The sequence below is a fragment of the Kitasatospora sp. NPDC091335 genome, assembly GCF_044757205.1.
Lineage (GTDB): Bacteria > Actinomycetota > Actinomycetes > Streptomycetales > Streptomycetaceae > Kitasatospora.
This window is the reverse complement of sequence record NZ_JBIVUM010000002.1, coordinates 608838-722633: the sequence shown is the minus strand read 5'-3', so window position 1 is coordinate 722633 and position 113796 is coordinate 608838. Positions and strand designations below refer to the sequence as shown.

Genomic DNA, 113796 nt, shown 5'->3' with positions numbered 1-113796 from the left:
GGCCGGCGCCGACGAGCTGGTTGGCCTCGTCGAACCAGCCGATCGACTCGGAACGCCACTCGGCCTTCACGTCACCCCACGACGGCACCTGCATGTGGCTGGCCGAGGCGCGGCTCCTGATGAAGGCGAGGTGCTCCTCGCGGGTGATCGTCCTCAGGCGCAGGCTCATTGCTCGGTGCTCCTCGTCGGTCGGGCTGCGGTGGCCCAGGTTCTCGGGCTGACCTTATCGTCCGGGGCCCGGGCACCCGTTCCGGCGGGCACGGCGGCGCCCCCGTCGGGTACCTGTCTCCTCTGCAGATACGCGACGGGGGCGGCGAGGGTTCCGGACGGGCCCTGTGGGCTCGGTCCCAGCGGGCGGGCGCGGGGGCGGTTCAGCCCCAGAGACCGCCCCGGGCGATGCCGAGGTAGAAGCCGAGGGCGGCGGCGCCCAGCGAGACCATCAGGACGAAGCGCTCGGCGGTGGTGACCGAGACGAACATGCCCCACAGGCCGGCGACGATCCCGAACAGGCCGGTCCACGAGGTCAGCAGGTGCAGGTTGTGGAAGAACGAGGTGGTGAAGGCGATCACGCCCAGCAGGGCGGTGACGCCCACCAGGGTGTTCTCGCGGGGGTGCGGGTGGCCGTCGGTGTTCAGCGTGAGCGCGGGCATGCGGTGGACGGACTGGGCCATGGGTCCCACCTCCTGGCGTGGAGACGAACGGGCAGGAATCCCGTTCCGTCCAGATTGCGGCGGTTGGGTCACTCCCACAACCCCTATGCGTTTTGTTCGGCCGTCCGGGTGCAGGTAGGCTGTGCCGTCTGCACTGGTGTAGTTGTGCCCCCTCTGCGCCCTCTTCCGGGCGACGCCCGCTGTCGGGTGGAGCGGGGCCGACTGTCCGACCCGGCCGCTACGGTGGGCCGGAGTCGTCGTCACCGCACCGGTGCCGACGCTACGCACAACCCTCCTGCCACGGAGAGACCGTGGCCGCTGAGTCCAAAGGAGGTGGGTTACTCATGCGTCACTACGAGCTGATGGTCATCCTCGACCCCTCGGTCGAGGAGCGCGCTGTCTCCCCCCTGATCGAGAGCTTCCTCGCCGTCGTCCGCAACGCGGGTGGCAAGGTGGAGAAGGTCGACACCTGGGGTCGCCGCCGTCTGGCTTACGAGATCAACAAGCAGTCCGAGGGCATCTACTCGGTCATCGACCTCAAGGCCACGCCTGAGGTCGTCAAGGAGCTCGACCGCCAGCTGGGCCTGAGCGAGTCGGTTCTGCGGACCAAGGTCCTGCGCCCGGACACCCACTGAGCCACCTCTGAGGCCTTCGGGTCTCGGGTAGCTCGCGTCCGCTGTTTCACGTGAAACAGCGGTGAACGGACATCTTCCCGAGAGGTCATCACCACCATGGCAGGCGAGACCGTCATCACCCTCGTCGGCAATCTCGTCGACGACCCCGAGCTGCGCTTCACCCCGTCGGGTGCGGCGGTCGCGAAGTTCCGCATCGCGTCCACCCCCCGCACCTTCGACCGTCAGACGAACGAGTGGAAGGACGGCGAGAGCCTCTTCCTCACGTGCAACGTCTGGCGGCAGCCGGCGGAGAACGTGGCCGAGTCGCTGCAACGCGGCATGCGCGTCATCGTGCAGGGCCGACTGCGCCAGCGGTCTTACGAGACCAAGGAAGGCGAGAAGCGGACGGTCTTCGAGGTCGAGGTCGACGAGGTCGGCCCGAGCCTGCGCTCGGCGACCGCCAAGGTCACCCGGGCCAACCGGTCCGGCGGCCCCGGTGGCGGCTTCGGCGGCCAGCAGGGCGGCGGCCAGGGCGGCGGCGGCAACTGGGGTGGAAACTCCGGTGGCGGTGGCGGCCAGCAGGGCGGCGGCAGCTGGGGTGGGAACTCCGGCGGCGCCCAGTCCGGCCCCTCCGACGACCCGTGGGCGTCCAGCGCCCCGTCCGGTGGAAACCAGGGCGGCAGCTGGGGTGCCCCGGCCGGCGGTGGCGGCGGCTACTCGGAAGAGCCCCCGTTCTAAGAGCTGACAGATTTCGTGCGGCCCGGCCGCGGCGTCCCCGGACGCCTGCCGGGCCGTGAACCCCAAATGGAGCACACAATGGCGAAGCCGCCTGCTCGCAAGCCGAAGAAGAAGGTTTGCGTCTTCTGCAAGGACAAGGTCAACTACGTTGACTACAAGGACACGAACCTGCTGCGGAAGTACATCTCCGACCGCGGAAAGATCCGTGCCCGCCGGGTGACCGGCAACTGCACCCAGCACCAGCGTGACGTCGCCACGGCCGTGAAGAACAGCCGTGAGATGGCGCTGCTGCCCTACACCAGCACCGCGCGCTAAGAGAGGGTGACCAAGTAATGAAGATCATCCTCACTCACGAGGTGCCGGGTCTCGGCTCCGCCGGCGAGGTCGTCGAGGTCAAGGACGGCTACGCCCGCAACTACCTGGTCCCGCGTGGCTACGCCATCCGCTGGACCAAGGGTGGTCAGAAGGACGTCGACGCCATCCGTCGCGCCCGCAAGATCCACGCCATCCAGACCCTCGAGGCCGCCGCCGAGGTCAAGGGCAAGCTCGAGGGCGTCCAGGTCAAGCTGGCCGTCCGCTCGGGCGACGCCGGCCGTCTGTTCGGTTCGGTGACCCAGGCCGACGTCGTCGAGGCCATCAAGGCCGCCGGCGGCCCGGCGGTGGACAAGCGCGCCGTCGCGATCACCTCGCCGATCAAGACCGTGGGCACCCACAAGGTCTCGGTCAAGCTGCACTCGGACGTCGTGGCCAACCTCGACGTCGCCGTCGTGGCTGCCTGAGCTCCGTAGCACCAGGCCCGAGGGCCGGACTCCTTCGGGAGTCCGGCCCTCGGTCTTTTCCCAGGGGCCGAGAACCCGGCCCTCGGGCCCGCGAGGGCCCGCTTCAGCCGCGCACCGCTCCGGTGACCAGCCACTTGCCGCCGCGGGCGCGCCAGGCCAGGAAACCGGCCCGCAGCAGCATGAACAGGTTCATCGCCCACCAGAGCCCGGCCAGTCCGGCGCCGGTGGCCGGCACCGCGAGGGCCACCGGGACGAACACCACCAGGGTCGCGAGTCCGGCCCAGGCCAGGTAGGGGCCGTCCCCGGCCCCCATCAGCACCCCGTCCAGGACGAAGACCAGTCCGGCCACCGGCTGGGTGAGCGCCAGCAGCAGCAGGGCGGTGCCCAGCTGGGCCCGGACGGCCGGATCGGGCGTGAACAGCGGGACGTACAGCGGGCGGGCGAGCACCACCAGCAGGCCGAGGACCAGCCCGGAGACGATGCCCCACTCGACCATCCGGCGGGTGGCGGCCCTGGCGCCCGGGACGTCCGAGGCGCCCAGGAAGCGGCCGATGACGGCCTGGCCCGCGATCGCGATGGCGTCCAGCGCGAAGGCCAGGAAGTTGAACAGCGTCATGGTGATCTGGTGGGCGGCCACCTGGTCGTCGCCGAGCCGGGCGGCCACCGCGGTGGCGGTCATCAGCACCGCGCGCAGGCTGATCGTCCGGACCAGCAGCGGGCCGCCGGCCCTGGCCCCGGCCCGGATGCCCGCCGCGTCCGGTCGCAGCGAGGCCCCCTCCCGGCGGGCGCCGCGGACCACCACGACCAGGTAGGCGGCGGCCATCCCGGTCTGCGCCAGCACGGTGCCCCAGGCCGAGCCGGCCACCCCGAGCCCGGCGCCGTACACCAGGCCGGCGTTCAGGCCGATGTTGGCCGCGAAGCCGCCGACGGCCACCACCAGCGGCGTGCGGGTGTCCTGGAGGCCGCGCAGCACCCCGGTGGCGGCCAGCACCATGAGCATCGCCGGGATGCCCAGGGAGCTGATCCGCAGGTACGTCACGGCGTGCGGCGCGGCGGTCGCCGAGGCGCCCAGCACGTCGGCCGCCCAGGGGGCCAGCAGCAGGGTGAGCAGGACGACGGGGACGGACAGGCCCAGGGCGAGCCAGATGCCGTCGATGCCCTGCTGCACGGCGCCCCTGCGGTCCCCGGCGCCGATCCGGCGGGCGACCGCCGAGGTGGTGGCGTAGGCGAGGAAGACGAACACGCCGGTCGCGGTGGAGAGCGCGGCGGCGGCGATGCCCACCCCGGCCAGCTGGGGGGTGCCGAGGTGGCCGACGATCGCCGAGTCGGCCATCAGGAAGAGCGGTTCGGCGACCAGGGCGCCGAAGGCCGGCACGGCCAGGGCGAGGATCTCCCGGTCGTGCCGGCGTCGTGAGGGGGCCGGGGTCGGCGAGGCGGTCATGGGCTCCAGGCTACTCATCCACAGGTAATGGATGTAAGTGGCAGGTGACCATTACTCGCAATCTTGAGCGACGAGGTTCGTCCGCTCCGTGCCGACAGCCGTTCGGAGGTGTGTGAAGAATTTCTCATGCACAGGCCCGGGAAGAGGTAATCCCAGGTCAACAGGTTGACGGTGGATCGATCGTCCGGTTATCCACAGGGACGTCCACAGGGGTGTCCACAGCTTTGCGGCAGTTCTCCACAGGACGGGGCCGTTCATCCACACCCCCTGTGGATAACCGCCTTGGCGCAACGGCGTCCGGCGCCTTAGCGTGGGCCCTCCGCCCGACACTCCCACCGCCCCGGCGTCCGATTTGTCTGAGCCGTGGCGTACAAAGAGGAGCGGATCCGCTCCACCCAGCCACCGGCACGGCCGGCTCCAGACTTCGCACCACTCGCTGATCGGGGAACACGCGTGACCGGCCCCCAGTACGACGACCACGACGCCCCGCCGCCGGAGGAGGACTGGCAGAACGCCGAGGATCCCTTCCCCGCCGGCGCCTTCGACGACGGGCCCTTCCCGGACGGCCCCGGTGACCGGCTGCCGGTCTCGCGCGGCCGCGGCGAGGGGCGTCAGGGCGGTGGCCGCGACGGCTCCCAGAAGGGCGGCTTCCAGAAGGACGGCAAGGGCGGCCGGTCGGAGGGCGGCAAGGGCGGCTGGCAGCGCCGGGACGAGGGCGATGGCGGGGGCGGGGGCGGGATGGACGGCTTCGAGCGCGTCCCCCCGCAGGACCTGGACGCCGAGAAGTCCGTCCTCGGCGGCATGCTGCTCTCCAAGGACGCCATCGCCGACGTGGTCGAGGTGCTCAAGCCGGCCGACTACTACCGGCCCGCGCACGAGATGGTGCACGGCGCGATCCTCGACCTCTACGCCCGTGGCGAGCCGGCCGACCCGATCACCGTGGCCGGCGAGCTGACCAAGCGCGGCGAGCTCCAGCGGGTCGGCGGCGCCTCCTACCTGCACACCCTGGTCAACTCCGTCCCGACCGCGGCCAACGCCGAGTACTACGCCCAGATCGTGCACGAGCGCGCGGTGCTGCGCCGGCTGGTCGAGGCGGGCACCCGGATCGCCGGCATGGGCTACGCGGCCGAGGGCGACGTGGACGAGATCGTCAACGCCGCCCAGGCGGAGATCTACGCCGTCACCGAGCAGCGCACCAACGAGGACTACGCGCCGCTCGCCGACATCATGGAGGGCGCCCTCGACGAGATCGAGGCGATCGGCTCCCGGCAGGGCCAGATGTCCGGCGTGCCGACCGGCTTCGCCGACTTCGACGCGCTCACCAACGGTCTGCACCCCGGTCAGATGATCGTCATCGCGGCCCGCCCCGCGATGGGCAAGGCCCTGGCCCTCGACACCCCGCTGCCGACGCCGGGCGGGTGGACGACCATGGGCGAGGTCCGGGAGGGCGACCACCTCCTCGACGCCGACGGCAGGCCGACGCGCGTGGTGGCTGCCACCGAGGTCATGACCGGGCGGCCGTGCTTCGAGCTCCTGTTCGACGACGGAACCGCCCTGATCGCCGATGCGGATCACCAGTGGCTGACCGAGACCCGGGCGTCGCGCAGGGCGGGCCGCCCCGGAGAGGTCAGGACGACCAAGGAGATCGCCGCGACCCTGCACTGCGACACGGCTGACCGGCGCACCAACCACTCGGTGCGGAACACGGCGCCGCTCGACCTTCCGCACCGGGACCTGCCCGTCGCGCCGTACACCCTCGGAGCCTGGCTGGGCGACGGTCACAGCGAGGCCGCGAGGATCACCTCGGCGGACCCGGAGGTCGTCCGGCGGATCGCGGAGGACGGCTTCGAGCTGGTCCCGGTCGGGACCTCGCTGACGTACGCGGTCAGGTTCGCCGTCGAGGAGCCCAAGCGCTTCGAGCGGGCCTGTGCCGTCTGCGGCAAGGTCTTCGTGCCCAAGCTCGCCCACGTCCGGACCTGTGGGAGGTCCTGTGGCGGCAAGGCCCGGTCCGTCTCGGCACCCGTGCCGCCCGCCGCCTGCGTGGACTGCGGCAGCGAGTGCTCCTCCCCGTTCTCCGAGCCGCGCTGCCACGCGTGCACCAGGAGGCACGGAAGCCTGCTGGTGGTTCTGCGCGACCTCGGCGTCCTCGGGAACAAGCACATCCCCGACACGTATCTGCGCGGGTCCGTCGGTCAGCGCCGGGCGCTCCTGGCGGGGCTGCTAGACACCGACGGCACCGTCACGAACACCGGGTCGGTGCAGTTCGCGGTCACCAGCCGGGCTCTGGCCGAGGGCTTCCGCGAGCTCGTCGTCGGCCTCGGCTACCGCTGCGGCATGACCACGAAGCGGGTCGAGGGGCGCTCGGAGGAGTCCTCGACCCTGTTCGTCATCACGTTCACGCCGACGGACGAGGTGTTCGGGCTGGAACGGAAGCGGACGGTGCACGCGGCCCGCAGGCGTCCGGCCACCCCCAAGCTCGGACAGCGGTACATCGTCGCCGCCCGTGAGATCGACAGCGTCCCGGTCCGGTGCGTCCAGGTCGACAACCCGGACCACCTGTACCTGGCCACCCGCTCGATGGTGCCCACGCACAACTCCACCCTCGCGCTGGACTTCGCGCGGGCCTGCTCGATCCAGAACAAGCTGCCGAGCGTGATCTTCTCGCTCGAAATGGGGCGCAACGAGATCGCGATGCGCCTGCTCTCCGCCGAGGCCAGGGTGGCGCTGCACCACATGCGCTCCGGGAACATGACGGACGACGACTGGACCAGGGTCGCCCGCCGGATGCCCGACGTCAGCGAGGCGCCGCTGTTCATCGACGACTCGCCGAACCTGTCGATGATGGAGATCCGGGCCAAGTGCCGCCGGCTGAAGCAGCGCAACGACATCAAGCTGGTCGTCATCGACTACCTCCAGCTGATGCAGTCCGGCGGCTCCCGCCGGGCCGAGAACCGTCAGCAGGAGGTCTCGGACATGTCCCGTAACCTCAAGCTGCTGGCCAAGGAGCTGGAAGTGCCGGTCATCGCGCTCTCCCAGCTGAACCGTGGCCCCGAGCAGCGCACCGACAAGCGGCCGATGGTCTCCGACCTGCGTGAGTCCGGCTCGATCGAGCAGGACGCCGACATGGTCATCCTGCTGCACCGCGAGGACGCCTACGAGAAGGAGTCCCCCCGCGCGGGCGAGGCCGACCTGATCGTCGCCAAGCACCGTAACGGTCCGACCGCGACCATCACGGTGGCCTTCCAGGGCCACTACTCGCGCTTCGTCGACATGACCAGGGACTGAGCCCCGGCGTTCCCGCCGGGGCGGGGCAGCGGTCAGACGGTGACGGTGGCGCGGAACAGCGTGCTGCCGGTGCCGGACAGCCGGGTCGGGGTGCCGGTGGCGGGGAGGAAGGCGGACCGGCCGCGGGCCAGGTCCAGCACGGTGCCGTCGGCGGCGGTCAGCCGGACCGCGCCCTCGGTGCAGAGCAGGATCTGCGGGGTGCGGCCGTCGATCTCGCGCTCGGTGCCGTCCAGGACGAAGCGGGAGAGCCGGAACTCGTCGATCGGGACGGGGTAGAGCTCCTCGCCCGGGGTGGCCCCGGCCGGCACCGGCTCCAGCGCCTCGGGGGCGCCGGGCTCGAAGACCACGACCTTGAGCAGCTCGGGCACGTCGATGTGCTTCGGGGTGAGGCCGGCCCGCAGCACGTTGTCGGAGTTGGCCTGGAGTTCGACGCAGACGCCGGAGAGGTAGGCGTGCGGCACCCCGGCGCCCAGGTAGAGCGCCTGGCCGGCCCGCAGCCGGAAGTGGTTGAGCAGCATGCCGGCGACCACGCCGCGGTCGTCCGGGAAGTCCGCGGCGATCCGGGCGTACGGGGCGTACTCGCCGTCGGGGTCGGTCAGGGCCAGCACCTCGACGGTCCGCCGGACGGTCTCCCCGTCCAGGGCGAGGGCGGCGGTCAGCGCGCCGCGCAGCGCCTCGGACCTGTCCTCGGCCGCCAGCCGGTCGATCACCGGGGCGAGCCCGGGCACCGCGAGCCCGGACAGCAGGCGGGCCGCCGCCGCGGGCCGGCGGAAGCCGCACAGGCCCTCGAACTCGCCCAGCGCGCAGACCATTTCGGGCTTGTGGTTGGTGTCCCGGTAGCTGCGCTCGGGAGCGTCCAGCGGGATGCCGAGGGCTTCCTCGGCGGCGAAGCCGGCCCGGGCCTGGTCGAGCGTCGGGTGGGCCTGGATGGACAGCGGGATGCCCGCGGCCAGGATCTTGAAGAGGAACGGCAGCGCCGGGCCGAACCTGGCCACGCTCGCGGCGCCCAGCTCGCCCTCGGGGTCGGCCGCGATCAGCTCGTCCAGCCGGCGCGGGCCCTCGCCGCGGTCGGCGCGGGACGGCGCACCGGGGTGGGCGCCCATCCACAGCTCGGCCTGCGGTTCACCGGTCGGCCGCTGCCCGAGCAACTCGGGCAGGGCGGTGAGCGACCCCCAGGCGTACGGGCGGACGGTGTTGACGAGCCTGTCCATGCGCGCGGTCCTACTCCTTCGCAGTCTGGGCGGCCCCGGATGTCCCGAGTCCGGATCGCCGGGACGGGACCGGCGGTGCGGGCGGGCCGGGCACGGGCAAGGGAAACGACCCTAGCCGACCGGTGTCACCCACGGGGAAACGGTGGGCATCCGGTGGAAGTGCCACGGTCGGACCAGCGGCTCCCGGGCGCGGTAGTAGGATGCCAGGACGCAGTAGCCTCCGCCCTGCGCGCAGTTCACCACCGGGGTCCTCCTCGATGGAGCTGCCGGTGGAGCCGCGTTCCAGAGTGCGGGCGCCGGTGTTCCGAGACCCCCCGTCATCGGCCGAGAGGTTTGTACGTGACCGTGAACCAGCAGAGTTTTGCTGATCTCGGCAAGGTCCTGGTGATCATCCCGACCTACAACGAGGCCGAGAACGTCGAGCGGATCGTCGGCCGGGTCCGCGCCGCCGTGCCCGAGGTCCACGTCCTGGTGGCCGACGACAACAGCCCCGACGGCACCGGCGAGCTGGCCGACAAGCTGGCCGTCGAGGATCCGAACGTCCAGGTCCTGCACCGCAAGGGCAAGGAGGGCCTGGGCGCCGCCTACCTCGCGGGCTTCCGCTGGGGCATCGACAACGGCTACGACGTCCTGGTCGAGATGGACGCGGACGGCTCGCACCAGCCCGAGGAGCTGGACCGGCTGCTGGGCGCGCTGCGCGGCGCCGACCTGGTGCTGGGCTCGCGCTGGGTGCCGGGCGGCCGGGTGGTGAACTGGCCGAAGTCGCGGCTGCTGCTCTCCCGCGGCGGCTCGACCTACTCGCGGCTGATGCTGGGCGTCCCGATCAGGGACGTCACCGGCGGCTACCGGGCGTTCCGCAAGGAGACCCTGCTGGGCCTGGGCATGGACGAGGTCGCCTCGGCCGGGTACTGCTTCCAGGTCGACCTGGCCTGGCGCACGGTGAAGGCCGGGTTCAAGGTCGCCGAGGTGCCGATCACCTTCGTCGAGCGCGAGCTGGGGGCGTCCAAGATGAGCCGCAACATCGTGGTCGAGGCGCTGTGGCGGGTGACCACCTGGGGTGTCACCGACCGGGTGGCCCGACTGCGCCGGGGCGCCGCCAAGCGCTGACCGACCGCACCGCCCGTGGCCGAAGGGCCCGTCCGCCGGAACCGGTGGACGGGCCCTTCCGCATGTCCGGGGGCGGCCGGGCGGGCTCAGCAGCCGCCCTTGAGTACGCCCTCCGGCAGGTGGCGGTCGGCCCAGACGGCCAGTTCGGTGAGCGCCGGCTTCAGCGCGATGCCGGCTTCGGTGAGCCGGTAGCTGACCCGCAGCGGCGGGCCCGCGTCGACCTCCCGGACGACCAGGCCGGCCTCGGCCAGCTCGGTCAGCCGGTCGGAGAGCATCCGCTCGCTGATGCCGGGGACGGCGCGGCGCAGCTCGGAGAAGTACGCGGGGCCGCCGTTGGTGAGCACGCCCAGCAGCATGCCGGTCCAGCGCTTGCCGAGCAGGGTGAACACCCGGTTGAGGGCCAGGTCCACGGTGCGGCAGGGGCCGGGGCCGGCGGCGCCGCAGGCGTCGGTGGCGGTGGGGACTCCGTCGGTCACTGCCTCGTGCTCGGCCATGGTCCCAGCCTACTCGACCGTTCACTAGTGACTGTAGAAAAGTAAGCTGCTACCGTACTTTCAGTTGCAGCGAAAACGGCAGCTACTAATTCTCTGGAGGCACTGCCATGCCCACGCTCCTGCACCTCGACTCCTCCGCGGTCGCCGACGGCTCCGTCTCCCACGAGGTCACCGCCGCCTTCCGGGCCGCCTGGCAGGCCCGGCACCCCGAGGGCACGGTGATCTACCGGGACCTCGCCGCCGACCCGCTCCCGCACCTGGACGTGCACGGCATCAGCGCCGGATTCGTCCCCGCCGAGGCCCGCAGCGCCGAGCAGACCGCCGCCTTCGCGCTGCGCGACGAGCTGATGGCCGAGCTGGAGCGGGCCGACGCGGTGCTGATCGGCAGCCCGATGTACAACTTCACGATCCCGTCGACCCTCAAGGCCTGGCTGGACCACGTGATCCTGGTCGGCCGCACCGCCGGCGAGGCGCCCTCCGCCAAGGGCACCCCGGTCACCGTGATCGCCCCCCGCGGCGGCTCGTACGCGCCCGGCGCCCCGCGCGAGCCGTACGAGTTCGTCACCACCTACCTGGAGAAGGTGCTGACCGGCATGCTCGGGCTGGAGGTCGACTTCATCGTCCCGGAGTTCACCCTGGCCGCAGCCGTCCCGGCGATGGCCGACTTCGTCCCGAAGGCCGTCGAGTCCAAGGCGCAGGCGCTGGAGCAGGCCGCCCGCCTGGCCAAGGAACCGGTCGCCTGAGGCAGGGTGCGGCGCGGACCGGAAGGCCGGTGTGACGTGGATCGGAGGCGCGCCCCGCCGGGCGCGCCTTCCGCGCAATCGGCCGCCGGTACTCCCATGCTGTAGGGCGCAGGACATCCGACCGCCGACCAGAGGGAGCAGCCCGTGACGTCGTCCCCGCCCGAGGAGAGCCCCGGCGCGGAGCGTGCCCGGGCCCAGCAGGCCGGGTCCGGCGGGCCCGTCGGGACAGCCGGTGCCGTGCCCGCCGCCGTGCCGCCGGAGCCGGGGCAGCCGGCCAGGCCGCTGGAGGTCGCCGTCTTCACCGGCCCCGAGTCGGCCTTCTTCGCCACCTCCGCACTGATCCTCGGCGAGCGGACCGCGATCCTGGTCGACGCCCAGCTGACCCGCAGCGCCGGGCGCGAGCTGGCCGAGTGGGTCGCGGGCAAGGGCAGACGCCTGCTCGCCGTCGTGGTCACCCACCAGCACCCGGACCACTACTTCGGCGCCGAGGAGGTGCTGCGGCTCTTCCCGGACGCGCAGCTGCTGGCCGCCCCGGCCGTGGTCGAGGGCATCCGCCGCACCGTCGCCGCCAAGGTCGCGCAGTGGAAGCCGGTGTACGGCGACGACATCCCGGACCACCCGCTGATCCCCGCCCCGCTGCTGCCGCAGCCGCTGATGCTGGACCGCCAGGTGATCCCGGTCCTGCTGCTCGGCCAGGCCGACTGCGGGGACTCCACGGTCGTCCACGTGCCGAGCGTCCGCACCGTGATCGCCGGGGACTTCGTCCACAACGGCACCCACGTCTGGACCGCCGACACCACCCCGGCCCAGCGCACCACCTGGGGGCACAACCTCGGCCGGATCGCCGACCTCGGCGTGGACCGGGTGATCGCCGGCCACCGGGCGCCGGACCAGGGCGACGACGCCGCCAGGGTGCTGGCCTTCACCGGTGAGTACCTCCAGGACTTCGACCGGCTGCTGGCCGAGCACCCGGACGACCCGGAGGCACTGGTCACGGCGATGAGCGAGCGGTACGGGGAGCTGACCCTGCCGTCCTTCCTGGAGCTGGGCGCGGCGGCCAACACCGCCCGCGCGGCCGCGGCCGCCGTCGAGGCCGAGGCCGTCGCCGGGCCCGAGGACCGGGAGGCTGTGGAGGCCCCGGAGGCCCCGGAGGCCCCGGAGCCCGCGGAGGAGTAGGGCGGATACTGGCCGCATGACGCCGTACGACGCGATCGTCCCGGCGGGCGGGGCCGCCCGGCGCCTCGGCGGCGCCGACAAACCCGGCCTGACGGTGGGCGAGACCACCCTGCTCGACCGGGTGCTCGCCGCCTGCGCGGGCGCCCGCACCGCCGTCGTGGTCGGCCCGGCCCGCCCGACGGCGCGCGGCGGCGTCCACTGGACCAGGGAGCGGCCGCCCGGCGGCGGGCCGGTCGCCGCCGTCGCCGCCGGGCTCGGCCTGGTCACCGCCGACACCGTGCTGCTGCTCGCCGCCGACCTGCCCTTCCTGGACCGGCGGACGGTGGAACGGCTGGTCACCGCCCTCGACGCGGCCGGGCCGGCCGTGGACGCCGCGGTGCTGGTCGACGCGGGCGGACGCGACCAGCCGCTCACCGCCGCCTACCGCACCGCCCCGCTGCGCGCCGCACTGGCCGCCCTCGGCGACCCGGCCGGCCGGCCGCTGCGCCGGCTCGTCGACGGACTGCCCAGGCTGCGGGTGGCCGACACCGGCAACGTCGCCTACGACTGCGACACCTGGGAGGACCTGGAGCAGGCCCGCGAGCGCGACCGGCAGTGACCCCTCACCGACACCGTCACCCCGGTGTGAGCGAAACGACGCGCCCCGCACACGGGGCGAACACCTCGGGGAAACCACCGATCGGGCAGCATGGGCGCATGGAGCGCACGCTGGATGACTGGATCGCCGAGGTCAAGGCCGACCTGGGCATCGACCTGGACGTGGACGTCCGTGGTCTGCTCGACGTGGCCCGGGTGGTCGCGCACGGAGTGGCCAGGCCGGCCGCGCCGCTGACCGCCTTCCTGATCGGCTACGCGGCCGCCCAGCAGGGCGGCGGCGCGCGGGCCGTCGCCGAGGCGGCCCGACGGACCGAGGCCCTCGCCGAGGGGTGGAGCCCCGCGGCCCGGCCGGACGAGTCGTGAGCGCGGCCGGACGGACCACCGTGGCCGCGCCGCCCACCCGACCCGGAACACTGAGCTGGCCCCGCGCCCGCGAGACCGCGCGCCGGGCCGGACTGCGCCCGCTGCCCGGGGTCGGCGTCCCGCTGGCCGAGGCGCTCGGCCGCACCCTCGCCGAGCCGCTCGGCGCGCTGACCGACCTGCCCGCCTTCGACACCTCCGCGATGGACGGCTGGGCGGTCGCCGGTCCGGGACCGTGGCGGGTCGCCGGCCGGGTCCTGGCCGGCCTGGCCGAGCCGGCGCCGCTGGCCGACGGCACCGCCGTGGAGATCGCCACCGGCGCCCAACTGCCGCCCGGTGCCACCGCCGTACTGCGGCGGGAGCACGGGCGGACGGACGGCGCGCTGCTGCACGACCGGGGCCCGCAGCCGCTGACCACGGGACAGGACGTCCGCCCGCGCGGCCAGGAGTGCCGCCGGGGCGAGGAGTTGCTGCCCTCCGGTACCAGGGTCGGTCCTGCCGTGCTCGGCCTGGCCGCCGCCTGCGGCCACGACCGGCTTTCGGTCCACCGCCGTCCCGAGGTCCAGCTGCTCGTCCTGGGCGACGAGTTGCTCACCTGCGGGGTGCCCGGCCCCGGCCTGGTCCGGGACGCGCTGGGGCCGCTGCTGCCGCCCTGGCTGCGGGCCGCCGGCGCCGAGCCCGCCGAGGTCCGGTACGTCCGGGACGACTTCGGGCTGCTCGGGGACGCGCTGCGGCACCGCACCGCCGATCTGGTGGTCACCACCGGCGGGACGGCCGCCGGGCCGGTCGACTTCCTGCACCGGGCGCTCGGCGAGGCCGGCGGCCGGCTGCTGGTGGACGGCGTCGCCGTCCGGCCGGGGCACCCCATGGTGCTGGCCGAACTCCCCGGCGGCCGCCATCTGGTGGGCCTGCCGGGCAACCCGCTGGCCGCCGTCGCCGCAATGGTCACCCTCGCCCTGCCGCTGCTGCACGCCCGCGGCGGGCGGACCGTCGGCGCCCCCGCCCTCGCGACCGCCGCGGCCGCGCTGCCGGGGCACCGGACGGACACCCGGCTCCAGCCGGTCCGGCGGACCGCGGGCGGAGTCCTGCCGCTGGCCTTCGACGGGCCCGCGATGCTGCGCGGGCTCGCCAGGGCCGAGGCGCTGGCCGTGGTGCCGCCCGGCGGGGCGGCGGCGGGCGAGACGGTCGAACTGCTGGAGGTGCCGTGAGCGGGCGAAGCACGGGGATGCCCCCGGCCGGAGGCCGTGGGAGAACCGTCAAGAGGAGCGCGTCCGGCGAAGCCGCCGCCCGGCGGAGCGAGGCGGTCGCATGAGCCGCCTGCGACGCAACCTGGCCCCGGGGACGGAGCCCTGGGCCGACGCCGGGATCGTGCTGCCCGCCCGGCGGGCCGACCCCGCCGTCCGGCAGGTCGGCTCCCGACTGCTGCTGGCGCTCGGCGTCCTGGTCGCCACGACGTTCATCGTCTACTTCGACCGGGCCGGCTACAACGACAACGCCGGCGGCGGGCTCAGCTTCCTGGACGCGGCGTACTACGCCACCGTGACGCTCTCCACCACCGGGTACGGCGACATCACCCCGTTCAGCGACAGCGCCCGGATCACCAACATCTTCGTGATCACCCCGCTGCGCGTGGTGTTCCTGATCATCCTGGTCGGCACCACCCTGGAGGTGCTCACCGAACGGACCCGCCTGCAATGGCGGTTGAACCGCTGGAGGTCCACCGTGCGCGAGCACACCGTCGTCATCGGCTACGGGACGAAGGGCCGCAGCGCCGTCGACACCCTGCTCGGGCAGGGGGTGAAGAAGGAGGAGATCGTCGTCGTCGACCCGCAGCGCAAGGTGATCGACCAGGCGGCCCAGCACGGCCTGGTCGGCGTGGTCGGCGACGCCACCCGCACCGACACCCTGATGCGCGCCGCGCTGCCCAACGCCGCGCGGGTGGTGGTCGCGCCGGAGCGGGACGACACCGCGGTGCTGATCACGCTGACGGCGCGCCAGCTGAACAAGGCCGCCACCGTGGTCGCCGCCGTCCGGGAGGACGAGAACGCGCCGCTGCTGCGGCAGAGCGGTGCCGACGTCGTGGTCACCAGCTCCAGTTCGGCCGGGCGGCTGCTCGGGCTGTCGATGCTCAGCCCGCACGCCGGGGCGGTGATGGAGGACCTGCTGACGTACGGCAACGGGCTGGACGTGGTGGAGCGGCCGGTCACCAGGGCCGAAGCCGGGAACAGCCCGCGCGCGTGCGCGGACCTGGTGGTCGCGGTGGTCCGGGGCCGACGGGTGCTCAACTACACCGAGCCGGAGGCCGCGGTGCTCCAGCTCACCGACCGGGTGATCGTCATCAAGTCCAGCGCGGTCACGCCGACCGGCTGAGCCGCGCCGTGGAACGGCCGGGGCCGCAGTAGGTTCGGGGCATGCATGCGATGACGATTCCCGTACCCGGCGGTCCCGAGGCACTGGTCTGGGCCGAGGTGCCCGAGCCGGTGCCCGGCGAGGGCGAGGTCCTGGTCGAGGTGGCGGCCACCGCCGTCAACCGCGCCGACCTGCTCCAGCGGCAGGGCTCCTACAACCCGCCGCCCGGCGCCTCGCCCTACCCGGGGCTGGAGTGCGCCGGGCGGATCGTCGCACTCGGGCCCGGGGTGGCCGGCTGGGCGGTCGGCGACGAGGTGTGCGCGCTGCTGGCCGGCGGCGGCTACGCCGAGCTGGTCGCGGTGCCGACCGGACAGCTGCTGCCGCTGCCGGCCGGGCTCTCCGCCGAGCAGGCCGCGGCACTGCCCGAGGTGGCCTGCACGGTGTGGTCCAACGTCTTCCTCACCGCGCACCTGCGGCCCGGCGAGACGGTGCTGCTGCACGGCGGCGCGAGCGGGATCGGGACGATGGCGATCCAGCTGGCCAAGGCGGTCGGCGCACGGGTCGCGGTCACCGCCGGCAGCCGCGAGAAGCTGGCGCGCTGCGCCGAGCTGGGCGCCGACATCCTGATCGACTACCGGGAGCAGGACTTCGTCGAGGCGCTCCGGGAGGCCACCGGCGGGGCCGGGGCGGACGTGGTCCTGGACATCATGGGCGCCAAGTACCTCCAGCGGAACGTGGACGCGCTGGCGGTCAACGGGCGGCTGGTGATCATCGGGCTCCAGGGCGGGGTGAAGGGCGAACTCGACCTCGGCGCGCTGCTGCGCAAGCGCGCCGCGGTGATCGCCACCAACCTGCGCGGGCGGCCGCTGGCCGAGAAGGCGGCGATCGTGGCGGCGGTGCGGGAGCACGTGTGGCCGCTGGTCGAGTCCGGCGTGGTGAAGCCGGTGGTGGACCGGGTGCTGCCGCTGGCCGAGGTGGCCGAGGCGCACCGGGTGCTGGAGCGCGGCGAGCAGGTCGGGAAGGTCGTGCTGCGGGCCTGAGGCCGGGGGATCCGGCGGCGGGCGGCGGGCGGCGGGTGGCGGCGCCGGAGGGATGCGGAGGGGCGCGGACCGGCCGAAGTGCCGCGGCGGTCGGGGCGTGCGAGTCTGGTCCGGAGCAGTCCCGCCGCCGACCCCGCCGCCGAGCGCCGTCGGCCGTCGGAAGGACTCCGACCGTGGCCGCATCACCGCACGCACCCCTCGGGCCGCTGCCCGTGGCGCCGCACCACCGTCGTACCCCTCGTCGCTCGTTCCCCGGCCGTGGCCGGCGGCTGTTCGCGGCGGCCGCGCTGGGGCTCGCGCTCCCGCTGGCCGCCTCGGCGGCGGTGGCGATGCCCTCGCCGTCGGCGTCGTTCCCGGTGCCGTTCCCGCCGGCGGGGGCGAGTGCGGGACCGGTGGCCGAGGCCGGCCCCGCCCTGGCGTCGGCCGCCCCGAGGCCCGCGCCGCCACGGCGGCCGGCGCCGCATCCGCACCCGGACGAGGACTTCCCGAGGGCCCACCGGCACCATCCGGCCTCGCTGCCCGAACAGTCCGACGCCGCCGTGGAGCAGGCTCCGGACCAGACCGCGGACCAGGTCGTGGACCAGACCGCGGACCAGGTCGTGGACCAGGCCGCGGACCAGGTCGTGGACCAGGCCTTCGACCAGGCCCCCGAGCAGGCCGTGGAGCAGGCCCCCGAGCAGGCCGTGGAGCAGGCCCCCGACCGGGCGTCGGAGCAGGCCAGGGAACAGGGCGTCGAGGCCGAACAGCGGGGGCCCGACGGGGACACCGCGGACGCCGGGGCCCCCGGCGACGCCGCCGCACCGGACCGGGCCGCACCGGACACCGCCGCCGCGGTCGTCGGACAGCCCGTCGCGGCCGCCGCCGCGGTGCCCGCGATCTTCCCCGCCCGCTGGCGGGACGCCTCCACCACCCAGCTCCCGCTGGGCGCCGGCCTGGGCCTGATCGGCTGCGGCCTGGGGCTGGTCGGTCTGCGGCTGCGCAAGGGCTGAGGCACCGGAGCGGCCGCCCCGGCGGGGCTCCGGCCCGGTGCGGAGAGATCGGTGCGGAGAGATAGGTGCGGAGAGATAGGTGCGGAGATCCGGTGCCGGTCCCGGGCAGGTTCCGGGTACGGCACGCCCGGGCCGGGGCCGGGCGGCCGGGTGCCTGGCGGGCGGCATCCGGCGGTCGGAGGGGTGCGGGAACTGAGTATCCGTACGGATACCCGTGCGGCGTCGGGGGGCGTACCTTCGTCACGGGTGTCGCAGGCGGCGGGACGACCGGGGGTTTCCGCCCGACCAACCCCAGTGAGAGAGAATGTTGTTCATGACGAATCCGATGAACGAGCGCCCGTCGCAGGAGCCCTTCCGGGCCGCCGGCGGGCAGTCGCACGACGGCCAGAAGGTGCTGATCGTCGGACCGGACGGGCTGCCCGTGGGCCAGGGGTTCGCCGGCGCGGCGGGAGGCGGGGACGACGAGGGCGACGTGCCGCGTGAGCTCCCGGTGACCGAGATGGTCGAGCAGCCCGCCAAGGTCATGCGCATCGGCAGCATGATCAAGCAGCTGCTGGAGGAGGTCAGGGCGGCGCCTCTCGACGAGGCGAGCCGGGCCCGGCTGAAGGACATCCACGCGAGCTCCATCAAGGAGCTCGAACTGGGGCTGGCACCGGAGCTGGTCGCCGAGCTGGAGCGGCTGTCGCTGCCCTTCACCAACGACACCATCCCGACCGAGGCCGAGCTCCGGATCGCCCAGGCCCAGCTGGTCGGCTGGCTGGAGGGCCTGTTCCACGGCATCCAGACCGCCCTGTTCGCGCAGCAGATGGCGGCGCGGGCCCAGCTTGAGCAGATGCGTCGGGCCCTGCCGCCCGGGCTGCACGGCGGCGAGCCGGACGAGGACGAGCCCGGCCAGGGCCGCGGCATCCGCTCCGGTCCCTACCTGTAGGCCGGTGACCGCCACCGCCGGTACCCGTCGGTAGGTGCGTCCGGTCCGGCCGGCCCACGGCCGGACCGGACGCACCACGACGATCCGCCCCGGAACGCGGCGCGGGCGGCGGGGGCCGTCGGTCCAGGACCGGCGGCGGCCCTGAACCGCTCGCCGTCGGCGCGAGCCGATACCCTGACCCCTGTCGCAGGCCGGTGGAACCGCCGCGGCAGGGGTCCGCCAGGCCAGCGGGCCGGGCCCACCACGCACGGACGAGACCGAACGTCAGGTTGCGGCAAGCACGGCCGCGCCGAGGGGGAGCAGAGGACCATGAGCGAGCACGGCAACGCGGCGGTCGAAGGCTTCTCCCTGGGCAACGGCCGCTATGTGCTGCAGCGGCTGCTGGGCGAGGGCGGCATGGCCTCCGTGCACCTCGCCCACGACCGCGTGCTGGACCGGCAGGTCGCGCTGAAGAGCATGCACAGCGAGCTGGGCCGGGACGACTCGTTCAAGGAGCGGTTCCGCCGCGAGGCCCAGGCCGTGGCCCGGCTGGAACACCCCAACATCGTCACGGTGTACGACAGCGGCGAGGACGTCGCCCCGGACGGCTCCAGCACCCCGTACATCGTCATGCAGCTGATCGACGGCAAGGGCCTGCGCGAGGCGATCAACGAGGCGATCGGCCAGTACGGCGCGATGCCCGCCGAGGAGGCCCTGCGGGTCATCGTCGGCGTGCTGAACGCGCTGGAGGCCTCGCACGACATGGGCCTGGTGCACCGCGACATCAAGCCCGGCAACGTCATGTTCGACCGCAAGGGCAACGTCAAGGTCATGGACTTCGGCATCGCCCGGGCGCTGGAGTCCGGCGTCACGTCGATGACCCAGACCGGCATGGTGGTCGGCACCCCGCAGTACCTCTCGCCCGAGCAGGCGCTCGGCAAGCCGGTGGACGCCCGCTCCGACCTGTACTCGGTCGGCGTGATGCTCTTCGAGATGGTCACCGGGCAGCTGGTCTTCGACGGCGACTCGGCGTTCTCGATCGCCTACAAGCACGTCCAGGAGGAGCCGCCGGCCCCGTCCGGCCTCAACCGCTCGATCACCCCCGCGGTGGACGCCTTCGTCGCCCAGGCGCTGCGCAAGGACCCGGCGCACCGGTTCCAGAGCGCGGCGGCGATGCGCGACGAGGCGGAGCGGCTGATCGCGGCCGCCAAGGGCGGCGCCGGCGGGCACAAGCTGGAGGCCAGCACCCCGCTGGTGATCAACGAGGGCCCGCGCTCGGTGCACGCCGCTCCGCAGGCCCCGCAGACGCCGCACCCGCAGTTCCTCCAGCAAGGGGGGCAGCCGCAGTACCAGACGCCGCCGCCCGCCTACCAGACGCCGCGGCCGCAGGCCCCGCAGACGCCGCACCCGCAGTTCCTCCAGCAGGGAGGGCAGCCGCAGTACCAGACGCCGCCGCCCGCCTACCAGACGCCGCGGCCGCAGGCCCCGCAGACGCCGCACCCGCAGTTCCTCCAGCAGGGAGGGCAGCCGCAGGCGCACACCCCGCCCCCGCAGCCGATGCCGCCGTACCAGCAGCCGAAGGCGCCCAGCGGCGGCGGCTGCTCGACGGCCGTGGTCGTGATCGGGATCATCGTCGGCGTGCTGGTGCTCGCGGGCATCATCATCGCGATCGTGGTCAACAAGGCGACCGAGAAGAACGGCGGCAAGGTCGGGCACGCGGAGCGTCCCGCCGCCGTGCTGGTCGCCGACGTCCCGGCCGACCGGTATGGCCTGCTCTGACGGTTTCCGACCGGTTCGGGGGTACCACGTCCGTCCGCCGGAAGCGGTAGCGTTCGGGGACACGTAAGCGACAGGGCACCGCGATCCGAGCGAACGCCCGGGGCGAGGAGCGATGGCACAGACGCATCAGCCGGACGACGACGCGGGTGCCCGAGCGGCCGGCAGGACCGGCGGGATCCCGAGGATTCCCGAGCCCGGCAGCGAGCCCGCGACCTCGCTGCTGCCGCCGGTCGCGGGCGGCCCGGCGACCCCGGGCCGCGGCACGGCCGTGCCGCTGAGCACCGTCGGCGACGGCCGCTACCGGCTGACCCACCGGCTCGGGCGCGGCGGCATGGCCGAGGTGTTCGCCGCCGAGGACGTGCGGCTCGGCCGCACCGTCGCGGTCAAGCTGCTGCGCGGCGAACTGGCCCAGGACGACGTCGCCCGGCTGCGCTTCACCCGCGAGGCACACGCCGTCGCGGCGCTCAACCACCACTCGATCGTCTCGGTCTACGACACCGGCGAGGAGTACGCCGGGGACGAGTCCACGCCGTACATCGTGATGGAGCTGGTCGACGGCCGGACCGTCCGCGAGCTGCTGGCCGACGAGGAGGCGCCGCCGGTCGACCAGGCGCTGATCATCATCGCCGGGGTGCTGGAGGCGCTCGCCTACAGCCACCGCAGCGGCATCGTCCACCGCGACATCAAGCCCGCCAACGTGAGCATCACCAACGCCGGCGCGGTCAAGGTGATGGACTTCGGCATCGCCCGGGCGCTGACCGGCGGGGCCACCACGATGACCCAGACCGGCATGGTCATGGGCACTCCGCAGTACCTCTCGCCCGAGCAGGCGCTCGGCAAGCCGGTCGACCACCGCTCCGACCTGTACGCGGCCGGCTGCATGCTCTACGAGCTGCTCACGCTGCGTCCGCCGTTCACCGGCGACACCCCGCTCTCGGTGGTCTACCAGCACGTCCAGGACCCGCCGATGCCGCCCTCGCAGGCCAACGGCCGGGTCCCGGCCGGGCTCGACCCGCTGGTGCTGCGCTCGCTCGCCAAGAACCCGGACGACCGCTTCCAGGACGCCGACGAGTTCCGAGCCCACCTCCAGCACGCGCTGCGCGAGATGCACGGCGCGGCCGGGACCGGCTGGGTCGGCGCGACCGCCGGCGACACCGGCGCGACCCAGGTGCTCCGGCCGGACCAGACCGCGGCCACCGCGGCCTTCGGCGCGGTGCGCCCGGGCGACCAGACCTCCGTGCTGCCGTACCCGACGGGCGGCCCGCACACCCCCTCCTCGCCCTACCCGGCGGCCGGCGGCCCGTACGGCGGTGGCGGCGCGGGCGAGGACGGCGAAGGACCCGGCAAGCGGCGCGGGCCGTGGGCCTGGGTGGCCGGCGCGGTCGCCGTGCTGGTCGCGGCGGGTGCGGGCATCGCGTTCGCGCTCGGCGGTGGCGGTGACGGCGTCAGGAACGACCCCACGGTGCCCCCGCCGCAGCCCCCGGCGGCCACCAGTGTGGAGCCGACCACGCCGACCCAGAGCGGCCAGCCGACGTCGTCGGCCCCGACCTCCAGCAGCAAGAAGCCGCAGCAGCCGGTCGAGCCGGGCAACAACACCGGCAACAACAGCGGGAACACCAACACCGGCAACAGCGGCAACAACATGTCGCCGTCGCCGAGTTCGAGCAAGCACACGCCGACCCCGACGCCGACCCCGACGCCCACCCACTCGGCGACGGGGACCGCGTCGGCGCCCTCGACCGGCGGGGCGACGACGCCGCCCGCGTCCGGCGGCGGTGGCAACAGCACGACGCCGCCCGCGTCCGGCGGCGGTGGCGGCAACAACACGCCGCCGCCCAAGACGAACCCGTCGGCCCCGACCGACTGACCGGTGCGCCCCGTCCGGACCCTGTCGGCCGGTGGGAATCGCCGGCCGGCAGGACCACGGGCCGGACGGGCCGGCGGGGCCGACAGGCTTCGGCCGGTCGGCCGGCGCGGTCAGTTGGCGAAGGCGTCCAGGACCTGCTCGTACTCCTGGCACCACCACGCCAGCTGGCCCGCGGAGGCGGAGTAGAGCGGGTCGGCCCGGTGGTCGGCCCGCTGGTAGCGCCACTGAAGCATCCAGAAGTCGTTCAGCCGCTCCCACCAGACCCGGTGGACGGCGGCGGCCAGGTGCTCGGCGGTGGCGACGCCGGAGGCCCGGTAGGCCTGTGAGTAGCGGCGGACCCTGACCAGGTCGAGGACGCCGGACGACCGGTCGTTGAAGAGCAGCGTGGCGGCCCTGACCGCCTCCTCGGCGCGGGGCTGCCGGCCGAGCTTGTCCCAGTCCAGGACGGCCGTCACCGGGCCGCCCCGCGGGCCGCCGCCGTACAGCAGGTTGAGGCCGTGGAAGTCGCCGTGGGTCCAGCCGGTGGGCGGTGCGGCCTCCGGGACGGGGCGGCGGTGGGCGTACTCGGCGAGCAGTTCCAGCCGTTCCGTGAGCCGTTGCACCACCAGCGTGTCCAACTCCCCGGAGGGGTGGTGCTCCTGGGCGCGGCGCCGCAGGTCGCGGGCGATTCCGGCGCTGTCGACGGGGTCCGCGCTCTGGTATCCGGAGGGTTGCTCGAAGGGGGCGCAGACGTCGTCAAGTGCGCCGTGCAGCAGGCCGAGCAGCGCGCCGAGCGCGTCGCACTCCGACGGATCGAGCTCGCCGCCGTGCCGGTGCCTGCCGTCGACCCAGGGGAACAGGGCGAACAGCCGGCCGTCCAGGGCGGCCACCGTGGCGGACCGTCCGGCGCAGGCCAGCGGGGGTGCGACGGGCAGTCCGAGGGTGTCCAGCGCGGCCATCGCGCGGTGGTGGGCGACGATCTTCGGACGGCTGGCGGTGGCGGAGTCGACGTAGCACTTCAGGAAGTACGGACCGGCCTCGGTGGTGACCAGGTAGCCCCGGTTCAGCAGGCCCTCGGAGACCGGTTCCGCGGTCAGCAGCCGGCCTACCCGGTAGCGGGCCAGTACCTCGGCGAGCGCGGTGTGCGGGACGGGCGGACTGAGGGTCCCCATCGGCGGTGCGGAGAGGTCGGGGCGGGCCGGGGCGCAGGCGAGGGTCTGGCTGAAAGTCACAGCCAGAGGGTAGGGCCCCCTGACGGGGGCCCTTGACAAGCCGTCAGTTCTGTGCCGTTGTCGGATCAGTACTGGTGGTCGGCCTGGTGCCGTGCCACGAAGGCGGCCGCCTGGGTGCGCCGCTCCATGCCCATCTTGGCGAGCAGACTGGAGACGTAGTTCTTCACCGTCTTCTCGGCCAGGTGCAACTCGTTGCCGATCTGACGATTTGTCATACCTTCGCCGATCAGATCGAGGATCCGCCGCTCCTGCTTGGTGAGTTGGGCGAGCCGCTCGTCCTCCTTCTCGCCGCCGTCGCGCAGCCGGGCGAGCACCCGGCTGGTGGCGACGGGGTCGAGCAGTGAGCGGCCGGCCGCGACGTCCCGGACGGCGGTGATCAGGTCGGTGCCGCGGATCGCCTTCAGCACGTAGCCGGAGGCACCGGCCATGATCGAGTCGAACAGCGCCTCGTCGTCCGAGAACGAGGTCAGCATCAGGCACTTGAGCTCCGGCAGCCTGGAGCGGATCTCGCGGCAGACCTCGACCCCGTTGCCGTCCGGCAGCCGGACGTCGAGCACCGCGACGTCCGGGTGGACCGCCGGGATCCGGGTGAGCGCCTCGGCGGCCGTTCCGGCCTCGCCGACCACCTCGATGTCGTCCTCGACCGAGAGCAGATCGTGCACGCCCCGCCGGACGACCTCGTGGTCATCGAGCAGGAACACCCTGATATGTCCGTTTTCAGTCACGCTCAAAGCCTCCCATATCACCGTACGAAAGACCTATCGCCCGGACCTCCCCTAAGACGCGATCCGGCCAGAGCTGTCCGAAACAGATACCCGGAACCCCCTTACGTACGGGCGTCTGCCCGGATAACGTGCGCTGGTGTCCTGAAGGCGCTCGAATTGAGAGCTGCGTCACGCCGGCCGTCACCCCCACCCTTCCGACGGCGAGCCGAACGCGGCACCCTCGGGGTTGTAGACCCTGAACAAGTAGGACGTCCTAGCGCAAGCGCGTCGAGGGCGGACGCTGGGTAACGTTCTCGTGAGGGACGCCGTCGGAACAGGATCACCACCCGCCCCGTAGTGGGTGCGCACACCCACGCGCGCCCCGCGAGGCGGTGACCGGACCGGTCACCGGCGACCCCGGGCGGCCGGACAGACCGAGGAGTGAACGTGACCGTCAAAAGCACGGCGAGGGCTCGCAAGAAGGCGGCCCCCGGCGTCCCTGACACCCTCCGTGCCAAGGGCAAGGAAGCCCAGCCGGAGCTCGTCCAGTTGCTCACGCCGGAAGGCGAGCGGGTCGAGCACCCGGACTACCCTCTCACCACCACTCCCGAGGAGCTGCGCGCGCTCTACCGCGACCTGGTGCTGGTGCGCCGGTTCGACGGTGAGGCCACCGCGCTCCAGCGCCAGGGCGAGCTGGGCCTGTGGGCCTCGCTGCTCGGCCAGGAGGCCGCCCAGGTCGGCTCCGGCCGCGCCATGCGCCCCGGCGACTACGCGTTCCCCACGTACCGCGAGCACGGCGTCGCCTGGTGCCGCGACGTCGACCCGCTGAACCTGCTCGGCATGTTCCGCGGCGTGAACCACGGCGGCTGGGACCCGAACGAGAAGAACTTCCACCTGTACACCATCGTGATCGGCTCGCAGGCGCTGCACGCCACCGGTTACGCGATGGGCATCACCAAGGACGGCGCCGACGACGCGGTGATCGCGTACTTCGGCGACGGCGCCTCCAGCCAGGGCGACGTCAACGAGGCCTTCACCTTCGCCTCGGTCTACAACTCGCCGGTGGTGTTCTTCTGCCAGAACAACCAGTGGGCGATCTCCGAGCCCACCACCACCCAGACCAAGATCCCGCTGTACCGCCGCGCCTCCGGCTTCGGCTTCCCGGGCGTCCGGGTCGACGGCAACGACGTGCTGGCCTGCCTGGCGGTCACCCGCTGGGCGCTCGACCACGCCCGCAGCGGCAGCGGCCCGGTGCTGATCGAGGCGTTCACCTACCGGATGGGCGCCCACACCACCTCCGACGACCCCACCCGCTACCGGCACGCCGAGGAGACCGAGGCCTGGAAGGCCAAGGACCCGATCACCCGGCTCCGGGTCCACCTGGAGAAGGAGGGCCTGGCCGACGAGGAGTTCTTCGCCGCCGTCGACGCCGAGAGCGAGCAGCTGGGGCTGCGGGTGCGCGAGGGCGTGCGCGGCATGCCGGATCCGGACCCGACCCTGATCTTCGACCACGTGTACAGCGAGCCGCACACGCTGGTCGATGAGGAACGGGCCGAGTACGTCGAGTACGCGGCCTCCTTCGAGGCGGGGGAGAACCACTGATGGCCGGTCAGCTGAGCATCGCCAAGGCGCTGAACGGAGCGCTGCGCAAGTCGCTGGAGAACGACCCGAAGACCCTCCTGATGGGAGAGGACATCGGCAAGCTCGGTGGCGTCTTCCGGATCACCGACGGCCTCCAGAAGGACTTCGGCGAGGACCGGGTGATCGACACCCCGCTCGCCGAGTCCGGCATCGTGGGCACCGCGATCGGCCTGGCGCTGCGCGGCTACCGCCCCGTCGTGGAGATCCAGTTCGACGGCTTCGTCTACCCGGCCTTCGACCAGATCGTCTCCCAGCTGGCCAAGATGCACGCCCGCGCGCTGGGCCACGTCAAGCTGCCGGTCACCGTGCGCATCCCCTACGCGGGTGGCATCGGCGCGGTCGAGCACCACAGCGAGTCGCACGAGGCGTACTTCGCGCACACCGCCGGTCTGCGCGTGGTCAGCCCGGCCAGCGCGCACGACGCGCACTGGATGCTGCGGCAGTCGATCGAGTCCGACGACCCGGTCATCTTCCTGGAGCCCAAGCGCCGTTACTGGGACAAGGGCGAGGTCGGCGACGCCGCCGACCTGGGCCTGCACGACGCCCGGATCGTCCGGCCGGGCACCGACGCGACGCTGCTCGCGTACGGTCCGATGGTCAAGGTCTGCCTGGAGGCCGCCGCGGCCGCCGCGGAGGACGGCCGCCGGCTGGAGGTGATCGACCTGCGCTCGCTCTCCCCGGTGGACTTCGCCACCCTGGAGGATTCGGTCAGGCGCACCGGCCGGGCGATCGTGGTGCACGAGGCACCGGTCTTCCTGGGCATGGGCGCCGAACTGGCCGCCCGGCTCACCGAGAAGTGCTTCTACCACCTGGAAGCACCGGTCCTGCGGGTCGGCGGCTACTTCGCGCCGTACCCGCCGTCCCGGGTCGAGGAGGCGTTCCTGCCCGACCTGGACCGCGTGCTCGACGCCGTCGACCGCGCGTTCGCGTACTGATCCGGGGGAGCGAAGATGACCACCGAAGTTCGCTCGCTCCGCGAGTTCAAGATGCCCGATGTGGGCGAGGGCCTCACCGAGGCCGAGATCCTCAGCTGGTTCGTCAAGCCCGGTGACACCGTCACCGACGGGCAGGTCGTCTGCGAGGTGGAGACCGCCAAGGCGGCGGTGGAGCTGCCCATCCCGTTCAACGGGGTGGTCGAGAAGCTGCACTTCCCCGAGGGTGTGACGGTCGACGTCGGCACCGTGATCATCTCCGTCGCGGTCGCCGGGGAGGCGGGGGCCGCGGCTCCGGCCGCTCCCGTGGCGGCTCCGGCGCCGGAGGCCCCGGCCGAGTCGGCCGAGCCCGAGCGGCGCGAGGTGCTGGTCGGGTACGGCCCGCGCACCGGCACCGCCCAGCGCCGGGCACGGCGGACCACCACCACCAAGGTCACCGCGACCAAGCAGGCTCCGGCCGCGCCCGCTCCGGTCGCCCCGGTGGCTCCGGCCGCCCCGGCGCCGGTGGCGGAAGTGCCCGGCGGGGAGCGCCCGTTGGCCAAGCCCCCGGTGCGCAAGCTGGCCAAGGACCTCGGCGTCGACCTGCGCGCGGTCACCCCGACCGGCCGGGACGGCGTGATCACCCGCGAGGACGTGCACGCCCACGCCGCCGCCCTGGCGGCTCCGGCCGCCCCGGTGGCCGAGGCCGCCGTGGCCCCCGTGGCCGAGCCGGTCCTGGCGCCGCCGGCGGTGTCCGCCGCGGGCGACGTCCGGGTGCCGATCAAGGGCGTCCGCAAGGCGACGGCGCAGGCGATGGTGGCCTCGGCCTTCACCGCCCCGCACGTCACCGAGTTCGTGCAGGTCGACGTGACCCGCACGATGAAGTTCGTCCGCCGGCTCAAGGAGAGCGGCGAGCTGGGCCGGGACGTCCGGGTCAGCCCGCTGCTGATCGTCGCCAAGGCGCTGCTCACCGCGATCAAGCGGCACCCCGGGATCAACGCGCAGTGGGACGAGGCGGCCCAGGAGATCGTCCTCAAGGGCCAGGTGAACCTCGGCATCGCCGCGGCCACCCCGCGCGGCCTGATCGTCCCGAACATCAAGGACGCCGGGTCCAAGACCCTCGCGGGGCTCGCCACTTCGCTCGGCGAGCTGGTCGAGACCGCCCGCCAGGGCAAGACCTCGCCGGCCGACATGCAGGGCGGGACGGTCACCATCACCAACGTCGGCGTCTTCGGCGTCGACACCGGCACCCCGATCCTCAACCCGGGCGAGGCCGCCATCCTGGCCTTCGGCGCGGTCAGGGAACTGCCGTGGGTGCACAAGGGCAAGGTGGTCCCGCGTCAGGTGACCACCCTCGCGCTCTCCTTCGACCACCGCCTGGTGGACGGGGAGCTGGGCTCCAAGGTGCTGGCCGACGTGGCCGCCCTGCTGGAGCGCCCGAAGCGCCTGATCACCTGGGGCTGACGGCCGTAGCGCCGGAAACCCGAGAAGGGGGCCCTCCTCCGCACCGCCGTGCGGAGGAGGGCCCCTTCGGTGTGACCGCCCGTTCGACTAACGCTGGGGACGCAGTCGACGGACGGCGATCAGGACGCCGGCGCCGAGGGCGAGGAACGCGGCGGAGGTGAGGGCGAGGAAGGTGTTGGTGGACGAGGAACCGGTCTGGGCCAGCTCGGGGGTGCCGGCGGGCGCCGTGGTGGCGGGAGCGGCGGTCGGGGTGGCGGCGGGCGCCTTGGGGGCGGCCGGCGCGGCGGTCGGAGCGGCGGTCGGGGCGGCCGTCGTGGTCCGGTCGGCGGCCGGCTTGGTGTCCTTGGCGCCGGTGGTGCCGGTGGTGCCCTTCGCGTCCTTGGCGTCCTTGGTGGGCGTCGGCTTGGGCTTGGCCGGGGTGGTCGGCGTCGCGGCGGCCTTCGGGTGCACCACCTTGACCTCGGTGATCGCGCCCCGGCCGCTGCTCGGCGAGGCGATGACCTGGAGCCCGTCGACGTCCTTGGCCACGTCGGAGGAGAGTCCGACCCGGAAGCGGTAGCGGACGGCGTGGCCGTCGGCGAGCGGCCCGCCCGCGGACGGGACGCTGCCGCTGATCGCCGGGTCGCAGCCCGGCCGCAGCGGCACGCGCTGCCACGCGCCGTGCGCCATGACCTCGGCGGTGACCTGCGAGGCCTTCGGGGTGGGCCCGTGCGGGTTGAAGAACGCGATGCCAGGGACGACCCGGTGGTAGTCGGCACCGGTCCCGTTGAAGATCTGGACCTCGAACTCCACCTTGGGGCCGCCGACGCCGATCGTGGCCGGGGTCTTGAGGAACGTGGTGCTGGCGCCCTGGCCGTGCAGCTCGACGGACCTGTCCTGCTGGTCCGGGGCGGACGGCTTCGCGGGGGCGGTGACCGGAGCGTCGTCCGGGGCTCCGCAGGCCCAGGCGGTGTCGGTGGCGAGGAGCTGGACGCCGCCGGCGAGGACGACGGTGGCGGCGAGGGCGGCAAGGCGGCGGCGGCCGGAGAACGGGCGGTCGTTCCTCGCAAAACGGGTGATAACGGGCATGCGCATGACGTGACTCCCCAGGGTCATGGTCTGACGGTGTGTGGGTGAAGACGACCGGCCCCGCTCTTCCCGAGCGGAAGCGCCCCCCGGCTCCGCCGGTCTCGCTCTCCGTGCCTTCATCCGTATAGACGCGTATCCCCGCAGGGGGTTGCAGACGGGTTTCGGATTTTTTCCCGCGACTTTCCGACGGGCCTCCGACGGGTTTCCGGCGGGCCCGCGGCGGGCTTTCCACGGGCCGTCGACGGGGCGATCGGAGGCCTCGGGGGAGGGCGTCCGGGGGAGTAGTTGGTATGACTCGCATGATCGGGAGGGTTCTGATCGTTCGGCCAGGTCGGTGACTTTTTCGCGGCCGGATAGGGGAGCCACCCGCGCCCGGGTACGTCTCCGCTCCACCACCCGGGCGACGCCGGGTGACCGGAGCCCCGAGGACGCACCCGCATGGCGCCTGGCAACCCTGGCCGTCTCGTCCGGAGTCTGGCCGCACTCGTGCTGGTGTCGGCCGCCGCCCTCCCGGCCGCCCTGGAACTGGCCGGCCCGTCGCCGTTCGGCGTGATCGGGCCGGGAGCCCCGGCCGACCGGGCGGTGCCACCGCACACGGCCCTCCACGCCGACCAGCGGATACCCGCGACCGCCCCGACCGTCGACATACGCCGCACCGGGGACCCGGCCAACCGGATCACCCTGGTGCTGCTCGGCGACGGCTACACGGCCGGCGAGCAGGACCTGTTCCGGCAGCAGGCCGACCGGGCCTGGCACGCGCTGATGGACATCGAGCCCTTCCGCACCTACCAGGGCTTCTTCAACATCAGGCGGGTCGAGGTGGCCTCCCCGGTCTCCGGGATCGCCGAGTCCGAGAGCCACGGCCGCAGGACCGCCACCCCGCTCGGCATGCACTTCTGGTGCGAGGGCACCGCCCGGCTGCTCTGCGCCGACGAGGCCGCCACCGCCCGGTACGCGGGGGACGGCGCCGGTCCGCAGTACCTGATCGCGCTGGCCAACTCCACCGAGTACGGCGGCGCCGGCGGTACCGGGGTGACCACCCTGTCGGGCGGCAGCCCGGACGCCGGGCGGATCATCCAGCACGAGATCGGGCACACCCTGGGGGACCTCGGCGACGAGTACGACAGCGCCCCCGAGGACGCCGACTACCCGAACCTCGCCACCCTCAACGCCGACGACATGCGCAGGAAGCAGACCAAGTGGTGGCGCTGGCTGGGCGTCGAGTCCCCGGACGGGGCCGGCGTGGTCGGGGCGTACCGCGGCGCCAACGGCCTCTACCGGCCCACCCCGGACTCGGTGATGCGCACCCTGGGCAGCACGTACAACCTCCCCTCGCGCGAGGCGCTCGTCGAGGAGCTGTACCGCAAGGTCCGGCCGACCGACGCCCCGGTGCCGGCCCCGGGCGAGGTGGCGGGGCGGCCGCGGCTGGACGTCAGGCCGCTGCCGCTGACCGGCCAGCGGCAGCTCAGGGTGGAGTGGAAGGTGGACGGCGTCCCGGTGACGCCGCAGTCCTCCGACGGCTCCTGGCTGGACACCGCGGGGCTGGAGCTCGCCCCCGGCCGGACGGCCACCGTGACCGCGACCGTCCGGGACACCACCGACTGGGTGCGGGACGAGGTGTTCAGGGAGCGCTACATGACCCGCTCGGTGTCCTGGACGCTGACCGGCTGAGGGGCCGGCCGGCCGGGGGCCGGATTCCACCCCCGGAGCCGGGCGTCCAATCATGGGATGACTAATCTGGTCGGACTATGACCGTGGAGCCCACTCGTTCAGCCCCGTCCCCGTCCGTCCCCGCTCCCCGATCCACCGTCGGACCTCCGGCGGCTGCCCCGACGGTCTCCCCGGCGGTCTCCGCGCCGGCGCCCGTGCCCGGGCCGCCCGGTGGTCGCGCGGCCTGGCTGGCCTGGTCCGTCGGCGTCAGCGTCTACATCCTGGCCGTCATCCACCGCACCAGCCTCGGCGTGGCGGGACTGGACGCCGCCGACCGCTTCGGCATCGGCGCCTCGGCGCTCTCCACCTTCTCGATCCTCCAGGTGCTGGTCTACGCGGCCATGCAGATCCCGGTCGGCCTGCTGGTCGACCGGTTCGGGCCGCGCCGGGTGCTGCTGCTCGGCGTCCTGCTGCTGAGCGCCGGCCAGCTGGCCTTCGCGTTCAGCTCCTCGTTCGGCCCGGCGCTGGCCTCCCGCGCGGTGCTCGGCTGCGGCGACGCGATGACCTTCATCAGCGTGCTGCGGATCGCCGCCCGCTGGTTCCCGGCGGCCAGGAACCCGTTCGTGGCCCAGCTGACCGGCCTGGCCGGGATGGGCGGCAACCTGGTCACCACCGTGGTGCTCGCCAGGGCGCTGCACAGCGAGGGCTGGACGGCGACGTTCACCGCGATCGCGCTGCTGGGCGCGGTGGTGTTCGCACCGGTCGCGCTCCTCCTCAGGGACGCGCCCCCGCAGGAGGCCCCGGCGCGGCCGGAGGCGGCCCGGCAGCGGCCGAAGGTCGGCCGCCAGGTCCTCGACTGCTGGCGGGAGCCGGGCACCAGGCTCGGGCTCTGGATCCACTTCACCACCCAGTTCCCCGGCAACGCCTTCGGCCTGCTCTGGGGCCTGCCCTACCTGGTGGAGGCACAGGGCATGTCCAGGGCCGGGGCCGGCGGGCTGCTGACCGTCCTGGTGCTCAGCACCATGACCTTCGGCTTCGTCTTCGGCCGGCTGCTCTCCGCCACGGCGCGGGCCCGGATGCCGATCGTGCTGACCGTCATCGCGGCCACCGCGCTCGGCTGGGCACTGGTGCTGGCCTGGCCCGGCGGCCACCCGCCGGCCTGGCTGCTGGTCGGGATCATCGTGGTGATGGGCAGCAACGGCCCGGCCTCGCTGGTCGGCCTGGACTACGCGCGCTCCCGGAACCCCGTGGAGCGGCTCGGCACCGCCTCCGGGATCGTCAACATGGGCGGCTTCATCGGCACGATGATCACCCTGTTCGGCATCGGCGTCCTGCTGGACGCGCTCTCCCCGGACGGCGCCGGGTCGTACTCCGCCGACGCCTTCCGCTGGGCGTTCTGCTGGCAGTACGTCCCGCTGGCGGTGGGGACGCTGATGATCCTGCGGCTGCGGCGGAAGCTCGTGGCGACGGGGTCGTAGCCTCCGGCCGGCGGAATCCCCGGGCCCCGCCGAGCGGGACGTCAGCAGCGGTACGCCCGCATGAACGCGGCCATCTGCACCGGTGTCCCGAAGAGCCGGGCACCGTGCAGCTCCGCGTGCATCGGCCCGTGGTCGGGCGCGGGCCCGGTGCCGGGGGCAGTGGCAGTGGCGGGGGCGGGCCGGGCCTCGCGCCGCAGGCGGATCAGGTCCACCAGCCTCAGCTTCGGGCAGCCCGGGACGATCCGGCTGCCCCTGATGCCGACCCGCTCCCCGCTCGGGCAGGCGAAGTACGCGCCGAACGGCGGTCCGCTGTCCTCCTCCCGGCCCGGCAGGTGGAGGACCATCTCGCCGTGCCGGCAGTGCACCGTCCCGTCCGAGCGGACGGTCAGGCCGGGCCAGTCCTCGTGGTCGATCTCCGCGACGATCCGCACCTGCCGGCCGATCGCCTCGGACAGGGTCTCGGCCATCCGCCGCTGCTGGACCGGGACATCGGTGTCCCCGCGGCGGACGGAGGGCAGGAGGTCGCGGGTGCCCCACTCCTGGAAGGGCCGGGCACCGGGCTTCCTCGACCGCATGATCATCATGTAGAGCCCGGCTTCGCTGACCACGCCCAGATGTGGGTTACCGCGCTCGTACGGTTTCTGACCTGCGGAATCGTCATTACCCTTCCTTGAAGGAAGGGTAATGAGGCGCGAGTTGACGACCCGGGTCTGGCTCTCGCCGACCACCTGGCGGATTCGGCTCGGGTTGATCCGGCCGAGCACCGCGCACACGTCCGCCGTGACGAACCACGGCTCCCCGTCGATCGTCACCACGCGGATCGGCTGCCCCGTGACCGGGAAGCTCGACCGCACCAGCACCATCTGTTCCCGCTGCTCCCGCTCGTCGTCCATCGGGACCGCCTCTCCTTCTTCCGGGTGATGACTGGACTGCCCGGAACAACGAGGCCGAACGGGTGAGGTGACTGGTGTCGGATTGACGTACGGATGCGCAGGTGGAACCACCCGGCGCGCACCGGTGCGGGTGCGCCGGGTGGTGCGCGCCGGTCGGCTCGGAGAGCGTCGGATCAGATGGTGACCGAGAAGTTGGCCAGCACCCGCTCGGCCAGTTCCCGGTCGCCCTCGACGGACACCGGGCCCGGGCGGCCGCGGCCGCAGGCGAGCCGCAGGTACGTCTCCCAGCCCATGGTGAGCTGGACGTCGGGAGCCAGGCTGATCGACTCGTCCACGGTGCAGTGGCCGGCGGCGTCCACCCGGGCGGTGCGCAGGAACTCCACCGGGCCGGTGACGTCCAGCACCAGGGACGTCCCGGCCGGGACTCCGGCCTTGTTGGCGACGGCCTTGGGCAGCAGCTCCAGCAGCACGTCCCGGGTGATCAGGGCGGCCGGGGCGTCCAGGTTGCCGGGGGCGTCCAGGGCCCGGCGCAGGTCCTGCTCGTGCACCCAGACGTCGAAGGCCCGCATCCGCAGCAGCTCGTGGTACGGGACGTCCCTGGCCAGCGGCCCGGCCGGCCAGCGCACCGGCTCGTCGGGCGTCTGCTTGGCGTTCCGCAGCGCCCGGGAGCGGCGGATGACCGTGTACTCCAGCTCGCTGGTCATCTCCAGCGCGGTGTGGCAGCGGCGCTTGTCGACGGGCAGTTCGATGTAGCGGGCGAACTCGGTGGTCACGTGACGGAGGTCACGCGGCAGCGAGTGGATCGGGCGGGGGTCGCCGAGCAGGTCGGACTCGACCGCGATGACGTGCGAGACGACGTCCCGGACGGACCAGCCGGGGCACTCGGTGGCCCGGTTCCAGGAGCCCTCGGGAAGGGGGGTCACCAGCTCCGATATGGACTCGATGCTCTGGGTCCACGCCTCGGTGTAAGCCTGCACGGTCTGGTTGTCCGTCACGGGAATCTCCGGCCCTCCGTCAGCTTCCTTGCCGCCTGTGCCCGCCGTACCGCCGGCCGGGTTGGTCCGGCTTCCGGGCGCACACGCTAACCGCACGTTACGCTGCCGGGAGACAGCTGGGCAGCGCTTTCGGGTGACGATCGTAGGTCTCTTGCCTTGGACGGTGGTACTGTGCGCGCTTCATTGATCCAACTCGCGGTCTCCGACGCGGAGCCGCCCGCCGAGCGGAGGGCTCGGGCGGCGGCCCTGGTACGGGCCCAGCAGGGCGCCGATCTGGTGGTGCTCCCCGAGCTGTGGCCGCTCGGCGGCTTCGCCTACGACCTCTGGTCGGACGGCGCGGAGACGCTGGACGGGCCCACCTCGGACGCGATGTCGGCCGCCGCCAGGGCCGCCGGGGTCTGGCTGCACGCCGGTTCGATCGTCGAGCGCGACCCGGACGGGCCGATCTACAACACCTCGCTGCTGTTCTCCCCGGACGGCGAGCTGGCGCACACCTACCGCAAGATCCACCGCTTCGGCTTCGACACCGGCGAGGCGGTGGTGATGGGCGCCGGGCAGGAGATCGTCACCGCGCCCACCGACTTCGCCACGCTGGGCCTGGCCACCTGCTACGACCTGCGCTTCCCCGAGCTGTTCCGGGCGCTGCTGGACGCCGGCTCGCAGCTGCTGGTGGTCCCGTCGGCCTGGCCGGCCAGGCGGCGCGAGCACTGGACGCTGCTGGCCAGGGCCCGGGCGGTGGAGGAGCAGTGCTTCGTGCTGGGCTGCAACACGGCCGGGACGCACGCCGGGGTCGAGCAGGCCGGGTACAGCCTCGTGGTGGACCCGTGGGGCCGGGTGCTGGCCGAGGCGGGGGCCGGCGAGGAGGTCCTGACGGTCGAGTTCGACCCCGCCGAGGTGGCCAAGGCGCGCGAGGAGTTCCCGGTGCTGCGGGACCGCCTGCTGGGGATTCCGGCGCCGGTCCAGCGCTGAGCCGGAGCGGGGCGGGAGCGGGCCGGGACGCGGCGGAGGGCGTTCCGGGAGGGTTGGTTCGTACCTGGGCCGGTCGGGTTTGAGAAGATGAGCACTCGTCGTGTTCCCCGCCGGCCCGTAGGAGGGCCGGCACGGTAGGCCGCCCGAGGAGGTCGCGCCCATGCCTGGCAACGGCGCAGGCGACACCCCCCGCCCCGTCATCCAACGCAACAGCCTGCGCGAGCAGATCGCCGGCGCGCTGCGAGAGGAGATGATGGCCGGCCGCCTGGCGGCCGGCCGCAACTTCACCGTCAAGGAGATCGCCGAGCTGTACGGCGTCTCGGCGACCCCGGCCCGCGAGGCCCTGGTCGACCTCGGCGCACAGGGCCTGCTGCGGGCCGAGCACCACCGCGGCTTCACCGTGCCCGAGCTGGGCTGGGACGACTTCCTGGAGATCTTCGAGTCCCGGGTGCTGATCACCGACAGCTTCCACCGCCAGTACGCCACCCGCCGTGCGCTGCCCGACCTCAGCCGGCTGTCCTCGCTGCACCGCAGGGCGGACGCGGCGGTGCGGGCCGCCAGGGCCGGGAACCTGGACGTGATGGTGGGCTGCGACCGCCGGTTCTGGCAGGAGGTCGGCGGGCTGCTCGGCAACCGTCGGATCGCCGACTACCTGGACTGGCTGCGGGTGCAGTCCTGGATGTTCGCCGCGCGCTACCTGCGGGAGCTGCCCGCGCTGGGCGGGCTGTGTTGGGATCGGCACCCGGACCTGGTCGAGGCGATCGAGGCCCGCGACCCGCTCGGTGCGCACCGGATCATCTGCGAGTACAACCTGTACACCGTCCGGCTGCTGGCCGGGCTGGCCGGGCAGCCGCTGGAGTCGGTGACCGTCCTGGGGCTGCTCACCGAGTTCGTCGGGGAGGAGCCGCCGCCGGGGCCGGCCGAGCCGCCGCCCGCGTCACCGGCCCCGCCGGCGTCGGCCGCCGAGCCCGCCGCCGAGCCCGGTGCGGCCCGCGGCGAGCGGAGCCGCCGCAGCGACGAGGTGGGCCGGGAACTGGGCCGGGAACTCGGACTGGGCCTCGGCCTGGTGCCGCAGCCCCGCGTGGTGTCGTACGGCCGGTTCGGCCGGCGGCTGGCCGAACCGCCGCCGGAGGGTCCGCGGGGACGGCCGGGTCCGCCCGCGGCACCGGGCCGGTAGGGTGGGCGGGCGTCGGACCTGACGCCCTGTGCAAGGGCCGTCCTGGTACCGGCCCAGCCCCCGTCGTCGCCCCGCCTCCGCGGGCGATTCCCGCCGTCCGGAGAGGAACTGCCGGCCATGGCCTGCGACCTCTGGCTCGTCCCGCTGGTGGACGTGCTGAGCCACAGCCCCGACAACCCCTTCCGGGACGACCTCGCGCTCTACAACTCGGTGCTGGCCTCGAACGGGCTGCCCGAGGTGCCGGTCTACCGGTTCGTCCCCGGCATCAGCGGTGCGGTCGAGCCGATGGCGGCCTTCGACTACGACTCGCTGCACTTCCTGCGCCGCGCCTACCTGCTGGGCCTCACCGGTCTGGACATCACCCCGGTCGACGCGCTCGGCAGCGACTACGAGCAGCTGCTGGAGATGTTCGAGAGCAGCGCCGAACAGTCGCACCTGGTCTGGCACTTCGACCACGCCGGCGCGTACGTGCCGGTCGAGTTCGCGGTGCCGCTGGTGGACGACGCGCTGCTCGCCTCCGGTGGCCCGCTCGGCTCCAGCCACGGGCTGCTGCGTGAACTCCAGGCCGTCGCACCGGCGCTGGGCATCGACCCGCTCAACCCCCCGGACCCGACCCGGCCGCTCGGGCCGACCGGCCTGGAGCAGCCGTTCGGACCGCCGATCGACGACGTCCACCCCTTCGCCAGGGAGCGGCACGCCTGGTCGGGCCTGTACGCGGCGGCGACCAGGAGCGTCACCCAGGGCTCGATGATCGTCTTCGCCTAGCCCTGAGGGCTGCCCCCTGAGGGCTGAGCCCCGAAGGCCGGCCCCCGGCCGCTGAGCGCTACCGCAGCGGCCCCTCCGGCGGCCGCTGGCGCGGCATCGTCGGCCGGGTGCCGGGCGGCGGCAGCACCCGCACCTGGGCGCCCACCCCGGGCTCGGTGCGCCCGCCCCAGGCGCCGGCGGACTGGGTGGGCAGCTGGGTCATCGAGGCGCGGAACTCCAGCATCCACTCCGAGGTCTCGGAGCGGACCATGTCCGAGACGTCCTCGCAGAACCGGCGCAGCACGCCCAGGCAGCGCTCGGCGGCCTCGCCCGCGGTGCCCTCGGTCGGGCCGAGCACCTCGCGCACGCACTCCGACGCCCAGTCGAACTGGAAGGCCTCCAGACGGCGTTGCAGCGCCTGCCCGGTGGAGATGTCCCGCATCCAGCCCGAGGTGAGGCCGAAGACCCGGTCGGTGGCGAGGCAGGCGGCGGAGAGCGCGAAGCCGACGTAGCCCCAGTCGGTGCCGTGCGCGAACCTGCCGGTCAGGCCGACCAGCGGGACGATCACCCCGCCCGCCGCGAAGCCGGCCGCGCCGAACCGCAGCAGGCGCGCCCAGCGGCGCTTCCAGATCCGGTCCCTGCGGTACCACTCGATCGCCTCGACCGCCCGCTCCTCCGACCAGCGGTAGAGCTCCTCCAGCCGCTCGGCGGGCTCGCCCCAGTCCCCGAGCGGGAACTGGCGGGTGCTCAGATCGGCTCGGCGGCGGGTGGAGGCCCGTCGGACGACGGCTGCGGCGGGCTGGTCCTCCTCACCGATCTCCTTGCCCCAGGCACTCTCCTCGGGCTGCATTTCCGGCTGGCTCACCTGTGGGGCTCCCTGTGGCGGGCGGGCTGCTGGTCTGTCGGCGCATCGGCTGACGTGGTGTCCGCCGTGGTTGTCCAACAGCACTTCTTACCGCCAAATGGCTGACCATGGGGGCGCTTCTCCGTTGATCGTTACCGGTTTCGGCCACCGGAACCCGTGGTGAGCGGGTTGCGGGAGGCGGCGAGATTTCACCCGTCCGAGCGAGGGTCCGGTGACCAGGCGTCGTGACCCGGCCACCCACCGCCGAACCGGCCCCGTCCGGGCTGGAGGATCCTCCGGCCCGCTCGGTGTACGGAGGGGTTCCGTCGGAGGATCGGACGGGACCGGAGAGCGGCCGGAACAGGCCACCGACTACGCTGCCAGGCGTGAAGGTCCTCGTCATCGGCGGCGGCGCCCGCGAACACGCCCTGTGCCGCTCTCTGTCCCAAGATCCCGTAGTGACCGAACTCCACTGTGCCCCGGGCAACGCCGGGATCGCACAGGTGGCGACGGTCCACCCGGTCGACCAGCTGGACGGTGCGCAGGTCGCCGCGCTGGCCGGCCGGCTCGGCGCCGGCCTGGTGGTGGTCGGCCCGGAGGCCCCGCTGGTCGCCGGCGTCGCCGACGCCGTGCGCGCGGCCGGCGTCCCGGTGTTCGGCCCGTCCGCCGCGGCCGCGCAGCTGGAGGGTTCGAAGGCGTTCGCCAAGGACGTGATGGCCGCGGCGGGCGTCCCCACCGCGCGCTCCTACGTCTGCACCACCGTCGCCGAGGCCGCCGAGGCGCTGGACGCCTTCGGCGCCCCGTACGTGGTCAAGGACGACGGGCTGGCCGCCGGCAAGGGCGTCGTGGTCACCTCCGACCGCGAGGCCGCGCTGGCGCACGCCGCCGCCTGCGAGCGCGTGGTCATCGAGGAGTACCTGGACGGCCCCGAGGTGTCGCTGTTCGCGATCACCGACGGCACCACCGTCGTCCCGCTCCAGCCCGCCCAGGACTTCAAGCGCGCGCTGGACGGCGACGAGGGTCCCAACACCGGCGGCATGGGCGCCTACTCGCCGCTGCCGTGGGCGCCGGACGGGCTGGTCGAGGAGGTCCTGGAGACCGTCCTCCAGCCGACCGTGGACGAGCTGCGCCACCGCGGCACCGAGTTCTCCGGCCTGCTGTACGCGGGCCTGGCGCTCACCTCGCGCGGCACCAGGGTGATCGAGTTCAACGCCCGCTTCGGCGACCCGGAGACCCAGGTCGTGCTGGCCCGGCTGCGCACCCCGCTGGCGGGCGTGCTGCTGGCCTCCGCCGAGGGCACCCTGGACCAGCTGGAGCCGCTGCGCTGGGACGAGGGCGCGGCCGTCACCGTGGTCGTCGCCTCCGAGGGCTACCCGGAAGCCCCGCGCACCGGCGACCCGATCGAGGGCCTGGCCGAGGCCGAGGCGGACGGCACCGCGTTCGTGCTGCACGCCGGGACGAAGGCGGACGGGGACGGCCGGGTGCTGAGCGCCGGCGGCCGCGTCCTGTCGGTCACCGCGACCGGCACCGACCTGGCCGAGGCCAGGGACCGCGCGTACGCCGCCGTGGACCGGATCTCCCTCAAGGGTGGTCAGCACCGCACCGACATCGCGCTGAAGGCGGCCACCGGCTGAGGCCCCTCCTCGCGCTCCCCGCGGCCCCCGTGCGAACCGTTCGCACGGGGGCCGCGGTGCGTGACGGCCCGGGGCGGCGCAGGGCGGGCGGGCCCGGCCCCGGGAGAGTCCGAAGGGCCTGCCGCGCCCCGGCAGGGGCGGGCGGGACCCGAACAAACCGCCGACCAACCCCATGGGCCCAGCGCCCCCGGCATATCGGGACCGGAGTGGCTGCGAGGACGCACGCACCGTTCGGCCGACGGATTCCAGCCCATCGGGTGATAGCACCCGCATCCGGCTGACGTAACCGGGCGCCCGGCCGTATGGTGCGCTGGATCGCGATGTGCGGGGCCCGTGCGCCGGGGGCGCCGCCGGGTAGCGCTGCTCCCACGGGGGGATGCTGGACGGCGTCCGGCCGGGCGGTCGTCCGGGTGCTTCGCACCGGACCGGTGGTCGGCGTCCGGAATTCGGGCGATGTCACCGGGACGAGTGGAAACCGAGGCGATCCGGAACGCCCACCCGGACCGGGGCGTCGAAAATGTCAGTAGCGCCACGCACCATGCACTACCGGGGATCGGACGCCTCCGCTTCCCGGTCGGAACTGATCGTTTCGAGTCGGCTCAGGGCCCGAAGCCGGGCGCCCGAGGGCTCCGAAGGGGGTGCCGCACCGTATGGCCGTAGTCGACACCGCGCGCGCTCACGCCCAGGCGGTCCTGCGGGTCCGAGGCCTCGCCCTGGCCGCAGCCGCCCTGCCCACCGCCGTCGCGGTGGTCCTGCTCGCGGGCCGGTCCACCGGCCGGATCGGCGCGCCGGGGGCCGCCGACGCCGCCGGGTGGGACATCGCCCGCTGGGCGGTCTGCGCCGTCGCGGCGCTGACCCTGCTGGTGGCGGGGCTGACCGCCCGCGCCCTGCGCCGGGCCGTCCCGCCACGGACCCCGGCCGTTCCGCTGGACCGCGCAGAGGCTCCCGAGCTGTACCGGCTGACCGACGAACTGGCCGCTCGGCTGGACGTCCCCGCGCCCTCCGCGGTCGCCCTCACCCCGGACTGCGACAGCTGGCTGGAGGACGTCCCGCCGGCCCGGCGGACGTCCCCGCCGCGGTCGCGCCGGCCGCGGCCGGCCCCCGGGGCGCCCGCCCCCGTCCTGGTGATCGGCTCGCCCTTCCTGTGGTGGATGCGGGCCGGAGAGCTGCGCGCCCTGCTCGCCCCCGTGGTGGCCGGCACCGCCGCCTCCGCGGACCCGGAGATCGCCGCTGCCCGCCGCTTCCTGCGCAGCCTGGACGCCTGTCTGGACTCCGGCGGCGGCGTGGCCCCCGGCCTCGGCGGCGGCACCCTGGCCGGACCGCCCCGGCCGGCCGGGCGGGGTCCGGCCGCGCTCGCCGACCGGGTCGCCCGCAGGGTCGCCCGCCGTCTGCTCGGCGCCTGCCGGGGCCACTCCGCCGAGCTGGAGCGCTCGGTCGCGAGCTGGGCCTCCGAGCAGGCCAGGACGGTCGACTACGGCCTGCGGATCGCCGCCCAGGAACAGGTCGGCCTCGCCTACGCCGGCTGGGACCGGCTGCTCACCCGGGTCGCGCTGCCCGCCTGGCGGCTCGGCCGCCATCCGGCCCACCTCAACGCCGGGGTGGTCGCCGCCCTCACCGAGCTGTCCCGCCGCGACCGGCTGGCCGACGGCTACGGCAGCCGGCTCGGCGACCGCCCCGCCTGCGACCTGCTGGAGGATCCGGGCACCGTCGACCGGGCGGTCTCCAGGCTCGCCGCCGAACTGTTCTTCGGCCGCCCGCCGGCCGGCAGCTGGCACGAGCTGGAGTGGGCCGACTACCCGGCCGAGGTGGTGGACGCCGGCTGGCGGGCGGGCGCCGCCACCCTCCAGACCGCCCTGGACCGGCTCGCCCCGCAGCCCCGTCCGGGGGCCCCGACCCTCACCCGGCTGCTGGGCCGGCTCGCCGAGGGCGACGGCGAACTGCTGGCCGCCGCGCTCGCCGCCCGGTCGGCCCGCACCACCGCCCCGGTCCCGCTGCTCGAACCCGAGCGCAGCGGCCGCGACCGGCTGGTCGACCACGTCACCGCGATGGTCTGCTGCGCCGCCGTGGACACCGCGGGCGGCGCCCCCGGCCTGGACTGGCTGGACGGTCCGGTGCTGCTGCTCGGCGGCGTCCGCCGCACCGACCTGGCCGGCCCGGTCGCCCAGGCCGTCGAGCAGGGCCAGGACGGGCCGCTGCGCGCCTGGCTGGACGCCGCCGACGTCCGGCTGGAGAAACCCGTCCGCCTCTGACGTCCCAGGTGCCCCAGGAGGGCGCTCGGCGCCCCCGCGCGCGCCCCCGATTCGATCGGCCGCCGGAAGTCTTCGCAGGCCGGAGGCCCTCTCCGGGAGGCGCGCGAGATTCCCCGCCCCAATCGCTGCCGGAGGGTGACGTGACGGCAGCACTCTGTGGTGTATTAGAGCGCACGCACATCCGGGGGGCACGTGCCAACCGGGCGGAAGTGCATCTGGGAGGGGCGCGTGGGGACCGAACTCAACCGCCGCTGGGAGTCGGGGACGCACGCCTACAGCGTCTCCGACCCCTTCGGCCAGGGCCCGCTGCCCTGGCTGCGCAGCCCGGACCAGTACCTCGCGGGGGCGGAGGGCGCCGTCCCCTGGTACGTCTCGGTGGACGCGCCGGGCCAGCAGTCGCTGACCGCGGGCACCCGGCCCAAGCCGCCGGTCGGCACCCCGCAGGGCGCCAACGACGTGGACCAGCAGATCAAGGGCTTCGCCTCGGCCGGGGTGGTCCGTCCCGGCGGCTCGGTGGACTTCCGGGTCACCGTCAACCCGCCCCGCGAGTTCACCGTGAACGTCTTCCGGATCGGCCACTACGGCGGCGACGGCGCCCGCCACATGACCTCCAGCCCGAACATCGCCGGACTCGTCCAGCCCGCCCCGCTGGTGGTGGACCGGACGGTCTCCTGCCACCACTGGTGGCACTCCTGGCGGCAGCAGATCCCGGCCCACTGGAAGCCCGGCGCGTACGTCGCCGTGCTGACCACCGCCGACATGCTGCACCGCAGCCACATCCCGTTCACCGTCCGGGACTTCGAGGATCAGGGGCGCGCCGCCGAGCTGCTCCTGGTGCTCCCGGACGTGACCTGGCAGGCGTACAACCTGTTCCCCGAGGACGGCCGGACCGGTGCCAGCCTCTACCACGCCTGGGACGGCCGGGGCGGGCTGGTCGGCGAGCCGGAGGCGGCCGTCACGGTCTCCTTCGACCGCCCGCACGCCACCGCCGGGCTGCCGCTGCACGTCGGCCACGCCTACGACTTCATCCGCTGGGCCGAGCGCTTCGGCTACGACCTCTCGTACGCCACCGCCGGCGACCTGCACGCCGGCCTGGTGGACGCGTCCGGGTACCGGGCGCTGGTCTTCCCCGGGCACGACGAGTACTGGTCGGAGCCGATGCGCCGGGCCGCCGAGCGGGCCAGGGACGACGGCACCTCGCTGGTGTTCCTCTCCGCCAACACCATGTACTGGCGGGTCGAGCTGACCGCCGCCGCCTCCGGCGAGCCCCACCGGCTGCTCAACTGCCGCAAGCGGCAGAAGGTCCGGCCGGGCAGCACGGCCGCGGGGGTGCCCGGTGCGGCCAGCGCGCTGTGGCGGGACGCGGGGGAGCCCGAGCAGCACCTGCTCGGGGTGCAGTACTCGGGGCGGGTCGCCGCGCCCGTCCCGCTGGTGGCCAGGCACACCGCGCACTGGCTGTGGGACGGCACCGGCCTCCAGGAGGGCGAGGAGCTGCCAGGGCTGGTCGCCGGGGAGGCGGACCGCTACTACCCCAAGGTGGCGCTGCCCGAGCACGTCGAGCGGGTGCTGCTGGCGCACTCGCCGTACCAGGACCCGGCCGGCCGCACCCGCTACCAGGAGACCTCGCTGTACCGGGCGCCCAGCGGCGCGTACGTCTTCGCGGCCGGCACCTTCGCCTGGTCGCCCGCGCTGGGCCGCCCCGGGCTGACCGACGAGCGGATCCAGCGGGCCACCGCCAACCTGCTGGACCGGCTCTGCAAGAACTAGCGTGCGGTGGTCGTGAAAGACTGCGGGGGCAGTGACCTCCCCTTTCGCGGTGCCCCTGCCCGTGAACGACCCCTGAGGACTGAACACCTTGAGCGGATTTGTCACCAAGCCCGAGCCGGTCCAGGTACCCGGCCTGGTCCACCTGCACACCGGCAAGGTGCGCGACCTCTACCGCACCGGGTCGGGTGAGCTGGTCATGGTGGCCAGCGACCGGACGTCCGCCCACGACTGGGTGCTGCCGAACGAGATCCCCGACAAGGGCCGCGTCCTCACCCAGCTGTCGCTGTGGTGGTTCGAGCGGATCGCCGACATCGTCCCCAACCACGTGATCTCCACCGAGGTCCCGGCCGGTGCCCCGGCCGACTGGAAGGGCCGCACGCTGGTCTGCCGCAGCCTGGAGATGATCCCGGTCGAGGCGGTCGCCCGCGGCTACCTGGCCGGCTCCGGCCTGGCCGAGTACCAGGAGAGCCGCACGGTCTGCGGCATCGCGCTGCCGGAGGGCCTGGAGAACAGCTCCGAGCTGCCCGCCCCGATCTACACCCCGGCGCTCAAGGCCGAGGTCGGCGAGCACGACGAGAACGTCTCCTACGAGGAGACCGCCCGCCGGATCGGCGCCGAGCTCGCCGCCCGGCTGCGCCGCACCACCCTGGACGTCTACGCCCGGGCCCGGGACATCGCCCGCGAGCGCGGCATCATCCTGGCCGACACCAAGTTCGAGTTCGGCCTGCTGGACGGCGAGCTGGTGATCGGCGACGAGGTGCTCACCCCGGACTCCTCCCGCTACTGGCCCGCCGACCGGTGGCAGCCCGGCCACTCGCAGCCGTCCTTCGACAAGCAGCTGATCCGCGACTGGTTGGTCTCCCCGGCCTCCGGCTGGGACCGCTACAGCGAGCAGCCGCCGCCGGCGCTGCCGGCCGAGATCGTCGAGCAGACCCGTGCCAAGTACATCGAGGTGTACGAGCGGCTGACCGGCACCACCTGGGCCTGACGCCGCGGCGACGCCCGCGGGCGACGGCGGTGGCTCAGATCCAGCCGTGCTCGCGGGCGATCCGCACCGCCGCGTGCCGGTTCTCCGCGCCGAGCTTGGTGGCCGCGGAGGACAGGTAGTTGCGCACGGTGCCCTGGGAGAGCGAGGCCCGCTCGGCGATCTCGGCGATCGGGGTGCCGTCGGCGGCCAGCTCCAGGACGTCCGTCTCGCGCGGGGTCAGCGGGGTCTCGCCGGCGCTGATCGCGTCGGCGGCCAGCTCCGGGTCCACGTACCGGCCGCCGGAGCGCACGGTGCGGATGATGCCGGCCAGGTCCGCCGCCGAGACGGTCTTCGGCAGGAAGCCGCGCACCCCCACCTCCAGCGCCCGCTTCAGGTAGCCGGGGCGGCCGTGCCCGGTGACGATCATGCAGCGGCAGTCCGGCAGCAGCAGCCGCAGCTGGGCGGCCACCTCGATGCCGTCCTTGCCCGGCATCTGGAGGTCCAGCACCGCGACGTCCGGGCGGTGCGACTGGGCCATCGCCAGCGCCTCGGTCCCCGAGCCGGCCTGGGCGACCACCTCGATGTCGTCCTCCAGCGAGAGCAGCGCGGCCAGCGCGCCCCGGATCAGGTGCTCGTCGTCGGCGAGCAGGACGCGGACGGGCACGGCGTTCTCGGTCATCGGGCGGGCCTTCCTCGGCGTTCTTCGAACGGGCTCAGCACGGCAGCGGGACGGTGGCGAGCATCCGGAAGACGCCCGCCCCGGCGGGCGCCACGGTCAGCTCGCCGTCGTGGGCGGCGAGCCGCTCGCGCAGTCCGCGCAGCCCGGTGCCGCTGCCCTGGGAGGGGAACGGGATCTCGGGCACCCCGTCATTCTCCAGTTCCAGCACGGCCCGTCCGTCCTCGGTCCGCAGCCGGATCAGACAGTGGCCGGCCTCGCTGTGCCGCAGCACGTTGGTGGTGGCCTCGCGGATCACCCAGCCGAACACCGACTGGACCCGGGCAGGCAGCTCGTCGGCGTGCTCGCCGAGGTCGATCTCGCAGGCGACGTCGGCCGAGCGCAGCACCGCGCGGGCGCCGATCGCCTCGGCGTGCAGGTCGGCGGTGCGGTAGCCGCGGATGACGTCCCTGACCTCGCGCTGCGACTCCTGGGCGATCTTCTGCACCTCGGCCATCTGGTCGGCGGCCTCCGCACGGCCCCGGCGGGCGAGCTGCACGGCGAGTTCGCTCTTCAGCGCGATGGTGGTGAGGTTGCGGCCCATCACGTCGTGCAGGTCGCGGGAGAAGCGCAGCCGCTCCTCGGCGACGGCCAGCCGGGACTGTGCCTCGCGGGCGGCGTCCAGCTCCCAGACGATCGAGGTCAGCCAGGCGAAGCTGCGGCAGCTGGCGCCGAGGAAGGCCATGCCGATGGTCAGCCCGGTCAGGTAGCCGGCGGTGCTCGCGGTGTCGAGTCCGGCCAGAGCCGCGGCCGGGAGGACGGACGCCAGCATGCCCAGCCCGACGGCGGCGGCCCAGCGCGGGGTCAGCGCGACGCAGACCTGGCCGTGGGAGAAGAGCAGCAGGCTGCTGGTGACGAACAGGGTGAAGGGCAGGCCGCCCGGGTTCTCCGCACTGCCGTGGGAGGGCCCGAACAGCAGGACGGTCCAGGAGCCGGCCACCGCGAGGCCGACCGAGAGGGCGGTCCAGAGCAGGTGGTCGGCGGGGCGGCCCAGGTAGTGGTCGAGGGCGACCCGGTAGGCCCGCAGCAGCACCAGGGTGACGGCGAGTCCGATCAGCAGGGAGATCCGGACGGCGGGGATGTTCTCGGGCTGGTCGGCGACGCTCCCGGCGGAGATCAGGACGCTCGGAAGGACGAAGAGCGCCATCAGGTAGAGCGACCAGCGCAGGTACAGCTCGGTGCGCTGGGGTTTGCTCAGGCCCGTCCAGCCGTGAAGCGGTGACCGCATTCTCATTTTCTTCCGCCCCAGTTCGATCACGATCTTGCCGGTGTCTTCATATCAGAGGCGCAGAAGGCGCTCACCCAATGGATGAGCGCCTTCTGCGGGCAGTGACCTTCGGGTCAGCGACGCGGCTCCCAGCGGAAGTAGCGCACCGCTCCCCAGACCGCCAGGCCCAGCCAGATGGTCCCGGTGACCAGGTGCGAGCCGGCGGCGCCCCAGGAGCCGGCGAAGTCGGTCGCCGGGGCCGAGCCGTCGGTGCCGAACCAGCCGATCCGGATCAGCTGGAAGGCCGGGGTGGTCGGCAGCAGGCGGCAGACGTCGGCCACCTGGGAGGGCATGACCTCCAGCGGGACGAACAGGCCGGAGCCGAGCTGCATGACCAGCATGACCGGCAGGGTGGTGATGCCCGCGCTCTCCACGGTCTTGGTGAAGGCGCTGGACAGCGCGGCCAGGGCGATCATGGTGCCCAGCGCCAGCAGCAGGCCAGCCAGCATCAGCAGCGGGTTGACCGGGACGGCCAGGTGCAGGCCGAGGCTGCCGCCGATCCCGATCAGGGCGGCCATCAGCAGGCCGAGCGTGAGTGAGGGGACGGCCGTGCCGAGCAGGATCTCGATGTCCCTGGCCTCGCCGGTGCGCAGCCGCTTGAGGACCAGCTCACCGCGCCGCCCGACGTACGCGGCGGTCAGGTTGTAGTACACGACGAAGGCCAGGATCATCCCGACCGAGCCGTAGACCAGCAGCGAGTCGACGTCCAGCCCGGGGTTGGACTCGGCCTGCGCCGACAGCGCGCCCCGGAGGGTGAAGATCAGGAACAGCGGCAGCGCCAGGGCGGTGAACAGGGCCGTGCGGTTGCGCAGCAGCAGGGTGGCCTCGGCCCGGCCCAGGGCGAGCAGCCGGCGGACGGCGGTGCTCCGCGGACCAGCGATGGCGGCGGGGGCGGCGGCGGTGGTGGTCATCGGGCGGATCCGATCAGGCGGCGGCGGGCGGGACGGGAGGCGACGGCGGGCGCCTGCGGCGGGCTCTGGTGGGCGGCCTCGGAGGCGATCGCGAGGAAGGCCTCCTCCAGCGAGGCGCTGCGGGCGTCCAGGGCGCCGAGCGCGATCCCGTGGTGCCGGGCCCAGCCGAGCAGATCGGTGAGGGTGTCCTGGAGTCCGAGGGTCCGCACGGTGACCTTGCGGCCGTCGACGCCGAGTTCGGCCCCGGGCAGGACGGGCAGCGCGGTCCCGGTGAACTCGGGCAGTTCGAAGGTGATCCGGGAGGGGCGGTCGGCGATCACCTCGGCGACGGTGCCCGAGGTGACCACCCGGCCGCCGTGCATGATGGCCAGCCGGTCGGCCAGCTCCTCGGCCTCCTCCAGGTAGTGCGTGGTCAGCAGCACCGTGGTGCCCTGGGCGCGCAGCTCGCGGACCAGCCGCCAGACGGAGGCCCGCGCCTCCGGGTCGAGGCCGGTGCTGGGCTCGTCCAGGAAGAGCACCTCGGGCCGGCCGAGCAGGGCCATCGCGAGGTCCAGCCGGCGCTTCTCGCCGCCGGACAGCTGCTTGACCCGGACGTCCGCGCGGTGGCCGAGGCCGACCAGTTCCAGCGCCTCCGCCACCGGGCGGGCCCCGCTGGTCATCCCGGCCCAGACCCGGCCGGTCTCGGCGGCGGTGAGCTCGCCGGGGAAGCCGCCCTCCTGGAGCATGATGCCGATCCGCGGGCGGACGGCGTCGCGCTCCTTGAAGGGGTCCCGGCCGAGCACCCGGACGGTGCCGTCGGTGGGAGCGGCCAGGCCCTCGATGACCTCCATGGTGGAGGTCTTGCCGGCCCCGTTGGTGCCGAGCAGGGCGAAGAGCTCGCCGCGGCGGACGGTCAGGTCGACGCCGCGCACGGCGTGGTACCCGGTGGCGCCGCCGGCGTAGCGGCGGTGCAGGTCGGTGACCTCGATCACGTCTTCGCTGGGGCGGGAGGGCCGGCTCGTTTCCATGCCCCAAGCCTTCCGCCGACCGGGCCGGGCGGGCAGTGCGCGCCGTCATGACATCGCGGTGGGGACGCACGGATCGGCGATGACAAATGTCATGGGCCGATATGCGGGAGGGAATGCCGAAGGGCCCCCTCTTCCGAGGGGGCCCTTCGTATCTGAGCGGACGACGAGATTCGAACTCGCGACCCTCACCTTGGCAAGGTGATGCTCTACCAACTGAGCCACGTCCGCAGGTCAAACTATTGAGTTGTGCTGTGCTCGCGCACTGCGAGCGGACGACGAGATTCGAACTCGCGACCCTCACCTTGGCAAGGTGATGCTCTACCAACTGAGCCACGTCCGCACGGTGCCTGGTGGGGCACCCGCCGCCTCTCCGGATCTCTCCGTTGCGGCGACGAGGAATACTCTACAGCATCGTTCGGGGTGGTCGCCCCACCCTTTCGGTCCAGGCGGGCGGGGCGACCGGGGACCGGAGTCCCGCGCGGCTCAGTTCGCCTCGGCGAAGGCCTCGTACACGTGCTTGGGGATGCGGCCGCGGGCCGGCAGTTCCATCCCGCGGGACAGGGCCCAGGCGCGGACCGCGGCCGGGTCGGGGGTGAGGGCGGTGCGGCGGAACGACTTTCCGGTGCGGCTCTGCCGGCGGCCGGCGGCGACGAACGGAGCGAGGGCCTCCCGCAGCTTTTCCGCGTTGTCCACGGACAGGTCGATCTCGTACGACTTCCCGTCGACGCCGAAGTGGACGGTTTCCGCGGCGGCGCCGCCGTCCAGGTCGTCGGAGAGCGTGACAACTACACGCTGAGCCATGGGTGTCAATCCTCTCGGCAATTCGGCCACCGGTCCGCAGGGTCACGTCGGGGCCTGATGTGCACCAACTCGCGCAAGCACGTACGGGCAGGCCGGACGGCCCGCCTGATACGCAGCACTTGTCGCGACAGGTGGCCCTATTCTGCACCCGAAGGGGGTCGAAATCGAAGAGTCCGGCATTCTTTTCCGGATATTCACGTCTCTTCGCGGGACTCCTGGATACCGATGAGCGGGACGGGAGGATCTGTCCCCAAGTGCCGTATTCGGGTGTTCTCCGGGGGGCGCCGTTCCGGATGCCGAATCCGTGGAAACCGGCCGGACCGGACGGGGGGTCGGGGGTGTGGATCCCTTGCGGCGTAAGGGTCCCGAGTCTACGCGCGTCGCTATCCCCGGCCAGCAATCCTGCCCGGAACCACCGGTAGTCTGGAGTTCCCCCGCCTCACCGAAGACACCACCGGGAGTGCCAGTGGCACGCGTCGTAGTCGACGTCATGCTCAAGCCGGAGATCCTCGACCCCCAGGGCCAGGCGGTGCAGCGCGCACTGCCCCGTCTCGGATTCACCGGGATCGCCGACGTCCGCCAGGGCAAGCGTTTCGAGCTGGATGTGGAGGGCCCGGTCGACGACGCGGCGCTCGCCCGTATCCGCGAAGCCGCCGAGACCTTTCTCGCCAACACCGTGATCGAGGACTTCACGGTCCGCGTCGAGGAGGAGGGCAAGTGACCACCCGCGTCGGCGTCGTCACTTTCCCCGGCTCGCTCGACGACCGCGACGCCCAGCGTGCGGTCCGCCTGGCCGGCGCCGAGCCGGTCGCCCTCTGGCACCGTGACAAGGATCTCCACCAGGTCGACGCCGTCGTCCTGCCGGGCGGATTCAGTTACGGCGACTATCTGCGCTGCGGCGCGATCTCCCGCTTCTCGCCGGTGATGGAGACCGTCATCGAGCAGGCGAAGCTCGGAATGCCGTTGCTCGGTATCTGCAACGGCTTCCAGGTGCTCTGCGAATCGCACCTGCTGCCCGGTGCGCTCACCCGGAACGACTCGCTGCACTTCATCTGCCGCGACCAGAAGCTGCGCGTCGAGAACGCCGGCACCGCCTGGACCCGGGATTACTCGGCCGGCCAGGAAATCGTCGTCCCGCTGAAGAACGGCGAGGGCCGGTTCGTCGCCCAGGAGCGGGTGCTGGACGAGCTGGAGGCCGAGGGCCGGGTCGTGGCCCGTTACGTGGACGTCAACCCGAACGGTTCGTACCGCGACATCGCCGGCATCACCAACGCCGCCGGCAATGTCGTCGGCCTGATGCCGCACCCGGAGCACGCCGTGGAGCCGCTCACCGGTCCGACCACCGACGGCCTGGGGTTCTTCACTTCCGTCCTGAAGCAGCTGGTGAACGCCTGATGAGCCTCGACACCGTCAAGAACGCCGAGCAGACCCCGGACGCCGCCCAGCCGTGGGCCGAACTCGGCCTCAAGCAGGACGAGTACGCGCGCATCCGGGAGATCCTCGGCCGCCGCCCGACCGGCGCCGAACTCGCCATGTACTCGGTCATGTGGTCGGAGCACTGTTCGTACAAGAGCAGCAAGGTCCACCTGAAGCAGTTCGGCGACAAGAAGCCGGATTCGGACGCGATGCTCGTCGGCATCGGCGAGAACGCCGGCGTCGTCGACGTCGGCCAGGGCTACGCGGTCACCTTCAAGGTCGAGTCGCACAACCACCCGTCGTACATCGAGCCCTACCAGGGCGCGGCCACCGGCATCGGCGGCATCGTGCGCGACATCCTGGCGATGGGCGCCCGCCCGGTCGCCGTGATGGACCCGCTGCGCTTCGGTGCCGCCGACCACCCGGACACCCGGCGCGTGCTGCCCGGGATCGTCGCTGGCATCGGCGGCTACGGCAACTGCCTGGGCCTGCCGAACATCGGCGGCGAGGTCGTCTTCGACTCCTGCTACCAGGGCAACCCGCTGGTCAACGCGCTGTGCGTGGGCGTCATGAAGCACGAGGACATCCACCTCGCGCAGGCTTCCGGCGCCGGCAACAAGGTCATCCTGTACGGAGCCCGCACCGGCGGCGACGGCATCGGCGGCGTCTCGGTGCTGGCCTCCGAGACCTTCGACGACACCAAGCCGGCCAAGCGCCCGGCCGTCCAGGTCGGCGACCCGTTCCAGGAGAAGCTCCTGATCGAGTGCACCCTGGAGATCTTCCGGGAGAAGCTCGTCAAGGGCATCCAGGACCTCGGCGGCGCCGGCCTGTCCTGCGCCACCAGCGAGCTGGCCTCGGCCGGCTCCGGCGGCATGCGGATCGAGCTCGACACCGTGCACCTGCGCGACCACACGCTCTCGCCGGAGGAGATCCTCATGAGCGAGTCGCAGGAGCGCATGTGCGCGATCGTGGAGCCCGACAAGGTCGACCGCTTCCTGGAGATCTGCGAGAAGTGGGACGTCATCGCCAACGTCATCGGTGAGGTGACCGACGGCGAGCGCCTGGAGATCTTCTGGCACGGCGAGCTCGTGGTGGACGTCCCGCCGCGCACCGTCGCCCACGAGGGCCCGACCTACCAGCGCCCGTACGCCCGCCCGAGCTGGCAGGACGCGCTCCAGGCCGACGCCCCGACCGCCGGGCGGCTGGCCCGCCCGACCACCGGCGAGGGCCTCAAGGCCGACCTGCTGAAGGTCGCGAGCCACCCGAACCAGGCTTCCAAGTCCTGGATCACCGACCAGTACGACCGCTACGTGCTCGGCAACACCGTGCTCTCGGCGGGCGAGGACTCGGGCATGATCCGGATCGACGACGAGACCAACCTCGGCGTCTCGGTCGCCACCGACGGCAACGGCCGCTTCGCGAAGCTGGACCCGTACACCGGTGCCCAGCTGGCCCTGGCCGAGGCGTACCGCAACGTCGCGGCCGGCGGTGCCAAGCCGCTCGCCGTCTCCGACTGCCTCAACTTCGGCTCCCCCGAGGACCCGGACGTGATGTGGCAGTTCGCCGAGGCCACCCGCGGCCTGGCGGACGCCTGCCTGGTGCTCGGCACTCCGGTCACCGGCGGCAACGTCTCGCTGTACAACCAGACCGGCGAGGTCGCCATCCACCCGACGCCGGTGGTCGCGGTGCTCGGCGTCATCGACGACGTCACCCGGCGCACCCCGGTCGCCTTCGCCGAGGAGGGGCAGCTGCTCTACCTGCTCGGCGACACCGCGGACGAGCTCGGCGGCTCGGCCTGGTCGCAGGCCGTCCACGACCACCTCGGCGGCCTGCCGCCCAAGGTGGACCTGGAGCGCGAGCGGCTGCTCGGCGACATCCTGATCGCCGCCTCGCGCGACGGCATGATCGACGCCGCGCACGACCTGTCCGACGGCGGTCTCGGCCAGGCGCTGGTGGAGAGCTGCCTCAAGGGCGGTCACGGTGCGCGGATCATCCTGCCCGAGGGCCTGGACCCGTTCGTCCTGCTGTTCTCGGAGTCGGCCGGCCGCGCCGTCGTGGCGGTGCCGCGCAGCGAGGAGCTCCGGTTCAACGACATGTGCACCGCGCGTGGCCTGCCGGCCACCCGGATCGGTGTCGTGGACGGCGACAGCCTGGACGTCCAGGGCCAGTTCAGCGTCTCGCTGGCGGAGCTGAAGGACGCCCACACCGGCGTCATCGAGGCCCTGCTGGCCTGACCCGCGTGACCCGAGGGGCGGGCGGTCCGAAAGGACCGTCCGCCCCTCCGCGTATGTTGGGCCCATGCCTGCCAAGCCCCGTACCTACCAACCGCAGAAGGTCCGCGCCGCGCTGGCCGGCCAGACCCGGGCGCTGCGTGCCGCCGTGGACGCGCTCGGCACCGGGCAGCTGGACCTGCCGACCCGGCTAGGGCGGTGGCGGGTCCGTGAGCTGCTCGCCCACCTCGCCGTCCAACTCGACCACGTCCCGGCACATCTGGACGACCTGCCGGAGGGCAGGCCGCCGCTCGACCTGCTGGGCTGGGTGGCCCGGGTCGGCAGCGTCGCGCCGCTGCTGGACGAGCAGGCCGGGCAGCGGCGCGCCGCGGAGTTCGACGGGGACGCGGCCTCGGTGGCGGCCGCCTTCGGGCGGGCCGCCGACGCGCTGACCGACCTGCTGGAGCGGCCCGAAGCCGCCGACCCGGCGCGGCGGTTCGAGATCCGGCTGGGCTCGATGGCGCTCTCCGACATGCTGGTGACCAGGCTGGTGGAGACGGTCGTGCACGCCGACGACCTGGCCGCCGCGCTCGGCCTCGACGCCTTCCCGCACGACCGCCAGGCGGTCGCCGCCGTCACCCGGCTGCTGGCCGACGCGCTCGCCGACCAGGCGCCCGGTGGCGCGGTCGAGCTGCGCGTCCCGCCGTACGCGGTGGTGCAGGCGGTCGAGGGCCCCCGGCATACCCGGGGCACCCCGCCCAACGTGGTGGAGACCGACCCGCTGACCTGGATCCGGCTGGCCACCGGCCGGGCCGGCTGGGCGGCGGAGGTGGAGGCGGCCGCGGTGTCCGCCTCGGGGGAGCGCAGCGACCTGGGGGCGTACCTGCCGGTGCTGCGGTAGGCGTCAGCGCAGCCGGCCGGCCAGCGCCTCGGTGGCCTTGCGCAGCGGCTCTCCGGCGAGGGCCCCGTCGTGTTCCGGCCCCGGAGCGCCCCGGCCCCGGAGCGCCCCGGCCCCGGAGCGCCCCGGCCCCGGAGCGCCCCGGCTCCGTCGCCCTACGGGACGGAGGGGCCGCTCTGGTAGGTGCCCTCCGCCGTGTACGGCCAGGCGTTGGGCGTACAGCCCTTGAGACCGTAGATCTGCTGCATCATCGCGGGCGCGGGCTTGCCGGGGCCGGGGCAGCCCTCGTGCCCGTGGCCGATCCGGTGGCCCACCTCGTGGTTGACGATCAGGGCCCGGTACTCCTCCAGCGGCCCGCTGAACTGGGGTGAACCGGTGTTCCAGCGCTTGGAGTTGACGAGCACCTGGTTGCCGACGTTGCAGTTGACCTCGCCGTGGGTGTCCAGGCCCGAGGCGCCGCAGATCCGGTCCACGGTGGCCGGCGAGGCGATCTTCACGGTGAAGTCGTACGAGCCGTTCGCGACCAGCCGGAAGCCGTTCTTGCGGTCGTTGGTCCAGCCGCGCTTGTCGCCGAGGATGCCGTGGATCTGTGTGGCGGCGGCCGTCGCGTCGATCCCGATGCCGTCCTCGACCTCGACCCGGTAGCGGCGCACGTTGCCGTGCCCGACCGGTTCGGCGGTGGCGGGGGCGACGGTGAAGGTGCCCGCGCCCTGGGCGGGGCCAGGGTCGGGCGCGGTGGGGGTGGGCGGTGCGGGGGCCGGCGGGGGCGGCTGGGTGACGGCCGGGGCGGGTGCCGGCGGCGGGGTCAGGGCGTCTGCCGGCGCCGCCGAGGGGGCCTGCTCGGCGGGCGGGGCGACCCTCGCCTGGGTGGCCGGGGCGGCGGCCGGGGTTCCGGTGGAACGGGTCAGCACGACCGCCGTGGCGCCCAGCACCAGCAGGGCGGCCACCAGTGCCATGAGCATGCCAGGGCCGGTTCTCCGAGGCGTCCTGCGGCGTCGGCGACCGCCCTTCCGGGGCGGCGCGACCCGCCTGCCGTCGGATCTGGCTGCGGACATGATCTTCACAGTGGCACGGCGAACGGGTGAATGTCCACACACCCCGGCCGCGGTGTGGCAGCCCGGAGCGGCGGCCGTCACGGGACGGCGGTTGACCCCTGCGTCTCGGGTGGCAGACTTCAGGGCATGGCGATTCACAGGAACCTTCTCGACGGTCCCGAACCGACCCTCCTCCCGGAGGAGGAGCGGCCCTACCGCATGCTGGCGGAGGAGTCGGCCTCCCCGACCCAGGTGGCGGCCGAGTTCCCGGTCTTCTGCCTGGCCTGGGCGATGCTCGCCGACGACGCCTACGCGGCCGGCCGCTACGTCGAGTCGTACGCCTACGCCCGCACCGGCTACCACCGCGGTCTGGACGCGTTGCGGCGCAACGGCTGGAAGGGCCACGGCCCGGTGCCGTGGGAGCACCGCGGCAACCGCGGCTTCCTGCGCTGCCTGGCCGCGCTCGCGCGGGCGGCCGGCGCGATCAAGGAGACCGAGGAGGAGGCCCGCTGCTGGCAGTTCCTGAAGGACAGCAGCGCGGAGGCGTACGCGGAGCTCAAGCAGTAGCCCGAGCGGGCGGCGACCCGACGAACGGGTGCCCCCGGCGGTCCTCCGCCGGGGGCACCCCTTGTTCTGCCTGGCCTTCGCGCGCCGTCAGGTGGTGACGGCGACCGGGCTCACTTCAGGCGCTTGCCCGCCGAACGCAGCTGCTCGGCGGCCTCGCGCACGCGGGCGGCCATGCCGGCCTCGGCCAGCTTGCCCCAGGTGCGCGGGTCGTAGGTGTTCTTCTTGCCGACCTCGCCGTCGACCTTCAGCACGCCGTCGTAGTTGGCGAACATGTGGCCGGCCACCGGGCGGGTGAAGGCGTACTGGGTGTCGGTGTCCAGGTTCATCTTCACGACGCCGTTCTCCAGCGCGGTGGCGATCTCCTCGGTGCTGGAGCCCGATCCACCGTGGAAGACGAAGTCGAACGGGTCGGTCTTGCCGTACTGCTTGCCGATCGCGTCCTGGAGCTCGCGCAGCAGCTCCGGCTTCAGCACGACGTTGCCCGGCTTGTACACGCCGTGGACGTTGCCGAAGGACGCGGCCAGCAGGTAGCGGCCCTTCTCGCCCAGGCCCAGCGCCTCGGCGGTGCGCACGACGTCGTTGACGGTGGTGTACAGCTCGTCGTTGATCTCGTGGGTGACGCCGTCCTCCTCGCCACCGGTCGGGGTGATCTCGACCTCAAGGATGATCCTGGCGGCGGCGGCCTGGGCCAGCAGCTCCCGGGCGATGGCCAGGTTGTCGGCGAGGGTCTCGGCCGAGCCGTCCCACATGTGCGACTGGAACAGCGGGTTCTCGCCCCTGGCCACGCGCTCGGCGGAGACCGCCAGCAGCGGACGGACGTAGCCGTCCAGCTTGTCCTTCGGGCAGTGGTCGGTGTGCAGCGCGACGGTGATGTCGTACTTGGCGGCGACGATGTGGGCGAACTCGGCGAGCGCGACGGCGCCGGTCACCATGTCCTTGCTGTGCTGGCCGCCCAGGAACTCCGCGCCACCCGTCGAGATCTGGATGATGCCGTCGCTCTCGGCCTCGGCGAAACCACGCAGCGCGGCGTGCAGGGTCTGCGACGACGTGACGTTGATGGCCGGGTAGGCGAACTTGCCCGCCTTGGCCCGGTCGAGCATCTCGTTGTAGACCTCGGGAGTTGCGATGGGCATGCGATCCGCTCCTGTCGGGTTGCGGCGTACGGACGGTGCTGTCCGACGCTGTGTACGCCTTCGTGACGACTCCGTGCCGGACCGCCGACGCGCGGCGTTGCGGTGTGGCTCTCCGGCACCAAGCTTCGCGGCGACCTGCGCGGTACGGCCATGAGGGTGGTGTGCCACCGCGGACCGGACGCCTTCGCCATCTTCCCAGACTCGTGCTCGCCGGTCAGCAGGAGCCCGCCATGCGGAACGCCGCGCGCTGCGGGCCCGCGGCGGTCCGCCGGGCGGGCCCCGGGCGGTCTCGGCCGGGGCCGACGGGACGGGGACGCCCGCTCGTTCGCAAGGTGCGCCCGCTATCCTGCGCCCGTGGACTACAACCAGCTGGCCGTCAACCTGCTCGACGCCAAATCCCTGATCTCGTCCCTCGGCGCCATCGGGCTGATCGCGATCATCTTCGCGGAGACCGGCCTGCTGGTCGGCTTCTTCTTCCCGGGTGACTCGCTGCTGATCCTCGCGGGTGTCGCCGCCTCGAACGCCGCCTCCTCGGTGCTCGGCGACGGCGCCAAGCTGCCGATCGCCGTCCTGCTGATCGGCTGCCCGATCGCGGCGATCGCCGGAGCCCAGCTCGGGCACCTGATCGGCGTCAAGGTCGGGCCGAAGATGTTCGACAAGCCCGACTCGAAGATCTTCCGCCGCGAGTACGTGGTGAAGGCGGAGGAGTACTTCAACAAGTTCGGCTCCGGCAAGGCCGTGGTGCTGGCCCGCTTCATGCCGATCGTCCGCACGTTCCTGAACCCGGTCGCCGGCACCCTGGAGATGCCCGCGCGGACCTTCTTCGTCTGGAACGTGGTCGGCGGTGTGCTGTGGACCGAGTCCATGCTGCTGACCGGCTACTTCTTCGGTGACGCGCTCGCCCCGGTGATCGACAAGTACCTGATCCCCGCGGTGCTGCTGATCGTGCTGCTGTCGGTCTCGCCGATCCTGATCGAGGTCGTGCGCGAGCGGAAGAAGAAGCGGGCGGGCGGCGGCGCCGAGGACGACGGCGGCGAGAGCGCGGTCCAGGCCGGCAACGGCCGGCACCGGCGGGGCTGAGCGCCCGGCGTCCTGCGCCCGGCGTCCTGCCATACGGCGTCCCGCACACGGCTGAGGGCCGGTGCTGTTTCACGTGAAACAGCACCGGCCCTCAGCCGTTCGTCGTGCCCGTGGAGGTCAGAGACCCAGGTCGTCCAGGGTGTACGCGGTCACGTACTCCAGGCCCTGCGCCTCGATGGCGGCCGCGCCGCCGCGCTCCACGATCACCGCGACGCCGACCACCTCGGCACCCGCCTCGCGCAGCGCCTCCACGGCGGTCAGCACCGAGCCGCCGGTGGTGGAGGTGTCCTCGACCGCCAGCACCCGGCGGCCCTTGACCTCCGGGCCCTCGATCCGGCGCTGGAGGCCGTGGGCCTTGCCGGCCTTGCGGACCACGAAGGCGTCCAGCTGCTGCCCGCGCGCGGCGGCGGCGTGCAGCATCGAGGCGGCCACCGGGTCGGCACCCAGGGTCAGACCGCCGACGGCGTCGTACTCCAGGTGCGAGGTCGCGTCCAGCATCACCCGGCCGACCAGCGGGGCGGCCACGCCGTCCAGCGTGATCCGGCGCAGGTCGACGTAGTAGTCGGCCTCCTTGCCGGAGGAGAGGGTGACCTTGCCGTGCACGACGGCCTTGTCCTTGATCTGCGCCAGCAGGGCGTCGCGGTCGTTGCTCATGAGCGTTCAGTCTAGGCCCTGGGCACGGGCCCGGCGCTCCGGGCTCAGCGCCGGCGCAGCGCCCTGACCAGCACCACGGCCCCGCCCAGCAGCGCCACCGAGCCGCCGATCACCCACGGCACCGCGCTGCGGCCGCCGGTGCCGGGCACCACGATCCCGCCGACCTCGCCGCCCCAGCGGGACGCCGCCCGGGCCCGCGCACTGCGGGCGGGCAGCGCCGGGGCGTACGGGCCGCGCGGCGGGGCGTGGTCCACCTCCTCGGCGGACCGGCCGACGATGCTGCGGCGCACCGGGCCGGTGAGCACCGGCTCCTCCTCGTACGCGAAGAGCGGCTCGGCGGGGATCTCCTCGGCGACGGAGTCCTGCTCGGCGGGGCCGTCCGGGTCCTCGCCGTCGACGTCGTCCTCGTCGACGTCGTCCTCGTCGGACGAGCCGGTGGGCAGGCCGAAGCGCTCGGCGTCGGCGTCGGAGAAGGCGATCAGGTCGGAGAGGTCGTCGTCCAGGTCGTCGCCGGGCCGGTCCTGGCGATCCTCGATGAAGACCACCCCGGCCGCGGCCGCGGCCGAGCCCTGGTCCTGGTCCGTGTCCTCGTCCTGATCCTGGTCCTGCGGCTGCTCGCCCTCCGGGGCGGCCAGCGCGGCGGCGAACCGGTCCAGCAGGCGGCGGCCGGTGGCGTCGAGGGTCTCCTCGTCGAACTCGGTCAGCCGGCCGGTGGCGCTCAGGTCGCCGGTGAAGCGGATCGTCGCGGTGCCGTCCTCGGCACCGTCCGCGACGCTGACCCGTACGGTGGCGGTCACCTCACCGCTGCCCCGGACCTCCTCGCCCTCGGCGAGCACGGTCAGCACACCCTCCCGGCCCTCGATCAGCGACAGCACGCCCTTGTACGTGATCGTGGAGCCGCCGACCCGCAGCTTCAGCCGGCCGCTGATCTCCTCGGCCGCACCGGCGCCGACCGCGGCCGGCTCGGTGCTCAGCCCCGGCACGCTCCGGGCCAGCAGCGCCGGATCCTGCAGGGCCTGGCGCACCGGCTCGGCGGACATCGGGACGACAACCTCATGCTCCATGCCACGGAGCCTACCGACTGGTCCCTGCCCGGTCCCTACCCACCACCATCCGACTTTTCCCACCCCACCCGTTCCCTTGGTCGTCGCACCATCGCCGCCGGCCCCGGGAGCGGGCCCGCCCGGGCCGCGGTGTCAGCGGGGCCCGAGGAGGGTGAGGGCGGCCGGGGGGCGGGCGGGGCGGAGCGCGGAGAGGCGGGTGGTGGAGCCGCGGAGGGTGTCGGGGGTGAGGGCGCGGGGCGGCGGGGCGTCGGGAGCGAGGGTGAGCGGCGGCCGGGCGGCGGCGGCGAGCAGGAAGTTCTGGGCGCCGTCCTGCGGGCCGGGCCGGCAGCTGGCGGTGGCACTGCCGGGGACGGCGTACGGGGCGGTCTGCAGGCCCGCGGTCCGCAGGCCCGAGTCGATCTGCCAGAGGCCGTCCAGGTCGCTCCCGGCGCGGACGGCGATCCGGCCGCCGGGGGAGAGCAGCCGGGTGGCGAGGCCGTAGAACTCCTGGGAGTGGAACTTGACCGGCCCGCCGTCGGCCGGTGCCGGGAGGTCGGCGAGCACCACGTCGTACGGTCCGTCCCCGCCGGAGGCGCCGGCGCCGCGCAGCCAGGCCATCGGGTCGGCCGCGGTGGTGCCGACCCTGGGGTCGTCCAGCGAGCGGCCGCCGAGCGCGGAGAGCGCGGGGTCGGTGCGGGCGAGCCGGGGGAGGGCGGGGTCGGCGTCGACCAGCCGCACGGAGCGGACGCCCCGGTGCCGCAGCACCTCCCGCAGGGCGAGCCCGTCGCCGCCGCCGAGCAGCAGGACCCGGGCGTCGGGGCCGGCCGCCATGGCGGGGTGCACCAGGCCCTCGCTGCCCCGGTACTCGTCGGGCCCGCAGACCGCGAGCCGGCCGTCCAGATAGAGCCGGAGCGGGCCCTCGGCGGGGCCGGTGAGCACGATCTCCTGGTGCCGGCTGCGGGTCGCGTAGCGGACCTGGTCGCCGTACAGGGCGTGCCGGGCGGCGCGCTCGATCGCGTCGGAGCCGGCCGCGGCCGCGGCGAGCAGGGCGAGGACGAGCAGGCAGCCGCCCCAGAGCAGCCGTCGTGTCCGGGGGGCCGGTTCCTCGCGGAACAGCCAGAGCACCACGGCCGCCCCGGCGACGGCGTTGACGGCACCGGTGAGCAGCGCGCCGTCGCCGGGGCCGAGGGCGGGCAGGATCAGGAACGGGAAGGCGAGGCCGCCGATCAGCGCGCCGACGTAGTCGGCGGCGAACAGGTCGGCGACGGCCCGTCCGGCGTCCTCGCGGCGGATGCGCTGGATGAGGGTCATCAGCAGCGGGATCTCGGCGCCGATCAGGATGCCGATCAGGCAGGTGAGGCCGACCATGGCGGCCTGGTAGCGGCCGATCCAGGCCCAGCAGGAGTAGAGCGCGAGGGCGGAGAGCCCGCCGGTGAGGGCGAGTGCGCACTCGACCAGGGCGAAGGCGGTGGCGGGCCTGCTGGTGAACCGCTTGGCGAGCAGCGAGCCGAGGCCCATCGCGAACACCATGACGGAGAGCACGACGGAGGTCTGGGTGACGGTGTCCCCGAGCAGGTAGTCGCCGAGCGCCACGAGTTCGAGTTCGTAGACCAGTCCGCAGGCCGCGCAGACGAACGCGGCCAGCAGGACGGTCAGGCGGGCGAGCCGGGGGCTGGAGCGCAGCCGGGAGCGACGGCGGGTGGGCAGGAGCGGGGCGAGGCCTCGCCCGGGCCGGGGCGGGGTGCCGTCGTCGAGGTCCACTCGCGGACGTGCGGGCGGACCGGCCGGATGGTTGATCACGAACAAACGCTAGGGGACGTGCGGGACGGATGGCTGCGCCCATTCGACGGACAGTGAGCAACGTCGGATTGACGAACCGTTCCTGCGTACGATTCGTAGGCCTGCACCCGGGCGGCCTACGGCCGGATCGGGGTTCCGGTCCGGGCTTCGGAGGACCGTGCCCCGGACACCACCAGCGAGGAGCGGGTGCACACCAGCTGCCCCTCCTGCGGGTAGGCGTGCCAGGTCCGCCAGAGTAGCCGGTCCTCGCCGCCCTGGGTCACCAGCGCGGTGAAGGCGCTCGGGTCGCCGGGGAAGACCCCGGCCAGGCCCCGCGGGTGCCCCTCGACCAGGGCCAGCAGTTCCTGGGCGCGGGCCGCGAAGTCGTGCGGCGGCAGCACCTCGATCCGGGCGGCGAACTCGTACTCCCAGCCGCCGACCTGCTTGGCCACCCTGGCCGGCAGCGGGGTGCGGCGGCCGGGCAGGCAGGCGACGGTCTCCAGACACCGGCCGGGGCCCGCGTCGATCACCACCTGGTGGGAGGCGCCCAGCAGGCGCAGCTGGAGGGTGCCGGACGGGCCCGGGCGGCCGCCTCCGCCGAGTCTCAGGTCGCGGACGGCGAGAGCGGGCAGCGGGTCGCCGCCGAGGCACCAGGCGAGGTCACCGGCCCGGGTGTCCGTGTAGGAGGTTTGCAGTGTGGTGAGCATGCTCGGCTCCGCGTTTCAGCTCCGTGCGCGCCCGCCGAGCAGCACCGAGTAGGCCTAGGCGATGGCGAGGCTGTTCGTGGCTGTGCGGCCCTGGGCGCGGCCGACCGTGGAAGGAAGGATTCCGGCTGGAGATTCAGCAGCAGAGAAGCACGAATACGCCGGGTCCGCCGGTGATTTACCCAACTTTGTCAAGCATTCACCGTTTCGGGCACACCTGCTTCCCGGGTCTGATCGAGCCCGTGTACGAGACTGCACAGCGCGCGCCCCTATCACCGGATTGTGCGCCGTGCGCGCCGGGTGTGCGCTGTTCGGGTGCATCACACTCCGCCGCCCTCCACGCACGGGGCGTGGAGGGCGGCGAGGGAGTGCCTCACGGACCGTTCCGAACTCCTCCAGGGTAGTGAATATGCTTACAGATCAAGGAAGTTGATGATCAATCAGAACTGGTGTCGGGTCACGGTCCTGCCTGTTCGAAGAGCGTGAAAGGGGGCGCGCAGCCCCTCACAGGCGCCGCAGGCGGGCGACGGCCTCCTGGAGGACCTCGTCCTTTTTGCAGAAAGTGAAGCGGACCAGGCTACGGCCCGCGTCCACGTCGTCGTAGAACACCGCGTTCGGGATGGCGACGACGCCGCAACGGCCGGGCAGGGAACGGCAGAACTCGATGCCGTCCTTCTCGCCGAGCGGGGTGATGTCGGTGGTGACGAAGTAGGTGCCCTCGGGGGTGAAGGCCCGGAAGCCGGCCGCGGTGAGGCCGTCGACCAGCAGGTCGCGCTTGCGCAGCAGGTCGGCGCGCAGGGTGTCGAAGTACGTGTCGGGCAGCCGCAGGGCCTCGGCGACGGCGTACTGGAAGGGGCCGGCGCTGACGTAGGTGAGGTACTGCTTCGCCGTGCGCACGGCCGTGACCAGCGCCGGGCTCGCGGTGACCCAGCCGACCTTCCAGCCGGTGAAGGAGAAGGTCTTGCCGGCCGAGGAGATCGAGACCGTACGTTCGCGCATGCCGGGCAGGGCGGCGACCGGGTGGTGGGCGGCACCGAAGACCAGGTGCTCGTAGACCTCGTCGGTGACCACCAACAGGTCGTGCTCGACGGCGAGTTCCGCGATGCCGCGCAGCTCCTCGGCGGTCAGCACGGTGCCGGTCGGGTTGTGCGGGGTGTTGATCAGCAACAGCCGGGTGCGCGGGGTGATCAGGGCGCGCAGTTCGTCGAGGTCGGGGCGGAAGGACGGGGCCCGCAGGGTCAGCGGGACACGGGTCGCGCCGGCCATCGCGATGCAGGCGGCGTACGAGTCGTAGAACGGCTCGAACGCGATCACCTCGTCGCCGGGCTCCAGCAGGGCCAGCAGGGTGGCCGCGATGGCCTCGGTGGCGCCGGCGGTGACCAGCACCTCGGTGTCCGGGTCGTAGGACAGGCCGTGGAAGCGCTGCTGGTGCCCGGCGATCGCGGCCCGCAGCTCGGGGACGCCGGGCCCCGGCGGGTACTGGTTGCCGCGGCCCTCGCGCAGCGCCCGTACGGCCGCCTCGCGGACCTCCTCGGGCCCGTCGGTGTCGGGGAATCCCTGGCCGAGGTTGATCGATCCGGTGGCCGTGGCCAGGGCGGACATCTCGGCGAAGATCGTCGTGCCCATCCCGGCCAGTCGGCGGTTCAGCAGCGGCCTGGTACCCATCGGTGACTCCTCACGGCTTGTCGTCAGGCCCATCCTGGGACAGCCGGGAGCCCGGGACAAGGACGGCCCGCCACCGGGGCGGTGGCGGGCCGTACCGGAGTGCCGGGGCGGGATCAGGCCTCGTCGGTGCCCTCGGGGGCCTCGCCGTCCTCGCCCTCGATCTCGTTCTGGAGGCCGAGGCGCTCGACGATCCACTGCTCGAAGCCGACCGCGGCCTGGGTCCAGTTGGCGGTGGTGGTGACGAAGTAGTCCAGGTTGACGCCGGTGCCGACGATCATCTGGGCCTCGCCGATCAGGCGGACCACGCCGTCCTCGTGGGTGTGGGTGTAGACCTTCGGCCAGAGGGTCTCGCGGTTCCACTCGTCGATCAGGTCGAGGATCTCGCCCTTCTTCTCCAGCGGGTACGCGCGGTCGTAGAAGGCGCGCACCGCGAAGAGTTCCTTCTGCTCGCCGCGGAACATGTAGTAGACGCGGAAGCCCTCCCAGGGGGCGGTGAGGTCGCCCTCCTCGTCCACGACGTGCTTGAGCTGCATCTGGTCCAGCAGCTGGGTGACCAGGCCCTGGTCCGGGACGATGATCGGCGGCGGGCCGGCCGGCCCCCCGCCCTGGCCGCCGGGCCGGCCGCCCTGGGGCGCGCCGAAGGACGGGATGGACGACGGGTCGATGCTCATGGGGGTCCTCTTCCTCAGTGCACGTGGTGGCCGGCAATGAGAGGCCGCCCTTTCCACCTCCCATCCTGCCTCATTCGGGGCTCCGCTCACAGGGGCGTCCGAGGGCGGTGCCGATCTTCGTCCGGCGTTCTCCCCGGTGTCGTCGCTGGCCCCGGCGGCGGTGCGGCGGACGGTGGTCACCGAGGGTGCGCGGGGTGTGAGCGCCGACTGTGCGCAGGGGCGTGCGGGAGTCGCGTCACGCGCCCGGCGCACGGCTCGGCCGGCCGGGCCGGGCGGCGGCGGTGGGCGCGCCCGCGGGGCCTGGGCGCGTGCAACACCGGCTCACTCCGGGCGAGTTGAGGATCGATGGGGCTGAGTGGTGAACAGGGACGCGGAACGGGCCGCCCCCGCCGCCGGAGCGGAGGGAGCGGCCCGGGTGCCGGACGCCCGGCGGCGTCACTTCTCCAGCGGCCCCCGGCTGCGGACGGTGAGGCGGTCCTCCTCCTCGTCCCGTTCGACCAGCACGGTGTCCCCGTCGTGCACCGTGCCGGACAGGATCGCCCTGGCCAGCTGGTCGCCGATCGCGGACTGCACCAGCCGGCGCAGCGGGCGGGCGCCGTACGCCGGGTCGTAGCCGGTGAGCGCCAGCCAGTCGCGGGCGGCCGCGGAGACGTCCAGGGTGAGCCGCCGCTCGCGCAGCCGCTCGCCCAGACGGGCCACCTGGAGGTCGACGATCCGGCTCAGCTCGGCGGTGCCCAGCGGCTCGAAGACCACGATGTCGTCCAGCCGGTTGAGGAACTCCGGCTTGAACGCCGACCGGACGGCGCCCAGCACCAGCTCCCGCTTCTCCGCCTCCGGGGTGGCCGGGTCCACCAGGTACTGCGAGCCCAGGTTGGAGGTGAGGATCAGGATCGCGTTGCGGAAGTCCACCGTGCGGCCCTGGCCGTCGGTGAGCCGCCCGTCGTCCAGGACCTGGAGCAGGACGTCGAAGACCTCCGGGTGCGCCTTCTCCACCTCGTCCAGCAGCACCACGCTGTACGGGCGGCGGCGGACCGCCTCGGTGAGCTGGCCGCCCTCCTCGTAGCCGATGTACCCGGGCGGGGCGCCGACCAGGCGGGAGACCGAGTGCTTCTCGCCGTACTCGCTCATGTCGATCCTGACCATCGCCCGCTGGTCGTCGAACAGGAAGTCGGCCAGGGCCTTGGCGAGTTCGGTCTTGCCGACCCCGGTCGGGCCGAGGAAGAGGAAGGAGCCGGTCGGGCGGTCCGGGTCGGCGATGCCGGAGCGGGTGCGCCGCACCGCGTCCGAGACGGCCTGCACGGCCTCCTGCTGGCCGATCAGGCGCCGGCCCAGCTCGTCCTCCATGCGCAGGAGCTTGGCGCTCTCGCCCTCCAGCAGCCGGCCCGCCGGGATGCCCGTCCAGGAGGCGACCACGTCGGCCACGTCGTCCGGGCCGACCTCCTCCTTGACCATCGAGGCGGAGGCGTCCTGGCCGGCGGCCCGCTCCTGGGCGTCGGTGAGCTCCTTCTCGGCGGCCGGGACCTCGGCGTACATCAGCTTGGACGCCCGCTCGAAGTCCCCGTCGCGCTGGGCGCGTTCGAGTGCGCCGTGCAGGTCGTCCAGCCGCTCCTTGAGCTCGCCGACCCGGTTGAGGCTCTTCTTCTCCTGGTCCCAGCGCGCCGTCAGCACGCTCAACTGCTCGCTCTTGTCGGCGAGGTCGCGCCGCAGCCGGGCCAGCCGGTCCACCGAGGCCGGGTCCGACTCCTTCTCCAGGGCCAGCTCCTCCATCCGCAACCGGTCCACGGAGCGCTGGAGTTCGTCGATCTCGACCGGGGAGGAGTCGATCTCCATCCGCAGCCGGGAGGCCGCCTCGTCGACCAGGTCGATCGCCTTGTCGGGCAGGAAGCGGGAGGTGATGTAGCGGTTGGACAGGGTGGCCGCGGCGACCAGGGCGGCGTCCGAGATCTGCACCTTGTGGTGCGCCTCGTACCGGCCCTTGAGGCCGCGCAGGATGGCGATCGAGTCCTCCACGCTGGGCTCGCCGACCAGCACCTGCTGGAAGCGGCGCTCCAGGGCCGGGTCCTTCTCGATCCGCTCGCGGTACTCGTCCAGCGTGGTGGCGCCGACCATCCGCAGCTCGCCGCGGGCCAGCATCGGCTTGAGCATGTTGCCCGCGTCCATCGCGGAGTCGCCGCCGGCGCCCGCGCCGACCATGGTGTGCAGCTCGTCGATGAAGGTGACGACCTGGCCGTCGGAGGACTTGATGTCGTTCAGGACGGCCTTCAGCCGCTCCTCGAACTCGCCGCGGAACTTGGCGCCCGCGACCATCGCGGCGAGGTCCAGCGAGACCAGCCGCTTGCCGCGCAGCGACTCCGGCACGTCGCCGGCCACGATGCGCTGGGCCAGGCCCTCGACCACGGCGGTCTTGCCGACGCCGGGCTCGCCGATCAGCACCGGGTTGTTCTTGGTCCGGCGGGAGAGCACCTGGACCACCCGGCGGATCTCGTGGTCGCGGCCGATCACCGGGTCGAGCTTGCCGTCCCTGGCGGCCTGGGTGAGGTCGGTGCCGTACTTCTCCAGCGCCTTGTAGGTGCCCTCCGGGTCCGGCGAGGTGACCCGGCCGCTACCCCGGACGTCCTTGAACGCGGCGAGCAGCGCCTTCGCCGTCGCGCCCTGCTGCGCCAGCAGCTCGGCCACCGCCCCGCCCTCGGCGGCCAGGCCGACCATCAGGTGCTCGGTGGAGACGTACTGGTCGTCCAGGTCGTCCGCGCGCCGGCCGGCCTCGGTGAGCACCGCGATGGTGTCCCGGGCGAGCTGCGGCGCGGCGACCGTCGAACCCATCGCGCTGGGCAGCGCGGACGCCTGGCGGCGCGCCTCGGCGTCGACGCGGGAGAGGTCCGCCCCGACCGCCTCCAGCAGGGGCCTGGCGATGCCCTCGGGCTGCTCCAGCAGGGCGATCAGGATGTGCACCGGCCTGACGTCCGGGTTGCCGGCCGTGCCCGCCTGCCGGATGGCGGCGGCCAGGGCGTCCTGCGTCTTGGTGGTGAACTTGCTGGCGTCCACTGCTGGGGGGTCCTCCCTCGTCGTCCTGCACTACTGCTGCTACTGCTACTGCTCGTACTACCGCTACTGCCGCGCGCCGCACTGCCGGGCGGGTGGCACCACCCGGAGCGCACTGCCACCAACAGCATGCACTAAGTTGAGTCTACTCCGCTCAATTCTTTTCCGGCTCACCTTCTCGGTGAACGTTCGGCGGACCCCCGGGTCAGCCCCAGCAGCGCCCTGGCGGGACCGCCGGGCCGCTGCCCGGCCGGCCACACCGCGCGCAGCGGCCGCCGCAGGTCCAGCTCCCGGGCCAGCGGCACCTCGACCAGCCGCCGGGTGGCCAGCTCCTCCACCACCGCCAGCTCGCTCAGGCAGACCGGCCCCGCCCCGGTCATCGCGGCCCCCTTCAGCGCGGTGGACGAGGCCAGCTCCATCCAGGGCCGCGCCGCGCCCCCGTACGGCCGCAGGGCCGTCTCCAGCACCTCCCGGGTGCCCGAGCCGGGCTCGCGCAGCACCAGCGGGGTGGCGGCCAGCTCGGCCCCGGTCAGCGGGGTCCGGCGCCGGGCCCAGGGGTGGCCGGGCGCCACCACGACCACCAGCCGGTCCGCCGCCACCACCGCGCCGGACAGCCCGGGCGGGGTGGAGGGGCCCTCGACGAAGCCGAGGTCGGCGTCCCCGGCCAGGACGTGTCCGGCGACGTCCGCCGAGTTCGCCGTCCGCAGCGTCACCGCCGTCCCCGGGCTGGCCTCGGACAGGCCCAGCAGCCAGCCGGGCATCAGGTACTCGGCGACGGTCAGGCTGGCCACCACCCGCAGCTTGGCGTCCCGCCGCTCGCGCAGCGCGTCGATCCCGGCGTCCATCGCCTGCGCCGCCTCCACCACCTGCCGGGCCCACTCGACCACCAGCCGGCCCGCCTCGGTCGGCGTGCTGCCCCGGGGCGAGCGGTCCAGCAGCGGGACGCCGATCTGCCGCTCCATGCCCTTGATCCGGGCGCTGGCGGTCGGCTGGCTGACGCCCAGCTCGGCCGCCGCCCGTCCGACGCTGCCCAGCCGGGCCACCGCGAGCAGCAGTTCCAGGGCGCCGAGTTCGGGGACGTGCGGGGAGAGGGCCATAGATTCAGGCTATGCCCCCATAGAGGTCGGGGCGCTACCGGCGGCCGGGCCCCCGGGCGACGGTGGGAGCATGTCCACTCTGGCCGGTATCGGCCCCCTCGCCCGCCCCGCCGTCCGCTCCCGGTTCGACCTCGCCCAGCTCGGCCCCAACTGGTACGCCGCCGTGATGGGTACCGCGATCCTGGCGAACGGCGCCGCCGTGCTGCCGGTGCGGCTGCCCGGGCTGACCGGCTTCGGCGAGGTGATGTGGGCGCTCGGCCTGGCCGCCCTGCTGGTGCTGGCCGCCGCCCGGCTGGTCCACCTCACCCGGCACCGCGAGGCGGCCCGCGCCCAGCTGCTGGACAACCCGGCCACCGCGGTCTTCTACGGCTGCCCGCCGATGGCGCTGCTGGCGGTCGGTCTGGGCACCCTGCTGCTCGGCTCCCGGGTCATCGGCACCGGCCTCGCGGTCGCCCTGGACACCGTGCTGTGGAGCCTCGGCACCCTGTACGCGCTGGCCGTGGCGGGCGGCATCCCGTACCTGATGATCACCCGGCACCGGGTCTCCGCCCTGGAGGCCAACCCGACCTGGCTGCTGCCGGTGGTCGCCCCGCTGGTCGCCTCCGCCTGCGGCCCGGCGCTGGTCCCGCACCTGCCGGCCGGGACGGCGCAGCAGGCCATGCTGTACGGCTGCTGGGCGCTGTTCGGGATCGGCCTGCTCGCCACCCTGGCGCTGCTGCCGGTGGTCTTCACCGGGCTGTTCCACAGCAGGCTGCCCGCCCTGGCGCTCACCCCCACGCTGTTCCTGGTGCTCGGCCCGCTCGGCCAGTCCGTCACCGCGGTCCACCAGCTCGCCGACGCCGCCCGCCCGGTGCTGCCCGCGCTGGCGCCCGCCATGACCGACCTGGCCGAGCTGTACGGCGTGGCGGTGATCGGCGTCGCGATGCTCTGGCTGGCCGTCGCGCTGACCGCCAACCTGCGCGCCCGCCGGGCCGGGATGCCGTTCGCGATGACGTGGTGGGCGTACACCTTCCCGGTCGGCACCTGCGTCACCGGCGCCTCCGCGCTCGCCCGGCACACCGGCTTCGGGGGCTTCAGCGGGCTGGCCGTCGGGCTGTACCTGCTGCTGGCGCTCGCCTGGGTGCTCGCGGCGGGCGGTACGGCGGCCGGGCTGGCGCGGGGGCGGTTGCCGGCCCGCTGAGCGCGCGGCCGGTCGCGGGCCCGGCGCGGGCCTTCGGGGGCCGTCGCGGGCCGGAACGCGTCGGGGCTGGCCGCCGGGGGCGGACGGGCAGCTCAGGAGCATGCCGGCGGTGCAGGAACGCGCACGTCCGCTATGACCGTGCACGGCCGACAGGCGGTGGCGCCGGACACCGCCGACACCCCTTCCCCGCCTCGGACTTCACCGGAATCCGACCCGCCGCCCGGCCCTCCCCACCAGCACCGGGATGCAGATTGCTGCAATTGCGCGAACATGCACTCGGGCGGCACTTGTTCACCGGACGTCACGCTGTGAGGGTGGAGACACGCCAAGTCGTCCGGGCAACCGCAGCCCGAGTGGCGACTTGCTCTTCGGGAAGACCGCGGGCGCCACAGTCGGCGCCGGCGGGAACGGGGGAACGAAGAGCACCGGCTGGGGGCCATGTGTGGTGATGGCCCCCGCTGCCGGACCCGTCGAGGCGTTGCTGCTCCGCCTCGACGGGAGCGCCCTGGCATTGGCGTACCGATGGCGGCCCCCGGGGACCCGGCGTGCGACGGCACCCGGGCCGGGGGTCCGCCGTCCCACCCGGTACCGTGACCGCCACGCCCGGGACCACGCCGTACCGGCATCCGGATCCGCGGGCCCGGCCGGCCCACCGGGACCACGGCCCGCGCGGCGGGGAACACGGGGCAACACCAGGGGAGAGGCGTCCGGCAGGGAGGGCACGACGTGACGGCGGAACCGGCGGTCACACCGGACCAGGCGGGGCACGTGGGCGAGGAGCCCGACGAGGCCGCCCGGCAGCTCTACCTGGCCGTCATCGCCGAGGGTGGCCGCGTCCCGGCCGGCGAGGTCACCGACATCGACCAGGGCGCGCTGCAACAGCTCATCGACATCGGCCTGTTGATGGTCAACCCGATGGACCGCTGCTACACCGCAGTCAGCCCGCGCTCGGTCAGCGACCGCCTCGGCGCCGAACTGCGCAGCGAGGCCACCCGCCTGCTGGTCCGCGCGGAGAACCTCCCCGGCGCCCTGGACGGTCTGACCCGCGCCTACGACGCGATGCCCCGCCCGTCCGGCCCGGCCGGCGGCGCCGTCCACGTCGAGGGGCACGTCCACATCCGCCAGCGGATCTCCCAGCTCGTCTCCGACTGCCGCTCCGAGGTCCTCACCGCGCAGCCGGGACACCGTCCCGCCGACACCCTCCAGGTCGCGCTCCGCCAGGACGTCCAACTGCTCAGGCGCGGCTGCTCGCTGCGCACCGTCTACCAGCCGGTCGCCCTCGCCGACCCGCCGGCCCGCGCCTACGCCGAGGAGGTCACCCGGCACGGCTCGCTCATCCGCGTGCTCGACGAGCCCTTCCAGCGGCTGATCGTCTTCGACCGGTCCGTCGCCGTGATCTCCGCCAACGACGACAACAGCACCGCCGCCTTCATCAGCGACCCGGCCACCATCACCTACCTGGTCGGCACCTTCGAACGCGACTGGGCGCGCGCCGAGACCACCGAGACCGCCACCCCCGGCCAGGGAGCCGCCAGGACCATCCCCGACCGGGTCGGCCGGCTGCTCGCCCGCGGTCTCACCCAGCGCGCCGTCGCCACCAGGCTCGGCCTGAGCGAACGCACCGTCGCCGGCCACATCTCCCGGCTGCGCGACCGCTACGGCGCCCAGACCCTCTTCCAGCTCGGCTGGCTGATGCGGGGCGCCCGCGATGACCGATGAGCCGGGCCAGGCCGAACGGGCCCTCTACCTCGCCGCGGTCCGCGGCGGCGGGCGGCTGCGCCCCGAGGACCTCGCCCCCGCCGACCGTCCCACCCTGGCCGCCCTCGTCGCCCGCGGCCTGCTCGCCCCCACCGCCACCGGCTGGACCGCCGCCGACCCGCGGGCCCAGGTCGACCGCATCGGCTTCGAACTGCGCTCCCGCGCCGTCCGCCTGCTGCTGCACGCCGAGCGGCTCCCCGGCACCCTCGGGCCGCTCGCCCGCGCCTACGACACGGCCCGCCACCCGGACCGGTGTGCGCCGGCCGTCGACCCCGGCACCTCCGGTCCGGCCGACACCGTCGACGACGCCGCCGACGTCCGCCGACGGGTCACCGAACTCGTCTCGGAGTGCCGGGAGGAGGTCCTGGCCGCCCAGCCCGGCCCGCGTCCGCTCGAAGCCCTCAGGATGGCCCTCGCCCAGGACCTCTCGCTGCTCCGCCGGGGCTGCTCACTGCGCACCGTCTACCAGCCGGCCACCGTCGCCGATCCCGCCGTGCAGAGCCAGATCGCGCTGCGCGCCGGGCAGGGCGCCCAGGTCCGGGTCCTCACCGAACCGTACGAGCGGGTGCTGGTCTTCGACCGTGCGGTGGCGGTCATCCCCGCCGCGGAGGACCGCAGCCGTGCCGCCTTCCTCACCGACCCCACCACCGTGGCCTACCTGGTCGCCCAGTTCGAACGCGACTGGGCCCGCGCCGCACCCGTCGGCCGTCACCTCGACCCGCCGCCCGCCACCACCGTCCGGATCGGCCGGCTGCTCGCCCGCGGTCTCACCCAGCGCGCCGTCGCGACCCGGCTGGGTGTGAGCGAACGTACCGTCGCGGCCCACATCTCCCGGCTGCGCGACCGCTACGGCGCCCGGACCCTCTTCCACCTCGGCTGGCAGCTGCGGGGCGAGCGCCATGACTGACACTCCGCCACCCCGTTGTTCGTCCAGCGCCTCACCCGGCGTGCCGGCGCGAGCGGCCGGTGCCTCGGGGAACGTGCGGTGGCGGGCCGGTTCGCCCGGCCGCGGGACTCGTACGACGCGGAGACGCTGTTCCGGCCGGGCCGGCAGCCGCGGGGAGCCCGGGCGGGAGAGCCCGGTGGGCAGCCGCCGTTCAGCCGGTGGCGGCGCCGGTCGGCCAGTAGCCGGGGACCGGGGGCTGCTGCCGGGGGACGCTGAACTGCTCGCCGGGGGCGGTCCAGAAGCCCTCGCGCAGGGAGAGCGCCATGCCGGCCCAGTCGAGCGCGGTCTCGACCGTGTGGTTGAGGGCCTCCTGCGACCAGGTGTCGTCGAAGACCAGCGGCAGGACGGGGGCGACCTGCTCGATGGTGGCGATCAGCGGGTTGTGGGTGATGGCCTCGTCGACCAGGAGGACGATCGGCTTGCGCAGCGCCGACGCCCAGCCGAGCTCCAGGCTCACGCCGGCCGAGAGGGGGGCCCCGACGTAGGCGAACACCAGGTCGGCGGACTGGAGGGCGCGGAAGTCGGACGGAACGCGCGGCTCCGGCGCGCGGCCGGAGATGGTCCAGGCGTCGCTGTGGTGCGCGCTGTACACGGCGGCACCGCTGCGGAGGAGGGTGGTGCGGAGCGTCGTCAGCCGCGTCCGGCTGGCGAGCGTCACCACGCTGTCGGCCGGCCCGGTCAGCCGCATCAGCGGCGCGGCCAGGAACACACGTGCACGCCGACCCTCAGGGGCCTGGCTGTCGTGGTGACGCAGGTAGGGCTCGGTCATGTCGACTCCGGGGAAAGGCCGACCGGGTTGAAAAGTGCGTCGGCAGGCGTGGAGAGTGGTTGCTGCTTCAAGTAGTCCGATGCCCCGATTGTTGGGAGAATTGACAGTACAGCAACAGAATTGTCAACTGGTGCTGGACTATCGGGGGCGAACTGATCGTCCATCTGTGGCACCTGCCCCGTCCAGGGCTTCCCGGTGTCATATGGATGCCTGGCAGGGAGATGACGCGTTCTCAGGCGTGCAGCTATTGGCAGGCTCGTGCACCCTGCGGCAACATGTGGTCGGTAAGTTTTGTCTAGGCGCTGCGTTCGACGCAGATGACAGAAGGGGTGGGCATGTCTCACTTGTGCCGTTTCGTCCGTAACGCGGTCCTGCCTCTGGTTGTCGGTGCGGCTGCATTGCTCGGCGGGTATCTCGCGGTCGACCACGGGCAGGCGGCGCCCGACTCGTCGGCCGTTGCCGCTGTCTCCGTCCTCGACGACATCAGCTGGGGCTGACCGCGTGTGCCGACCGGCACTGATGCGAGACTTCCCCGGACTTCCTCGTCCGCGGGAAACGTATTCGCAGGTGGGCGGCCGGCGCGTTTTTACCCGCCACTGATCCGACGCGCCGCTGGCGCGGGCATGTCTCTACGGATGGTTCCCGTTTGTGGATTCAGCCCGCGCGAGCGCGTATCCGAGTTGGAACAAGGAGTCCACATTGTGCTCCTCGCGCATCTCGGCGATATGGCGGGCCAGGGTGCGTTCGCTGATTCCCAGGCGTCTCGCGATGACTCTGTGATTGGTTCCCGCCAGCAGTAGATCGATGATCGTCTGGCGAAGCCGCGAGACGACCTGCTGGGGGACGGCGCGGTCCCCGTCGAAGTCGAGGGCGCGGCTCCAGCTCGGCTCGAAGACCTGCTCGGCGAGGTAGGTGGCCACCGCGGGTTCGTGGATGAAGGCCGCCATGTTCAAGTCGTGCGCGACCGGGATGACGGCCATCTTCCGGTCTATGACGATGAGCCGGGTATAGGGCTCGTCAAGGGTTCTGTACTGGCCGCCGGCCTTGGCCAGGCGTGTGACGTAGTCCCGGGTGGGCTGGTGGTAACGCGTGCTGGCGTGGTAGATCGTCCGGATCTTCGTGCCGTTGCCCAGCATGGCGAGGTCCCGGTCGATCACCGAGGCCAGGAGCTCGGGAGGCCGTGGACCCCCTGGCTGGAGTGCCAGCGCCTCCTCGGCGCCCGCGTCGGCGTACTGCTGCATCTTCTGATTTATCAGCACTTTGCCATGGACATACTCGATCGAGCCGCCGACCTGTCCGGGCGTGTGAAACTCCTGGGCGAGTTCGCTCAGTTCGGTCGGCAGGGCGACGGCCCGGGTGAGAAGCTCGAGCGCCTGTCGCTGCCAGGTGCTGCTGAGGCTCTCCGAAAGCTGGGTCGGGTCGATGGCGATCAGGCTGTCCGGCGCGTCGAGGTCAGGGACCAGAAGGCCTATTCTGATCAATTCGTCCAGCGGACCCGATTCACCCGGGGCCGGGACCTCTTTCGACGTACTCCCGCCGGTCCTGATGATGTGCAGGAAAAGCGCACGAGCTTCCGCGGAAAGTATCGGCCCCCCACTCGTGATGGGGCCGAATTGAGCTCGTCCACTCATGCCGGCTCCTTGCCGTTGACCCAACCCGCCGTGACCCGTCCCAGCAGATCCTAGGGCGCGTGACCATTGCTGATGATGAGATCGCCGGTCTCTCCCGAGCTTGGCCGATCGCCAGAGCGACACTCTCTCACCAACACCGAGCCGCCGGCACCCCCCGAGAGGAGGGGCCGGCGGCTCGGTGGGTGGCCCGGTCAGCGCCTGGGGCGCCAGACGACGAGGGCGCTGGACTGCGGGGTGGGGGGCTGGTACGGGACGAGGTCACGGCGGTAGGAGGCGTGGACGGCGGCCTCGCGCTGCCGCAGGGCGCTGGCGGCGCCCTCCAGGGAGTCGACCAGTTCCGCGACGCGGGACTGGAGGGCGGAGACCTGGTTCTCCAGCTCGATGATCCGCTTGATGCCCGCCAGGTTGATGCCCTCGTCCTGGGAGAGCCGCTGGACCTCGCGCAGCTGCTGGATGTCGCGCGCGGAGTAGCGGCGGCCGCGGCCCGCGGTGCGGTCGGGGCAGACCAGGCCGAGGCGGTCGTACTGGCGCAGGGTCTGCGGATGCAGCCCGGACAGTTCGGCGGCCACGGAGATGACGTACACCGGGGTGTCCTCGGTGAGGACGTACTGCGGCGGGGCCGCGGCCCGGCGGGTGCGGCGCGGGCCGGCACCGGGCAGGCCCTCGCCGACGCCGGGGCCGATCGGGGTGTCGGGATCGATCGGGTTCATCGGGGACATCTGGTCGTCACGCTCCCTTCGCCGCCCGGAACAGGGCGGCTCGCGGATCGTCGGAGGCGGTGGCCTCGCGGTACTGCTCCAGGGCGTTCAGCGCGTCGCCGGCGACCTGCTGGGGCACCACGACCTCGACGGTGACGAGGAGGTCGCCGCGGGTGCCGTCCTTGCGGGTGGCACCCTTGCCGCGGGCGCGCATGGTGAGGCCGTTGGCGCTGCCCGGGGGGAGCTTGAGCTTCACGGCGGGGCCGTTCAGGGTGGGCACCTCGATGGTGGCGCCGAGCGCCGCCTCGGGGAAGGTGACCGGGACGGTGACCGTGAGGTTGTCGCCCTTGCGCCCGAAGACCGGGTGCGGGTCGACGTGCACGGTGACGTAGAGGTCGCCGGGCTGTCCGCCGCGCTCGCCCTGGGCGCCCTTGCCCTTGAGCCGGATGCGCTGGTCGGCCTGGACGCCGGCCGGGATGCGGACCTGCATGGTGCGGGCCGAGCTGGCCCGGCCGCTGCCGTGGCAGTCGGGGCACGGGTCGTCGACGATCATGCCCCGGCCGCGGCAGTCCTTGCACGGCTCGGAGAGCGCGAAGGCGCCCTGGCCGCGGCTGACGGTGCCCGCGCCGACACAGGTCGGGCAGACCCGCGGGGTGGTGCCGGACTTGGCGCCGCTGCCGTTGCAGTGACGGCACGGGGCCTGGCTGGTCATCCGCAGCGGGACGGTCGCGCCGTCGACCGCCTCCTCGAAGGAGAGCGTCACCTCGGTCTCGACGTCGGCGCCGCGCCTGGGCGGGGCCTGCCGGGTGCCGCCGCGGTTGAAGAGGCCGCCGAAGACGTCGCCGAGCCCGCCTCCGCCGCCCCCGCCGCCGCCCTGCTGGCCGCTGAAGAGGTCGCCGAAGTCGAAGCTGTAGCTGCCGGTGCCGCCGGGGCCGCCGCCGGCCCGGAAGCCGCCGTTGGCGAAGAGGCTGCGGGCCTCGTCGTACTCCTTGCGGCGCTTCTCGTCGGAGAGGACGTCGTACGCCTCGGAGATGTCCTTGAACCGCTCCTCGGCCTTGGGGTCACCCGTGTTGGCGTCGGGGTGGAACTCGCGCGCGAGCTTGCGGTAGGTCTTCTTGATCTCGGTGGCGGTGGCGTCCTTGGGCACGCCGAGGACCTTGTAGTAGTCCTTCTCGACAAAGTCCTTGCCACTCATGGCTTCCGCCACCTCCCGATGTCCATAGTCACAGAGCTGTCAACAGGCGCTGAGCGAACGACCGTCGACAGCGCGCTGCGGAGCCGGCCGCCGTACTTGCCGGCGTACGACTCCGCAGCGCACTGGGTGTCAGCTGTCACTGGGTTCCAGCTGTCACAGGTTGTCAGCTGTCCGAGCCACCGTCGGACTTGTCCGGGTCGGCGGACTTCGCCTCGGCGTCCGAGGACGCCTGGCTGCCGGGCTGCGGTTCCGCGACGGCCACCATCGCCGGGCGGATGATCCGCTCGCCGATGCGGTAGCCGGGCTGGAGGACCTGCACGCAGGTGTCCTCGGTGACGTCCGAGGAGTAGCTGTGCATCAGCGCCTCGTGCATGGTCGGGTCGAAGGGCTCGCCCTCCTTGCCGAACTGCTGGAGGCCCAGCTTGGCGACGACCGTCTCCAGCGACTCGGCGACGGACTTGAAGCCGCCCGTCACCTCGCCGTGCTCACGGGCGCGGCCGATGTCGTCCAGGACCGGGATCAGCGACTCCAGGATGTTGGAGACGGCGATCTCGCGGACGGTCAGCCGGTCGCGCTCGACCCGCTTGCGGTAGTTCTGGTACTCGGCCTGGAGGCGCTGGAGGTCACCGGTGCGCTCGGAGAGCTCGCGCTTGGCGGCGGCGAGGTCCTCCGAACCGGACTCCCCGGAGCCACCGGCGGCGGCCTCCTCGGCAGCCTTGATCACGGCCTCTTCGGCGGCGGAGTCGTCGCCGGGCTTGCCGCCCTGCGGCTTGTCCGTCATGCCGCACCGCCCTTGGGCTTCTCGTCGTCCACGATCTCGGCGTCGACGACGTCGTCGTCCTTGGCCTGGGCGGAGTCACCGGTGGGGGCGGCACCGGCGGCGTCGGCGTTGGCGTACAGCGCCTGGCCGAGCTTCTGCGCGGTGGTGGAGACCTTCTCCGAGGCTTCGCGGATCTTCGCGATGTCCTCGCCCTTCAGGGCCTCCTTGAGCTCGCCGATGGCGGTCTCGACCTCGGCCTTGACGTCGGCCGGCAGCTTGTCGGCGTTGTCGGCGATGAACTTCTCGGTCGAGTAGACGAGCTGCTCGGCGGAGTTGCGGGTCTCCACGGACTCGCGGCGCTTGTGGTCGTCCTCGGCGTACTGCTCGGCCTCGCGGCGCATCCGGTCGACCTCGTCCTTCGGCAGCGAGGAGCCGCCGGTGACGGTCATCTTCTGCTCCTTGCCGGTGCCGAGGTCCTTGGCACCGACGTGCATGATGCCGTTGGCGTCGATGTCGAAGGTGACCTCGATCTGCGGCAGGCCGCGCGGCGCCGGCGGCAGGCCGGTCAGCTCGAACATCCCGAGCTTCTTGTTGTACGCCGCGATCTCGCGCTCGCCCTGGTAGACCTGGATCTGCACGGACGGCTGGTTGTCCTCGGCCGTGGTGAAGATCTCGGAGCGCTTGGTCGGGATCGTGGTGTTGCGCTCGATCAGCTTGGTCATGATGCCGCCCTTGGTCTCGATGCCGAGGGACAGCGGGGTGACGTCCAGCAGGAGGACGTCCTTGACCTCGCCCTTGAGGACACCGGCCTGGAGCGCGGCGCCGATGGCGACGACCTCGTCCGGGTTGACGCCCTTGTTGGCGTCCTGACCGCCGGTCAGCTCCTTGACGAGCTCGGCGACGGCCGGCATGCGGGTCGAGCCACCGACCAGGACGACGTGGTCGATCTCGGAGAGCGAGATGCCGGCGTCCTTGATCACGTTGTGGAACGGGACCTTGCAGCGCTCCAGCAGGTCCGAGGTCAGCTGCTGGAACTGGGCCCGGGTGAGCTTCTCGTCCAGGTGCAGCGGGCCCTCGGCGGAGGCCGTGATGTACGGCAGGTTGATCGAGGTCTCGGAGGACGAGGACAGCTCGATCTTGGCCTTCTCGGACGCCTCGCGCAGGCGCTGGAGGGCCATCTTGTCCTTGGACAGGTCGACGCCGTGGCCGGCCTGGAAGACCTTGACCAGGTGGTCGACGACGCGCTGGTCCCAGTCGTCGCCACCGAGGTGGTTGTCACCGTTGGTGGCCTTCACCTCGACGACCCCGTCGCCGATCTCCAGCAGGGAGACGTCGAAGGTGCCGCCGCCGAGGTCGAAGACCAGGATGGTCTGGTCGTCCTTGTCGAGGCCGTACGCGAGGGCGGCCGCGGTCGGCTCGTTGACGATGCGCAGGACGTTGAGGCCCGCGATCTCGCCGGCCTCCTTGGTCGCCTGGCGCTCCGAGTCGTTGAAGTACGCCGGGACGGTGATGACGGCGTCGGTGACGGTCTCGCCCAGGTACGCCTCGGCGTCGCGCTTCAGCTTCTGGAGCACGAAGGCCGAGATCTGCTGGGGGTTGAAGTCCTTGCCATCGATGTTGATCTTCCACCCGGTGCCCATGTGGCGCTTGACCGAGCGGATGGTGCGGTCGACGTTGGTGACCGCCTGGCGCTTGGCCACCTCGCCGACGAGCACCTCGCCGTTCTTGGCGAAGGCGACGACGGACGGCGTGGTCCGCGCACCCTCTGCGTTCGTGATGACGGTGGGCTCGCCACCCTCCAGAACGCTGACGACCGAGTTCGTCGTACCGAGGTCGATGCCGACCGCGCGTGCCATCGTAAATACCTCCACGGAAGAGTTGAGCTTTACAGGCTCAAGGATGCACGACCCGACGGGCGGCGTCAACAGGCCTGAGTGTCCAGCGCTCAACTTTGCTGAGCCGAATCGCTCCGGAGACCTGCGCCACGCCGTGGCGGGGTGCGCCCACGTGACTGTCGCCATAGCTTGGGAATCTTCTGGGAACCGTTGTCCACCGGTAATGTCCGGGCCGTCGGCCCGGCAAGTTACCGACCAGTACAATCAGCCCGAAGACCGTGGGGCCGCAGGGCCTGTTCAACAGCAAAGCCGCAGGAGACGGAGAGCCGATGCAGCTAGCAGCGATCGTCATCTCGCTGGTCACGTTCGTGATCGGCACCGCGCTCGCCGCCCGTGCGGCGCTGTACATCTACAAGGTGGTCCGCACGGGTGCGGACGACGCCACCCGCTTCGGGCAGCCCGCCCAGCGGGCGAAGACCCTCGCGACCGAGTTCTTCGGCCACACCAGGATGAACCGCTGGGGGATCGTCGGCATCGCCCACTGGTTCGTCGCGGTCGGCTTCTTCAGCCTGGTGCTGACCATCGTCAACGCCTTCGGCCAGCTCTTCGACGCCGACTTCGCGCTGCCGGTCATCGGCCACTGGATGATCTGGCAGCTCTTCGTCGAGCTGATCGGCACCCTGACCACGCTCGGGATCCTGGTCCTGATCGTGATCCGGCTGATGAGCCTGCCGTCCAGGTCCGGCCGCAAGTCCCGGTTCGCCGGCTCGATCGCCTGGCAGGCCTTCTACGTCGAGTACACGATCCTCGGCATCGGCCTGTGCATCCTGATGCTGCGCGCCCTGGAGGGCGCCCTCAACGGCGTCGACTCGTACGGCCCCGAGCACCTGGTCTCGTACCCGCTGGTCTCCGCGCTGAGCGGCCTGTCGCACGGCACGCTGGAGAACCTGATCTACCTGTTCGCGATGCTGAAGATCTGCATCTCGTTCGCGTGGGCGACCACCATCGGCCTCAACCCCTCGATGGGCGTGGCCTGGCACCGCTTCCTCGGCTTCTTCAACATCTACTTCAAGCGCGAGGAGGACGGCGGCACCGCGCTCGGCGCCCTGCGTCCGATGACCAGCAACGGTCAGCCGATCGACTTCGAGGACCCGGCCGAGGACGCCGTGTTCGGCGTCTCCCAGGTCGAGCACTTCTCCTGGAAGGGCATCCTCGACTTCTCCACCTGCACCGAGTGCGGCCGCTGCCAGTCGCAGTGCCCGGCCTGGAACACCGGCAAGCCGCTCTCGCCGAAGCTGCTGATCATGAGCCTGCGCGAGCACGCCTACGGCAAGGCGCCGTACCTGCTGGCCGGCGGCGGCAAGTCCGCCGAAGGGGAGGAGCAGGCGAGCCCCGAGCAGCTCAAGGACGTTCCGGCGGCCGCCCTGGCCGAGGCCGAGCGCCCGCTGATCGGCACCGCCGAGGAGGGCGGCGTCATCGACCCGGACGTGCTGTGGTCCTGCACCACCTGCGGCGCCTGCGTCGAGCAGTGCCCGGTGGACATCGAGCACATCGACCACATCGTCGACATGCGCCGCTACCAGGTGATGATCGAGTCCTCGTTCCCGACCGAGGCCGGGACGATGCTCAAGAACCTGGAGAACAAGGGCAACCCGTGGGGCATGGCCACCAAGGCCCGCCTGGCCTGGGTCAAGGAGCTCCAGAAGGAGACCGGCATCGAGGTGCCGGTGATCGGCGAGGACATCGACCCCGCCGAGGTCGAGTACCTCTACTGGGTCGGCTGCGCCGGCGCCCTGGAGGACCGCGCCAAGAAGACCACCAAGGCCTTCGCCGAACTGCTGCACACCGCGGGCGTGAAGTTCGCGATCCTCGGCAAGGAGGAGTCCTGCACCGGTGACTCCGCCCGCCGCCTGGGCAACGAGTTCCTCTTCCAGATGCTCGGCGCCCAGAACGTGGAGACGCTGAACGCGGCCCTGGAGGACGCGCCGGTCAAGCGGATCGTGGCCACCTGCCCGCACTGCTTCAACACCATCGCCAACGAGTACCCGCAGCTGGGCGGCCACTTCGAGGTCATCCACCACACCCAGCTGCTCCAGCACCTCATCGACGAGGGCAAGCTCGTCCCGGTCAACCCGGTCGAGGGCCTGATCACCTACCACGACCCCTGCTACCTGGGCCGCCACAACAAGGTCTACAGCCCGCCGCGCGAGATCATGGACAAGGTCCCCGGTCTGCGCCAGCAGGAGATGCACCGGCACAAGGAGCGCGGCTTCTGCTGCGGCGCCGGCGGTGCCCGGATGTGGATGGAGGAGCGCATCGGCAAGCGGATCAACACCGAGCGCGTGGACGAGGCGCTGTCGCTCGACCCGGACATCGTCTCCACCGCCTGCCCGTTCTGCCTGGTGATGCTCTCCGACTCGGTCAACGGCAAGAAGAACGAGGGCGCGGCCAAGGAACACCTGAAGGTGGTCGACGTGGCCCAGCTGCTGCTCGACTCGGTGAAGGCCCCGCCGCCGGCCGGGAACGAGGAGCAGCCCGCGACGGTGGACGCGTAACGACCGCCGCGGAGCCCGCTGTTCGACAGTTCTGCTACAACTGCCCGGCCCGGTGGACGCCGCGAACGCGCCCGCCGGGCCGGGCTTTCGGACGACCCGGACGGCCTGCGCCGGTACGGCGGGCGTACGGCGAGTGACGGCAATCGCACAGGCGCCGGACGGGCATTCGGTCGGAAGCAAATACAGTAGGCCCGGACCGGCTCGGTGCCGGTCGACCCGTCCGGACGCGAGCCCGGGCGGGTGGCGACCCGCGCCGGCCGGACGGCCGGGTCCAGACCGACGACGGAGGTATCGGCCCGCAGGGCCGGGCCGCAGAGACCACAAGGGGAACAGCGCAGACCATGACCGAGGCGATCATGCTGGTCGGTGGTAAGGGCACGCGACTGCGTCCGCTGACCACCCACACCCCCAAGCCGATGCTGCCGGTGGCAGGCGTCCCGTTCATCGCGCACCAGTTGGCCCGCGCGGCCGCCGCCGGCGTCACCCGCGTCGTGCTGGCGACCTCGTACCTGGCCGAGGTGTTCGAGGACCACTTCCAGGACGGCACCCCGTACGGCATCGAGCTGGTCTACCTGACCGAGCGCGAGCCGCTGGGCACCGGCGGGGCGATCCGCAACGCCGCCTCGGGCCTGACCTGCGGCCCGGACGAACCGGTCCTGGTCTTCAACGGCGACATCCTCTCCGGTCTCGACATCGCCGCCCTGCGCGACGGCCACGTGGCCACCGGGGCCGACGTCACCCTGCACCTGACCCGGGTCGAGGACCCGCGGGCCTTCGGCCTCGTCCCGACCGACGGGAACGGGCGGGTGCTGGAGTTCCTGGAGAAGCCGGAGACCCCGGAGCAGATCGTCACCGACCAGATCAACGCCGGCTGCTACGTCTTCACCCGGTCCGTGATCGACCGCATCCCGGCCGGCCGGGAGGTGTCCGTCGAGCGCGAGACCTTCCCCGAGCTGCTGGCCACCGGCGCGCTGCTGCGCGGCGTCGTCGACACCTCGTACTGGCTGGACCTGGGCACCCCGGCGGCCTTCGTCCGCGGCTCGGCCGACCTGGTGCTCGGCAAGGTCGACTCCCCGGCCGTCCCCGGCCCGACCGGCGACGCCCTGCTGCTGCCCGGCGCCACCGTCCACCCGGGCGCGGTGCTCAGCGGCGGCACCGTGGTCGCCGAGGACGCGGTGGTCGAGGCCGGTGCGATCGTCGAGGGCAGCGTGATCCTGCCCGGCGCGGTGATCGGCCGCGACAGCCTGGTCAAGGACTCGATCGTGGGCGCCTTCGCCACCATCGGCGACCGCTCGGCGCTGGACGGCGCGGTGATCGGCGACGGCGCGATCGTGGAGTCGGACAACGAGCTGCCGAACGGCGTCCGGATCGCCTGCGGCACCCTGCTGCCGGTCGGCGCGGTGCGCACCTCGGCCGGCCCGGGCGGCTGCCCGGCCGGCACCAGCGCGGCCGCGGCGGTGCACGGGCCCTCGGTCGGCGCGCAGCGGTAGCGCCGCCGGGGTTCCGGAGGAGCCCCGGGGTTTCCGGGAGCCGCCGGGTTTCCGGGAGCCGCCGGCGGGCCCGTTCCCACGGGTTTTCGGCCCCGTTCGTCTCAGCCTCGCTGCAAACCGGCCCCGGCTCCGTCCGGGGCGGACGCGGGCCGGGCCGGACGGGTACCTTCGGACCGTGGCTGGTAATCGATACGACAGCGGTCAGGGCGCGGACCGTCCGCACGGCGGATGGTCGGCTCCGCCGCCGCCGGGGGCGCCCGGGGGGCACGGGGCGACGGACGGGCCGGAGTACTTCACGGGCCCGCACCAGGGGGTGCCCGGCGGGCCCGGGCACCGGACGGGGGACGGGCACGACCCGTACGCGGCGGACCGGCCCGGCAACACCAGGGCCTTCCCGGCCGGTGACCCGTACGCGGCGGGCGGCCCGTACGGGCAGCAGCCGTACGGCCAGGGGCAGGGGTACGGCCAGGACGCGGGGTACGCGTACGGCCCCGGGCCGGAGCAGGGCGGGCAGCCGTACGGCCAGGAACAGGGGTACGGCGAGGAGCAGGGGTACGGCCAGGAGCAGGGATACGGCGAGGACAACGTCGCCGTCTACCGGGCCGGCGGCCAGTCAGCCCCGCACGTCGCCGGGCCGAGGCCGCACTGGCGCGAGCTGTTCACCGGCCTGTTCCGCACGCCGACCGCGATCTTCGACCGCACCCGCGACCACCAGGTCTGGCTGCCCGCCGTCACCGTCTCGCTGCTGTACGGCGCGCTCGCGGTGCTCGGCATCGGGCTGACCCACGACGACATCGTCAACTCGACCTTCACCGTGGCGCTGACCGGCATCCTCGCCGCCGCCATCGGGTTCACCGTGGCCGGCGCGGTCTTCGGCGGGGTCACCTACGCGCTGGCCCGTCAGCTGGGCGGCGACGGTCCGTGGAAGGCGACCGTCGGCCTGGCCGCCCTGATCGGCTGGCTCACCGACGCGCCCCGGCTGCTGCTCGACCTGGTGCTCCCCTCCGGCAGCGTCGTCGTCCAGGTCGTCGGCTGGGCCACCTGGATGCTCTGCGCGTACCTGCTGACCAGCATGGTCCGGCGGCTGCACGACCTGCCCTGGGGCAAGGCCGCGGGCGCCTCGGCCGTTCAGCTGGTCGCGCTGCTGGTGCTGATCAAGCTGCCGACGCTGGGCTGAGGCGCCCGCGGGCCGGCGCCGGGCGAAGGGCAGAATGGGGGCGGGCCGCGGTCGAGCGCCGGGCCCGCCCCACCCTCGTCGTCCCACCTTCACCGGAGCCAGGCATGACCCTCCCCACCACCCACGTCAGCTTCCCGGCCGGGGCGGTGACCGGCGAGTCCCCGGTGCTCGCGGTGCACCGGCTGGCCGACGGCCGGTACGCCGTCGTCACCGAGGCGACCCCGTTCCACCCGCTCGACCACACCTGGCCCGACCAGCCGGCCGACCACGGCACCCTGACCGTGGACGGCTCCGAGCTGGCCGTGGTCGACTGCCTGACCGGCGCCGTCGGCCCGGAGGGCGGGGAACTGCTGGTCGGCGCCGACATCCCGGTCCGGCGCGGTGACGAGGAGTGGTCCTGGCTGGTCCTGCACGTCCTGGGCGACTCGTGTGAGCCGGGCGAGCCGGGCGAGCCGGGCGACTCGGGCGTCCTGGGCGAGCCGGGCGAGCTGGTCGGGCGCACCGCCGTACTGGCCGTCGACGCGGAGCGCCGGGGCGCCCTCAGCGCCTCGCACAGCGGCTGCCACCTGCTGGCCCTCGCCCTGAACGCCGCGCTCGCCCCGCGCTGGCGCAAGGACCCGGGCCGCTCGGACGCCTTCGGCAACCCGGACTTCGACAGCCTCGCGATGGCGAGTTCGGTGATGGACACCGCGGCCAGCACCGACACCTACCGGCTCGGCAAGTCACTGAAGAAGAAGGGCTTCACGGTGGACGCCACCGAGGAGTTCCCGGCCCTGGCCGACGCGCTGCCCGCCCTCACCGAGGCCGTCAACGCCCGCCTCGCCGCCTGGGTCGCCGCCGACGCCCCGGTCCGCATCGAGGTGCCGGGCCCCGAGCTGACCGCCCGCCGCCAGTGGCACTGCGAACTGCCCGAGGGCGGCGCGCAGATCTTCTGCGGCGGCACCCACCTGCACCACCTCGGCGAGCTGACCGGGCTGCGCACCGAGCTGCGGCTGTCCGAGGACGGCACCGAGCTGGTCGCCGTCACCAGCCCCGAGCGGGCCTGAGAACGCCGCGGGCGGCCGATCCCTCACCTGAGGGATCGGCCGCCCGTCGTGCGTGCGCTCCGTCGTGTCCGCCGGTCCGCGTGGCTGCTGGTCCGCGTGCCCGCTGGTTGTCGTGCCCGCCGGCTCTCGTGGCTGCGGTCAGATCTCGCTGCGGTGGAAGTTCAGGTACGAGCGGGACGGCGTCGGGCCGCGCTGGCCCTGGTAGCGCGAGCCGTAGCGCGCCGAGCCGTACGGGTGCTCCGAGGGCGAGGAGAGCCGGAACAGGCACAACTGCCCGATCTTCATGCCCGGGTACAGCTTGATCGGCAGCGTCGCGACGTTCGACAGCTCCAGCGTCACGTGGCCGCTGAAGCCGGGGTCGATGAAGCCGGCCGTGGAGTGGGTCAGCAGGCCCAGCCGGCCCAGGCTCGACTTGCCCTCCAGCCGGGACGCGACGTCGTCGGGCAGCGTGATGACCTCGTACGTCGAGGCCAGCACGAACTCGCCGGGGTGCAGGATGAACGCCTCGTCGCCCTCCGGCTCGACCAGCCGGGTCAGGTCCGGCTGCTCCTCGGAGGGGTCGATGTGCGGGTACTTGTGGTTCTCGAACACGCGGAAGAAGCGGTCGAGGCGCACGTCGATACTCGACGGCTGGATCATCGCCGGGTCGAACGGGGCGATGCCGACCCGGCCCAGCTCGATTTCGGTCCGGATGTCCTTGTCAGAGAGCAGCACGCTTCGAGGTTACGTGCACGACGCGGCCCCGGACGAATCCGCCCGGGGCCGCTCAGTCCTCCCGCCGGCCGTCAGGCCAGGAACTCGGCGGCCTCCAACCGCATCGCCCGCGCCAGTTGCGGCCCGGACAGTTCCCGCACGTCGGCCAGCACCGAACTCCGCAGCCGCCCGCACTGCGGACAGCGGATCAACCTCCCGGGCCCGAGCCGACCGGGACCGAGGTTCTGCATCGGGAACGTGGTGGTGCTGAACAGGTGCCCCTCGGCACAACGAACGACGGCGCGCTGCTCCATCGATCCCCTTCCCATCCCTAACCCAGTACTCACCCGTACTCACGCACCCGGCGGCCGAGCCCCGGGGCAGCGTCACATGAGGGGACGTTCCGGACAATCCTCACCATGGCTCGCCGCTCCGGCCCCACCCGCCGGAGCACTCGCACGCGGCCCAAACAGTACGCCCCCACACCCGCCCCACCCCGCTCCGCCACGTCCACCGACCCCCTGTGCATCCACCGTCCCGCATGGGGTACAGTGACACTGGATCGAGCGGTCTCTGACGGCTCATCAGGCGGGCGTAGTTTAATGGTAGAACATGAGCTTCCCAAGCTTATAGCGCGAGTTCGATTCTCGTCGCCCGCTCCATACCGAAAGCCGCAGGTCACATGACCTGCGGCTTTCGCGTTGTCCAGGCCAAGCCGGCCCCGCCGTGCCGGATCCGCACCGGAGGCGGCGGCTGTCGTGATCCTGAGGCGTTCGACTTCCGGGAGCCGGCGGTGCCCGCCCCGGCCCGTCGGGCTCCCGGTGTCACCGCGCGTCGAACCGTCGTGGCGGCGGCCCGCCGCTCCGGCCACGGCGGGTGCCGGGGTGCGGTGAGCAGGAATCGCTCCCTTCGCCGTACCCAGGCAGCCCTTCGCCTTCTCGCCTGGTGCGACGTCGCCCGGTTGGGCGATCATGGCATGACGTTGTGTCATGTTCCTTGTCGAGAAGGTGTTCGCGATGCTGGTCGACTGGCCCACCGAGACGTTCGTGCCGCCCTTGCCGTTGCCCGCCCGTTGACCGGCGGTCTTCGTCCGGTGCGGCAGGGGCTGCCGGTTGAAGCAGGCTGACGCGTCGCCGCTCGGGTGCCGTCCGAGGCCCGCGATCAGATTCTCGTCCGGGCCGCGGGGAGCACCGACGGGGCCGGGGCGGCGAGGAGGCCGGCGGCGCGGTCCGCGGTGAGCACGCCGAGGATGAAGCCGTCCTCGTCGACGACGGGCCAGATCGCCAGGTGCTTGACCCGCATGGCGATCGCGGCCAGGGCCAGGCCCAGGGTCGGCCAGGCGAACGGGCCGCGCTGGTGGGCGGTGGCGCTGATCGCGGTGCGCTCGGTGGGCCGGGGACGGGTGAGGAACGGGTGCAGCCCGGTGCGGGTGACCAGCCCCTCGCACCGGCCGTCGTGGCCCCGGACGAGCAGGTAGTCGAGGTGGGCGCCGCGGAGGACGTCGTCGGCCTGGTCGACGGTGCTGTCGTCCGCTATCTGGTAGTCGCAGGGTTCCATGGCGTCGGCGACCGTGAGGCCGTGGCCGGGCCGTACGGGCCGGGGCGAGTGAGTGGTCACGGCGTTCACCGTTCCCGTCTCCGGCCGCCCGTCGGAGCGGGACCTGCCGGACTGTCCTACACCCAGAACGAAGCCGGAACGGGGACCGGGATACGGGATGCCCTGGATGTCTCCGAGGCTACTCCTACGGGGGCGCCCCGGGGGGTGGTCACGGCGGAGTAGCGTGGAAGGCAGCCGAGGACATTCCGCACACCGGCATCAGCGTCGACGTCGCCCTGGGTCATGACGGGTCCCTCGCGGACCGGACGGGCGGCTTCGCATGATGCCGATCCCTCTCCCCAACCCCTCCTCCTCCGGGCCGTGGACGGTGCCCGACGTGCCGCTGCTGCCGCGCCTGGAACTGGAGCCGACGATGTCGCGGGAGGGCGTCTTCGACGGGGCCTGGTGGCCCCGCTCGAACCGGGTCCTCGCCGAACTGCCGGACCTGATCACCGCGCTCGGCGCCCACTTCGGCCGGATCCTCCGGGTCGGCCTCGACACTCCGGCCTGGGACGGCGTGCCCCGGTCCGTCGCGGCGAACGGCCTGGTGGTCAGGATCAACCGGTTCACCGGCAGCGGCGCGACGATCAGCGTCACCCGGGGCCTCCAGGACCATCTGCTGCTGCTGGTGGTGCCGCCCGGCACCGCACCGGACACGGCCGTCTCGGCGATGGCCGGCGCCTCCGCGACCGGGAACCACACTCCGGCGGCGGAACTGCTGCTCGGCTGAACGGTCCGGTCCCGCGGCGCCGGCCGCGGTGCACGGCCCGTCGGGGCCGCCGGGGCGTGCCCGGTGCGGATCGCGGTCAGTACTCGGCGCCGCTCCGCAGGTAGCTGCCCACGACCTGGAGCCACGCTCCGGGGCCGAAGCAGACCTCGATCCGGTACGGCGTGTCCTCGAAGACCCGCAGGACGCGCAGCGCACCACTCGGATGCAGGTCGTACTCGAAGGTGACGCCGTCCGCGCCGTCCTCGTACTGCATGTCCAAGGGCCCCTTGGAGGGTTCCGCCGGCGTCCGGGCGTCGGCCGAGAGCTTCACGTAGACGGACATCCCGCCGTCCCGCCTTTCCTGTCTGCCCGAGGTGCCCGGCTCACCGGGCCGTCCCCCAGGGTGCTTCGCCCGGCGGTTCGGTGCCGGAGCCGGTGCCGGAGCCGGAATCGGTGCCGCCTATGCCGGTGGCGACGAGGATCTGCCGTGCCGAGTCGCTTCCGCCCGCCTCGACCGCGCGGGTCATCGCGGCCAGCGCGGCCTCCCGGCCCGCCTGTGGGGGGACGACGAGCAGGCTGAAGTGATCGTGGTCGCCCCGCGTGACGATCACCGTGTCGTCGCCGACCGGGTACCGGTCGATGTGCACCGACCGGCCGTCGACGAGCAGCCGGGCCGGTACGTCGTCCCAGGCTTCCGCGTCCAGCCCGACGCTCGCCACGGGGCCGAGGTGTTCGGTCAACACCCGTACCAGACCGGGTAGTTCGGCGCCGACGTCACGTGAACGCGGCCACCACGCGCCGTCGAGCACGCCTTCGCGCGACCGTGTGGTCTCCAGGCGCAACAGGAGCGTCCCCGGCTGCGCGGTCTGCCGAAAGTGGTCCGGCAGAAGGCCCGGGAACGCGGCACCGGCTTCGTCCGACATGGCTCGCCACCTAACCGCGGACGTGGCCCGACCGCCGCTGGGCGGGGGCACTGGGGGCGGCTCGGGCCGCTCCGACATTCCCACGGTACTCCGCCGGGACCGGGCCGGCCCGGCTGGTCACGGGAGCCGTGACGGGCGGGGGCGGCCAGTGGGTGCCAGGTGGGGACGGTCAGTGGGGGAGGGCCCAGGTGGGGGTCCAGGTGCCGGGGGCGGGGTGGGTGTGGGTGTTGAGGGTGAGGTGGGTGCGGAGGGTGGGGAGGGCCGGGTGGGGGTTGTCGCGGTGCCAGAGCAGTGAGTGGGGGTAGAGGAGCGTGGGGTTGGTGACCGGGATGCGGCGCAGGCCGTGGCCGGTGGGCCAGACGAGGCGGGTCCGCTCGCTCATGAAGGTGGCCAGGGCCGGGGTGTCGGCGATGGTGTCGAGGAGTGCGTCGGAGCCGAAGTTGGGGCCGGTCGCCTCGATGGTGAGGCCGAACTCGGCGACGAGGTCGGCGTAGTAGGCGCCCCACTCGGTGCCGGGGGCGATGCCGGGCATCCAGATCCGGTGGCCGGCCAGCTCGGCGACGGTCACCGACTTGGCGTCCGCCAGTGCGTGGGCCGGGCCGGTGAGGAGCTGGAGCGGTTCGTCGAGGACGCGGACCGACGCGATGTCCTCGGGCAGCGGCCGGCCGGGCGCGGCGACGGCGCGGAAGGAGGCGTCGACCGTGCCGGAGCGGATGGCGGCGATGGCGGTGTCGATCTCGACCAGCATCAGCACGTCGAGGTCGATCTCCGGGTACGCGTCGTGGAAGCCGCGCATCAGGCCCGAGGCCGCGCCGCGCGAGGCGATCACGTCGACGCGCAGCGGGCGGCGGCCGCTGCGTACGGACGCGACCGCGCGCTCGGCGACCCGCAGGAGTTCGCGGGCGTGCGGCAGGAACGCCTGCCCGTCGATGGTGAGTTCGGCGCCGCGCGGGGTGCGGGTGAACAGCCGTACGCCGAGGTCGCGCTCCAGTGCGGCGACGCGCTTGGAGACGGCCTGCTGGGTGACGGACAGGTCGACGGCGGCCTTCTGGAACTGGCCGGCTTCCGCGATGGCGGCGAAGGTGCGCACTGCTTCGAGGTCCACGCCGACCCACCTTAGGGAACAACCCCTGGTTGTGCGGAGCAGGTGGAGCGGTTGTTTGACCCGTTGTCGTGGCGTCCGATTGGCTCCCACCGGTCAACGCCGGTTTGTTCGGCCGGACGTCGAGGGGAGCGCATCGGGCGTGATGGGCATGACGGGCATGATGGGCAGGAGAAGGCTGGGCCCGCGGTTCGGCTGGCTGTGGGCGGCGTACGCGGTGAGCGCGTACGGCTCCGGGCTGGGGTTCGGGGCGCTGCCGCTGATCGCGGTCCTGGTGCTGCACGCCGGCCCCGCCGAGGTGTCGGCGCTGTCAGCGGTGGGGCCCGCGGTGGGCGCGCTGGTCGCGGTGCCGCTCGCGCCGTGGGTGGAGTTCCGGCGCAAGCGTCCGGTGATGATCGCGATGGACCTGACCCGGTTCGCGGCCATGGCGACGATCCCGGTCGCCTACGCCTTCGGGCGGCTCGGCCTCGTCCACCTGCTGGTGGTCTCGATCGTGGTCGCGGCGTCCAAGATCGCGTTCGGCGCGGCCAGTGGCGCCTACCTCAAGGCCATCGTCCGGCCGGACGACCTGCTGGTGGCCAACGCGCGCTTCGAGTCCACGAACTGGAGCTCCATCGCGGTCGGGCCGCCGCTGGGCGGGGCGGCGATCGGCATGTTCGGGCCGGTCACCACCGTGGTGGCCGACGCGCTCGGTTACCTGCTCTCCGCGCTGGGCATCACCGCGATCCGCGGCCGGGAGGAGGCGCCGCCGACGGCCGGCAAGGAGCCGGTCAGGGCGGGCGCGGTGCTCGACGGCTGGCGGCACATCACGGGCGACCGCGCCCTGCGGGCGCTCTACCTCAACAACATGCTCGTCTCCGGTCTGATCATGGCCACCGAGCCGGTGCTCGCCGTGCTCCTGCTGCGCCAACTCGACTTCGCCCCATGGCAGTACGGCCTCGCCTTCGCCGTCCCCTGCCTCGGCGGACTGATCGGCTCCCGGCTGGCCCGGCGGGTCGTGGCCCGGTACGGCAGGGACCGGGTCTTCCGGACCGTCGGCACCCTGCGCGCCGTCTGGCTGATCGGCCTGGCCTTCGTCGGCCCCGGCGTGGTCGGGCTCGTCACCGTGATGGCCGTCGAGCTGGCGATCATCACCAACATGAGCCTGTTCACCCCGGTGCTCGCCACCTACCGGCTCGAACGCACGCCGAAGCACCTCGTCGCCCGCACCCTGTCGGCCTGGTCGATCGGCCAGCAGGCGTCCATCGCGGTCTGCACCGCGCTCTGCGGCCTGCTCGCCGACGCCACCGGGCCGCGCACCGCCATCACGGTCGCGGGGCTGCTCATCCTGGCCACCCCGCTGCTGCTTCCCCGAGGGGATTCGGTCGGAGGGGATGCCGTCAGGCAGGGCGTGGCCGGGCAGGGCGCGGTCGGGCACGGCGCGGTCGGGCAGGGCGCGGTCGGGCACGGCGCCGTCGGACGGGACGGCACGAGGCCGTCCGCCGCGGCGGACACACCACCAGCACGGAGGACGACCACATGAGTACCGCACCCGCCCCCGCACCCGCACCCGCCCCCGCACCCGACCCCGCGCACACCGCGCTCCTCGTCCTGGACTGCCAGCCCGCGATCCTGGCCGCGCTGCCCGAGGCCGCCGACCGCGAGGCCCTGCTCGGCCGGGTGGAAGGCGCCATCGCCGACGTTCGGGCCCTGGGCGGCACCGTCGCCCACGTACGCCTCGGCTTCACCGAGGCCGACTGGGACGCGGTCCCGGCCGCCAACAGGTCCTTCGCCCCGCTGGCCCGGCACCGGGTGATGCACGACGGGGACCCCGCCGCCGCCGTCCACGAGCGCCTGGCCCCCAGGGACGGTGACATCGTCGTGCGCAAGACCCGCCACGGCGGCATGTCCACCACCGGCCTCGACCGGCAGCTGCGCGAGCGCGGCATCACCACGCTGGTCGTGGCCGGCCTCAGTACCGGCGGTGCCGTCCTGTCCACCGTCCTCGACGCGGCCGACCGCGACTACCTGCTCTACGTCCTGTCCGACGGCGTCGCGGACCCGGACGCCGAAGCCCACGAGGTCCTGCTCCACCGGGTCCTCCCCTCCCGGGCCCACGTCATCGGCGTCGGGGAGTTGGGCGCTCTGCTCGGTGGCGCCTGACCCGGGCCTCGGCCGTCGCACAGGGGCTCAGGTCGCACAGGGCTCAGGTCGCACCGGGCCTCAGGTGGCGCCGGGGGCGCGGCGCAGGGTGCGGATGGGGCGGGTGGCCAGGAGGGCGATGGCGGTGAGGAGGGCGACCGCGACGCCGACCAGGAGGACCCGGTCGGTGCCGAAGGCGCCGACGGCCGGGCCGGCCAGGGCGCTGCCGATGGGGTACATCCCGACGGAGCCGGCGACCTCGTAGGCGTGGACGCGGTTGAGCACCTCGCCCGGCACCTGGGTCTGCACGCTGGTCGCCCACATGACGCCCCAGACGCCGATCCCGGCGCCGACCGCGAGCTGGGCGGCGGCGAGCAGCCAGACCGGCCAGTCCAGCACGATGCCGAGCGGGTAGAGCGGGAACGCCAGCATCGCCACGGCGCCGGCGGCCAGCGGGTGGGCGGGCTTGTAGCGGATCGCCAGCAGGCCGCCGGCCACGGTGCCGGCGCCCAGGGCGCAGTTGAGCAGGCCGAAGGCGGTCGCGCCGTGCTCGGGCACGATCACGCCGGCGGCCACCGACAGCTGAGGCCCCCAGGAGAGCACCGCGAAGACCATCCAGATCACGATCACGCCCCAGAGCCAGCTGCGGGCACGGAACTCCTGCCAGCCGACCACCAGGTTGCGCCACAGGCTCTCGCCGGCCGGCGGGGCGGGCACCGCGCCGAGCCGGAGCGTGAACAGGCAGACCGCGCTGGTCCCGTAGGCCACGGCGGAGATCACCATCACCCAGCCGGTGGCTCCGAGCCCGACCAGGGCACCGGCCAGCGCGGGGCCGCCGAGTCCGGTGAGCGCCTCGGAGGTGCGCAGCACCCCGTTGGCGCCCTGGACGTCCCGGGCGACCAGCGGGACGGTCGAGGTGGCGCCCGGCTGGAACATCGCGTTGGCGGTGCCCGCCACCACCAGCAGCGCGTACAGCTGCCAGAGGTGGTCGATGCCGTGGATGAACAGGACGGCGAGCAGTACGTGGGCGGCGAGGTTGGCCAGGTCGGCGCCGATCATCATCCGGCGGGCGGTGAAGCGGTCGGCGAGCACCCCGCCGAACAGCACCAGCCCGGCGAACGGGCCGACCAGGAAGGCCATCGCGTAGCCCGCGGTGTCCAGGCCGTAGCCGCCGCTGAGCAGTCCGGCCGAGACCGCGACCGGCAGCATCGCCCAGCTGAGCAGGCCGGCGCTGCGGGCGGTGAAGTAGGAGCGGAAGTTGCGGGACCAGATCGCCGGTGTGTCGGCCGGTGGCGCCTCGGCGGGCCGGCCCTCGGTGGGACGGTCTCCGGCGGGCCGGTCCTCGATCGGTACGGACGTCGCCGTCACGGTGTGGTCGGCCAGGCATTCGGCCATGACGCTGCAACCCTTCGGAGGTGGGGGTGGGGGCGGGGGGATCGTGCGGGTCATCGGTCGGGAGGGGGCCGCGGTGGGATGCGGGCGTACCGGCTCAAGCGGGAGTCCTCAGGACCTGCGCGTACTCGGGGTCGGACTCGGATTCGGGCGCTGACAACGGGTCACCTCGGCGGTGGGCGGCGGGGAAGGGCTCGGCGGTGCGATCACCGTACGGAGCCCGTCTGGTCGGTCCCCCACAGCCGGACCAGAGCGACGGCGGCCCCGGGGCAGGTCGGCTGCGGCCGCGTTCACCCCCGCTGACCTGCGGTCATGCCGATTGCCGAGGCCCGGCTCACGGGAACCGGCAGAACCGGGGGAACCGCCGGTCCCGCCGTCCTGCCGCCGAGAGGGGCTGGGGCCCGCCGTCAGCGGACCCGGATGCCCCTCCGGCCCATCGCCCGGGAGAGCCGCACCGCCGCGCGCCAGTGCCCGGTCGCCTCGCCGCGCGCGCCCAGGGCCGACTGCGCGTAGCCGAGCGTCAGCCGGCTGCGGGCCTCGCCCGGCCGGTGCCCGGTGGCGCGGTGCAGGTCGAGGGCGTCCTGCCCGAGTTCGAGGGCGGTCCGCGCCTCCCCGAGCCGCACCCGTACGCAGGCCAGGGCGTCGAGGGCGCGGCCTTCGAGGACCCGGAACTCCGCCTCGCGGGCGAGCACGACGGCGCGCTCCGCGGTGCGCAGGGCGGCCCGCGGGTCCGGGCCCGCCTGGACCGCCGCGAGCCCGACGAGTGCGGCGACCAGCGGGAAGCGGTCGTTCGCGGCCTCGGAGAGGCGGATCGCCTCCCGGTAGCTGTCGGCCGCGTCGGTCGGATCGGGGGCGTGCTCCTGGGCGGCCCCGAGGGCGAGGAGGGCGTTGGCCTCCAGGGCCCGGTTGCGCAGCGCCTGCGCGGCGGCGAGCGCGGTGTGGGCCAGCACCCGGCCGGTGGCGTGGTCGCCGAGGTCGGTGTGCGCGCCGGCGAGGCAGCTCAGCGCCACCGACTCGCTGAACCTGTTGCCGCTCCTCAGATGGATCGGCAGGGTCTCGCCGAGCACCCGGATCGCGTCCCCGGGGCGGCCCAGCGTGCGATGGACGATCGCCACGTTGGTGTGCGCGACCGCCTCCCCGTCGGCCTGGTCGAGGGTGCGGAAGAGCTGGGCCACCTGCGAGAAGTGCCCGGTGGCCTCGCGCAGCCGCCCGAGCTTCCAGCAGATCAGCCCGAGCCTGGTGAGGTCGTCGGGGTTCTCCGTCCCCGCGCCTCGCCCGGTGAGGCCGAGGGCCTGGGCGAGGTGGTCGTACGCCAGCCGTACGGCGCCGGTGCCCTCGTGCGCGGCGCCGATGCGGCGCAGCGCCAGGGCCTGGCCGGCGCGCCAGTCGGCCTGCCGGGCGAGCTCCAGTGCCCTGCCGGTCAGGTCCAGGGCCTGCGCGCCGTCGGCCAGTGCCCCGTGGCATTCGGCGAGCCGCAACTGGGCGGCGGCCTGGGCGCGCAGCTCGCCGTCGGCGACGGCGGCGGACAGGCCGGCGGTCGCGACCTTGAGGCAGTCGCCGGTGTACCGCCCCGCGGAGAGGTAGCCGTGCAGGCTCTCCGCGAGCTGCCGGGCGATCGGGGTGAGGCCTGCCGCGCACGCCTGGAGGACGGCCCCGGACAGGCTCTCCCGCTCGTCGTCCAGCCAGGCCGAGGCCCGGGCGTGGTCGTGGAAGAGCGCCACGGCGGCGAAGTCCGCTCCGGCTCCCGCCCCGGCTCCCGCCGCACCCGCGCGCCCCGCAGCCGTACCCGCGCGCCCCGTCGGCCCCGTCGGCCCCGCCGACCCCGCCGACCCCGCCGCCGGTTCGGCGGGGTAGAGCAGCCGGGTGGCCGCGTCGGTGCGGTGGAGGTACCAGCCGAAGAGCCGCTGCCGGGCGGCGTGCGCCTCCTCGGTGCCGACCAGCTCGCGGGCGTAGGAGCGCAGCAGCTCGGGCAGCCCGAAGCGGCCGGCCGCGCGTTCCCGCACCAGATGGGCGTCCGTCAGGCGCGCCAGCAGTCCGGCCGATTCGGCGGGGGCCGATCCCGCCAGGGCCGCGGCGCCGTCCGCGGTGAGGTCGGGGCCGGGCATCAGGCCGAGCAGCCGGAACATCCGCCGGGCGTCGGCCGGGAGCGCGCGGTACGAGAGGTCGAAGGCGGCCCGCACCGTCGAGCGCCGGTCCCCTTCGACGTGCAGCCGGCTGAGCAGGTCGTCGCCCGCCAACTCGGCGCAGTAGTCGGCGATTCCGGCGTCGCGGGCGACCAGGTTGGCGCCGGCGATCCGGATCGCCAGCGGCAGGCCGCCGCACGCCCTGACGAGCCGGCGGGCGGCCTCCTCCTCGGCCGCGGCCCGGCACTCGCCGACGATGCCGCCCAGCAGCCGGCGGGCCTCGTCCGGGTCGAGGACGTCCAGGGCGGTCCGCCGGGCGCCGTCGCTCGCGACCAGCCCGGCGAGCCGGCTGCGGCTGGTGACCACCACCGCACAGCCCTGGGCACCGGGGATGAGTGGTCTGACCTGCTCGGCGTCGCGCGCGTCGTCCAGCACGATCAGCATCCGCCGGTCGGCCAGCAGCGTGCGGTAGAGCGCGGCGGCCTCGCCCTCGTCCGCGGGCAGTCGGCCGGGCGGGGTGCCCAGGGCCCGGAGGAACTGCGCGAGGACGTCGCCGGGGCGCAGCGCCGGCAGCGGGGAGTGGGCGCGCAGGTCGACGAAGAGCTGCCCGTCCGTGAAGTGCTCGCGCCGCGCGTGCGCCCAGTGCGTGGCGAGGGCGGTCTTGCCGATCCCGGGCGCGCCGACCACCGCCACCACCTGAGGGCGCAGCGCCGGGTCGGGCGAGACCAGGGCGTCCAGTTCCCGCAGCTGCCGCAGCCGTCCGACGTGGGAACCGGTCCTGGCGGGCAGTTGGGCCGGTGCGGGAGCGGGCAGTCGGGCCGGCGCAGGTACGGCGGGCGCGGTGGGGGCGGGGTGGTCGGGCCGTCCGCCGAGGGGCAGGTGGCGGCGCAGCACCCGGAGGTGGGCCTCGCGGACCTCCGCGCCGGGGGTGATGCCCAGTTCCTCGTCGAGCCGGTCGCGCAGCCGGCCGAACACGTCGAGGGCGGCGGCCTGTTCGCCGCCGCCGGCGAGGGTGAGGATCAGCCGGGCGTGCAGGCCCTCGTGCAGCGGTTCGGCGTTGACCAGGTCCGACAGCACCGGGACGGCCTCCGCGGGGCGGCCCAGCAGCAGCGCGGTGTCGGCGTGCAGCAGTGCCGCCGCGATCCGCCGTTCGTCGGCGGCCACCGCGGCGGGGTGCCGCCGCAGCACCGGGTCCGCGTCCGCGAGCACCGGGCCCCGCCACCACAGCAGGGCCCGCGTCAGCGATTCGTACGCGGCCTGCGGGTCCGGTGCGCGGTGGGCACGGCGGGCCCGGGTCAGCAGGTCGTCGAACCGGCCGAGGTCGATCTGGTTCGAGGGCGTCTCCAGCCGGTACCCGGTGGGGGTCCGTACGACGGCCGGCGGCGGGACGGTCCGCGGTCCGGGTGGTTCCAGCAGTCGGCGGACCTGGCTGACGTAGGTGTGGACCAGGCTCTGGTGGGAGTCGGGCGGACCGGACGGCCAGAGGGTGTCGGTGATCTCCTGCCGGGTGGCGGGCTCGGGGTGTTTGAGCGCCAGCAGCCCGAGCAGGCGGCGCAGCGTCGGACTGGTGACCGGGACGGGTGTCCCGCCGTGCTGGAGGGCGAGCGGACCGAGGACCAGCAGACGCGGCCGGCCGGCCCCGCGCGGCGGCCCGGTGCGGGCGGCGGCCGACAGGTCGGCCAGCTCGCCGCCGGTCAGGTCCAGTGCTCCGGCCAGCCGTCGGAGGGTGCCGGGCCGGGGGCGGCGGACCCGGTCCTGTTCGATGTCGCGCAGGGCCCTGGTGCTGATCCCGGCCCGGGCCGCGGCCGTCTCCTGGCTCAGCCCCGCCCGGTTGCGGAACGCCCGCAGCCGGGGGCCGAACGGGACCGGATCGCCGGTGGGACCGTCCGCGGGATCGCCCGGTGGGCGGCCCTGGGGGCCGTCGGGGGGAAGCTCCGGGGCCGACGTCCGCTCCGCCATGGCATCCCCCTCGTCCGTCGCCCGCGATCAGTCTGGACCAGACCGATGCGTCGAAGAAAGGGACGCCGGCCACCGCCCGCCCCACAGCCGGCCACCGCAGGCCACCCGGCCTGCGGCAGCCGTGCCGCGTGCGGGTGTCAGCGGCGGGCGGCGAGCTCCTCCAGGGCGGTGACCAGGGTGGACGGGTTGGGCAGGGCGGCGTTGTCGGCCTGGAGGCGGTGGGCGGCGTCGCGGAGCGCGGCGTCGGTGAGCAGGCGGGTGAGCAGCGTGGTGTCGACGGCGTCGGAGGTGGAGCTCAGAGCGGCGCCGGTGGCGGTGATGGCCTCCGTGTTGATGAAGTGGTCGGCGCCCTGCGGGAGCAGCAGCTGGGGCAGACCGGCCTGGAGGGCGGTCAGCATGGTGCCGGAGCCGCCGTGGTGGATCAGCGCGTCGGCGCGGCCGAGCAGTTCGTTGAGCGGGACCCAGGGCAGGCCGCGGACGTTCGCGGGCAGCGTGCCGAACGGGGCGAGGTCGGCGCCGTTGACCGCGAGCAGGAAGTCGGCGTCGACCTCGGCCGCCGCCTCCACCAGGCGGACCACCGACCGGACGCCGTCGAGCTTGGCGAGCACGGTGCCCAGGGTGACGACCACCCGCGGGCGCTCGGCCTCGCGGAGGAACTCGGCCGGGACGACGCCGCCGCCGTTGTACGGGACGTAGCGCATCGGCAGGCCGTCCGGGTCGCCGCCGAGCGGGCCGACGTTGATCGCCGCGGTGACGGCCGGGCCGGTCAGGCCCCACGCCTCGTACAGGTCGGGTACGTGCGAGGCCAGCCGGTCGATCATCGGACGGCCGGGGCTGGCACCGAAGTTGTGCACCACCACCGGGAGCTTGAGCCGGGCGGCGACCAGCGGGGGAGCGGCGTGGAAGGAGTCGTGGACGATCAGGTCGGCGCCCCAGTCGGTGGCGGCGGCCAGCAGGCCGTCCACGCCGGGACGGGAGGCGTACGCGAAGCTCGCGGCCGCCATGTCGAAGATCTCGTCCTGGGTCTTGTCCCGGTTGATGTACTCGATCTTGCCGCCCAGCTGCTCCTCGAAGATCTCCGGCAGCTCCCGGCCGTCGCCGATCTCGACGACCGGGAAGCCGGCGGCCCGGATCGTGTCGAGCGGCTGTCCGCTGGCGAACAGGACCTCGTGCCCGGCGGCGCGCAGCGCCTGGGCGGTGGGCACCATGGGGAAGAGGTGACCGGCAGAAGCGGGGCCGGTGAAGAGTATGCGCATGGTCGTCTCCTTGCGAACGTCGTCAACGAGGCAGTCTCACCTTTGAAGTTGACGTTCAGTCAATTTGATTCCGATCACTATGCGCGGTAATCGGCCTTTCTGGTGTGAGGCTTGTTTCCCGGGCTCCGGTGTGCTCCACACGCCGGTCGTCCGGGCCGTGCGCGCCCTCCTCGGGGCCCCGCCCGCGCCCCCGTGCGCGCCCTCCCGGTGGTCGGGCAACGGCCGGTCGGGCGGTAGGCGGTGGAAGCGGCAGGCGGTGGAAGCGGCAGGCGGTCAGGCGGCGGCGAGGAAGTCCCGGACGGTCCCGGTGAACGCCGCGGTCTCCTCGGCGAGCACGATATGGCCGGTGTCGAACTCGGCGTAGGCGCTGCCCGGCAGGGCGTCGTGCAGCCGCCGGGCGTTCTCCACCGGGACGGTGGCGTCCTGGGTGCAGCCGATCACCAGCGCGGGGGCCTGGACGCGCGGGAGCAGCGGTGAGAGGTCCAGGCCGAGGTTGAGGGTGATGTGCCGCAGGGTGCCGGAAGTCGGCCGCATGTAGGCGGTGTTGGCCTCGACGGCGGCGCGCCCGATCCGGTCGAGGAAGCCGCGGCTGAAGGCGGTGAGGGTGGCGTAGCCGCCGAACGCGGCGGGGTGGCCGGCGAGCGAGAGCCAGGTGGCCATGGAGAGCCGCAGGTACTCGTCCTGTTCCGCGCTGATCCAGCCGGCGGCGGCGACCAGGCGGCGGACCCGCCCGGGGTGCAGGGCGGCGGTCGCGGTGGCGACGACGGCGCCGAGGGAGAAGCCGAGGACGTCGGCGGGGCCGCGGCCGGCGTCCGCGATCACGGCGGCGACCTGGGCGGCGAGCGCCTCCAGGGTGAGCGGCGCGCCGTCGTCCTCGGCGGACTCGCTGCCGGAGAGGTCGGGCAGCAGCACCGTGTAGCGGTCGGTGAAGGCGTCCAGCAGGCCGTCCCACATGGCGGAGCCGGGGCCGGTGCCGTGCACCAGGACGAGGGTGTCGGGGCCGTCGCCGACCACGCGGTAGGGGATGCGGGCGGTGCCGACGGTGATCACGGTCATGACGGGTCCTCTCGATGGCGGGTCAGAAGGCGTGGCGGGAAGGGCCGGTCGGCGGATCCGGGCCGGCCGGCGGCACAAGAAGTAAACTACACAGTGCAGAGCATTGACTCAACTGCACCGTGCAGTGCAATTCGGAAGTGTGGGAACGGTGAGGGAAGGAACGGGGAACGCAACTGCCCGTGCCCGCCCGCCGTCCAAGCAGTGACGGAATGCCTGCCCGGGCTGAACACCGGGAGGAGTGCGGAGGGGCGCTGTGCAGTCAGGTGGTGCCGAACTGAACGTCGGATGCCCGGGTGGCGGCCCCTGGGGCGCGCGGGTCGCGCCGGTCCGGCGGCCGGGAGCGGAGCCGGGGGTGGCGATCGATCAACTCGACGCCGCCGAGCGCTGCGAGACGCTGCTCCAGGACACCCTGGACGCCGTCCGTCCGGCGCCGGTCTGGCAGGGGTCGGTCCCGCGGGCGGGGGCGCGGCTGCCGCTGCCGGGGCGCGGGTCGGAGGCGTTCTGGTACGTCACCCGGGGCCGGGACGTCCTCACCGTCGTCTCACTGCCCCGCCGGGCGGTGCTGGTGAACGTGGTGGAGCGGCACTGGCGGCGGCGCGGCTGGACGATCACCTCGCTGAACGCGAGCCGGGAGCGCCCGGGCGTCGCCGCGGCCACCCCGGACGGCTACCGGCTGGCACTGCGCTTCGGTGAGGCGGGCGAGGCCGGGCTGACCGCGGGGTCGCCCGCGGTGGCCCGCTCGGAGCGGGGCCCGGTGCTGTCCGGGAACGCCGGCCCCTGCGCGCCGCCGCTGCCGTACGTGTGCTGTTCGTACTGGAGCGCGCTGGTGTAGCGGGCGGTCGGGCGAGCCGACGGGCCGGCGTGGGGGACCGGGGGAGGCGTGGAGCGAGTCCCCCCGGACTCGCTCCACGCCGCCTCGTCGCGCGGCGTCGGCGCTGCCGCTCCCCCCGACACCCCGGCACACCCGCCGTTTCCCCCCTGGCAACACCCTCCGGCGAGAGCGGTCCGCACAGGCCCCGGCGAGCCCCCACCCCCGGGGACGTCGTTGATCTCACGCTAACAAACCGCGTGGTTGGTTTGTCAATAGTGAAATCCATGAAACATCCACAATGTGGTGGACGCTTCAGACTGGTCCGAAAGGCCCTGGACCTGGGAGTTGTGGCCCCGCCAGGATGACCGGGGCGCTGAACGCCCCGCCCGGACGGCGGCGGGCGGCACCCTGGAATCCGACATTCCGAGCATCATGGCAGCACGCAGTGACACCGGTCGAGCGCCCAGCGCAGCCGGAAGCGCGACGGGGAAAGGCCGGGAAAGGCCGGGAGCGGGCGGGAACGGGCCGGAGCGAGCGGGACACCGGGCAGGACCGGGCGACAGGCGCCCCGACGGGCTCAGCGCAGCAGCCGGCGCTCCTTCGCCACCGCCACCGCGCCCGCCCTGGTGTCCACGCCCAACTTGTCGTAGATCCGGCCGAGGTGGGTCTTCACGGTGGCCTCGCTGATGAACAGGGCCCTGGCGATCTCCCGGTTGCCCAGTCCCCGGGCCAGCTGTCCGAGGATGTCCTGCTCGCGCTCGGTGAGCCGCGGCGCGGGAGTCCGCATCTGCGCCATCACCCTGGAGGCGACCGGCGGCGAGAGCACCGTCCGGCCCTGCGCGGCCGCGTGCACGGCGGCGAACAGCTCCTCCGGCCGTTCGGCCTTCAGCAGGTAGCCGGTGGCGCCCGCGGCGATGGCCCGGGTGATGTCGGCGTCGGTGTCGTAGGTGGTGAGCACCAGGACGTGCGGCCCGCCGGGGGCGGCGGTGATCCGCCGGGTGGCCTCCACCCCGTCGATGCCGTCGCCGAGTTGGAGGTCCATCAGCACCACCTGCGGCGCCAGCCGGGCGGCCAGCGCGACGGCCTCCTCCCCGGTGCTGGCCTCGCCGACCACCTCGATGTCGCCGGCGCTCGCCAGCAGCGCCAGCAGTCCGGCCCGCACCACGGCGTGGTCGTCGCAGACCAGCAGCCGGACGGGAGCCGTCCGGACGGGAGTCGTGCTCATCGGTGCTCCAGACGCATTCGGTGCTCCAGGGTCATGGCCGCTCCAGTCTCATCGCCGTTCCGGACCACGGGTGTTCCGGGTTCATCGTGTTCCGCGTTCACCGGTGTCCGAGGGGGATCGCGGCGGAGACCACGGTGCCCTCGCCGGGAGCGCTCTCCACGGTCAGCCTGCCACCCAGCTGCCGCAGCCGGGCCCGCATCGCCGGGAGGCCGTAGCCGCGCCCGCCCCCGGTGCCGGCCGCGTCCTGGTCGAAGCCCTGTCCGTCGTCGGCGATGTCCAGCACCGCCTGGTCGCCGAGGAAGGACAGCGTGAGGGCGGCGGCCGAAGCCCCGGCGTGCTCGCGGACGTTGGCCAGCGCGCCCTGGGCGATCCGGAGCAGCGCGGCCTGCGCGGCGGTGGGCAGCGGCACCGGCGTGCCGTCCAGGTGGAAGCGGACCGGCAGGCCGCTCTCGGCGGACTCCCGCTCGGCCAGCGCCCGCAGCGCCTGGTCGAGGGCGCGGCCGTCGGAGAGCTCCGCCGGGGCGAGGTCGTGGACGAAGCGGCGGGCCTCGGCCAGGTTCCGGGCGGCCACCTCGGTGGCGGTGCGGACGTGGGTGCGGGCGGTCGCCGGGCGGGTGTCCCAGGTGCGCTCGGCGGCCTGGAGCAGCATCTGCTGGCTGGACAGGCCCTGCGCCAGGGTGTCGTGGATCTCCATCGCCAGCCGTTCGCGCTCGGCCAGGGTGCCCTCCCGCCGTTCGGTGGCGGCGAGTTCGCGCCGGGTGCGGACCAGGTCGGCGATCAGCGCCCGCTGCCGGGCGGCCTGCCTGGCCATGAAGAGGAAGACGCCGGTGGCGAGCCCGGCCACCGCGGGCGGCAGCAGCACGAGGGTGGCGTCGGCGCCGCCGGGCAGCCGGATCTCGGCGATCACGACCAGCAGGGTCAGCGCGCCGACCAGCGGGATGGCCGCCTTCGCCGGCAGGGCCCGCAGCGCGGTGTAGATCAGCGGGACGGCGCACCAGGCGAAGCTCGGCGCGAGCAGCACCAGCACCACCCAGAGCACCACCACCAGGGCCGGTGGCCACCGGCGTTGCCTTCCCCGGGCGGGCGGGCGCCGGTGGGCCAGCCAGGAGCCGGCCGGCTGGGCGACCGCGAGGGCGGCGCTCAGCCCGATCACCCAGGGCGCCTGCGCGCTGCCGGAGTGGTGGGTGAGGTAGCGGCTGAGCGAGGCGGCGAGCAGCAGCAGGAAGGCGGAGTCCAGCAGCAGGGCCAGCCGGGCCGCGTCCGGATCGCCGGCGTCGGGGCCGGGGACATCGGCTCCGGCACCGGGGACGTCGCGGCGGCCGGCGGGGCGGGGCTGCTGCACGGGTGGCTCCTGGCTGGACGGGTGGTGCGTGCGCGGTCGGCGCCGGCCCGTACCGGCCGTACCGGCCGTCCCGGTCCGCGTCGACCCGCACCGACCTGCGTCGATCCATCGATGGTGACCCGTCCGGCCCGGGGCCGCATCAGCCGATCGGTTGACACCGCCGTCCACCATCATGCCCGGCCGCTCGCGCCGGACCGCCGATGCCGCGGGCCGGGCCCCGGACGGAGGATCGAAGCACGCCGCCGGGCGGTCCCCCGACGCTCCGGCGGCCCCCGAACCCCCGCCCCACCCCGCAGATCCGCTGAGGAGCTGGACCATGAAGAAGACCTCCGTGCGCACCCGGGTGCTGACCGGCACCGTCGTCGTCGCCGCCGCGCTCGCCGCCACCGTGGGCGCCGTCTCGGCCAGCGCCGAGTCCTCCGAGACCCCGGTCGTCCCGGCCGCGGCGAAGGCCGACACCCAGAACAAGAACCTGGCCGCGAGCAGCGGCCTGACGATCGACGCCGCCACCCGCGCCGCTCAGGCCGCCCTGGACGCCGCCACCAAGGCCGGCCAGCACGTGTCCGTCGCGGTCGTCGACCGTGACGGCGTCACCCGGGTGCTGCTGAAGGGCGACGGCGCCGGCCCGCAGGCCCCGGTCTCGGCCGAGCGCAAGGCGTTCACCGCGGTGTCCTGGAACGCCCCGACCTCGGAGCTGGCCAAGCGCCTGGCCCAGGCCCCGAACCTGAAGGACATCCCGGGCACCCTGTTCCTGGCCGGCGGCGCCCCGATCCAGTCGAAGGGCGCCCCGATCGCGGCCGTCGGGGTCGCGGGCGCGCCGAGCGGCGACCTGGACGAGCAGTTCGCGCAGGCCGGCGTCGCCGAGTTGGCGAAGTGACGCGGACCCGGCCGGCCCGCCCGCCCCGCGCACGGGGAGGCCCGGCCGGCCGGGCCATTGCCTCCTTCGGGTGAACGCCAGAAGGGTCGCCGCAGAACACGGGATGACCCTTCGAAAAGCCGGTGCCGCTGTCAGTGGCGCGTGGCAGGCTTCCCGGTATGACGGCGTGGACCCTCAACGACATCGAACGTGCGATCCGCTCCTCCTGGGGCGTCGACACCTGTGCGCCCGAGGATCTGGCCCACTGGCGTCCCGACAATCCCGCCCGCGGCCAGTGCGGGGTGACGGCGATGGTGCTGCACGACCTGCTCGGCGGCGAGCTCATGATGGGCGAGGTGTACGTCGACGGGGTGCGGACGGACCTCCACTGGTGGAACCGCTTCGCCACCGGCTTCGAGATCGACCTCACCCGCGAGCAGTTCGGCCCCGACGAGCTGGTCGGCCCCGGCCGCCCGGTCGCCCGCCCGGCCCGGCCCGGCCGCCTCCAGGCCCAGTACGAGCTGCTGCGCGGCCGGGTGGTCGCCGAGCTGGAGCGCGGCGCGGCCGCCGGCCGCACCCGGATGCCGGCCCGCGCCTGCGCGTAGGCGCGGGCCCTCCGTGGATCTGTCGTCCGGCCTGTCGGCCCCCTGACGTACAGTCGGCCGTACACGAGCGGGTGCGGCGAGGGGAAGACGCGGATGACCGGGCGGACGATCGGCTTCGTGGGGCTGGGCGCGATGGGGCAGGGCATGGCGGGCAGCCTGCTGCGGGCCGGCCACGCCGTACGGGTCTGGAACCGCTCGCCCGAGCCGGTGGCCGCCATGGTGGCCCAGGGCGCCGAGGCGGCCGGCTCGCTCGCCGAGGTGTTCGCCGCCGACACGGTGGTCTCCATGCTGGCCAACGACACGGCGGTGGAGCGGCTGCTGCTCGACCCGGGCCTGCTGGCCGGTGCCACGGCGACCCTGCACGTCAACATGGCCACCGTCTCGCTCGCCCTCGCCGAACGGGCCGAGGCGCTGCACGCCGAGCACGGCGTCGGCTACGTCGCCGCGCCCGTCCTCGGCCGGCCGCCGGTCGCCGCGGCGGGGCAGCTGAACATCCTGGCCGCGGGCGCGCCCGAGCTGCTGGCCCTGGCCGCGCCGCTGTTCGCCGCGATGGGCCAGCGCACCTGGCAGTTCGGCGAGAGCCCCCGGCAGGCCAACACGGCCAAGATCAGCACCAACTTCCTGATCGCCTGCGCGATCGAGTCGATGGCCGAGGCGTGCAGCCTGGCCGAGGCGCACGGCGTCCGGCCGACCGACCTGGTCGAGATGCTCACCGGCACGCTCTTCCCGGGGCCGATCCACACCGGCTACGGCTCGATGGTGGCAGAGCGCCGCTACGAGCCCGCCGGGTTCCGGCTGCCGCTCGGGCTCAAGGACGTCGGCCTCGCGCTGGAGGCCGGGGCCGCGCGCAACGTCCCGCTGCCGTTCGGCAGCATCCTGCGGGACGCCTTCCTGGACGCGCTGGCCCACGGCGACGGGGACAAGGACTGGGCGGCGGTCGCCGCCGTCGCCCGCCGCCGGGCCGGGCTGCCCGACTGACGGTCCGGCTGCCCGGTTGGCCGGCTGCCCGACCATCAGGCTGCCAGGCACCTGAGCGACTCCGCCCGGCTGTCGGCACCGACGCGGAATACCCGGCGTCCGACGGCTGCTCACTCCTGCGCTCGCACCGTACGTACGACCAAGGGATTCTGACGAATCATCAGTCGACCGACGCCCAGGTGTCGCGCCGTTTCCTGTTCCTCGACGCCAGTGCGCGCCCCGACGGCAACTCGGTCCGACTCGCCCGGCTGGCCGCCGAGTCGAGCCTGCCGGCCGGTGCCGAGCAGCGCTGGCTGCGGCTGGACGACCACCCGCTGCCGCCCTTCCGGGACCTCCGGCACACCGGTGACGGCGGCTACCCGGAACCGGTCGGCCACGGGCGGACACTGCTGGACGCCACCCTGGCGGCCACCGACCTGGTCTTCGTCGCGCCGCTGTACTGGTACTCGCTGCCGACCGGCGCCAAGCTCTACCTCGACCACTGGCTGGGGTGGATGGGGGTGCCCGGGCTGGACTTCCTCGCCCGGATGGGCGGCGGCACGCTCTGGGGGGTCACCGCCCTCGCCGCCGCCGACGACAAGGCCGGACCGCTGGTCGACAGCCTCCGGCTGACCGCCGAGTACATGGGGATGCGCTGGGGCGGGGTGCTGCTCGGCAACGGCTCCCGCCCGGGCGAGGTGCTGGACGACGAGCGGGCGGTCGTCGCGGCCGAGTCCTTCTTCGCGGGCTGACTCCACGGGCCGCCCCCGGCAGGCCCGGCGCCGCACATCCGCCGCGCGCCGCCGGGGGCGCGCGGCACCGCCCCACGGGCTTGTACCCGTCACTCGCCGGTCATCTTTCGGTAAAACGCAAAAGCCTTGTGATCGGCCAGAGTTGGACGATTCGGACAGGCCTTCTCGGTATCCTCGCCACAGCGTGCCACCCGCCTTCCGGACCGGTCGGATCGTTCGGTACTCTCCGTCGCACTTTCAACTTCGCGGGGGGTACGCGGCGTCTGAGGCCGCCCTCTCGCGCCCGGGCCTCGCCCGGACACTTCCGTGAGGTCTCCCTTGTCCATACGTCGCAGTCTTGCCCTTGCCGGCGCCGCCGCGCTCGCATCCTCACTCGTGCTGGCCGGCGCCCAGGGCGCCATGGCCGTCGGCACCACCGGCACCCCGTCCGCCGTCGCGCCGCAGGCCGACAAGGCGTCGCACGCGAGCCTCGACCTCTCGCTGAACGGCGTGCCCGGCACCTTCATCGCCGGCGGCGACGCCCGCGAGTTCACGTTCAAGATCGACAACCGGACGAAGCACGACTTCGTCTTCATCCCGCTGCTCAAGTTCAAGAACAAGGCGGGCTCGCTCCAGGCGAAGGACCTCAAGGTCCAGTACCGGCTGCCCGGCGGAGAGTGGCAGACCGCGGTGGTCGCCCCCGACCAGAGCGGCGAGAAGAACGACTCCGTCCTGATGATGCTCGGCACCCTCGACGCGGCCGGAAACCCGGTCGCCGACGACCTGCTCGGGGTGAACCGGGGCAAGAACGTCCCGATCAAGGTCCGGGCCTCCTTCGCCGACGGCGCCCCGCTCGGCCGGGCCGGTGTCGTCCCGGTCGTCTTCGCCGCCGAGCTCGACGACACCACCCACCAGCCGGTCGACAACGGCCACCTCAGCTGCGACGGCGGCGTGGGCTTCGTCATCAAGGCGCACGGCGGCAAGCCGAGCCCGACGCCCACCGCGACGAACACTGGCAAGCCCAGCCCGACGCCGACCCAGACCGGCAAGCCCAGCCCGACCGCGAGCAGCTCCCCGTCGGCCACCGCGACCGCCACCTCCACCGCGACGCCGACGGAGAAGCCGACCGAGACGCCCACCGGCAAGCCGACCGAGACCCCGACCGAGAAGCCCACCGAGAAGCCCACCGAGAAGCCGACTGAGAAGCCGGCCACCGGTGAGCCCTCCGGATCCGCCACCACCCCGGCCCCGGCCGAGAGCAGCGGCGACACCGCGGGCCCGATCGACTTCCCGGTGGAGCCCCCGGTCATCACCCCGCCGCCGCTGACCCCGGCCGCCGTGGACAAGGCCAAGGCCGCCGCCGACGGCAGCGACAAGGCCCTGGCCACGACCGGTGGCGGTGACCACACCACCGCGATCGCGGCCACCGGCGGCGCCGTCCTGCTGGCCGGTGTCGGCACCCTCGTGGTGCTGCGCCGCCGCAAGGCCGGTCCGCAGGGCTGAACCGGGGCGCGCCGAACCGAGGCGCGCTGAGCAGTAGCGCACCTCCCGTGCCGCCCGCACCGTCCACCGGACGGAACCGCGGGCGGCACGGGCGGTTCGCCTCCGTCACATAGGATGTCCGGCCGGAGGGGGCGGAACGGCGGGGAGAGAAACAGGTGCGGGAAGCGCGCACGGCACGGGCCACCACCGATTACGAGTCGGCGACCGGGCGAATAGCGGGACTCCCGCTGCGGAGGCACCACGTCCTGCTGGCCGGCTGGACGGTGCTCTGGTTCTTCCTGGTCGAGCCCAGCGGCGGATTCTCCTGGCACTACCTGCGTCAGGGCGAGCAGCTGCTCTTCAGCGGCCAGTCCGACGGCGGCCTGTCGCTGTACGCCCACCACCCGGAGCTCCAGATCGGCCCGGTCAGCCTCGCGGCGGCCCGGCTCACCGCCCCGTTCGCCCCGCACACCGGCGAGCTGATCGCCGAGGCGGTGAGCGTCGGGCTCGGCCTGGTGATGCTGGTCGTGGTCGGCCGCACGGCCGCCCTGTACTACCTCGGCACCGGGATCAACCACCGCCGGCTCCAGCAGCGCCTGCTGATCGCCGGGCTGGCGTTCATCCCGATGTGGGTCGAGGTCTCGGTCCGCTTCGCGCACCTGGACGACGTCCTCGCGCTGTTCTTCACCACCCTCGCCGCGCACGCCCTGGCCCGCGGCAAGCCCACCCAGGTCGCGGTCTTCCTCGCGCTGGCCGTGGACTCCAAGCCCTGGGCGATCGCCTTCGCCCCGCTGATCCTGGCGCTGCCCCGGCCCGCCTGGCTGCGCGCCGCGCTCTGGTTCTGCGCCCTGGTGGCGATCGCCTGGCTGCCGTTCTACCTGGGCAACCTGGACACCATGGCGGCCGCCAAGTTCACCATCCCGAACCAGCCCGCCTCCGCGCTGCGCTGGTTCGGGGTCACCGACCCGGCCACCCCCTGGTGGGACCGCCCGGCCCAGTTCGCGCTCGGCATCGGGCTCGGCTGCTTCGCCGTCTGGCGCGGCCGCTGGCCGGCCGTGGTGCTGCTGGGCGCGGACGCCCGCATCCTGCTCGACCCGAGCGTCTACACCTACTACACGGCCTCGATCCTGCTCGGCACCCTGCTCTGGGACGCGGTCGGGCAGAAGCGGCTCGTCCCGTGGTGGAGCTGGATCGCGCTGGCCGCGCTGTACGGCGGCACGCTGCTCCTCCCGTCCGACTCGGCCCGCGGCCTCGTCCGGCTCGCCTTCGTGGTGGTCTCCGCCGCGTACGTGCTGTTCTGGCCCACCCAGCGCTCCCGCCGCCGGGGCGGACCGGGCGACGGCGGGGGTGCCGGGCGCCGGGGCGGCCGGCGGCGCGAACGGGAGCCGGTGGGCGCCGGGGCCTGAACAGGGGGGCGCACCCGCGCCCGGCACCCGCGCCCCACCGCCGCCCCGCCCCACCGCCCCGCCCCACCGCCGCCCCGCACCACCGCCGTCCTGCCCCGCCCCGCCCCGCGCCCTCGCCGGCCGCTCCGGGTACGGCTTGACCCTCACGCGACGTGAGAGCCGAGGGTGGTGGTCAGCACCAGGGAGGAACTCCGATGACCAGTGAGGGCTACTCGGTCGGCGCCGTGGCGAAGACCGCCAAGGTGACCGTCCGCACCCTGCACCACTACGACGAGATCGGCCTGCTGTCCCCCGCCGGCCGTACCCGGTCCGGCTACCGCCGGTACGTGGACGCCGACCTCGACCGGTTGCAGCAGATCCTCTTCTACCGAGAACTCGGGTTCCCCCTGGAGGAGATCGCGGCGATCCTGGACGACGAATCGGTCAGCCCGACCGAGCACCTCCGGCGGCAGCACCGGCTGCTCACCGACCGGATCGGTCACCTCCAGGAGCTCGCCGCAGCCGTCGAACACGCCATGGAGGCACGGAGAATGGGCATTCAGCTGACCCCGGAGGAGAAGTTCGAGATCTTCGGCGAGGGCTACCAGGAGGACTGGGAGCAGGAGGCCGAGCAGCGCTGGGGCGACACCGCCGCCTGGGCCGAGTCGCAGCGCAGGACCGGCGGCTACTCCAAGGCCGACTGGCAGCGGATCCAGGAGGAGATGACCGGGCTCGACGCCCGCCTGGCCGAGGCGCTCGCCGCCGGCGAGCCCGCCGACGGCACGGTGGCCACGGACCTCGCCGAGGAGCACCGGCAGCACATCTGCCGGAACTTCTACGACTGCACGTACACCATCCACCGCGGGCTGGCCGGGCTGTACGTCTCCGACCCGCGCTGGACCGAGGCCTACGAGAAGACCGCGCCGGGCCTGGCGCAGTGGCTGCACGACGCGATGCTCGCCAACGCGGACCGGCGCGAGGGTCGCTAGGCCCCACCGGGCGGCCCGCGGCTCAGGCCGCCCCGCGCCCGAACGAGCGCCGGTAGGCGGTCGGGGAGGTGCGCATCACCCGGCCGAAGTGGTGCCGGAGAGTCGCGGCGCTCTCGAAGCCGACCGCCGCGGCGATCTCCTCGACCGTCCCCTCCGGCGACTCCAGCAGCGGCAGACTGGCCGCGATGCGCTGGGTGACGACCCAGCGCATCGGGCTGGTCCCGTTGCGGGCGGTGAAGTGCCGGAGGTACGAGCGGTCCGACATCCGTGCGGCGCGGGCCAGTCGCGAGATGGTCAGCGGGGACGCCAGGTGGTCCAGCGCCCACCGCATGCTGCGGGCGACCCCGTCGTCCTCCTCCTCGACCGGGCGGACCGCGGCCTCGACGAACTGGGCCTGCCCGCCGTCCCGGTGCGGTGCCACCACGAAGCGGCGGGCCACCGTGTTGGCCACCTTGGCGCCGTGGTCCCGGCGGATCAGGTGCAGGCAGAGGTCGATGCCGGCCGCGCTGCCCGCGCTGGTGAGCACGTCGCCGTTGTCCACGTAGAGCACGTCGGGGTCGACCAGCACCGAGGGGTGGCGCTGCTGGAGCAGTTCGGCGTACCGCCAGTGGGTGGTCGCCTCCCGGCCGTCCAGCAGTCCGGCGGCGGCCAGCGCGAAGGCGCCCGAGCAGATCGACACGATCCGGGCGCCGCGCCCGTGCGCGGTGCGCAGCGCCTCGACCAGCCCGGGGGAGACTTCGCCGCCGAACGCGTTCGGCACCCCGGGGACCACCACGGTGTCGGCCGCGGCGAGTTCGTCCAGCCCGTGCCGGGCGGTCAGCGTGAAGCCGCCGACCGCCTCCAGCGCCGTCCCCGGCCGGTCGGCGCACACCTTCAGCCCGTACCAGGGCGTCGCCAGCAGTCCGGCCAGCTCCGGCCGCGCCAGCCCGAACACCTCGACCACCACCCCGAGTTCGAACGGTGCCATGCCGGGAAAGGCGTACACCGCGACGTCGTGCACGGGCTCGGGGCGCCGGCCGATGCCGACGGCCACCGGCCGCGACCCGGCGGTGCCCCCGGCCGTACCCGGGGCTCCGGCGTCCGCGCCCGGGGCTCCCCCGGCCGTACCGGGTGCGCGGGCGGCACCGACCGGGCCCTCGACGTTCTGCGCGGTCATGCGAACCCCCTGCTCACGGGTGGCGGAATGCCGGTGAGTGTAGCCGTCCCGACCGCTTCGGAAATTTCTTCGAACCCGCCTGCAACCTTCACTTCCGCCACACGTCCTTGGGTACGGGGGCGGAGAGGACCGGGCCGGGGGCGGCTGGGAGGATCCCCCCGATCACGATCTTGATCAGGTGACCTGACGGGGCCGGCGTGCGCCGTCACCGTCCCGGGGGAAAGCGGAATCGCACATGTCCATGGCCATCGGGCCGACTGCCGGGCAGACAGGGGGACGCGGCTTCTCCGTCCGGGGGATGGCCGCCGCGCTGTTCGGCGCGCAGGAGGCCGGCGAGCCGCTCGCCGGTGTCGTCACCGAGCAGGAGGCGAAGCAGCGCCGGTCCGGGTTCCGGCTGCTGCGCGGCGGCCGCAGGCCCGCCGAGGACCGGCCCACCCTGACCGACCTGTACCACGCCCACCGGCTCGGCCTGGTCCGGATGGCGGTCCTGCTGGTCGACCACCAGGACCTGGCCGAGGACGTCGTCCAGGAGGCCTTCACCCAGCTCTACCAGCGCCACGGCGAGGAGCTGGACGACCTCGACAACGCGCTCGGCTACCTGCGCACCTCGGTGGTCAACGGCGCCCGCTCGATGCTGCGCCGCCGCAAGACCGCCCGCGAGTACGTCCCGCCGCACGTGGCCGACGCCCCGTCCGCCGAGGACCACGCGGTGCTCAACGACGAGCACCGCCGGGTGCTCGTGGCCCTGCAGGAGTTGACTCCCCGCCAGCGTGAGGTGCTGGTGCTGCGCTACTGGTCCGACATGTCGGAGGCGCAGATCGCCGAGACCCTGGGGCTGTCCCAGGGCGCCGTGAAGTCCACCGCCAGCCGCGCTCTGGACGCCTTGGAAAAGCACCTGGAGAAGGTTCGATGACCGACAGACTCCCCCGCCGCATCGGCGGTGACGGCGACGGGCCGGCCGAGACGCCCACGGAACGGCTGCTCCGCGAGGCGATGACCGCCCGGGCCTCCAGGGTCACGGCGACCAGCCTGCGCCCGGCCGCTCCGCCGAAGAGCCGGATCCGCCGGCTGCGCCCGGTGTACGCGGTCACCGTGCCGCTCGGCCTGGCCGCCGCGATGGCGATCGGCGTGCTCACCTTCCACGGCGAGCCGGTCGCCCGGAACGAGGTCCCGCCGCCGGCCGCCACCCTGACCGGCTCGCCGAGCCCGGCTCCCGAGCCGACCGGCACGCCCAGCCCGACGGCCACCCCCACCGACCCGGGCACCCCCGGCGGCGAGCCCGTCACCGAGGCCCCGCTCGCCGATAACCCGCCGACCGGGGTCCCGCTCGCGGAGGGCTCCTCGCCCTCCGCCCCCAGGACCACCGGCCCTCCGGTGACCGGTGCGGCGAGCTCGTACACCCTCCGGGGCGTCAAGTTCAGGGTCCCGGCGGGCTGGAGGGCCGCGCCGGTCGCGGCCGACCGGGTCTGCGTGCTGAGCCCCGGCGCGCCGGCGGACCCGCAGCAGAACTGGTCGCAGTCGAAGTGCGAGCCGTACGGCGTGCTGGTCGTGGCCTACAACAGCGCGGAGGAGACCGAGGGCGGTGCCTGGCCCACGATGGCCGACCTGGGCTCCGAATCGGGCTGGGGCCACCAGCCGAACTGCCCGGTGTGGGGCCGCCCGTACACTCCCGCCGGCGGCTACTCCTCGGTCGGCGCCCCGGTGCTGACCAAGGACATCGTGGCCGGGAAGACGATCGACAAGACGCAGTGGCAGGTGACCTGCCGGCCCGGCGACACCTTCACGGCCCAGATGTGGGGGCTGAAGTCGGACCAGGTGTACGTCGTGGCGAACGGGCTGAAGGCCGAGTACCAGCCCGCCCTGGTCTCGATCCTGGACACCCTGGACGTCAGCGGCCACCAGCCGCCCACGTCGGCACAGGCGAACGCGAACGCCGTCACCGTCACCGTGGACGGCCTCGTCACGGGCCAGCAGGTGCCGAACGACGGAACCCCGACGACCTTCTCGGTCACCTTCAGGAACACCGGCAGGACCAACTACCCCCAGGTGACCCCGGTCGTGGTCGCCGAGTCGTACGCGGGCGGCCAGCCGACCGTGCGCGGCA

The 113796-nt window shown here is 73.5% G+C and carries 97 protein-coding genes, 3 tRNA genes and 2 pseudogenes (2 of these 102 running past the window's edge); 55 read left to right on the top strand and 47 right to left on the bottom strand.

All coding sequences use genetic code 11. From position 1 onward, the window contains the following. Both ACIQOW_RS08140 and ACIQOW_RS08135 read right to left on the bottom strand, forming a co-directional pair. On the bottom strand, positions 1 to 169 hold the beginning of the coding sequence (locus ACIQOW_RS08140; RefSeq protein ID WP_401081017.1) for a lipid II:glycine glycyltransferase FemX. The gene continues 950 nt to the left of window position 1, outside the view; only the first 169 of its 1119 coding nucleotides appear in the window; its start codon is at positions 167 to 169; the stop codon falls past the left edge of the window. Between the two features lie 202 nt (positions 170 to 371). After that, positions 372 to 671 (bottom strand): hypothetical protein, encoded by a 300-nt coding sequence (locus ACIQOW_RS08135; protein WP_188298655.1) that lies wholly within the window; start codon positions 669 to 671, stop codon positions 372 to 374. A 323-nt stretch (positions 672 to 994) separates the two neighbouring features. Between ACIQOW_RS08135 and rpsF the strand changes: the two genes are divergently transcribed. The 4 genes from rpsF to rplI all read left to right on the top strand — a co-directional run bounded on the left by rpsF (position 995) and on the right by rplI (position 2781). Beyond that, positions 995 to 1285 (top strand): 30S ribosomal protein S6, encoded by a 291-nt coding sequence (gene rpsF, locus ACIQOW_RS08130; protein WP_188298654.1) that lies wholly within the window; start codon positions 995 to 997, stop codon positions 1283 to 1285. Between the two features lie 96 nt (positions 1286 to 1381). Beyond that, positions 1382 to 2002: a single-stranded DNA-binding protein gene (locus ACIQOW_RS08125; RefSeq protein WP_401081012.1), complete on the top strand. Its 621-nt coding sequence runs from the start codon at positions 1382 to 1384 to the stop codon at positions 2000 to 2002. Between the two features lie 78 nt (positions 2003 to 2080). Further along, positions 2081 to 2317, top strand: coding sequence for a 30S ribosomal protein S18 (gene rpsR / locus ACIQOW_RS08120; protein ID WP_030059640.1), 237 nt, complete (start codon positions 2081 to 2083; stop codon positions 2315 to 2317). 17 nt (positions 2318 to 2334) lie between these two features. After that, on the top strand, positions 2335 to 2781 hold the full coding sequence (rplI, locus tag ACIQOW_RS08115) for a 50S ribosomal protein L9 (RefSeq protein WP_401081009.1): 447 nt from the start codon (positions 2335 to 2337) through the stop codon (positions 2779 to 2781). 103 nt (positions 2782 to 2884) lie between these two features. Here the strand turns inward: rplI and ACIQOW_RS08110 are convergent, their stop codons facing one another. Next, positions 2885 to 4222: an MATE family efflux transporter gene (locus ACIQOW_RS08110; protein WP_401081006.1), complete on the bottom strand. Its 1338-nt coding sequence runs from the start codon at positions 4220 to 4222 to the stop codon at positions 2885 to 2887. Positions 4223 to 4801: 579 nt separating this feature from the next. On the opposite strand from ACIQOW_RS08110, the gene dnaB reads away from it, so the two are divergent. Beyond that, entirely contained in the window at positions 4802 to 7507 is a 2706-nt protein-coding gene (gene dnaB / locus ACIQOW_RS08105; RefSeq protein ID WP_401081362.1) for a replicative DNA helicase, read from the top strand. Positions 7508 to 7539: 32 nt separating this feature from the next. Here the strand turns inward: dnaB and manA are convergent, their stop codons facing one another. Beyond that, positions 7540 to 8718: a mannose-6-phosphate isomerase, class I gene (manA, locus tag ACIQOW_RS08100; RefSeq protein ID WP_401081003.1), complete on the bottom strand. Its 1179-nt coding sequence runs from the start codon at positions 8716 to 8718 to the stop codon at positions 7540 to 7542. 339 nt (positions 8719 to 9057) lie between these two features. Between manA and ACIQOW_RS08095 the strand changes: the two genes are divergently transcribed. Beyond that, entirely contained in the window at positions 9058 to 9825 is a 768-nt protein-coding gene (locus ACIQOW_RS08095) for a polyprenol monophosphomannose synthase (RefSeq protein ID WP_401081000.1), read from the top strand. Between the two features lie 86 nt (positions 9826 to 9911). Here ACIQOW_RS08095 and ACIQOW_RS08090 read toward each other — a convergent pair whose 3' ends face one another. After that, the gene (locus ACIQOW_RS08090; protein ID WP_188298648.1) at positions 9912 to 10319 is read right to left on the bottom strand and encodes a helix-turn-helix domain-containing protein; all 408 of its coding nucleotides are present in this window, start codon (positions 10317 to 10319) and stop codon (positions 9912 to 9914) included. A gap of 107 nt (positions 10320 to 10426) precedes the next feature. Here ACIQOW_RS08090 and ACIQOW_RS08085 point away from each other — a divergent pair, with 107 nt between their 5' ends. From ACIQOW_RS08085 to ACIQOW_RS08040, 10 genes and pseudogenes are all read left to right on the top strand, one after another. Then, on the top strand, positions 10427 to 11062 hold the full coding sequence (locus tag ACIQOW_RS08085; protein ID WP_401080997.1) for an FMN-dependent NADH-azoreductase: 636 nt from the start codon (positions 10427 to 10429) through the stop codon (positions 11060 to 11062). Positions 11063 to 11206: 144 nt separating this feature from the next. Next, positions 11207 to 12238, top strand: coding sequence for an MBL fold metallo-hydrolase (locus ACIQOW_RS08080; RefSeq protein ID WP_401080995.1), 1032 nt, complete (start codon positions 11207 to 11209; stop codon positions 12236 to 12238). A gap of 16 nt (positions 12239 to 12254) precedes the next feature. Then, positions 12255 to 13198, top strand: a pseudogene (locus ACIQOW_RS08075) (NTP transferase domain-containing protein). Continuing rightward, the gene (locus tag ACIQOW_RS08070; protein WP_401080992.1) at positions 13195 to 14403 is read left to right on the top strand and encodes a molybdopterin molybdotransferase MoeA; all 1209 of its coding nucleotides are present in this window, start codon (positions 13195 to 13197) and stop codon (positions 14401 to 14403) included. The pseudogene ACIQOW_RS08075 and the gene ACIQOW_RS08070 overlap by 4 nt, the downstream one beginning before the upstream one ends. 100 nt (positions 14404 to 14503) lie before the next feature. Next, positions 14504 to 15565, top strand: coding sequence for a potassium channel family protein (locus tag ACIQOW_RS08065; RefSeq protein WP_401080989.1), 1062 nt, complete (start codon positions 14504 to 14506; stop codon positions 15563 to 15565). Between the two features lie 41 nt (positions 15566 to 15606). After that, positions 15607 to 16584, top strand: a complete 978-nt coding sequence (locus tag ACIQOW_RS08060) for an NAD(P)H-quinone oxidoreductase (RefSeq protein WP_401080986.1) — start codon at positions 15607 to 15609, stop codon at positions 16582 to 16584. Between the two features lie 173 nt (positions 16585 to 16757). After that, positions 16758 to 17573, top strand: a complete 816-nt coding sequence (locus tag ACIQOW_RS08055; protein ID WP_401080983.1) for a hypothetical protein — start codon at positions 16758 to 16760, stop codon at positions 17571 to 17573. A gap of 313 nt (positions 17574 to 17886) precedes the next feature. After that, the gene (locus ACIQOW_RS08050; protein ID WP_401080981.1) at positions 17887 to 18501 is read left to right on the top strand and encodes a bacterial proteasome activator family protein; all 615 of its coding nucleotides are present in this window, start codon (positions 17887 to 17889) and stop codon (positions 18499 to 18501) included. A 309-nt stretch (positions 18502 to 18810) separates the two neighbouring features. After that, positions 18811 to 20259, top strand: a complete 1449-nt coding sequence (locus ACIQOW_RS08045; protein WP_401080978.1) for a protein kinase — start codon at positions 18811 to 18813, stop codon at positions 20257 to 20259. A gap of 112 nt (positions 20260 to 20371) precedes the next feature. Continuing rightward, a complete protein-coding gene (locus ACIQOW_RS08040) occupies positions 20372 to 22126 on the top strand; it encodes a protein kinase (protein ID WP_401080974.1) in 1755 nt (584 codons plus the stop codon). A gap of 110 nt (positions 22127 to 22236) precedes the next feature. Here the strand turns inward: ACIQOW_RS08040 and ACIQOW_RS08035 are convergent, their stop codons facing one another. Further along, entirely contained in the window at positions 22237 to 23337 is a 1101-nt protein-coding gene (locus tag ACIQOW_RS08035; RefSeq protein WP_401080971.1) for a phosphotransferase, read from the bottom strand. A gap of 65 nt (positions 23338 to 23402) precedes the next feature. Next, on the bottom strand, positions 23403 to 24062 hold the full coding sequence (locus ACIQOW_RS08030; RefSeq protein ID WP_401080969.1) for a response regulator: 660 nt from the start codon (positions 24060 to 24062) through the stop codon (positions 23403 to 23405). Between the two features lie 426 nt (positions 24063 to 24488). Between ACIQOW_RS08030 and pdhA the strand changes: the two genes are divergently transcribed. From pdhA to ACIQOW_RS08015, 3 genes are read left to right on the top strand one after another with little or no spacing between them, the layout of a single operon-like run. Then, on the top strand, positions 24489 to 25643 hold the full coding sequence (pdhA, locus tag ACIQOW_RS08025; RefSeq protein WP_401080966.1) for a pyruvate dehydrogenase (acetyl-transferring) E1 component subunit alpha: 1155 nt from the start codon (positions 24489 to 24491) through the stop codon (positions 25641 to 25643). After that, positions 25643 to 26617, top strand: coding sequence for an alpha-ketoacid dehydrogenase subunit beta (locus ACIQOW_RS08020; protein WP_401080963.1), 975 nt, complete (start codon positions 25643 to 25645; stop codon positions 26615 to 26617). Before pdhA ends, ACIQOW_RS08020 begins: the two co-directional genes overlap by 1 nt. Positions 26618 to 26632: 15 nt before the next feature. After that, the gene (locus ACIQOW_RS08015; RefSeq protein WP_401080960.1) at positions 26633 to 28057 is read left to right on the top strand and encodes a dihydrolipoamide acetyltransferase family protein; all 1425 of its coding nucleotides are present in this window, start codon (positions 26633 to 26635) and stop codon (positions 28055 to 28057) included. Positions 28058 to 28144: 87 nt separating this feature from the next. Here ACIQOW_RS08015 and ACIQOW_RS08010 read toward each other — a convergent pair whose 3' ends face one another. Beyond that, on the bottom strand, positions 28145 to 29131 hold the full coding sequence (locus tag ACIQOW_RS08010; RefSeq protein WP_401080958.1) for an LPXTG cell wall anchor domain-containing protein: 987 nt from the start codon (positions 29129 to 29131) through the stop codon (positions 28145 to 28147). 432 nt (positions 29132 to 29563) lie between these two features. Here ACIQOW_RS08010 and ACIQOW_RS08005 point away from each other — a divergent pair, with 432 nt between their 5' ends. Beyond that, the gene (locus tag ACIQOW_RS08005; protein WP_401080955.1) at positions 29564 to 30796 is read left to right on the top strand and encodes a M64 family metallopeptidase; all 1233 of its coding nucleotides are present in this window, start codon (positions 29564 to 29566) and stop codon (positions 30794 to 30796) included. 194 nt (positions 30797 to 30990) lie between these two features. Further along, positions 30991 to 32253, top strand: a complete 1263-nt coding sequence (locus ACIQOW_RS08000) for a nitrate/nitrite transporter (RefSeq protein ID WP_401080952.1) — start codon at positions 30991 to 30993, stop codon at positions 32251 to 32253. Positions 32254 to 32294: 41 nt separating this feature from the next. Here the strand turns inward: ACIQOW_RS08000 and ACIQOW_RS07995 are convergent, their stop codons facing one another. After that, entirely contained in the window at positions 32295 to 33146 is an 852-nt protein-coding gene (locus ACIQOW_RS07995) for a Bro-N domain-containing protein (protein WP_401080950.1), read from the bottom strand. Positions 33147 to 33319: 173 nt separating this feature from the next. Next, the gene (locus ACIQOW_RS07990) at positions 33320 to 34141 is read right to left on the bottom strand and encodes a maleylpyruvate isomerase family mycothiol-dependent enzyme (RefSeq protein WP_188299856.1); all 822 of its coding nucleotides are present in this window, start codon (positions 34139 to 34141) and stop codon (positions 33320 to 33322) included. A gap of 171 nt (positions 34142 to 34312) precedes the next feature. Here ACIQOW_RS07990 and ACIQOW_RS07985 point away from each other — a divergent pair, with 171 nt between their 5' ends. The 3 genes from ACIQOW_RS07985 (at position 34313) to ACIQOW_RS07975 (ending at position 37052) form a co-directional block, all read left to right on the top strand. Beyond that, on the top strand, positions 34313 to 35110 hold the full coding sequence (locus tag ACIQOW_RS07985; protein WP_401080946.1) for a carbon-nitrogen family hydrolase: 798 nt from the start codon (positions 34313 to 34315) through the stop codon (positions 35108 to 35110). A gap of 160 nt (positions 35111 to 35270) precedes the next feature. Beyond that, positions 35271 to 36287 carry a GntR family transcriptional regulator gene (locus ACIQOW_RS07980; RefSeq protein ID WP_401080943.1) on the top strand — a complete coding sequence of 339 codons (1017 nt, stop codon included), beginning with the start codon at positions 35271 to 35273 and terminating at the stop codon, positions 36285 to 36287. A gap of 117 nt (positions 36288 to 36404) precedes the next feature. Further along, positions 36405 to 37052: a hypothetical protein gene (locus ACIQOW_RS07975; protein ID WP_188299854.1), complete on the top strand. Its 648-nt coding sequence runs from the start codon at positions 36405 to 36407 to the stop codon at positions 37050 to 37052. Between the two features lie 58 nt (positions 37053 to 37110). Here ACIQOW_RS07975 and ACIQOW_RS07970 read toward each other — a convergent pair whose 3' ends face one another. Further along, on the bottom strand, positions 37111 to 37896 hold the full coding sequence (locus tag ACIQOW_RS07970; RefSeq protein ID WP_317620366.1) for an SLATT domain-containing protein: 786 nt from the start codon (positions 37894 to 37896) through the stop codon (positions 37111 to 37113). Positions 37897 to 38261: 365 nt separating this feature from the next. Between ACIQOW_RS07970 and purD the strand changes: the two genes are divergently transcribed. From purD to ACIQOW_RS07950, 4 genes are all read left to right on the top strand, one after another. After that, the gene (gene purD / locus ACIQOW_RS07965) at positions 38262 to 39509 is read left to right on the top strand and encodes a phosphoribosylamine--glycine ligase (protein WP_401080938.1); all 1248 of its coding nucleotides are present in this window, start codon (positions 38262 to 38264) and stop codon (positions 39507 to 39509) included. A gap of 650 nt (positions 39510 to 40159) precedes the next feature. Next, positions 40160 to 41758, top strand: coding sequence for a hypothetical protein (locus ACIQOW_RS07960; protein WP_401080935.1), 1599 nt, complete (start codon positions 40160 to 40162; stop codon positions 41756 to 41758). A 228-nt stretch (positions 41759 to 41986) separates the two neighbouring features. Beyond that, positions 41987 to 43525, top strand: coding sequence for a N,N-dimethylformamidase beta subunit family domain-containing protein (locus tag ACIQOW_RS07955; RefSeq protein ID WP_401080932.1), 1539 nt, complete (start codon positions 41987 to 41989; stop codon positions 43523 to 43525). An 88-nt stretch (positions 43526 to 43613) separates the two neighbouring features. Next, complete coding sequence (locus ACIQOW_RS07950; protein ID WP_401080929.1) at positions 43614 to 44513, top strand: phosphoribosylaminoimidazolesuccinocarboxamide synthase; 900 nt, start codon at positions 43614 to 43616, stop codon at positions 44511 to 44513. Between the two features lie 34 nt (positions 44514 to 44547). Here the strand turns inward: ACIQOW_RS07950 and ACIQOW_RS07945 are convergent, their stop codons facing one another. The 7 genes from ACIQOW_RS07945 to ACIQOW_RS07915 all read right to left on the bottom strand — a co-directional run bounded on the left by ACIQOW_RS07945 (position 44548) and on the right by ACIQOW_RS07915 (position 49193). Further along, entirely contained in the window at positions 44548 to 45171 is a 624-nt protein-coding gene (locus tag ACIQOW_RS07945) for a response regulator (RefSeq protein WP_401080926.1), read from the bottom strand. A 34-nt stretch (positions 45172 to 45205) separates the two neighbouring features. Then, on the bottom strand, positions 45206 to 46435 hold the full coding sequence (locus tag ACIQOW_RS07940; RefSeq protein ID WP_401080923.1) for a sensor histidine kinase: 1230 nt from the start codon (positions 46433 to 46435) through the stop codon (positions 45206 to 45208). A 113-nt stretch (positions 46436 to 46548) separates the two neighbouring features. Further along, positions 46549 to 47385 (bottom strand): ABC transporter permease, encoded by an 837-nt coding sequence (locus ACIQOW_RS07935; protein ID WP_401080919.1) that lies wholly within the window; start codon positions 47383 to 47385, stop codon positions 46549 to 46551. Beyond that, positions 47382 to 48392, bottom strand: coding sequence for an ABC transporter ATP-binding protein (locus ACIQOW_RS07930; protein ID WP_401080916.1), 1011 nt, complete (start codon positions 48390 to 48392; stop codon positions 47382 to 47384). The genes ACIQOW_RS07935 and ACIQOW_RS07930 overlap by 4 nt, the downstream gene beginning before the upstream one ends. Positions 48393 to 48547: 155 nt before the next feature. Beyond that, a tRNA-Gly gene (locus ACIQOW_RS07925) sits at positions 48548 to 48620 on the bottom strand. A 39-nt stretch (positions 48621 to 48659) separates the two neighbouring features. Beyond that, positions 48660 to 48732, bottom strand: a tRNA-Gly gene (locus ACIQOW_RS07920). Between the two features lie 143 nt (positions 48733 to 48875). After that, positions 48876 to 49193, bottom strand: coding sequence for an Lsr2 family protein (locus ACIQOW_RS07915; protein WP_030056585.1), 318 nt, complete (start codon positions 49191 to 49193; stop codon positions 48876 to 48878). Between the two features lie 466 nt (positions 49194 to 49659). On the opposite strand from ACIQOW_RS07915, the gene purS reads away from it, so the two are divergent. The 4 genes from purS (at position 49660) to ACIQOW_RS07895 (ending at position 53720) form a co-directional block, all read left to right on the top strand. Next, positions 49660 to 49914 carry a phosphoribosylformylglycinamidine synthase subunit PurS gene (purS, locus tag ACIQOW_RS07910; protein WP_049654013.1) on the top strand — a complete coding sequence of 85 codons (255 nt, stop codon included), beginning with the start codon at positions 49660 to 49662 and terminating at the stop codon, positions 49912 to 49914. Beyond that, the gene (gene purQ / locus ACIQOW_RS07905) at positions 49911 to 50588 is read left to right on the top strand and encodes a phosphoribosylformylglycinamidine synthase subunit PurQ (protein ID WP_401080912.1); all 678 of its coding nucleotides are present in this window, start codon (positions 49911 to 49913) and stop codon (positions 50586 to 50588) included. The genes purS and purQ overlap by 4 nt, the downstream gene beginning before the upstream one ends. Beyond that, positions 50588 to 52843 (top strand): phosphoribosylformylglycinamidine synthase subunit PurL, encoded by a 2256-nt coding sequence (purL, locus tag ACIQOW_RS07900; RefSeq protein WP_401080909.1) that lies wholly within the window; start codon positions 50588 to 50590, stop codon positions 52841 to 52843. Before purQ ends, purL begins: the two co-directional genes overlap by 1 nt. Positions 52844 to 52907: 64 nt before the next feature. Next, complete coding sequence (locus ACIQOW_RS07895; protein ID WP_401080906.1) at positions 52908 to 53720, top strand: sterol carrier family protein; 813 nt, start codon at positions 52908 to 52910, stop codon at positions 53718 to 53720. Between the two features lie 152 nt (positions 53721 to 53872). On the opposite strand, the gene ACIQOW_RS07890 is transcribed toward ACIQOW_RS07895, so the two are convergent. Next, positions 53873 to 54679, bottom strand: a complete 807-nt coding sequence (locus ACIQOW_RS07890) for a DUF3152 domain-containing protein (RefSeq protein ID WP_401080903.1) — start codon at positions 54677 to 54679, stop codon at positions 53873 to 53875. A gap of 219 nt (positions 54680 to 54898) precedes the next feature. Between ACIQOW_RS07890 and ACIQOW_RS07885 the strand changes: the two genes are divergently transcribed. Further along, positions 54899 to 55318 carry a DUF3151 domain-containing protein gene (locus ACIQOW_RS07885; protein ID WP_049659647.1) on the top strand — a complete coding sequence of 140 codons (420 nt, stop codon included), beginning with the start codon at positions 54899 to 54901 and terminating at the stop codon, positions 55316 to 55318. Between the two features lie 110 nt (positions 55319 to 55428). Here the strand turns inward: ACIQOW_RS07885 and fbaA are convergent, their stop codons facing one another. After that, positions 55429 to 56451 carry a class II fructose-bisphosphate aldolase gene (gene fbaA, locus ACIQOW_RS07880; RefSeq protein WP_401080899.1) on the bottom strand — a complete coding sequence of 341 codons (1023 nt, stop codon included), beginning with the start codon at positions 56449 to 56451 and terminating at the stop codon, positions 55429 to 55431. Between the two features lie 354 nt (positions 56452 to 56805). Between fbaA and ACIQOW_RS07875 the strand changes: the two genes are divergently transcribed. Next, positions 56806 to 57531, top strand: a complete 726-nt coding sequence (locus ACIQOW_RS07875) for a DedA family protein (protein ID WP_401080896.1) — start codon at positions 56806 to 56808, stop codon at positions 57529 to 57531. A gap of 117 nt (positions 57532 to 57648) precedes the next feature. Here ACIQOW_RS07875 and pyrE read toward each other — a convergent pair whose 3' ends face one another. The 8 genes from pyrE to ACIQOW_RS07835 all read right to left on the bottom strand — a co-directional run bounded on the left by pyrE (position 57649) and on the right by ACIQOW_RS07835 (position 68183). Beyond that, positions 57649 to 58185 carry an orotate phosphoribosyltransferase gene (gene pyrE, locus ACIQOW_RS07870; RefSeq protein WP_188295096.1) on the bottom strand — a complete coding sequence of 179 codons (537 nt, stop codon included), beginning with the start codon at positions 58183 to 58185 and terminating at the stop codon, positions 57649 to 57651. 44 nt (positions 58186 to 58229) lie between these two features. Then, positions 58230 to 59249 (bottom strand): hypothetical protein, encoded by a 1020-nt coding sequence (locus ACIQOW_RS07865; protein WP_401080892.1) that lies wholly within the window; start codon positions 59247 to 59249, stop codon positions 58230 to 58232. Between the two features lie 132 nt (positions 59250 to 59381). Next, positions 59382 to 61028, bottom strand: a complete 1647-nt coding sequence (locus ACIQOW_RS07860) for a polyamine aminopropyltransferase (RefSeq protein WP_401080889.1) — start codon at positions 61026 to 61028, stop codon at positions 59382 to 59384. A gap of 116 nt (positions 61029 to 61144) precedes the next feature. Further along, positions 61145 to 61714: a DUF2617 family protein gene (locus ACIQOW_RS07855; RefSeq protein WP_401080887.1), complete on the bottom strand. Its 570-nt coding sequence runs from the start codon at positions 61712 to 61714 to the stop codon at positions 61145 to 61147. A gap of 501 nt (positions 61715 to 62215) precedes the next feature. Continuing rightward, on the bottom strand, positions 62216 to 63376 hold the full coding sequence (locus ACIQOW_RS07850) for a pyridoxal phosphate-dependent aminotransferase (RefSeq protein ID WP_401080884.1): 1161 nt from the start codon (positions 63374 to 63376) through the stop codon (positions 62216 to 62218). Positions 63377 to 63489: 113 nt separating this feature from the next. Then, positions 63490 to 64047, bottom strand: a complete 558-nt coding sequence (locus tag ACIQOW_RS07845) for a YbjN domain-containing protein (protein WP_401080881.1) — start codon at positions 64045 to 64047, stop codon at positions 63490 to 63492. Positions 64048 to 64482: 435 nt separating this feature from the next. Beyond that, positions 64483 to 67089, bottom strand: coding sequence for an ATP-dependent chaperone ClpB (gene clpB, locus ACIQOW_RS07840; RefSeq protein WP_401080879.1), 2607 nt, complete (start codon positions 67087 to 67089; stop codon positions 64483 to 64485). A gap of 167 nt (positions 67090 to 67256) precedes the next feature. Further along, positions 67257 to 68183, bottom strand: coding sequence for a LysR family transcriptional regulator (locus tag ACIQOW_RS07835; RefSeq protein ID WP_188295090.1), 927 nt, complete (start codon positions 68181 to 68183; stop codon positions 67257 to 67259). Between the two features lie 70 nt (positions 68184 to 68253). On the opposite strand from ACIQOW_RS07835, the gene ACIQOW_RS07830 reads away from it, so the two are divergent. The 3 genes from ACIQOW_RS07830 to ACIQOW_RS07820 all read left to right on the top strand — a co-directional run bounded on the left by ACIQOW_RS07830 (position 68254) and on the right by ACIQOW_RS07820 (position 72028). After that, complete coding sequence (locus ACIQOW_RS07830; RefSeq protein WP_401080875.1) at positions 68254 to 69363, top strand: TDT family transporter; 1110 nt, start codon at positions 68254 to 68256, stop codon at positions 69361 to 69363. Positions 69364 to 70089: 726 nt separating this feature from the next. Next, entirely contained in the window at positions 70090 to 71082 is a 993-nt protein-coding gene (locus tag ACIQOW_RS07825) for a LuxR family transcriptional regulator (RefSeq protein WP_401080872.1), read from the top strand. Then, on the top strand, positions 71072 to 72028 hold the full coding sequence (locus ACIQOW_RS07820) for a helix-turn-helix domain-containing protein (RefSeq protein ID WP_401080869.1): 957 nt from the start codon (positions 71072 to 71074) through the stop codon (positions 72026 to 72028). The genes ACIQOW_RS07825 and ACIQOW_RS07820 overlap by 11 nt, the downstream gene beginning before the upstream one ends. A gap of 190 nt (positions 72029 to 72218) precedes the next feature. On the opposite strand, the gene ACIQOW_RS07815 is transcribed toward ACIQOW_RS07820, so the two are convergent. The 6 genes from ACIQOW_RS07815 to dnaK all read right to left on the bottom strand — a co-directional run bounded on the left by ACIQOW_RS07815 (position 72219) and on the right by dnaK (position 78976). Then, positions 72219 to 72836, bottom strand: coding sequence for a hypothetical protein (locus ACIQOW_RS07815; protein WP_188295087.1), 618 nt, complete (start codon positions 72834 to 72836; stop codon positions 72219 to 72221). Positions 72837 to 73465: 629 nt separating this feature from the next. After that, positions 73466 to 74467 (bottom strand): helix-turn-helix domain-containing protein, encoded by a 1002-nt coding sequence (locus ACIQOW_RS07810; protein ID WP_401080865.1) that lies wholly within the window; start codon positions 74465 to 74467, stop codon positions 73466 to 73468. 191 nt (positions 74468 to 74658) lie between these two features. Further along, entirely contained in the window at positions 74659 to 75186 is a 528-nt protein-coding gene (locus ACIQOW_RS07805) for a heat shock protein transcriptional repressor HspR (RefSeq protein ID WP_223243804.1), read from the bottom strand. Positions 75187 to 75193: 7 nt separating this feature from the next. Continuing rightward, positions 75194 to 76360 (bottom strand): molecular chaperone DnaJ, encoded by a 1167-nt coding sequence (gene dnaJ / locus ACIQOW_RS07800; RefSeq protein ID WP_401080862.1) that lies wholly within the window; start codon positions 76358 to 76360, stop codon positions 75194 to 75196. Positions 76361 to 76523: 163 nt separating this feature from the next. Beyond that, a complete protein-coding gene (grpE, locus tag ACIQOW_RS07795) occupies positions 76524 to 77141 on the bottom strand; it encodes a nucleotide exchange factor GrpE (protein ID WP_401080859.1) in 618 nt (205 codons plus the stop codon). Further along, entirely contained in the window at positions 77138 to 78976 is a 1839-nt protein-coding gene (dnaK, locus tag ACIQOW_RS07790; protein WP_401080856.1) for a molecular chaperone DnaK, read from the bottom strand. The genes grpE and dnaK overlap by 4 nt, the downstream gene beginning before the upstream one ends. A 308-nt stretch (positions 78977 to 79284) precedes the next feature. Between dnaK and ACIQOW_RS07785 the strand changes: the two genes are divergently transcribed. The 4 genes and pseudogenes from ACIQOW_RS07785 to ACIQOW_RS07770 all read left to right on the top strand — a co-directional run bounded on the left by ACIQOW_RS07785 (position 79285) and on the right by ACIQOW_RS07770 (position 85223). Beyond that, complete coding sequence (locus ACIQOW_RS07785; RefSeq protein ID WP_401080854.1) at positions 79285 to 81510, top strand: heterodisulfide reductase-related iron-sulfur binding cluster; 2226 nt, start codon at positions 79285 to 79287, stop codon at positions 81508 to 81510. 341 nt (positions 81511 to 81851) lie between these two features. After that, positions 81852 to 82925, top strand: a pseudogene (locus tag ACIQOW_RS07780) (sugar phosphate nucleotidyltransferase); the annotation flags it as partial. 250 nt (positions 82926 to 83175) lie between these two features. Then, positions 83176 to 84177, top strand: a complete 1002-nt coding sequence (locus tag ACIQOW_RS07775; protein WP_401080851.1) for a Yip1 family protein — start codon at positions 83176 to 83178, stop codon at positions 84175 to 84177. Positions 84178 to 84281: 104 nt separating this feature from the next. Next, on the top strand, positions 84282 to 85223 hold the full coding sequence (locus tag ACIQOW_RS07770; RefSeq protein ID WP_401080848.1) for a metal-dependent hydrolase: 942 nt from the start codon (positions 84282 to 84284) through the stop codon (positions 85221 to 85223). A gap of 138 nt (positions 85224 to 85361) precedes the next feature. Here ACIQOW_RS07770 and dcd read toward each other — a convergent pair whose 3' ends face one another. Continuing rightward, positions 85362 to 85937: a dCTP deaminase gene (dcd, locus tag ACIQOW_RS07765; protein WP_188295077.1), complete on the bottom strand. Its 576-nt coding sequence runs from the start codon at positions 85935 to 85937 to the stop codon at positions 85362 to 85364. 71 nt (positions 85938 to 86008) lie between these two features. Then, positions 86009 to 86230, bottom strand: coding sequence for a hypothetical protein (locus ACIQOW_RS07760; protein WP_188295076.1), 222 nt, complete (start codon positions 86228 to 86230; stop codon positions 86009 to 86011). 274 nt (positions 86231 to 86504) lie between these two features. Here ACIQOW_RS07760 and ACIQOW_RS07755 point away from each other — a divergent pair. Then, positions 86505 to 86578, top strand: a tRNA-Gly gene (locus ACIQOW_RS07755). Between the two features lie 499 nt (positions 86579 to 87077). On the opposite strand, the gene ACIQOW_RS07750 is transcribed toward ACIQOW_RS07755, so the two are convergent. Further along, positions 87078 to 87533 (bottom strand): CBS domain-containing protein, encoded by a 456-nt coding sequence (locus ACIQOW_RS07750; protein ID WP_401080843.1) that lies wholly within the window; start codon positions 87531 to 87533, stop codon positions 87078 to 87080. A 259-nt stretch (positions 87534 to 87792) separates the two neighbouring features. Between ACIQOW_RS07750 and ACIQOW_RS07745 the strand changes: the two genes are divergently transcribed. Then, entirely contained in the window at positions 87793 to 88242 is a 450-nt protein-coding gene (locus tag ACIQOW_RS07745) for a DUF5994 family protein (RefSeq protein WP_401080840.1), read from the top strand. Between the two features lie 76 nt (positions 88243 to 88318). Here the strand turns inward: ACIQOW_RS07745 and ACIQOW_RS07740 are convergent, their stop codons facing one another. The 3 genes from ACIQOW_RS07740 to ACIQOW_RS07730 form a co-directional block, all read right to left on the bottom strand. After that, the gene (locus tag ACIQOW_RS07740) at positions 88319 to 88564 is read right to left on the bottom strand and encodes a hypothetical protein (RefSeq protein WP_401080837.1); all 246 of its coding nucleotides are present in this window, start codon (positions 88562 to 88564) and stop codon (positions 88319 to 88321) included. A gap of 40 nt (positions 88565 to 88604) precedes the next feature. Continuing rightward, positions 88605 to 89144 carry a DUF5994 family protein gene (locus ACIQOW_RS07735; RefSeq protein ID WP_401080834.1) on the bottom strand — a complete coding sequence of 180 codons (540 nt, stop codon included), beginning with the start codon at positions 89142 to 89144 and terminating at the stop codon, positions 88605 to 88607. Between the two features lie 169 nt (positions 89145 to 89313). Next, positions 89314 to 90249 (bottom strand): LysR family transcriptional regulator, encoded by a 936-nt coding sequence (locus ACIQOW_RS07730; protein ID WP_401080831.1) that lies wholly within the window; start codon positions 90247 to 90249, stop codon positions 89314 to 89316. Between the two features lie 157 nt (positions 90250 to 90406). On the opposite strand from ACIQOW_RS07730, the gene ACIQOW_RS07725 reads away from it, so the two are divergent. Continuing rightward, positions 90407 to 91768 (top strand): MFS transporter, encoded by a 1362-nt coding sequence (locus tag ACIQOW_RS07725; protein WP_401081359.1) that lies wholly within the window; start codon positions 90407 to 90409, stop codon positions 91766 to 91768. Beyond that, positions 91765 to 92388, top strand: a complete 624-nt coding sequence (locus tag ACIQOW_RS07720) for a cysteine hydrolase family protein (protein WP_401080828.1) — start codon at positions 91765 to 91767, stop codon at positions 92386 to 92388. The genes ACIQOW_RS07725 and ACIQOW_RS07720 overlap by 4 nt, the downstream gene beginning before the upstream one ends. A gap of 60 nt (positions 92389 to 92448) precedes the next feature. Here ACIQOW_RS07720 and ACIQOW_RS07715 read toward each other — a convergent pair whose 3' ends face one another. The 4 genes from ACIQOW_RS07715 to ACIQOW_RS07700 all read right to left on the bottom strand — a co-directional run bounded on the left by ACIQOW_RS07715 (position 92449) and on the right by ACIQOW_RS07700 (position 100153). Then, entirely contained in the window at positions 92449 to 93762 is a 1314-nt protein-coding gene (locus tag ACIQOW_RS07715; protein WP_401080826.1) for an MFS transporter, read from the bottom strand. 404 nt (positions 93763 to 94166) lie between these two features. Next, positions 94167 to 97841 carry a BTAD domain-containing putative transcriptional regulator gene (locus ACIQOW_RS07710; RefSeq protein ID WP_401080822.1) on the bottom strand — a complete coding sequence of 1225 codons (3675 nt, stop codon included), beginning with the start codon at positions 97839 to 97841 and terminating at the stop codon, positions 94167 to 94169. A 137-nt stretch (positions 97842 to 97978) separates the two neighbouring features. Further along, on the bottom strand, positions 97979 to 99097 hold the full coding sequence (locus ACIQOW_RS07705; RefSeq protein WP_401080819.1) for a nucleotide disphospho-sugar-binding domain-containing protein: 1119 nt from the start codon (positions 99095 to 99097) through the stop codon (positions 97979 to 97981). Between the two features lie 273 nt (positions 99098 to 99370). Next, on the bottom strand, positions 99371 to 100153 hold the full coding sequence (locus tag ACIQOW_RS07700; RefSeq protein WP_401080816.1) for an alpha/beta fold hydrolase: 783 nt from the start codon (positions 100151 to 100153) through the stop codon (positions 99371 to 99373). A 352-nt stretch (positions 100154 to 100505) separates the two neighbouring features. Here ACIQOW_RS07700 and ACIQOW_RS07695 point away from each other — a divergent pair, with 352 nt between their 5' ends. Then, on the top strand, positions 100506 to 100985 hold the full coding sequence (locus ACIQOW_RS07695; protein ID WP_401080813.1) for a hypothetical protein: 480 nt from the start codon (positions 100506 to 100508) through the stop codon (positions 100983 to 100985). Positions 100986 to 101541: 556 nt separating this feature from the next. On the opposite strand, the gene ACIQOW_RS07690 is transcribed toward ACIQOW_RS07695, so the two are convergent. Both ACIQOW_RS07690 and ACIQOW_RS07685 read right to left on the bottom strand, forming a co-directional pair. Beyond that, on the bottom strand, positions 101542 to 102189 hold the full coding sequence (locus tag ACIQOW_RS07690; RefSeq protein WP_401080811.1) for a response regulator: 648 nt from the start codon (positions 102187 to 102189) through the stop codon (positions 101542 to 101544). A gap of 97 nt (positions 102190 to 102286) precedes the next feature. After that, positions 102287 to 103531, bottom strand: coding sequence for a sensor histidine kinase (locus tag ACIQOW_RS07685; RefSeq protein ID WP_401080808.1), 1245 nt, complete (start codon positions 103529 to 103531; stop codon positions 102287 to 102289). A 316-nt stretch (positions 103532 to 103847) separates the two neighbouring features. Here ACIQOW_RS07685 and ACIQOW_RS07680 point away from each other — a divergent pair, with 316 nt between their 5' ends. From ACIQOW_RS07680 to ACIQOW_RS07650, 7 genes are all read left to right on the top strand, one after another. Further along, positions 103848 to 104408 (top strand): heme-binding protein, encoded by a 561-nt coding sequence (locus ACIQOW_RS07680; RefSeq protein ID WP_401080805.1) that lies wholly within the window; start codon positions 103848 to 103850, stop codon positions 104406 to 104408. Positions 104409 to 104566: 158 nt separating this feature from the next. Beyond that, on the top strand, positions 104567 to 104992 hold the full coding sequence (locus ACIQOW_RS07675) for a hypothetical protein (RefSeq protein WP_401080802.1): 426 nt from the start codon (positions 104567 to 104569) through the stop codon (positions 104990 to 104992). Between the two features lie 93 nt (positions 104993 to 105085). Next, positions 105086 to 105970, top strand: coding sequence for an NAD(P)-dependent oxidoreductase (locus ACIQOW_RS07670; RefSeq protein ID WP_401080801.1), 885 nt, complete (start codon positions 105086 to 105088; stop codon positions 105968 to 105970). Between the two features lie 179 nt (positions 105971 to 106149). Then, positions 106150 to 106701 (top strand): flavodoxin family protein, encoded by a 552-nt coding sequence (locus ACIQOW_RS07665; protein WP_401080798.1) that lies wholly within the window; start codon positions 106150 to 106152, stop codon positions 106699 to 106701. A 318-nt stretch (positions 106702 to 107019) separates the two neighbouring features. Continuing rightward, positions 107020 to 108183: an LPXTG cell wall anchor domain-containing protein gene (locus tag ACIQOW_RS07660; protein ID WP_401080795.1), complete on the top strand. Its 1164-nt coding sequence runs from the start codon at positions 107020 to 107022 to the stop codon at positions 108181 to 108183. Between the two features lie 155 nt (positions 108184 to 108338). Continuing rightward, positions 108339 to 109568: a hypothetical protein gene (locus ACIQOW_RS07655; RefSeq protein WP_401080792.1), complete on the top strand. Its 1230-nt coding sequence runs from the start codon at positions 108339 to 108341 to the stop codon at positions 109566 to 109568. Between the two features lie 194 nt (positions 109569 to 109762). Then, positions 109763 to 110536 (top strand): MerR family transcriptional regulator, encoded by a 774-nt coding sequence (locus tag ACIQOW_RS07650; RefSeq protein WP_401080789.1) that lies wholly within the window; start codon positions 109763 to 109765, stop codon positions 110534 to 110536. A gap of 22 nt (positions 110537 to 110558) precedes the next feature. Here the strand turns inward: ACIQOW_RS07650 and ACIQOW_RS07645 are convergent, their stop codons facing one another. After that, complete coding sequence (locus tag ACIQOW_RS07645; RefSeq protein WP_401080787.1) at positions 110559 to 111692, bottom strand: helix-turn-helix domain-containing protein; 1134 nt, start codon at positions 111690 to 111692, stop codon at positions 110559 to 110561. A gap of 235 nt (positions 111693 to 111927) precedes the next feature. Here ACIQOW_RS07645 and ACIQOW_RS07640 point away from each other — a divergent pair, with 235 nt between their 5' ends. Together ACIQOW_RS07640 and ACIQOW_RS07635 are read left to right on the top strand one after the other, a co-directional pair. Beyond that, positions 111928 to 112605, top strand: a complete 678-nt coding sequence (locus tag ACIQOW_RS07640) for a SigE family RNA polymerase sigma factor (protein WP_401080784.1) — start codon at positions 111928 to 111930, stop codon at positions 112603 to 112605. Then, positions 112602 to 113796, top strand: the 5' portion of a protein-coding gene (locus ACIQOW_RS07635) for a hypothetical protein (protein ID WP_401080781.1). Its footprint extends 254 nt past the window's final position; only the first 1195 of its 1449 coding nucleotides appear in the window; it begins with the start codon at positions 112602 to 112604; the stop codon falls past the right edge of the window. The genes ACIQOW_RS07640 and ACIQOW_RS07635 overlap by 4 nt, the downstream gene beginning before the upstream one ends.

Coding starts and splice junctions, on each gene's coding strand:
- manA (WP_401081003.1), bottom strand. CDS start 8,718: ATGGACAGGCTCGTCAACACCGTCCGCCCGTACGCCTGGGGGTCGCTC.
- ACIQOW_RS08060 (WP_401080986.1), top strand. CDS start 15,607: ATGCATGCGATGACGATTCCCGTACCCGGCGGTCCCGAGGCACTGGTC.
- ACIQOW_RS07740 (WP_401080837.1), bottom strand. CDS start 88,564: ATGTCCGTCTACGTGAAGCTCTCGGCCGACGCCCGGACGCCGGCGGAA.
- ACIQOW_RS07835 (WP_188295090.1), bottom strand. CDS start 68,183: ATGGCCCTCTCCCCGCACGTCCCCGAACTCGGCGCCCTGGAACTGCTG.
- ACIQOW_RS08020 (WP_401080963.1), top strand. CDS start 25,643: ATGGCCGGTCAGCTGAGCATCGCCAAGGCGCTGAACGGAGCGCTGCGC.
- ACIQOW_RS07640 (WP_401080784.1), top strand. CDS start 111,928: ATGTCCATGGCCATCGGGCCGACTGCCGGGCAGACAGGGGGACGCGGC.
- ACIQOW_RS07845 (WP_401080881.1), bottom strand. CDS start 64,047: ATGAGCATCGACCCGTCGTCCATCCCGTCCTTCGGCGCGCCCCAGGGC.
- ACIQOW_RS07805 (WP_223243804.1), bottom strand. CDS start 75,186: ATGTCCCCGATGAACCCGATCGATCCCGACACCCCGATCGGCCCCGGC.
- ACIQOW_RS07710 (WP_401080822.1), bottom strand. CDS start 97,841: ATGGCGGAGCGGACGTCGGCCCCGGAGCTTCCCCCCGACGGCCCCCAG.
- ACIQOW_RS07715 (WP_401080826.1), bottom strand. CDS start 93,762: ATGGCCGAATGCCTGGCCGACCACACCGTGACGGCGACGTCCGTACCG.
- ACIQOW_RS07820 (WP_401080869.1), top strand. CDS start 71,072: ATGACCGATGAGCCGGGCCAGGCCGAACGGGCCCTCTACCTCGCCGCG.
- ACIQOW_RS07830 (WP_401080875.1), top strand. CDS start 68,254: ATGTCCACTCTGGCCGGTATCGGCCCCCTCGCCCGCCCCGCCGTCCGC.
- dnaJ (WP_401080862.1), bottom strand. CDS start 76,360: ATGAGTGGCAAGGACTTTGTCGAGAAGGACTACTACAAGGTCCTCGGC.
- ACIQOW_RS07940 (WP_401080923.1), bottom strand. CDS start 46,435: ATGCGGTCACCGCTTCACGGCTGGACGGGCCTGAGCAAACCCCAGCGC.
- ACIQOW_RS07975 (WP_188299854.1), top strand. CDS start 36,405: ATGGCCTGCGACCTCTGGCTCGTCCCGCTGGTGGACGTGCTGAGCCAC.
- ACIQOW_RS07980 (WP_401080943.1), top strand. CDS start 35,271: ATGCCTGGCAACGGCGCAGGCGACACCCCCCGCCCCGTCATCCAACGC.
- ACIQOW_RS08110 (WP_401081006.1), bottom strand. CDS start 4,222: ATGACCGCCTCGCCGACCCCGGCCCCCTCACGACGCCGGCACGACCGG.
- ACIQOW_RS07890 (WP_401080903.1), bottom strand. CDS start 54,679: ATGCTCATGGCACTGGTGGCCGCCCTGCTGGTGCTGGGCGCCACGGCG.
- rplI (WP_401081009.1), top strand. CDS start 2,335: ATGAAGATCATCCTCACTCACGAGGTGCCGGGTCTCGGCTCCGCCGGC.
- grpE (WP_401080859.1), bottom strand. CDS start 77,141: ATGACGGACAAGCCGCAGGGCGGCAAGCCCGGCGACGACTCCGCCGCC.
- ACIQOW_RS07850 (WP_401080884.1), bottom strand. CDS start 63,376: ATGGGTACCAGGCCGCTGCTGAACCGCCGACTGGCCGGGATGGGCACG.
- pyrE (WP_188295096.1), bottom strand. CDS start 58,185: ATGAGCAACGACCGCGACGCCCTGCTGGCGCAGATCAAGGACAAGGCC.
- ACIQOW_RS07645 (WP_401080787.1), bottom strand. CDS start 111,692: ATGACCGCGCAGAACGTCGAGGGCCCGGTCGGTGCCGCCCGCGCACCC.
- ACIQOW_RS07865 (WP_401080892.1), bottom strand. CDS start 59,249: ATGGAGCATGAGGTTGTCGTCCCGATGTCCGCCGAGCCGGTGCGCCAG.
- ACIQOW_RS07930 (WP_401080916.1), bottom strand. CDS start 48,392: ATGGAAACGAGCCGGCCCTCCCGCCCCAGCGAAGACGTGATCGAGGTC.
- ACIQOW_RS07650 (WP_401080789.1), top strand. CDS start 109,763: ATGACCAGTGAGGGCTACTCGGTCGGCGCCGTGGCGAAGACCGCCAAG.
- ACIQOW_RS07915 (WP_030056585.1), bottom strand. CDS start 49,193: ATGGCTCAGCGTGTAGTTGTCACGCTCTCCGACGACCTGGACGGCGGC.
- ACIQOW_RS07760 (WP_188295076.1), bottom strand. CDS start 86,230: ATGGAGCAGCGCGCCGTCGTTCGTTGTGCCGAGGGGCACCTGTTCAGC.
- ACIQOW_RS08135 (WP_188298655.1), bottom strand. CDS start 671: ATGGCCCAGTCCGTCCACCGCATGCCCGCGCTCACGCTGAACACCGAC.
- ACIQOW_RS08040 (WP_401080974.1), top strand. CDS start 20,372: ATGGCACAGACGCATCAGCCGGACGACGACGCGGGTGCCCGAGCGGCC.
- ACIQOW_RS08045 (WP_401080978.1), top strand. CDS start 18,811: ATGAGCGAGCACGGCAACGCGGCGGTCGAAGGCTTCTCCCTGGGCAAC.
- ACIQOW_RS07670 (WP_401080801.1), top strand. CDS start 105,086: ATGACCGGGCGGACGATCGGCTTCGTGGGGCTGGGCGCGATGGGGCAG.
- ACIQOW_RS07960 (WP_401080935.1), top strand. CDS start 40,160: ATGGCCGTAGTCGACACCGCGCGCGCTCACGCCCAGGCGGTCCTGCGG.
- ACIQOW_RS08015 (WP_401080960.1), top strand. CDS start 26,633: ATGACCACCGAAGTTCGCTCGCTCCGCGAGTTCAAGATGCCCGATGTG.
- ACIQOW_RS08090 (WP_188298648.1), bottom strand. CDS start 10,319: ATGGCCGAGCACGAGGCAGTGACCGACGGAGTCCCCACCGCCACCGAC.
- ACIQOW_RS07705 (WP_401080819.1), bottom strand. CDS start 99,097: ATGCGCATACTCTTCACCGGCCCCGCTTCTGCCGGTCACCTCTTCCCC.
- ACIQOW_RS07725 (WP_401081359.1), top strand. CDS start 90,407: ATGATGGGCAGGAGAAGGCTGGGCCCGCGGTTCGGCTGGCTGTGGGCG.
- ACIQOW_RS07895 (WP_401080906.1), top strand. CDS start 52,908: ATGCCTGCCAAGCCCCGTACCTACCAACCGCAGAAGGTCCGCGCCGCG.
- ACIQOW_RS07785 (WP_401080854.1), top strand. CDS start 79,285: ATGCAGCTAGCAGCGATCGTCATCTCGCTGGTCACGTTCGTGATCGGC.
- ACIQOW_RS07735 (WP_401080834.1), bottom strand. CDS start 89,144: ATGTCGGACGAAGCCGGTGCCGCGTTCCCGGGCCTTCTGCCGGACCAC.
- ACIQOW_RS07675 (WP_401080802.1), top strand. CDS start 104,567: ATGACGGCGTGGACCCTCAACGACATCGAACGTGCGATCCGCTCCTCC.
- fbaA (WP_401080899.1), bottom strand. CDS start 56,451: ATGCCCATCGCAACTCCCGAGGTCTACAACGAGATGCTCGACCGGGCC.
- ACIQOW_RS07935 (WP_401080919.1), bottom strand. CDS start 47,385: ATGACCACCACCGCCGCCGCCCCCGCCGCCATCGCTGGTCCGCGGAGC.
- ACIQOW_RS07720 (WP_401080828.1), top strand. CDS start 91,765: ATGAGTACCGCACCCGCCCCCGCACCCGCACCCGCCCCCGCACCCGAC.
- ACIQOW_RS07815 (WP_188295087.1), bottom strand. CDS start 72,836: ATGACCGAGCCCTACCTGCGTCACCACGACAGCCAGGCCCCTGAGGGT.
- ACIQOW_RS07770 (WP_401080848.1), top strand. CDS start 84,282: ATGACCCTCCCCACCACCCACGTCAGCTTCCCGGCCGGGGCGGTGACC.
- ACIQOW_RS07855 (WP_401080887.1), bottom strand. CDS start 61,714: ATGCTCACCACACTGCAAACCTCCTACACGGACACCCGGGCCGGTGAC.
- ACIQOW_RS07810 (WP_401080865.1), bottom strand. CDS start 74,467: ATGAGTGGACGAGCTCAATTCGGCCCCATCACGAGTGGGGGGCCGATA.
- ACIQOW_RS07745 (WP_401080840.1), top strand. CDS start 87,793: ATGATGCCGATCCCTCTCCCCAACCCCTCCTCCTCCGGGCCGTGGACG.
- purL (WP_401080909.1), top strand. CDS start 50,588: ATGAGCCTCGACACCGTCAAGAACGCCGAGCAGACCCCGGACGCCGCC.
- ACIQOW_RS07885 (WP_049659647.1), top strand. CDS start 54,899: ATGGCGATTCACAGGAACCTTCTCGACGGTCCCGAACCGACCCTCCTC.
- dnaK (WP_401080856.1), bottom strand. CDS start 78,976: ATGGCACGCGCGGTCGGCATCGACCTCGGTACGACGAACTCGGTCGTC.
- rpsF (WP_188298654.1), top strand. CDS start 995: ATGCGTCACTACGAGCTGATGGTCATCCTCGACCCCTCGGTCGAGGAG.
- ACIQOW_RS07995 (WP_401080950.1), bottom strand. CDS start 33,146: ATGGACGACGAGCGGGAGCAGCGGGAACAGATGGTGCTGGTGCGGTCG.
- ACIQOW_RS07690 (WP_401080811.1), bottom strand. CDS start 102,189: ATGAGCACGACTCCCGTCCGGACGGCTCCCGTCCGGCTGCTGGTCTGC.
- ACIQOW_RS08125 (WP_401081012.1), top strand. CDS start 1,382: ATGGCAGGCGAGACCGTCATCACCCTCGTCGGCAATCTCGTCGACGAC.
- ACIQOW_RS07680 (WP_401080805.1), top strand. CDS start 103,848: ATGAAGAAGACCTCCGTGCGCACCCGGGTGCTGACCGGCACCGTCGTC.
- ACIQOW_RS08005 (WP_401080955.1), top strand. CDS start 29,564: ATGGCGCCTGGCAACCCTGGCCGTCTCGTCCGGAGTCTGGCCGCACTC.
- ACIQOW_RS08010 (WP_401080958.1), bottom strand. CDS start 29,131: ATGCGCATGCCCGTTATCACCCGTTTTGCGAGGAACGACCGCCCGTTC.
- ACIQOW_RS08085 (WP_401080997.1), top strand. CDS start 10,427: ATGCCCACGCTCCTGCACCTCGACTCCTCCGCGGTCGCCGACGGCTCC.
- ACIQOW_RS07945 (WP_401080926.1), bottom strand. CDS start 45,171: ATGACCGAGAACGCCGTGCCCGTCCGCGTCCTGCTCGCCGACGACGAG.
- ACIQOW_RS08065 (WP_401080989.1), top strand. CDS start 14,504: ATGAGCCGCCTGCGACGCAACCTGGCCCCGGGGACGGAGCCCTGGGCC.
- rpsR (WP_030059640.1), top strand. CDS start 2,081: ATGGCGAAGCCGCCTGCTCGCAAGCCGAAGAAGAAGGTTTGCGTCTTC.
- ACIQOW_RS08050 (WP_401080981.1), top strand. CDS start 17,887: ATGACGAATCCGATGAACGAGCGCCCGTCGCAGGAGCCCTTCCGGGCC.
- ACIQOW_RS07700 (WP_401080816.1), bottom strand. CDS start 100,153: ATGACCGTGATCACCGTCGGCACCGCCCGCATCCCCTACCGCGTGGTC.